This window comes from Psychrobacter sp. LFX-11D (assembly GCF_904846475.1).
In the GTDB taxonomy this organism is placed as follows: domain Bacteria; phylum Pseudomonadota; class Gammaproteobacteria; order Pseudomonadales; family Moraxellaceae; genus Psychrobacter; species Psychrobacter cryohalolentis.
Map to the genome: position 1 here is coordinate 1 of NZ_CAJHAV010000008.1, position 115,343 is coordinate 115,343.

A 115,343-nucleotide genomic window follows, 5' to 3' on the forward strand; every position below is an offset into this window, starting at 1 on the left:
GACGACAATAGCACGATGGAACCACCTGATCCCTTCCCGAACTCAGAAGTGAAACATCGTCGCGCCAATGGTAGTGTGGTTCGCCCATGTGAGAGTAGGTCATCGTCAGCTCTCTATTCCTAGATAAACCCCCCAACGTTAATTCGTTGGGGGGTTTTCTTTCGTGTGCGGTTTTGGAAAGGGTTGCGTTTATTGGATAGTGGGGTTTTATCATAAGCTTTTTAGAAAAGCTTACCCGCTTCTACTGTGTCTTCAAAATCAAATCCTAACTGTTCATCTTTACGCTGTCTCATTTGTTCTATACGTTGTTTACGTCCTGTGATAAGCCTCAGCACTTCGCGTTGTTGCTCTGTGGTCATATTATGCCATCGTTGGCGTTCCGTTCGACTGCGCAGGCAACCAAAGCAATAGCCTTTTTTGTTGCTTTGACAGACACCAATACATGGATTGGCAATCTCAAACAGCTCAAACTGTTGGTTCATGGCGACTCCATTGCTATTACCGTCATTCCTTTGACCTGCATACAATCACTATAACAATATTCTTATGTCGCAAATGCTGTCTAATAGTGTGCCGTTTTATTGTTATTATTTTTGTCTATCGGGTGCTATGCTTAGCTTCACTAGCCTATATAAGATAATCATAACAAAATTAACAAAGGAGATGATACGTGAACCTGATTTATATCCATGGACTGGACAGTGATGCCAACTCGACCAAAGGCATATTATTAGAAAGCTATTGCCAAAAAAACCATTCTGACATTAAAGTATATCGTCCTGATCTAAACCAGTCACCTGAACAAGTCTTTAGTTATTTAACTGATTTGGTCACTGAGCTGAAAAAAGATAATAAAACCGTACTGATTGGCAGCTCGTTAGGGGGCTATTTTTCCACCTTGGTAAGCAATCATACAGGTTGCCCTGCACTATTGCTAAACCCTAGCACTCAGCCTCATATCACCCTACAGCGTTTTTATAATACATCGATATCAAATCGAGATAGCAGTGATGGGTTACCTAATAATAAAGTCCTGCATACGACGGCGGGCGGCTGGAATATTACTCCCTCAGATTTACAATGGTTTGCAGACCATCAACTTTTAGCAGTAAATTATCCCGATAAAGTTGCTTTGCTACTGAAAAAAGGCGATGAGCTGTTAAATTCTGAATTGTCTAAAGCTTTTTATCGGAGTCAGGGCGCATCGGTAACGGTGCAAGCAGGTGGCGATCATAGGTTTAGTGACTTCGATAAACAGTTGCCAATGGTGATAGATATTCTACAAGATTTAGGACGGGTCTAAACAGACGACATTATATGACGTAAGCGATGGACTGTTAACGTTAATGTCGCTATTTTTCGTTATAATGGTTTAATAGAATTAAACGCACGCGAACAGTTAAGGATGCATTTGTGAGTCAATATAATGCGCAATCGTTAGAAGTTTTAGAAGGTCTTGAGCCAGTACGTCGTCGTCCCGGTATGTATACCGATACCACGCGCCCAAATCATTTGGCGCAAGAAGTTATTGATAACTCCGTCGATGAGGCATTGGGTGGTTACGCCAAAACTATCAAGGTTCAATTGCATAGTGATGGGTCGTTGTCTGTCGAAGATGATGGACGCGGTATGCCAACGGATATTCATCCTGAATTTAACCAATCAGGTATTGAGCTGATTTTGACCCGCTTACATGCAGGAGGGAAGTTTTCGACCTCCAATTATGAGGTGTCAGGTGGTTTGCATGGCGTGGGTATCTCTGTCGTCAATGCGCTATCAACGCGTGTTGAGGTTACGGTATGGCGTGATAGCACACAGTTTGATATGGCGTTTGAAAACGGCGCACCAGTCACGCTGTTGACCGAAGCGGTCAGCTCAAATAAGCGCAAACGTGGTACTAGGGTACGCTTTTGGGCAGATGGTAGCTTTTTTGATACGCCAAAATTCAATGTAAAGCATCTCAAGCATAATTTGAAAGCCAAAGCGGTTTTGGCAGCTGGACTGACGATTGAATTCACTGATGACATTAATGATGAAAAGGTGGTTTGGCAGTTTACCGATGGGGTGGTCGAGTATTTAAACGAACAATTAGATGGTCTTGAGACATTGCCTGAAGCACCGTTTTATTATAATTACGATGCGAAAGCGGGCGAACGAGCTGCCATTACCTTTGCCTTGTCTTGGTTGCCTGATGGTGGGACGCCGATTCAAGAAAGCTATGTGAACCTGATTCCGACAGCTCAGGGCGGTACTCACGTCAATGGACTACGCACGGGTATCTTAGAAGCATTGCGTGAGTTCTGCGATATTCATAATTTGCTACCACGTAGTGTGAAGCTAACCGCAGAAGATGTCTGGGACGGGGTGAACTATATTCTGTCTCTGAAGTTCTCTGAGCCACAGTTTTCTGGACAGACCAAAGAGCGCTTGTCTAGTCGCGAGGCTGCAGGCGCTGTACAGACATTGGCAAAAGATGCCTTTAGCCTATGGTTAAACCAGCATGCAGACATGGGTACGCAAATCGCTGAACTGGCGATTAATAAAGCAGGGCGTCGTTTAAAATCTGCTAAAAAAGTCGCCCGTAAGAAAATCACTCAGGGACCTGCATTGCCCGGTAAGTTGGCAGATTGCCGCGGTGATTTGCGTGATGGGGCTGAGCTGTTTTTGGTAGAAGGTGATTCTGCGGGTGGTAGTGCGAAGCAAGCACGTGATCGTCATTATCAGGCGATACTCCCTCTACGTGGTAAGATTTTAAATACCTGGGAGGTATCATCTGATACAGTGCTCTCAAGTCAAGAAATTCATGATATTGCGATTGCTATTGGCGTTGATCCGGCATCTGACGATTTATCTGAGCTACGTTATGACAAGGTATGCATCTTAGCGGATGCCGATTCTGATGGACTGCATATTGCTACCTTGATCTGTGCGCTATTCGTGAAGCACTTTCCTGCCTTAGTCGATGCTGGTCATTTATTTGTCGCAATGCCGCCACTCTATCGCGTCGATGTGGCTAAAGAAGTGCATTATGCGTTAGATGAGACCGAGCTTCAGCATATTTTAGCCAATGTACCGGGCAATAAAAAAGCCCAAATCACACGTTTTAAAGGCTTGGGTGAGATGAGTGCAGAGCAGTTGCGTGAAACAACCATGAACCGTGATACTCGACGTCTGGTTCAGTTGGATATGGATGACATGGTACTAACCAACAGTGTGATGGATATGCTGCTAGCCAAAAAGCGTGCTGCTGATCGTAAGATATGGCTAGAAGATAAAGGTAATCTAGCTGATATCTCATAGCTATTTTTAGGACGCTTAGCATTATTTATAGTCATGATTGAGTAAGCTATAACATAACAAAAGCATGTAAAATCCAGATTAGTGATACCAGCTTAATGGTATTATATGGATATCTTCTACTACATGGTGCCGTTATGACATCAAAACTATTTAATCGCTCTAATGCTAACAGTGCTAAGCCGCCACGCTCTAAAATATTACCAAGTCTCAATAAAAAACAGCTTGGGAATTTGGTTCCTAGACGCGGCAACAAGATTGCGCCAGTGATTGCGTCTGCATTGTTAAAAGCGGCAGGCTGGCGCACCGTTGGTGAGATAGCAAATATTTCACAGGCGGTGGTGCTAGCGCTTCCGCATACATCAAATATCGATGGTGTATATGCGATACCCAGTTTGTTTGCGCTCGATTTGAAAATCAGTATTATGGGCAAACACACCTTATTTAAGGTGCCGGTCCTTGCACAATTACTGCATTGGATAGGTATTGTTCCGATTGATCGCCGTAATAAAGGCTCCGTATTACAAGCGAGTATTGATAAATTTAAAACAGGTGAGCCATTGTTTTTGGGGTTGTCGCCAGAAGGTACGCGTCAGTACACCAAAAATTGGAAGTCAGGCTTTTATTATTTAGCAGTGGGTGCCGGTGTGCCAATCTTGCCAGTGGCGCTGGATTACAATACCAAAGAGATACGCTTTATGCCTTTGGTCTATCCTACCGGAGATATCGAAGCCGATTTGCCAAAAATATATGCTCAATATCAAGGTGTAATTCCAAGACATCCTGAGCGTTTATCGCAGCCGCTACAGGACGTTAATAAATCAGCGGAGTAGTTTTTTAAGCAGTAGCTGATTATATTTATAAAAAACCCCTGATATGGAGTATCAGGGGTTTTTTGTTTGCGCTTATTAATCTTGAGCCCTTACACATTAAGGCTTTATAAAGTTGCTTATAAGTAAACTTCTTATAAAGGTAACTGACGGTTAGAAGTGCTTACACCGCCATCGACGGGCAAATTGGTACCAGTAATCATGGCAGCATCATCGCTTGCTAAGAAAGTAATCACCGCGGCAATATCGTTTGGTGTGGCACAGCGTCCTAATGGACTATTATCTGATGATTCATCTATATTTGCTTGAAGATCTGTTATATCAGTATTTTGAATATCGGTGTTTTGAATCGCATCTGATATATCAGACTGAGTGACGCTTGGATTTACTGCATTAACGCGCACGCCGTCTGCGCTGTGTGCCGAAGCCAACGTACGGGTCAAATCAGTAATACCTGAGGTGGCAGCATCATAAGTTGCTGCACTCTGATCGCTACTACAAGCTGCAAATGAAGGAACGTTAATGATACTACCTTTACTCTGTATTAAGTAAGGCATCGCCGTCTGACAGACATACAAGGTTTCACTTAAATAGTCATCAACAGCTGGACTCTTCTGTTCAGTAGATAACCCACTATTTCTGCCTTGCGTCGTTTGTGCTGCGTTATTCACCAATATATCGATTGTTTCAAACTTATCGATGACTCTTTTTATCATCTCTTGTACTTGGCTCTCAACACCAATGTCACAAGCAATGGTTAAAAAGTTGTCGGTATGAATCCATGTACGGTCTTGTGGAAACCCTTCAGTGATTTGATTTAATGTATCGGTCGAGCGTCCGACGAGTATGACATTAGCACCTTCATTCGCAAAACGAATGGCAGTTGCACGACCGATATGTGAGTCGGCACCTGTTACGACGACTGTTTTCTCTTTAAAGCGTTTCATGATGGGCAAGTCCTTGTTATCATCAGAGAGTTATTTGATACATAAATGGGCTAATTATATTGTAAAGTAGCATGCGTATTAATTGATTCTTCAATACGCGAGTAATACCGCTTTTATATCATCATAACAAGACACTGTGCTGAAAGCGACCATGTATAATTGCTATTATGTAGTTTATTTTTTATCCAATAGTCTTGGAGTAGCAGTTGCATTTATCCGCTGCAAACCAATTGCGCCGCTTATAATAGCGTATTTTTTTCAGACAAAAAGGTGGTGACTGTGCCCAGTGATTCGACGATGGTAATGTCTGATGGAAGCTATCTTATGCATGAAATGGCTTGTTATTTACGAACAGATATCTTAAAGATTATCTTACCGGATATGCCAGTGGTAGAGAGTAACTATCAAGCGCAATATTCTCAGTACCAGCTACCACTGGGCGAACTTAACTTAGTAGAGTTGGTGATATATTTGCCTACTGACATGCTGCCAGCTGATATTGAGGCACTAGGTAGGACAGCTTTTAATGCTGTAAATATATGGCGCAAGACTCATATATCAAGATCTATAGACAGCCAGTTACGTAGTATTGATGTCTTGGTTTTGGATATCCAACGTCAAAATGATATTGATAATGAACATGATGTTCATAATAAATCCTGCAAAAAAAATCCTGTTCAACGTCTAGCCCATAGTTTTACGGACAGTGATTTAGTAGAGGGTTCGCCCGTTGATACAAGTGCATCTATTCAGCCATTACAAGCATTTGGCTGGCATGACTGGCATATTCATTTAAATAAATTACAGATACCTTGCGAGCTATGGCGATTTTTATACTATCGTTTAGGGCATTCACAGCAGGATAATAAAGATCATATAACAAATTCCGAAAACGATATTATTACTGGATTTCTAAATGTTGCCGACTTCTTTGCACCTGCAATTACGATAGATAATGCATTGATAAAATATGGTTTGCAAAATGAGCCTAACTCGGCATTGATAGCGATGTCGCTGGCGCAAAAAACCAATAGCCCAACTAAGCAGATGTATCAACAGCATATGGCGCAAGCCACTGTCTTATGGTCACAACTTAGCATGCAGATGTTAGAAACAGTTTATAAAAATCCTGCTGCGTTTAAGCAAAAAGAATCATCGGAGAAGTCTAGTGAGGCAGATTTTTCTCATTGGCAACAGCAGATATTAGATGAGTCATTGTTTTCGCGTCATGAGTTAATTCGCACTTTATATAAGCATCCCAAGCAAGCGCAGCAGTTGCAGCAACAAGGCTATGTCGTTCACCAACATTCTTACGAGTGTTTGGGGCGGCATTATGTACTAATATTTTATGGACAAGATGCAGAAGGAAAGCATAGTAAGTCGGCTATATGCCCAAATTTAGCGAAAATTGCTTTAGATGTGGCGACACGATTACCAATGGCAGAACTACATCATGTGATTGTATTGGGTATAGATTTTATAATAGAGGCTGAAGATGCTTTTATGGATATTGATTTATGGATTCAGCCAGTTAATCCCATGACCCAGCGCGAGCGCCAACTGACTAAAAAGGTTCAGCAGTTACAGCAAAATAATCAGAGTAACGCTAGTGAAATTACCGAAGATAATAAGAAAAAAGCTGATTCTAATCATCTATCATAAAGACGCTTAAATATTCCAAGTGCATCTCGCCCTAATAATACTGACTAAAATTACTTATTATCAAACATAAAAAAAGACAGCCTAAGCTGTCTTTTTTATAAAATAAATCAATAACGATAAATTATCTTAGATTATTAGGACCATCGATATCACTATCATCAGTTGCAATATGATTGATATCAACCGTAGAAGAATTTACATCACCGGTAGAGCTTAAGTTATTAGGTGTGATGGTATTATTATCTACTTGGGTTGTGCTGCTACCAAACGTATCAGTAGCTGTACTTGGCGTATTGTCACGTACTGAAGCAGCAACCTTATCTTGAGTCGATGAGCTTGGTGTCAAAGCAGATTTTGCTTTTGCTTCATCACGTTCTCTGTCCATTTTATCCTGCATTTTGCGTAAGAAACGTGCTGCTGCTTCTTGACCACCTAGACCAAACGATAGGGCAAATGCTACTGCAACTGCACCTAAAGTTAGACCAAATGCTAGGTTAACGATAGAATCCGCAATACCCATCGCTTTTAGACCCATGGCAAGTACTAAGCCCATGATCAAAACGCGCACGATATTTGCTAAGAACTGTGAACCTTGTTCAGAGCGCTCAACGACACCAGCGATGATATTGGCAAGCCAAAAACCGATGAATAAGATGATTGCGCCTAGGATGATATTGGCACCGAAAGCAATAAACATTGCAATAATGGCTGAGATAGGCTCAAAACCTAATAAGTCAGCAGCAGCGATAGAGGCAAATAACATGGCAAAAAATACGATGGCATAGCCAACTAAGTCAGAAACCTTTTTGTCACCCATGGTCTGTTGAAGACCAACTTTGGCAGGTAACTGATTGATTTGCGTATTTTCAAGCAAGCCTTTGATGATGTTTGCAACCATACGTACAACATAAAAAGTCACAACCAAGATAGCAATTGCCATAAAGATATTTGGCAAGGCTTCCATGATTTTGTTTAACATGTTGGTTGCAGGACGAGCAATTACATCAATTTTTAGGGCATTTAAAGCAGCAATGATTGTTGGAATAATCACTACTAGAAAGGCTAAAGAACCTGCAATGTTGGGTAAGCTATTCTGTTCGCTTAAACCAGCTTTGGTTGCAAGCTTCTGGACATCGAAAGTAGAAACAAGGTTGGTTACGATGCCACGTACCACTTTGGCGATGATGTAACCTACTACGAATACTACAGCAGCAATCAGAATATTAGGGATAAAGCTGAAGATTTTATCAACCATATTGGTTAATGGAGCAAATAAACCGTCAAGCTCTAGTTGGCCTAATACCATGGTCAATACTACTAATAGAATGAACCAATAAACCATGTCAGCAATCGTGCTGCTCATTGGTTTTACACCAGCTTTTGCACTTAAACGCTCATCCATTGAGGTTTTTGAAAGTGCAGCATTGATGGCAGTACGTGCAACCGTTGCAATAACCCAACCGATCACACCAACTGCAATAGCAGCGATAAGATTAGGGATAAAGGTGAGTACTTGGTTTACCATGTTGGCAAACGGTGCTGATATAGAGTTTAGGTTTAACTGACTTAATGCGCCAGAAATAGCGATAACGAAAATAAACCAAAAAACAATCTTAGAGATGATGCCTTCTAAGTCATAGCTTTTACCTGTTGAAGAGTTCATACGTTGATTGAGATTGATTTTAGACAGCACGCCGCGTACTAGAGCAGCAATGCCCAAGGCGACAAGCCAACCAATGATAAAAATAAGAATAGCGCCGATGATGGAGCCGATAGGGCCACCCAGATAACCGTTGAACGATGTAAACATTGGATTCATCCTGTCCTCCTCTAATGATCATGTGTCTGTTATAAGATAAGAAAATCACTTTAATTCAAGCGTTTCATCCGAGGCAAACACACACCTATTTATTAGTATTTTTAATTAAAATTATTTGTAAACTTGATTTTAGTTCTTTATAAGAAATTTATACTTAACAATCAGTAGTCACTATTAAAAAGACATATCTTTTGTTATTTCTTTCCTTAACCAATTTAGCTTAACTTATGTAATTATGAATTTAAAGATAGAAAGCTTAACGTCTTACTATATTTGTGTGATAAGTTGTTATTTTTACGGTAAATATTAACATAGACTGTACATTTGACCGATAATTTCAAGTGAGTCATAGCAGGCAAAACTAAGATTTGCTATTATAGATAAATGTGACATCTCGCCACTATTATTACAATTTGAGAGCATTTTATGAAAAAAATCACTACCCTAAGCATCAGTGCCCTTGCTAGTGCTATGTTATTAATCACAGGCTGTAGCGCAAATAATGGCAGTAAAGAAACCGCTACTAAAAGTGTTTCAGTGACTGAACAAAGCCCTGCCAAGGAAAAAGTAGGCTATAGCTTGGGCTATATGATGGCAGAAGGGAATAAAGAAGCGGTTGGGGATCTGCACCTAGATACGTTTGAAAAAGGTTTCCGTGATGGCTATGAAGGCAAAAAAGCGGCATTGACAGAAGAGCAAATGCAAGAAGTGTTAATGACCTATCAAAAAGAACAGGAAGCGAAGTTTGTGAAAGATATGGAATCTAAAGCGGGTGCAAACAAAACTAAGGGCGCCGCATTCTTAGTAGAGAATGGCAAAAAAGCTGGCGTGAAAACCACTGCTTCAGGTCTGCAATATAAAGTAGTGACCGCAGGTACTGGCAAGTCGCCAAAAGCTACAGACGTGGTTGAAGTAAACTACGAAGGTAAATTGATTGACGGTACTGTATTCGATAGCTCATACGAGCGCGGTGAACCAATTGAATTCCCACTAAATCAAGTAATCGCTGGTTGGACTGAAGGTCTACAGTTGATGAAAGAGGGCGGTAAATACGAGTTTTATATCCCCTCTGATATCGCTTATGGTGAAGCGGGTAACGCAGGTATCGAGCCTAATAGCACGCTAATCTTTACCGTTGAGCTATTAAAGGTAAAGTAATTAGTAGTAATTAATGCTAATTTAGTATTGATACAATAGACGCAAAAAGAAGCCCTCTTAATGTAAGAGGGCTTCTTTTTGCGTAAGAAATAGCACTTAAGCTTTCGACGTTAATGAGCCATTATTCAAAGGTTCTTTTGGAAAACTTTAGAATTGCGACCGTTATTATACTTCTCGCGGCGTACTTCAGGTAAGGCGCTTGCCTCAACTTCAGCAAACCCCTGTTCAACGAACCAATGTGCTGTACGAGTGGTCAATACAAATAACTTGTGTAGACCATGGCTGCGTGCTTGTTGCTCCAAAAATGCCAGTAAATCAGCGCCGCGGCTACCGCTGCGATATTCTGGATGTACCGCGACGCAGGCAACTTCTGCTGAATCCGTATCGAGTGGATAAAGCGCTGCACAACCTAAAATCATGCCGTCACGTTCGATGACGCTATAATTATCAATCTCTTGCTCCAAGCGTTCGCGTGAGCGACTGACCAAGATACCTTGCTCTTCTAACGGCGATAATAGCTCTATCAGCCCTACCACGTCATCGACATCAGCGCGGCGAATCTCTTCGTAAGGGTCGTGACTAATTAAGGTGCCAGAACCATCACGGGTAAATAGCTCTTCAAGTAGTGCGCCGTTTTTGGCATAAGAGATAATATGGGTGCGATGAACCCCTTGGCGACAGGCATTGCTGGCACAGCTCAAAAAGTAATTAATCTCACAGTTTAGATCACGGTCACGTAAGAAGCGATCGACCTCATTTGGAATCATCTCACGTAACAAACGATCATTGTGATTGATACCTGCTTCTTCGCCTAGGAAAATCAGCTTATCAGCACCAAGCGCCACGGCGGCACTAAGAGCAACATCTTCCGCGAGCAAGTTGAAAACTTCGCCAGTTGCCGAATAGCCCATAGAGCCTAAAATTACAATATGATCGTGTAGTAGATTATTTTTGATGGCTTCAACATCGATAGAGCGTACTTCGCCTGTCATCTGGTAATCAACGCCATCGCGAATACCATAAGGACGCGCAGTGACAAAATTGCCCGACACTGCATCAATACGTGAGCCGTACATAGGTGAGTTGGCAAGCCCCATCGATAGCTGTGCTTCAATCTGCAAGCGAATAGCACCAACCGCTTGTAATATAGAAGGCATCGCGACGCGAGGTGTCACACGAATATCTTGATGCAGTGGCGATTCAATATCAGCATCTTTGAGGTTTTTCTCGATTTGCGGTCGCGCCCCATGCACCAATACCAGCTTGATACCCAAGCTATGCAATAAAGCAAAGTCATGAATCAGTGTGCTGAAATTTGGATGATTGACCGCCTCACCACCAAACATAATCACGAACGTTTTGCCGCGATGGGTATTGATATAGGGGGCAGAATTACGGAACCAATGGACGTATTCAGGGTTAATCTGGGGCATGGCGCTAGTAGTCATAATGGGAGCAATAGTCGTTAGAATAAGAAAAAGGGCGTGACAGAGAATGCCTGTCGCTAAAGGATCGCTAAAGATTTACCATAGCAAAAAACGTCGTTATGAGCTATCTTTTATTTCAGTAGCGTTAAAGAGTCTTCACAGCAGATTAACGATATACACAACATCAACACAGGGTTAATGTTCGTATAAATGCTTTTTGTTATGCTAAGCGCTATTGCTTTACCGATGGCTTACGCAGATAATTGATAAAAATAATAATGTTTAAAAGTTAACATGACTGAGTATGACCATATATGATGGTAAATTGCTTATTCTCCTATATTTTTAAAACTACTAATTTTTACCATCTCCTTTTTTACCAGCTTTGTTTTACCGATACATCAACTAGGGATAATGAATGTCATGAAGAAAAGTAACCATTTTGCGAACCCATTCAGTGCATGGACTGGACACCGTTTGTTTCATGTTGTCGCTGGTACGCTCGTTGGCGTTATGGCTGTCACGCAAGCATCAGCGATGTTGCCCACACCAGAACAAGCCGTTAATAATTCAGTAGCGGTTCAGTCAAACTTTAATCAAAACAGTCAGTCAAATGCGCAAGCAGTTAACAGTAGAATTACAGCGTCATTGATTAGTGTTGATGCCAATGGTAAAGAAATACTGGTTCCTGTGGATGCAAATACGCGTTTGCAGTCAGGTAATGTTTTAGAGTATCAAGGCTATTTTACCAATACCAATGCCGATCGTGTTCGTAAAATGACCGTGACGATGAGTATTCCTGAACAAGTAGAATTGCTGCGTGCTGTTTCTCCTGATTTTCCTTATGGTAGTGCAGATGGCAATACCTTTGCCCGTATGCCGCTACGTGGAAAAGTTGATAATCAGTTGCAAGAAATTCCGTTAAAATTCTATAAAGCCGTACGCTGGGATCTAGAAGGCGTAGGTCTTAATGATACAGTCGCAGTGAAATACCGGGCACGTGTCAAATAAGTTTATGCTTTGATATCTGCTTCAACAAAAAAGCACCGCAGCAATCACTGTGGTGCTTTTTTTATCATCAATCTTTGATATCTGTAGTTAGCAGGATTTTTTATATATCCTTTTCCACTATAAATTAAAGAGTGGCATATTTACTCTTGGATTTTTCGTTAATAAGTTGCTTAATGGCATAAATTTGGGCGGTAGTAGCTTGCGAGCCAGCAGCAATCAAAGCGCTACGCTGGCTGGTATCTAGCGTGCTGATATGACCAACATTTGGCATAATCACAATATCAGCACGCTCACGCTCATGACGCATTGATGCAGCGCTATGATTAATCGGAGATGCTTTCGCGTTATAGGCTGCATTGGCGATTAAACTGTTTTCAAGAAAGCCCCAAAAGCTGGTTAATGAATTGAGGTTCGGTTTTTGATTGACAGTCGATGTATTAGCGTTAGCAGCAGTCACATCAATGGCGATGATAATATCGGCACCCAAATCACGGGCGCTATCCACAGGCACTAAGCTGACCACGCCACCATCAATATATTTTTTGCCGACTTTTTCAGGGATGCGCGGTGCAATAAAGATATTAGGCACACTACAGGATGCTTGTACCGCAAGCCCAACATCACCCGTGGTAAAGACGGTCTTTTTCAGCGTATTTTTTTCAGCAGCAACCGCGGCAAAGGAGATGGGAAAATCTTCTATAACCTGTTTTCGTACTTTTGCATTAATAAAGTTTTTGAGCTTAATACCTTCGATAAGACCTTGGTTAGATAAGGTAAAGTCTGTCAATTCACTATCAGTGGTGGTCAGTGCCAAGTGTTCAAGCTGCTTTGCATTATAACCACTGGCATATAAGCTACCAACTAAGCTCCCGACACTGGTGCCTACTACCAGTGTCGGTTTAATACCGTTCTCTTCTAATGCTTTAATCACGCCTACATGAGCGAAACCTTTTGCACCGCCACCACCTAATACTAAAGCTACCGTAGGTTTGTTCGGTACTGACGTATCTGCTGGCGCGACTGGCGTCAAACTATTGCAAGCACTCATCAATATAGCGAATATAGCGAAGAGGCTCAGACGAAGCGTCAATAAAAAATGATAATAAGGGTGGCAGATAGAATGAGAGGACATAAAAAACCTTATCAAAAATTATCATAGAGGAATAAATAGCGGTGTAGTAGGGTATTCATCAATAGGTTACGCAGAAATCAGCTAGACGTTGTATGGCGAAATAGCTTAGCATAAGGTATTAGTTAGCATAATAATTTAGCGGTATAGCTAGGCACGTTACACAATATTGATCATTATCACATGATAAGACAGCTTATAAGCTAGCATGAATTCTTGAACAAGACACTTGACCCTATAAAATTTATATTAACATCGTTAGGATTTTTGATGCCCACATCGGTTAACCCTGCTACACCTCATTTACTAGATGTTTTGGCACTTGATATGCCGGTGACGGCGCTGGCAGGTGTTGGACCAAAAGTGGCCGAGCAATTGACGCAATTGGGCATTGCCCGTATCTTTGATTTGCTACTACATCTGCCGCGCGACTATGAAGATCGTAGTCGCTTGGTGTCAATAGGCGATGTGGCTCATGGACAAGCCGCCATGATTACTGGTCGCGTCGTGCATGTCGATACCAATCGCAGCGGCATGACGGTGATTGTAGATGATGACACGGGTACGATATCTCTACGCTTTTTTAAGGTATATCGTGGACTTGCTCAAACTATGTGTCTAGGTACCCATCTGCAATTATTCGGTGAAGTCAAAGTGAGCCGCTACGGTAAGCAGATACATCATCCTGAATATCAAATTATCAGCAGTAACGAGACGGTAGTAAATACGGGTTTACAGCCTGTTTATCCAAGCGTTAAAGGTTTACATCAAAATAAGCTGCGTACATTAATTAAGCTTGCACTGCAAACGGTTCGTAGTCAGGGCTTGCCGATGACTTTATTTACGCCTGAGGATTTTTCAGTCGTTGCGGATTTGCCATTAGTGCCTTTTGAACCAGCTAAAATACCGATAACCGAGCCAGATTATCCAGAAGATATCTTTTCTACCCTCGCGCGTAGTGTGCCTGACAACGGTTTTAGTAGTAGTGATAGCAGTAATAGTAGCGTCAATAGAACGAAGCCCTCTTTTTATCATAGTCAAAATAATACCAGTTCCGATGCTATAAATATGGCTAACAATAATGTCTATAATTTAACCATATTTGAGGCGTTGGTATTGCTGCATACGCCGCCTACTTATACTGATGCTGGTCAACAATACAAATTATTAACCCAATTAAGCGCTCGTACTCATGCTGCTTGTCAACGCCTCATTATTGAAGAGTTGACTGCACATCAGCTCAGCTTATTATATCGCCGTCAGCAATTGCATCAGTATAAAGCGCCAAAATGTGCTATCCAAAGTCCATTGGCAGATAAATTATTTGGTGCGTTACCATTTGATTTAACGGGTGCGCAGAAAAGAGTTATGAGAAATATTACCGCTGATATGGCGACTTCAATACCAATGCTCAGATTGGTACAAGGCGATGTTGGCGCTGGTAAAACCTTAGTCGCGGCAGGCGCGGCGGGTTATGCATTAGATAGTGGTTGGCAGGTGGCGGTGATGGCACCGACGGAGATTTTAGCGGAACAGCATTTGGTTAATTTCAAAAACTGGTTTGAGCCGTTAGGTATTGGTGTCGGTTGGTTGGCTGGTAAACAAACCGCTAAGCAGCGCCGCGAAGCGTTAGAAGCGGTGAGCGAGAATACCGTACAAGTAGTCGTTGGTACTCATGCGCTTTTTCAGGAGCAGGTACAATTTGCCAAATTGGGTTTGGTTATTATCGATGAACAGCATCGCTTTGGTGTTGAGCAGCGTATGGCGTTGACCAATAAAGGCGTGGCTGGTAGCACACCGCATCAGCTGATTATGACTGCAACGCCCATTCCGCGGACGCTAGCAATGAGTGTTTATGGCGATATGGACACTTCTATTATCGATGAGCTACCACCAGGGCGTACACCAATTACTACCGTAACAATTGACCGCAACCGCCGTGATGAGGTGATTGAACGTATTGCAGTTAATTGTGAAGCTGGCAGGCAGGCATATTGGGTGTGCTCACTGGTTGAAGAGTCGAGTGTACTCGATGCGCAAGCTGCTGAGGCGACTTATGAAGATTTGAGCGAGCGTTTGGATATTCGTATTGGCTTGGTGCATGGCAAAATGAAAGGCGCTGATAAACAAGCCATTATGCAAGCGTTTAAGGCAGGACAACTTGATTTGTTAATAGCTACCACAGTTATCGAAGTGGGTGTTGATGTGCCCAATGCTTCTCTGATGGTCATTGAAAATGCAGAGCGATTGGGTCTATCGCAATTGCACCAATTACGCGGGCGAGTCGGGCGTGGTTCAACAAAAAGCTATTGCGTGCTGTTGTATCAGAAGCCGTTGTCGGAGACAGGTACTGAACGTCTAAATGTATTGCGTGATAGTACTGATGGTTTTGTCATTGCGCAAAAAGATTTAGAGCTGCGTGGTCCGGGCGAGTTATTAGGAAAGCGTCAAACAGGTAATGTCGGCTATTATTTGGCGGACCTTATTCGGGATGAGCAGTTATTTGCTATTGCCCAGCGTTTGGCAAAGCATCTGATTGCAGATCCTGCACGCAAAGCCGATGTCAGCCAACTGATTCATCGTTGGATGCCAGAGGCAAGTCGTTATACCAATGCTTAATGATAGTTAACTCAACCTGTTTTCTATTACTGATTACCATAAAAAAAGCCATTATTTTCTTAAAATAATGGCTTTTTTATGGTTTTATAAATCATTTATCAACCAATAATTAACACTGTATTCTGATTTTAATGAACTAATATTGACTTATGTGTTCATGAGTTATTATTGAACTATGATTATTTGTGTGGCAGTTTACGATAATGGATTGGCACAGTGTCTTCCATGCGTTTGCTAGGATATCGCGTTTTACATAATGATATATGGTTAAAATATGCGTATTTCTAGTCGTTTTATCGATTCTAACAGGACGTTAGGATGAGAACTTGATTAACTTCATAGTGGCAATCTATCTGCTTTGTCTGATGACTACTGTGCCATTCATGCTTTTTATTAACGACCTGAATTTATTAACAAGGATGTTTCATGAAAAAGACGTTAACCTTCGTTTGTGCTATCGCCACACCATTATTATTTAGCCAGTCTGCTTTTGCTGCATTCGATTATTTTAAAACCGATGGTAGCTTCAAACGCTTTTCGGTCTCTGCTGGCTGGTTGCATGCCTCTCCGCAAGGCACGGCCAATCCTCTAGAAAATACGACAGCCATTAAAGATGGTACTGTCGCTAAAAACGGCAGTGTTAAAATAAAAACTGTCAGAGAGGTTATTGATCCTGATCAAAGTGAGCTCACTAAAGTTAAAGTAAATACAGGCCTAACTGCTATAGGGGTAGTAAGCTTTAGAGGTGAAGAAACTGATTTGTCTAGAACTACCCTAGGTGATGTATCAGGTCAAGTTAAGCTTGGCGGTTTAGAGAATTTTAGCAGTCCAGGTACGGGTCTTGAGTCTGCTGATGTTGATACTTTTGGTTCGCTATTTAACTATTATCTAAATGATAACTGGTCGATTGAAGTCAAAGCCGGATTTCCTCCTAAAGTAGATATTATGGGTAAAGGGAAAGTGTATGCACCTATATCTGGTGAGGTTACAGCTGGTGGAATAGGAGAATATGCACTACCAAAATTTAAAATTAAAAAAGAACAGCTTATAACCGATTTAGAACAAGGTGATGGCGTGGCATCTAGGGCTCGCGCATGGCTACCGGCAGCGGGGGTGCAATATCAGTTTGGCAAATCTGGGGTCAATAAGTTTCGCCCTTATGTCGGTGCTGGGGTCATGTATGCCTATTTTAACGGTATTGAGCTAAATGAGGGTATTCGTAAAGATTTAGAGGCAGCTGGACATCAAATTCAGAATATCAAAGATGGCAAATCGGGTGCTGCGCTAGAAAATGTGCCATCCAATCGAGAGATGAACGTGGATGTGGAGGCAGAAAGCGCTTTTGCACCTATCGTCACTGTTGGCGCTACTTATGATTTCAATGATAGATGGTTTGGAGTCGGGTCATTGTCTTATGCAAAACTGGACAGCGATACGACCATCACCGTTAAAAATGATAAGAATGAAGAGTTGATTCGATCGAAAGCTCACCTCGATATCGATCCTTATATTACTTTCCTTGGCGTCGGCTATCGTTTCTAATAGAAGATTTATAGTAACTACAGAATAGTAGGATAAACATAGCGCACATTCTTAGGAATGTGCGTTTTGTCTTACGATCTACAAAAAGAATCTCTATCCTGTCAAATTCATTAATAAGCAGTATGTATTGCTTATCACTTTTAATATGTTCGCTTGGAGCGTTTTTACATCTGCCGATATTGAGTCAGTATGGAACTTACGAAGCTCAGACACTATATATATAAATCAGATGACAACTTAATATATGCTATCCTCAATAAATTTACAGACTATTGTAGTCATAAACAGCATTTTGACCATATAAAGATGCTCGTTTAACGTAATGCTAGCCTATTTTCACCTATTATTTTCCTCATATTATATATCCTTATTATTGCCTGTATTGACAGAGAGTTATCATGAGCGATGTTGAAGACAACAAGCTGCCAGTTGAATCTGAGCTACCCCCATACCGCCAATCTGATGCGCGAGCGTCTAAGCCTTTATCAGATAAGCCATTATCAAAATTTCCTTTATGGTTATTACCAGTATTGGCCATTGTGCTCGTTATTGGGGTATTGGTTGGTAAGTACTGGGGCAATGATGAGGAAGCGAGCAATGAGTCGCCCGTTGCTAACAATGTGCAAAACGATAGCGCTAACCTAAAAGATGCTAGCATTGAGCAAGCTGTATTATCGGTCGAAACAGTGCTACCAAGCCAAGATAATATTGGTAATACGCTCAGTGCTGACGGAACCATCAATGCTAAAGATGTCGCTAATGTCAGTGCCAAAGTAAACGGCGTAGCGATTGAACGGATCTTGGTCGAAGAAGGTCAGCGTGTTAAAGCTGGTCAAATACTGGCTGTATTTGATACCGACGCGATGGAGCAGCAAGTCTTGCAAGCAGAAGCAGATGTTGCCGAAGCAGAAGCGACGCTTGCCAATGCCACTGCCGATGCCGCCCGCGTCCTGCCACTTATTGATATTGATGCCATTAGCAAACAAGAAGCGGATCGCTATCGGACTTCCAAACTGCAAGCGCAGGCGTCACTACAAGCATCTAAAGCTCGACTGAGTACGCAGCGCTTGAGTGTCAATAATGCCAATGTGGTTGCACCGGTTAGCGGTATTATTAGTGAAAAAATGGCTGAAGTTGGTATGGTTGCTGGTGGAGACCCACTATTTACTATTATCAAAGGTGGCATTTTGGAATGGCGTGCGGATATCGATCCTAAGCTGATTGGTGAGGTTAATGTTGGCACACCAGTGCAAGTTAGCCTACCGGGCGGCGATTCTGTCATGGGGCAGGTCAGTCGCATTGCACCAACTGCTGATAATAATAGGCAAATTACCATTTATGCTAGCCTCGTTGCTAACGCAAAAGTACGAGCAGGCATGTATCAAACGGGCGAGTTTTTATTGGGTAGTAGCAGCGCTCAAACGGTTCCTAATAGCGCCATTGTCAGCAATGACGGCTATGACTATGTGATGCTAGTGACCAATATCAGTACTAAAGACGGTAAAAACGGTCATAACATTGGCCGTATCAAACAACAGCGCGTGACATTGGGTGAGCGATTTGGCGATAATGTTACGCTCACAGAACCCTTGCCTGCAGAGAGCCGGCTTGTAAAGCAAGGGGGAAGCTTTTTAAATAATGGTGACTTGGTACGTGTCGTTGATGGTCTGAGTCAAACTGGTAAGCAGGCTACTAGCACAGACACGCAGGCGCGCTCATGAGTTTAAATGTTTCCGCCTACTCGATTAAAAATCCATTAGTGGCTATCTTGCTGTTTGTACTGCTGACTTTAGGCGGTATCTATGGCTTTATGCAAATGAAGGTGCAGCAGTTTCCCGATATAGACCTACCAGCGGTGGTGGTCACGGTGACCTTGCCGGGCGCTGCGCCATCGCAGCTCGAAAACGATATTGCAAAAAAGGTGGAAAATAAGCTCACCAGTATTGAAGGCGTCAAGCACATTCGTACCACGCTACAGACGGGCGCCGCTACTATGGTCGCTGAGTTCGTCTTAGAAAAAGACATCCAAGAAGCGGTTGATGATGTGCGCTCGGCAGTCGGTGAGGTACGTGGCGATTTGCCTGCCGCTGCCAATGACCCTATCGTTACCAAAGTCTCAACATCAGGATTCCCAGTCGTCACGTACTCTGTCGCTGCTGAAAACATGAATGTAGAAGACTTGTCTTGGTTCGTCGATGATACCGTCACTAAGCGTTTATCTGATATACCCGGTGTCAGTACTGTCAGCCGTATCGGCGGTTTGCAGCGTGAAATTACGGTTGCCGCTGACCCTATTACCTTGAGTGGTCTAAAGCTTTCTATCATACAATTATCCAATCAAATCACCGGTATTCAGCAGGACAGCTCAGGCGGTGAAGCCGAAGTCGGCAAAACCACGCAGACCATTCGTGTACTTGGTGCTGTTGAGCGCGCAAGCGATTTAAATCACTTACAAGTTGCAGTGCCTACGGGTGGTACTCAAGCGCTTGGGCGTATGGCGCAAATTACGGATGGCGCGGCTGATCCCAGCTCTATTGCCAAGCTCGATGGGCAAACGGTGGTTGCATTCAATATTACGCGCTCGCGTGGTGCCAGTGAAGTAGAAGTCATGGAGCTGGTTGACGCTGAGCTTGCCAAGCTGTCAGCAGATGTAGGCAATATTAGTATTGAAAAGGTTTATGATCGAGCAACGCCAGTCGCTGAAGATTATCAAGCGTCATTACGAATGCTGATAGAAGGTGGTTTGCTTGCCGTAGTCGTGGTGTTCTTATTTTTGCGCAATATCCGCGCGACTTTTGTGGCTGCTGTGGCATTGCCATTGTCCGTCATACCTACTTTTTTGGGTATGTATCTGTTTGGTTTTAGTCTTAACATTATCTCCTTATTGGCATTGTCGCTGGTCATTGGTGTACTGGTCGACGATGCCATTGTAGAAGTGGAAAATATTATTCGTCACTTACGTATGGGTAAGACGCCTTATGAAGCGGCAATGGAAGCAGCGGACGAGATTGGCTTGGCGGTGGTCGCCACTACCTTTACTCTGATTGCCGTATTTTTACCGACTGCGTTTATGGGCGGAATTGTCGGGCAGTTTTTCCGGCAGTTTGGCTGGACGGCGGCATTATCAATATTTGCCTCGTTAATGGTTGCGCGCCTTATCACACCGATGATGGCAGCATATATATTGAAACCAGAAAAGAAGCACGTTGAAAAGCAGAGCGCGCTGATGGATTGGTATCTTAAAGTGGTCTCATGGACGCTAGATCATCGCTGGATGACGATGGGTGCTACCTTAGTATTGTTTGTGGCTTCATTGGCTTTGGTAAAATTATTACCCACCTCTTTTATACCTGATAATGATATTGACCAAACACGGGTGGCCATTGAGCTGACACCCGATGTGGCGTTAGCGGACACGGAACGAGTTGCCGCGCTGGCAAGTGAGCGTATCTTGGCCATGCCTGAAGTGACCAATATCTTTACGTCGGTAGGTGAGGCGCAGGCGACAATGGACTCAAACTCTAGCGGTGGCAAGGCAGAAAATATAGCAGGTCTAGATATTGTACTTGCGCCAAGAGCAGAGCGCGGCTCTAAGCAAGAGATTGAGCGTAAGATGAGTACTATATTGGCAGAAGTACCCGGTGCGCGCTTTACGGTCGGGTTATCGAGTGGTGGTGAGACAGGTTATAATTTTTCTTTGACCAGCACCGACCCGCAACTGCTTGAGCAAACCGTACAGCAGATGATGTCAGAGATCCGTGAGCTACCAAGTGCTGGTGCTGTCACGAGTGATCGCAGCCTGCCACGCCAAGAGTTGACCGTCACGCCAAATAGGCTAGCAATGGCGGATAAAGGGGTGACGACGCAAGACATCGCCACGACCTTACGTGTGGCGACCGTTGGTGACTATGAGCAACGTTTGTCCAAGCTGAATTTAGATACGCGGCAGATACCAATTGTCGTGCGCTTGCCAGATATCGCTAAGCAAAACGTCAGCCAACTCGAAGGCTTATATGTACCAAGTGCGCTACCAGCAGGACAAGGCGTGCGTGTTGGCGAAGTTGCGACGCTCGACTTTGGTACTGGACCTGCGCAAATCAGTCGCCTTGATCGTGAGCGGGCGATTAGTATTACTGTTCAGCCTGCCAATGGTGAGCTTGGTGATTTGGTACAAGCGGTCAAGAGCATACCTAGTATGCAACAGCTGCCAGCCTCTATTACTATTATTGATCAAGGACAAGCAGAAAATATGGCCGAGTTATTTAGCGGCTTTGTGATTGCGATGTCGGTCGGCGTGGTCTGTATTTTGGGCGTACTTATATTATTATTTGGACGCATCTTGCAGCCATTTACGATTCTCATGGCATTGCCCTTGTCTATCGGTGGTGCCTTTGTCGGCTTGGTAATTACCAATAGCAGCCTGTCGATGCCCTCGATGATTGGTTTTATTATGTTGATGGGCATTGCGACCAAAAACTCTATTCTTTTGGTCGATTATGCACTGATTGCTCAGCGGCGCGGTCTAGCACGTTTTGAGGCAATTATCGATGCTTGTCGTAAGCGTGCGCGTCCGATTATTATGACTACCATTGCGATGGGCGCTGGTATGTTGCCGTTGGTATTTGGTTGGGGTGATGCCGATCCGACCTTCCGTCGACCGATGGCAGCAGCAGTATTGGGAGGTTTAGTCACCTCAACCTTATTAAGCCTCGTTGTTATTCCAGTTGTCTATACGCTGATGGATGACCTATCAGGATGGTTTGCTAAGTGGCTTGCTCCAAATGGTAAGCCAGATATAGTGACTGAGGAAAAGTAGCAGTTCTAACGGTATTACTGTTAGTAAGCGCTACAAAAAGCTCAAACTATATTCAGGTATAGTTTGAGTTTTTTATGGGTAAGATGTTAGCTATTAGATTAATTCAAGCTATTATGAGGTCAAAGAGTCGTAATGTGTGTTATTGGGAGACAGGTTATCAAGGTAATGGGCTTTAATTATGGTTCTTTGTATGACGTTAGTCTGAAACTGGTAAGTTTAGTGGTTTAGTTGAGCAAGTCTTTGTTATAGTCGATTCAGTTAAATTTATCAAAGAAACGGTTTATATCGATATTTGGATGCTATCCGTGTCTTTAACATTCCTAGAACTATAAACCAGTTTCTATACATATTAGAAAACAAGGAATAACTATGATTAATGCCTATGCAGCAAAAGAAAAAGGTGGTGAGTTTGTGCCTTATCAATATGATCCTGGCACATTAGGGGATCATGAAGTAGAAATCGAAGTACATAGCTGCGGTATCTGCCATAGCGATCTATCGATGTGGCAAAACGAATGGGGAATGACCCAATATCCGTTTGTAGGTGGGCATGAAGTCGCAGGAAAAGTCCTCGCAAAGGGTAAGCACGTCAAGCACCTAGAGCTTGGCGATAAAGTCGGGCTTGGCTGGCATAAAGGATATTGCAACGTTTGTGATCTATGTATCGGTGGGGACCACAATCTATGCCCTGAGCAAGAAGGTACTATCATTGGTAACCATGGTGGTTTTGCAGATAAAGTACGCGCAAAAGATACTAGCGTTATCAAGATACCTGAAGGGCTTGATTTTAACGCTGTAGGACCGTTGCTATGTGGCGGCGTTACGGTGTTTAATCCGCTTATGCAGTACGACATCACGCCAACCTCAAGAGTAGCTGTTATCGGTATTGGTGGTTTAGGTCATCTAGCGCTTCAATTTGCCAATGCGTGGGGCTGTGAAGTGACGGCATTTACCAGTGAATCGAAAATGGAAGAAGCAAAAGAGATGGGCGCTCATCACTCATTAAACTCAAGAGAGGATAGTGAAATTGAAAAAGCCGCTGGTTCTTTTGATTTAATCATATCAACAGTGAATGTCGATATGAACTGGGATGTCGTGATCAAGACCTTGAGACCAAAAGGTAAGCTACACTTTGTCGGACTGTTAGAAGCTCCATTAGAGATATCAGCTGCACCAATGATTATGGCTCAGAACAGTCTGTCAGGCTCACCAGTTGGATCACCGTCAATCCTGCGAAAAATGTTAGATTTTGCCGCTCGACATAATATTCAGCCAGTGACTGAAACGTACAAAATGTCTGAGATCAATGAAGCATTTGAGCGCCTAGAGAGTGGTAACGCTCGCTATAGAGTGGTATTAGAAAGAGACTAAAAGTCTTTAAAGGTAACGAAGCATAGTTATAGTAGTGATACCTCAAATGATAAATGATGAGGTATCGCTATTTTTTTGTACTGTCATGCTACTTTCTTTAAGCCATTTTTGCTTTTTTTTGAGCGCATAAAAAACCCTTGCTGTGGTATTAAACAACAGCAAGGGCTAATAGTTGAGTCAATAGAATGAATTGTCTAATATGATACTTTATTACTCGCTGACAATAAATATTGCTAAGTTAGTAAACATTATTCGACAGTAACACTCTTGGCTAAGTTACGTGGCTGATCGACATCAGTACCACGCATCACCGCCACATGATATGACAGCAATTGTACTGGCACGCTATAAACAATCGGCGCAAGCGTTTCGCAAACATCTGGCACATACACCACGTGCAATCTATCTGCTGCGACCATTTGACTGGATTCGCTCGCAAAGACAAACAGTTCACCATGACGGGCATGAACTTCTTGCATATTGGCTTTTAGCTTATCAAACATACTGTCTTTAGGTGCTAGCACCACGATAGGCATATCTTTATCAACTAATGCCAATGGTCCGTGCTTCAGCTCGCCTGCTGCATAGCCTTCAGCGTGGATATAAGAGATTTCCTTTAACTTTAATGCGCCTTCTAGAGCAATTGGGAACTGTAAACCACGACCTAGGAATAAGCAGCTTTTCTTATATTCAAAATGCTCACTCATGATCTTGATAGGCGCGTCGAGGTGTAAGCTGGCATGGAGCTGACCCGGTAGTTGTTGCAGTTGACCAAGCAGCGTGCTCAAATTTTCATCAGTCATGCGCTGTTGGGTCACACCTACCTTTAATAACAATAACATCAATGCCGCAAGCTGAGTGGTAAAGGCTTTGGTAGATGCCACGCCAATCTCGGGACCGGCAAGCGTTGGTAAGAAGATATCCGTTTCACGTACCAATGATGAGGTTGGTACATTGCATAATGCTAGACTAACCAGTCCAATAGGAGCCTGTTTTTGAATATCACGTAGTGCAGATAAAGTATCAGCAGTCTCGCCCGACTGAGAAATACAAATCACTAAGGAGTTATCAATGACGACTGGATTGCGATAACGGAACTCACTGGCAACTTCAACTGAGCAAGGCACACGAATAAGACTCTCAAACCAGTATTTTGCGACCAGACCTGAATGATAGCTAGTACCACAAGCGATCACTTGTACGTGCTTAATGCCTTTTAATTGCGTTTCATGACGTTGCAGAAAATCATCACGCAGTTTAGTTGGCTCATCATTATCTAATGCCATCTCGAGAGTGCGAGCGACGGCATCTGGCTGCTCGTAGATTTCTTTGAGCATATAATGCTTAAATTCGCCTTTGTCCGCATTGTGTTGTGCTGCGTCAATTTCATGGATTTGGCGTGTGACCTCGACACCATCAGCGTAAACCTGAATACTGTTACGCGTTAATCGGGCAATATCGCCTTCCTCTAGATACATAAAACGATTGGTCACTGGTAAAAGTGCCAATTGATCGGAGGCGATAAAGTTTTCGCCAATACCGACGCCAATCACTAAAGGAGAGCCTAAACGTACTGTAATAAGCTCTTCTGGGCAATCAATATGGATAACGCCAAGGGCAAATGCGCCATGTAATAAAGGAGTGACAGTGCGAACGGCTTCTAATAAGTCAGGCGTTGCTTTATAGATATCGTTAATGAGATGCGCGACGACTTCGGTATCGGTTTGCGAGGTAAACTCGTACCCTTTGGCAATTAATTCTTCTTTTAGCTCGGCGTAGTTTTCAACGATACCATTATGTACCACAGCAATCTTGCCTGAAACATGCGGATGGGCGTTACGCTGAGCCGGTTCGCCATGCGTTGCCCAGCGTGTATGCGCAATACCAATATGACCATCGAAAAACTCTGGGTTGACTGCGACGGCATCGACTAAGGCCTGAACTTTACCCACTTGGCGCTCACGGTGGAGCTCGCCATCACGAATGACAGTCAGACCAGCAGAATCATAGCCTCTATATTCTAGGCGCTTAAGTCCCTCAAGTAAGATATTGGCGATATTACGCTCAGCCACTGCTCCAACTATTCCGCACATAACTATTCCTTAAATTTAATTATTAGTATTTCTATGTATGACGATGTCTGGTTAATCTATAAATATAAATAAGCAGCACCACAAATCATTGTCGTACTGCTTGAGATTGCTAAGAGCCATTTTTATTTAACTAACTGTCAACGCTGCCATTATTTTTTAGTCGGACGCTTAAAGTCATTTTTCTGTGTTTGACGAGCACGACCAAAGGCTAGTGCATGAGCATCAACGTTTTTAGTAATCACTGAACCAGCTGCCACAGTAGCGGTATCACCAATTTTCACTGGCGCCACTAGACTTGAGTTAGAGCCAATAAAGGCATTATCGTCAATGATGGTTTGTGATTTATTCACACCATCATAATTGCAAGTAATCACACCAGCGCCAACATTGACACCAGTACCAATAGTGGCATCACCAATATAGCTTAGATGATTAACCTTGCTACCATCACCAATTGTTGATTTTTTAATTTCGACAAAATTACCGACTTTGCTGTTGTCAGAGAGTATGGTCTCAGGACGTAAATGCGCAAAAGGACCAATATCTACACCTGCGCCAACTTCAGCGCTATCAATCACGCAATAAGGCTTTATATGACAAGCGTTGCCTATCTGGGCGTTTTTAATGACACAGCCCGCTTCAATATAAACATTATCACCTAAGACACAATCACCCTCAAATACCACACCCACATCGACAAACACGTCCTGACCTGCGCTCAAGGTGCCACGAATATCGACACGAGTAGGGTCAGCGAACTGTACGCCAGCTTCTTGTAAGTCGGCGACAAGTTTACCTTGCCATGTACGCTCTAAGCTAGCAAGTTGTTGACGGTTATTCACGCCTTCAATCTCAAAGGTATGCTCAGGCTCAATCGCTGCAATAGTGATGCCATCAGCAACCGCCATTTTGACAATATCAGTCAGATAGTATTCTTGCTGCGCATTGTCATTTGATAGCTTGGGCAAAAATTTATGCAATAAAGCATTATCGACGCAGTAAATACCGCTATTAATTTCTTGTATCTGCTGCTCATCGCTATTGGCGTCTTTTTGCTCAATAATGGCTTCAATATTGCCATCTTTATCACGTTTAATACGACCGAGACCAAATGGATTATCTACTGTTAGCGTCAACATAGACATGCCGTCAGTATTGGCATCCTGTAGTGTCGCTAAAGTTTGACAGCTAACCAAGGGTACATCACCATAAAGAATGAGGCTTTGTCCATCTTTTGGTAGCTCAGATAGAGTCACTTTGACCGCATGTCCCGTGCCCAACTGCTCAGTTTGGGCAACCCAAGTAATGGGCAAATGCGCATATTGCTGGTCAATGTGATCTTGTACTTGCTCGCCACCAAAACCATGGACAATGATGGTGTCATCAACCGTCAATTGATGGCAAGTGTCTAACACGTGACCTAGCAATGACTTGCCAGCCAATGTCTGTAGAACTTTTGGCTTGGCCGACTGCATACGCGTGCCTTTACCAGCAGCGAGGATGATTACCGAAAGAGGAGATGTCATAATAGCCTACAAATGTAACAAAATATAAGGTCGAATTATAGCGCAGATTGCTAGGTAACTAAAACGCTATGTCGTGACAACTTTGTAATGGCGTGATTAAGTGATAATTATGTAAATAACTATCCAAACAGCTGCTGCCATAATACCTGCAATGATGTCATCGAGCATAATACCTAGACCGCCAGCGACTTTTTTATCTGCCCATCCAATGGGTGGTGGCTTAATGATGTCAAAAAAGCGAAAAAGTATAAAGATCATGATCAGAGCAGCGACAGAAAAAGGTTGCGAGATATTGTGCCAAAAATTACCGTCAGCAATACCTATATAAGACAACGGCAATAAGGTAATCCATATACCTGCCCACTCATCCCAGACGATATGTGGGTCATCATGACCGCCCATCAAATCTGAGGTGCGACCACATATCCAGATACCAATGATACAAGATAAAAGTGTAATAATTAAAAATGGTATAAAACCTAAGCTTAGCAGCGGTATTGCAACAGTTAAGCCGCCAACCGTACCCCAAGTGCCGGGCGCCCGGCGAGGTAAACCACTGCCCAAGCCGATACCGAGCCAATAAACTGCGCGGTCAAGCATGGTGGCGTTGACTGGCAGAGGAGGGCAATCATTGGCTTTACGGATATCGGGCTTAACTAGGTCGTGATCGGTCATGGGTTAACCTGCAAAATGTTGGTAACCCGTAAGATTGGGCCAAGTAATAAACGGTGAGGGATGGGTGGGTGTCACTGGCTGATCTTGATAATAAAGTTCAGGACGTTTATGCGCCGCATTATCTGTATTTCTATCACTCGCCAATGCAATCACATTACCAATGTAAGTCACAGGCGTATTAACGTCGGTACAAGAAGACGGCTCGATATGGGGAGGCAAGGTAAAAGCCAACTCATAATCATCGCCACCAGCCAGTTGACACAATAGCCGCTCAGATACATCGATACTAGCTAAAGGGTTGCTGGTAGGAAGAGCTTCCAAATTAAGTCTCATAGCGATGCCGCTTTGCTCGCAGATATGACCAAGATCTTGATAAAGACCATCAGAGATATCTATCATTGACGTTGCACCGATTTGTGCTAGTGCTGCACCTAAGCTAATACGTGGTGTTGGCATATGAAGTCGATGCGCAAGTTCAATGCCGATAGCATTATCAGGGTGCTGTAAGGCATAAGCGGCATCACCAAGTGTACCTGATACATAAATTTTATCACCGACTTGCGCACCTGAGCGATAGACAGCTGGAGTATCTGCGGCAAGCAGCCCTTGGGCACTAACACTTAACACTAAGCTATCATTATGGGTCGTATCGCCGCCTATCAAGGTCACACCAAATAACTGGCAAGCATGAAATAAACCTTTGGCAAACTCAGTCAGCCACTGACTATTAGCAAGGCGCTGAGGTAATGCTAATGCCAGTAAAATGCTATGCGGGGTGGCACCCATAGCCGCGATATCAGAGACGTTAACTGCCACAGCTTTATAACCAATGGCAAATGCTAACTTGTTAACCTGATCCCAGTCTTCACTAAAGTGACGACCTTGAACGAGTGTGTCAATACAGCTGACCAAGCGCGCGCCTTGTGGCAGTGCCATGACTGCTGCATCATCACCGATGCCCTTTTCGACAGCGTTAGATGATGACTGAGTGGCTTGCATTTGCGAAAATATACGCTCAATCAGCTCAAATTCATTCATGGCTAGTCTTTGCTTTTTTCATCAGCATCATTTAATTCAGCACTTTTGGTATCAAAATCAACGCTATTCGAGTCAAGTAATTCGACCTCTGCTGTAACTTTGTCATTGCTAGCAGCGATGTTTTCTTCTACTGGCTGATCATTGGCAATGTTTTCGGCAGTAACGGCAATCTCGTCTGCTTTATCAACGATGACTGTTTCGATGCTAGTCGGCTTAATAATAATTTCTTCAACCGTATTTTGAGTATCGTTCTGCTTACTGGCTTTGTAATCAGTAATATTTGCCAAAGCTTTACTGACACTATTGCGTTTAACACTGGCATTATTAGCACTGATACGTGGTTTATTTGATGCTGTTGGTTTTTCTTCGATATCACTATTATTAGCATTGATATCTGTGTTTTTATCCGCTTTAGTAACAGGCTTAGTTGCTGCTTTTTGTGAGGTGCGAAGATTGGCTTTGCTATCCGCTTCTACTTCGGCAGCACGTAGCTCAACTGCCATTCTATCTAAGACGGCATTAATCAGTTTATGTGCATCGGTTGCGCCAAAATGATTGTTTAGCTTCATCGCTTCATCAAGTACCACTTTGTACGGAATTTCTAAACGATTTTGTAGCTCATAAGCGCCAACCAAAAGAATGGCATGTTCAACCGTATCGAGTTTATTGATTTCACGATCTAGATGCTGGCTAATAAGCGCATCTAAGGCATCAATCTGCTCTGGGATATCACGCATCATTTCATGATAGTAGCCAATATGTACAGTATGCATGGCATTAGTCGCGCGTGTACGAGCAGCAATATCGTGCGGGGCATTGGCTTTCCAGCCAAGCTTGCCATCGATATCAAAACGGCGGTCAGTAACCAGCCATTCATATAGACCTTGCATAGCAAAGCGGCGTGCCTTACGGATAGCGGTGTGACTGGTCTTATAAGAAGACTCACTCATATCAAAGGTTTGATCGCCCGCACTGCTGCTCGCGATGCGCGTGGCTTCAGCTTGTTGGTCATTAACTTGTGCGGTTTGTGCAGCGCTAATAGCGCGCTTGAGTTGGTCAGTCATAAGGGGTCTATACCTAGTTTTTGAGATAATAAGTTTAAAAATAAAATGTTAAATAGTGGTCGACTCGCAAATGTTGCTAGTCAGTCTTGGAGATGAATGTTCGATAATCACTTAAAATATTAATGCTAATGCTATTGTAAAGTGCTGAGGGCTATCGTTATAACCATAGCCCCATTTCAAACAATAAATAATAATTTTATACTCATAAATGCGGCTAACAGTGAGTGCAATTAAGCGTCTTCGCTGCCATCATCAATGTCTAACTGTGATAACACAGCAAGCATTTCTAGTACAACCATCGCTGCTTCTGAACCTTTATTACCAGCTTTAGTACCAGCACGCTCAATCGCTTGCTCGATGCTGTCAGTAGTCAATACGCCGTTTGCTACTGGAATATTATAGTCAATGGCAACACTGCTTAAACCTTTAGCAGATTCGCTTGCGACAAAGTCAAAATGCGGCGTGCTACCACGGATAATCGCACCCAAAGCAACGATAGCGTCAAAGCGATCAGACTCAGCAGCGCGCTGTGCAACCAATGGCAACTCAAACGCACCTGGCACACGAATCACAGTAATATTACTACCCAATACGCCATGACGAAGCAATGCATCAATCGCACCATCAACCAATGACTCAACGACAAAACCATTAAAACGACCGACGACGATACCGATACGCACGTCCTCGTTTTGATGTAAATTGCCATCAATATGGGTCACGTCATTGCGTTGCTGTTGTAAATTTGACATAAAAAATCCTTTGCCGAATGGGCTATTAATAGAAGTATAAGAATCTAAGTATTAGGAATCTAAATATATTGCTAGGTTCAAATCGCTTATTTAATTGGCTAGTGAGCAGATAAATAGGCAGTAAAATGAACGAAAACCAAATGATAATAAGCAGTTAGCGCTATGATAACATTTTTTTCTGCTATATTTGTATTTTACCAACGTCTTACAAACGCATTTGTATACCTTGCGCTGCCATATATGCTTTGGCTTCTTGAACGGTATACTCACCAAAGTGAAAAATACTGGCAGCAAGGACGGCATCGACGCCGCCTTCTAATACGCCTTCAGCTAAATGCTGTAAATTACCGACGCCGCCTGAAGCAATGACCGGTACATTTACACGACTGGTAATTTGCTTCATGAGCGCCAAATCGTAACCTTTTTTGGTGCCATCGCCATCCATAGAAGTCACCAATAATTCACCGGCGCCAAGCTCAGCCATTTTGCTTGCCCAAGCGACGGCATCAATGCCCGTTGGCTTACGACCGCCGTGGGTAAATATTTCCCAACGCGGCATGATAATGCCATCAACCTCGATATCAGCAACGCGCTTGGCATCGATAGCAACGACGATACATTGATTGCCAAATTTCTGCGAGGCTTCACCGACGAACTCAGGGGTAAATACCGCAGCAGAATTAATCGCTACTTTATCCGCGCCTGCATTAAGCAAATTACGAATATCGGCAATTTTACGCACACCGCCGCCGACAGTTAATGGCACAAATACCGTTTCCGCCATACGTTCTACCGTATGATAAGTGGTGTCACGCTCGTCATTGGTCGCAGTAATGTCCAAAAAAGTAATCTCATCGGCGCCTTGTTCATTGTAGCGTTTGGCCACTTCGACAGGGTCACCTGCATCTTTAATATCGACAAATTGTACGCCTTTGACCACGCGCCCATTATCAACGTCCAAACAAGGGATGATACGCTTTGCTAACATAGGGTCTTTCACCTTATAATCAATTCATTCTATAAGCGCTAGTCTAGCAAAATCACTGCCATCTCAGGCAGGTTTTCGCAAGATTAATGTGCTTTTTGCCAAAGTTTATCTATAAGCGGTGTAATCGTCGCCATCACCGTCTATATTTATCCTATTTACCTTTATTTAATTGCCATAAGTGAGATGTCATGTCCGTCTATACCCAGTTAACCGATGACCAATTTGCTACCTTTTGCCAACGTTTTGGCGTATCGTTCGCCCGTGCCATTCCGATTACCCAAGGTATCAAAAACTCTAACTGGTTTATTCAGACGACTGATGATGTAGATGGTGCACACTCTTATGTATTTACCTTGTTTGAAGAGCGTCCACCAGAAGACATCGAAAAAATGGCGGTTATCTTAAACCAATTAGATGGTAAATTGCCGGTAGCGGCGCCATTATCATTAGTTGATAGCGCAGAAAAATGTTATGTCATACGTTATGACAATAAAGCCATTACGCTAGTGCCATGTTTGGCAGGCTCTCATCCACAGCAGACTACGCAAGCGATGTGCCATGAAATTGGCGCATCTTTGGCAGTATTGCATGAAACGCTACAACAGCTACAGCCTGCGGAAGAATATGGCGTGCCATTATACCCATGGAGCGATGTACGCGACCGTGAAATGCAGTTTATGCCAGCTGACGAAGCCAAACTCATGAGCGATATTTGGCAGTCTTATACGAATTTGCCGCTTGCCAGCATGCCAAAAGGCTTATGTCATTTAGATATGTTTGCTGATAACACGCTATGGAACTTATCGTTAAATAATAGCCAAAAAGGTGAAGAGCGTCTGACTGGGTTATTAGATTTCACCGAAGTCAGCGTCGAACACTATGTGATGGATATTGCCATTACCATTAATGACTTTTGTACTACTTGGGGTATGGCTGAACAAGGCGAGTCGGTGAATTTTGACCGCAGCAAAATGGTGGCTTTTTTGCAAGGCTATGAGTCGAAACGCATGCTCGGTGAAGATGAAAAGCATGCACTACCTGTTATGCTCGCAAAAGCTGCGGTGATTTTTTGGCTATTACGTCTCAACGTCATCCATTATAACCGTACCGAAGGTCGTACCGGTGATAACATCATGGTCAAAAACCCTGACTTGATGAAGCGTCTAGCCGCTTATCATTGGTCACATGTTGAAAAAGCACAAAATACGGTATTTGTACTGTTAGCTATTAATAATAAGATCGAAAAGCCGATAGCCGGTGTGTTTAGCAGTATTACGCAAGCTGAGCAAACATGTGATAGTTTAGGTAATAGCAGCGATTTTATTATTAAAGAATATACGCTCGATCAATTAGTATAATTTTTTTGAGCATTCCTGTATCAAAAATATAAAGGCGACCTCATGACCGATCAAGTTGATAACTGGCACAAACTGGCACGCTACGATACCAATATCCAAGGTGAGTTACATGCCAATTTGCTACGTAATAATGATATTACTGTTTCTCTACAACCGCTGAGTGCGATGCCTGGTATGAATTCTGGCATCGTGCTTTGGGTACAAGATACCGATTTGGTGCATGCAAAACGCATTTTGGATAGTATTGATAAGGATGCAGCAAGCTTGCCTGAAACAGACGATGATAACGGCGGTACTCTATAAATGTGTCAACTTTTAGGTATGAACTGTAATACGCCAACCGATATCGGTTTTAGCTTTGCAGGCTTCCGTCGTCGCGGCGGCATGACAGACAGTCATGAAGATGGTTTTGGTATTGCATTTTTTGAGCGTAGCGAATGTACTAATAGTGACAGCTCTAATAGTGAAAAGTCGGACAATGCCTCGACTGGTCTACGCTTATTCCATGACAATCGCCCAAGCCATTTATCGCCCGTTGCTGATTTGGTTAATAATTATCCAATCAAAGCGATGAATGTTATCGCACATATTCGTAAAGCAACCCAAGGTCAGAATTGTTTGGCGAATACCCATCCTTTTGTCCGTGAAGTCTGGGGTGAGCAGTGGGTATTTGCGCATAATGGACAGATGAATAGCGAATTTATTAAACGCTGCCAGCGCCTGCAAGACAATGGTAATGCCTCACATTGCCAACCAGTCGGTACAACTGATTCTGAAATGGCATTCTGTTATCTGGTCAATCGCCTGAAAAGTAGCTTTAAAACTCGTCCGGATGACAAAACGCTGTTTAACTTTTTGACGACTCAATGTCGCTATTTATCTGCCAATGGTTTGTTTAATTGCCTCATATCGAATGGTCGTTGGCAGATGGCGTATGCGGGCAGTTTATTGTTCTATCTGACGCGAAAAGCACCATTTGGTGAAGCAAAATTGGCTGATGATGACTTGGCGATTAACTTTGGTGATGTGACTACCGATACCGATAAAGTCACGATACTAGTGACCGTGCCATTGACTGAAAATGAAAAATGGCAACAGTTGGCAGTCAATGAATGCCTGATATTCCAAGATGGGGATGTCATTTATAAAGACAGTCCAAGCCAGCGTAAGTTTTTGACCATTGAAGAAGGGATTGCAGTAGCGCGCGCTGTTGGGGCGAGTGTTTAGGAATAGCGAATATTAGATGTTAATTAAATATAAACCCCACAACAACGCTTAAATTTCTCACCCGAACCGCAAATACACGGCTGTTTTTGGGTTATAGTCATTTCTACTGTTGGGTCGAGGAAGTACCAACGCGCATCGTTGTTCGCTTTGTCTGTTACTTTTACAAAGGCAGACAATTCATGATGCGCCTGCAAGCCATCATCTTCATTATCAGAGACATTAAAGTAAGCTTTAAATTCAACTTGCGCATGACGTTTACCTAGCTTTGGCGTGTGCGCGACGATTTCCAATCCTGCCCAGTTCGTCTCCTTTGCCCAACTCTCAATCGAATGGATATCAAGTAATGCTTGCTGCGCGGGTAGTGTAGTCTTGACGATATAGTTTGGCTTGACCAACACAAACGCACTATAACGCGACCGCATGAGGCGTTCAGCAGTTTCTGCTTTTATGCCGTCAGCTTTATCAGTTTCTTCGCTCAATAAACTGTCATGGTAAGGCTGGCAGCAATCTTGATAAAGTAGCGGCGCGCTAATGTCATCCGATGACGGGTTCATTTGGCAAGGGCAGGTCTGTAGAGAAATTGACATTATTTACTCAAGTTATTATTCGTTTTGATAGCTTCATAAGTTTTAATTTAGCCAGTTTTTTATCAATTCTGGCCATAGACCGATTTTAAGCTTTGCCCAAGGGGCGGGGTCACATAGCTGCTGCCAAAATTCATCAAATGGTGGCGCAAAATATACCAAGAGCGCAAGGATGACGTACAGTAGCAGATACCACCATTTATCTTTATGCTGATAGAACTTCATCGCCGTACCCGATGAGCGCTTCATTTTCATATTGGATAAATTCACACTATATAATTCATCTAATGCCAAATGCACCATGGCGCCGCCGAATAAAAATAAGCCGTAAAACCAGCTAACCGTCAACGGTAAGTTTAAAATATCGTAGCTGATATAGGTCATTCCAAGCCCCATTATCGCCATGTAGGGCACCGAGTGAATGACACCGCGATGCACGGTCATATTGGTAAAAATCGAAAATACCACATAACGCATAAAGCCGTAGCCGGCTAACCATAAGGCTATCAACGCCAGTAAACTCAGCTCACTACGCCAATGCATCACCAGACCAAAGGCAAAAATAAACGAGGTAATATTAAAACCAAGTTTAATCGGCGTCGAGTTATCTGAATCTAAATCAGGCAGCAACCCACCGATGGTACCGAGCGCCACACACATCAAAAAACCTGAATCCTCAATCAAGCCAGCTTTATAAACCGTTAGACTCAGCGTACCACTGACCATGAATGCGACATTTAAGTGGGTGTTAAAATTTGCCATAAAAACTCATCAATAAGTAGCGCACGAAAACGTCATTTCGAGCGGCTCGTCTAGCCGTAAAAAAGCGCTCCATGATACCATAGCCAAGCCAGCCGTCTAATAGAGATAGTCAATATGACCGCCACTGATTTACCTGCCAAGCCTAATAACAATATTTGCAACGCTCCTTTCGATGTGCCTGTTAATGCATCTGTTGAAGCTGCTATTAATAACCCGTCTGCATGTGATAGTCAGCTTGATGACTGCTTTGCTACTATTGACTGGCAAGCGCCATGGCTGTGTCACTTAAATCAGTTAGATTATGTAAGTCACGCCATTACTCAGCTAAGTGGCTTAAAAAATGAGCCTGCTCAGACAGATATAATTGAGAATACGCCTGATATTATCGCCAAGGTTTTAAATACAGCGTTGCAGCAACAGGCTGATGAATTACGTCAGCTATTACCGAAAACCAAACCTGCACTAAATAATAAAGCCCAAACCTTACGATTTGTCTCACAAAATGCGTTGCCAGCAGGCGAAGCATACGAGAGTTTTATCGGTACGACTGGTAATATTCCGACCCGTAATAATTTGCATGATTTATTTAACGGCAGCATTTGGCTAACCTTTCCTAAGACCAAAGCCCTGCTGAATTATTATCATATGCTTGAAATCGAACAACAAGGTATTGGTGCCAGTCGCGGGCGTGTCCGCGATACCATTACCGTACTTGATGAGAACGGCGCGATTTTAGTGACAGCAGAGCCTAGTATTGGTGAGGCACTAGTGGATTTTGACTGGCAAAAAAGTTTGGTAGAACCGCGTGAGCAGTGGGATAAGCCAAAGCAATCGAATAACCACTCTCGGGCGGCGGTTTATATTTTTGGTCATGCACTATTAGAGAAGCTACTTCAGCCGCGCAAGGCATTATGCGCCCATAGTATTGTTATTTATGTGACGCCAGATTTTTTTGTCTTATCGCTATCTGAGCGTATTAGTCATTTGGATCAGAAAGTAGCTGATTATATGGAGGCATTATTATCACAACCGGATGTGACACCGCGCAAACTGTCTCCATTGCCTATTTTGGGTGTGCCGCATTTTTGGGCTGAAAATGCCAAGCCTAACTTTTATGATGATAGCCAAGTGTTTCGCAGTGGTCGCCGTCAAAAATAAAAAGATAAGGGAATACCTTACGAGTTAACCGTTAATGCTTAACCGCTAAAGCATTGTTACGTTTACGATTGTGCCACGATTTGCCTACGTCTAGACGTTAACAAAGCTCGGGTTATTTGTTATGGTAAAAGGACGTTACTGTTAAATACTAAAGATATGCTTATGTCTTTTGTTACCTAAGATTTTGTTAGTATAAAAATACAGCGGTCTATTTTTCTTAGCAACTCTTATGAATCATTAATTTGAGTTGTTAATAACAGCTACTAAAGTTAGCCATTAAATTCATTTAGTAAAAATTTAAGCACTATTATTTAGCCACCAATTATCAGCATAAATGCTTATTGATTGATAGTCATATTAGTTCAAGAGTCATTTATGTTCAGGATCTATAACAACGATAAGGAAGCTACCATGAGTGATATTTTTAATGTAAAAGACACCATTACGGTCGATAGCAAGGACCATACCTATTATAGTCTGCCCAAGCTAACCGAGACTTTTGAGCACATCAGAAAGTTACCATTTTGCATGAAAGTCGTTTTAGAAAACTTATTGCGTAATGAAGATGACGGGCAGTCTGTTGGCAAAAATCACATCGAAGCGGTCGCCAATTGGGATGCAGGCGCAGAAGCGTCAAAAGAAATAGCCTTTATGCCAGCCCGTGTTGTCCTGCAAGATTTTACTGGTGTGCCATCGGTAGTCGATTTGGCAGCGATGCGTGATGCCGTCGTTGAGCTTGGCGGCAAAGCTGAGCAAATTAACCCGTTTATCCCAAGTGAATTGGTCGTCGATCACTCAGTACAAGTCGATGCTTATGGCCGCGAAGATGCCATAGATCTTAACGAAAAGATTGAGTTTAAGCGTAATAATGAGCGCTATGAATTTCTGCATTGGGGCAAGAATGCCTTTAAAAACTTCGTTGTCGTGCCACCAGCCACAGGTATTGTGCATCAGGTTAACTTAGAGTACTTGGCCCGTGTGGTAATGGCTGCTGATGTCGACGGTGAGTTGACCGCTTATCCTGATACGGTATTTGGTACTGACAGTCATACTACTATGATTAATGGTATTGGTGTACTTGGTTGGGGCGTGGGCGGTATTGAAGCGGAAGCGGCAATGCTCGGTCAGCCATCATCAATGCTCATTCCACAAGTGGTTGGTTTTGAGCTAAAAGGTAAGTTAACCGAAGGCGTTACTGCAACAGATTTGGTATTGCGTGTGGTTGAAATGCTGCGTGCGCATGGCGTGGTTGGTAAGTTCGTCGAATTTTATGGCGAAGGCTTACATAGTATGCCACTGGCTGACCGTGCAACGATTGCCAATATGTCACCAGAATATGGTGCAACGTGCGGTATTTTCCCGATTGACCAAATGGCGATTGATTATCTACGTCTATCAGGTCGTGATGAAGCCCAAATAGAGTTGGTTGAAAAATATGCCAAGGCGCAAGGCTTATGGCATGATGCAGATACGCCAGCAGCGACCTACTCAAGTAAGTTGGAATTGGATTTATCATCAGTACAGCCCGCACTTGCCGGTCCGAACTTGCCACAACAGCGTATTAATTTATCTGATATGCATGAAAAATTTGGCGAAACCTTGACGGCGATGACCAAAGACCGTAAGAAAGAAGTTGAAGCCAAGGTTCGCTTCGATGAAGAAGGCGGTAAGCAAGAGCAAGCAAAAACGCTCGCGGCAAAACCTAATCCTTTTTGCGCTGAAGGCAGTACTTATTGCACGGTCAAAATCGAAGACGAAGAGTATAGATTGCGTGATGGTTCTGTCGTTATCGCGGCGATTACTTCTTGTACCAATACCTCAAACCCAGCAGTGATGATTGGCGCAGGTTTGGTGGCGAAAAAAGCCGCTGCAAAAGGTCTAACGGCTAAACCATGGGTTAAAACTTCACTGGCTCCAGGGTCAAAAGTAGTAACTGATTACCTTGAAAAAGCCAAATTGATGGATGAGCTAGAGAAAATAGGCTTCTACCTAGTTGGTTATGGCTGTACCACTTGTATCGGTAACTCAGGTCCGTTATTAGGGGCGATTGAAGGGGCTATCGAAGAAGGTGATTTGGTTGCCGCTGCTGTACTATCAGGTAACCGTAACTTTGAAGGTCGTATTCACTCACATGTAAAAGCCAGCTACTTGGCGTCACCGCCATTGGTTGTTGCTTATGCCCTAGCAGGTACTGTCGATATTGACTTGACCACGCATCCGCTAGGACAAGACCAAGAAGGCAATGATGTATTCCTAAAAGACATCTGGCCAACGTCAGAAGAAATTAACGAGCTAATTGCCAATAATATCGACGCGGATATGTTCCGTAAAAACTATGGCGAAGTGTTTGACGGTAGTGCAGCATGGAACGCCATTAGCTCAGCCGATAGCCAGCTGTATCCATGGAGCGAAGAGTCTACGTACATTAAGAACCCACCGTTCTTTGATGGCATGACCATGGAGCCGGAAGGTATCCCTGATATCGAAGGCGCGCGTATCTTAGGGTTGTTCGGTGATTCAATCACCACCGATCATATCTCACCAGCTGGTAATATCGATGCTGATTCTCCTGCGGGCAAGTACTTGCAAGGGCGTGGTGTGATGGAAGCTGACTTCAACAGTTATGGCTCACGCCGTGGTAATGATGCGGTCATGACTCGTGGTACTTTTGCCAATATCCGTATCAAAAACGCCATGATGGCGGGCAAAGAGGGCGGTTATACCTATTACTTCAACGGTGATAGTGCCACGTTACAAGATGGTCAAGAAATGGCTATCTATGATGCGGCGATGAAGTATAAAGAAGACAAACGTCCGCTCGTGGTACTTGGCGGTGCAGAATATGGTTCTGGCTCTAGCCGTGACTGGGCCGCGAAGGGAACGATTCTACTCGGTGTAAAAGCGGTACTGACCAGCTCGTTTGAGCGTATTCACCGCTCAAACCTAGTCGGTATGGGTGTCTTGCCATTGACCTTTAAAGATGGTGAAAATGCAGCGACCTATAATCTAGATGGTTCTGAAGTCCTTAGTATCACAGGTCTAGATAATGGCGAAAGCAAAACCGCGAAAGTTACGGCCATACGTGCCGATGGCTCAACTGAGAGCTTTGATGTGAATGTCATGCTACAGACGCCAAAAGAGCGCGAGTATGTGCGTCATGGCGGTGTATTGCACTATGTGCTACGTCAACTGGCAGCTGAGAGCAAAGACGCTGCGTAATAATTGATTAGACTTAGTATGACAAAGAGCCCAATCATATGATTGGGCTCTTTTATGCAATATTATCGTGCTTAGGTAATTTTATTGCTCAACCTTTCTCAGTCAGCAGCTTGACTCCCATGCCGATAAATATCACACCGCTTATTCTATTTAAAATTACTTCAATAGTAGGATTCTTACGCAGATTTTCACTGAACTTTGACGCCAACAATGCCAAGCACGAGAACCACATAAAACCGGTCGTAGCAAAAGTTAGCCCAAGACCTAAAAAAGACAGCATGCTATTACCATAACTCGAGTCGATAAACTGTGGGAAGAACGCCAAAAAGAATAAGGCGACTTTTGGATTAAAGGTATTAGTTATGACCCCTTGCTTATATATCTGCCACCTATCTAACGGTCGAGTAGACGCTAATTTTTCTTCAATGGGTAAATTACTGGCAAGTAAAGGTACTGGTTTGCTAGTCAGCATTTTAAAGCCTAGATAGCATAAGTAGCTTGCGCCAATATATTTCACTAGCGTAAATGCAAATGGTGAATTGGCTGATAGGACGGACAACCCGAGCGCAGCCAGCAAAGTATGTACTAAAATACCAGAGATAATACCGAATACAGAGTAGAATCCTGCAGTCTGTCCCTGTGACATACTACGAGTAATGATATACATGCTATCTGTTCCGGGTGTTATATTTAATAAAATGGCAGCAAGAATAAATCCCAGATAATTTTCAATACCAAACATAGCCAATCCCTCCTTGTGATAGAAATTCAGCTCAACATTTTATAGAGCGCCTTTACATTGCATTCTATCAATATTCCTAATGGTATATATAGCCTTGCTAGCATTTTTCAGAAATGACAGACATAAAAAATCCCAGTCACCGTATGATGACTGGGCTTTTTTATTGTTCGCTTATTAGTCTAATCTTATGCTAAGCAAAAGTGCTAATAAGTGACGCCGTATAGTGGCGTCCCCAGGGGGATTCGAACCCCCGTTACCGCCGTGAAAGGGCGGTGTCCTAGGCCTCTAGACGATGGGGACGCATAGAGTGTTATAACCAGGGGTTACAACGGTACTTCACAATATCAGATAGCTTATAAATAAGCATTGCCTAGGTGCTGATATCGTCCTACTAGCGAGTATTTACGTTAAAGTTTCAGTGAACTGAGCTTTGCAATAAATAGTATGGTGGAGCTAAACGGAGTCGAACCGTTGACCCCTTGCATGCCATGCAAGTGCTCTACCAACTGAGCTATAGCCCCTCGCTAAGAGTGTGCGTATTTTATGTAAGACCAGCAGTCTTGTCAACTGCTATTTTAAAAATAATGCATAAATATGCAAAAAAAAGTGTTCAAAGCTATTTTATTAACTTACTAAGCCCAATTTAGCGTGGGTTTTGCTGACTGGCTATCTCTTTGATGGCTTTATCGGTAAAGAATTCTTCTTCAGTACCATCTGAAAAAATAACTGCACCGCATTCTGTGGGGATATATTGCCCACCTTTTAGTTGTACTGTGCTGATACCTTTAAAGCCAACGATGTCAGATTCTTTCAATCGATCGACATTATGATTGATATAACTGCAATAAGAGAGATATATCCACTTTAAGTCATCAAAATCTTGACCGGTAGTGAGGGTTAACTTGGTATCGTATAGCTCTTTTACGATGGCATCGTAGTATTTCTGCGCTTCTTTTAGCGTGTTAAAGACATAGTCTTTGCTTTCGATGGTGACGGTCTTGGCGGCCATTTTTATTTCCAATTTAAGTATTAAATAAAGAATCAGTATTCGTATGCAAATGCTGATATTCACGTAAAAAGGGGTCAGTAATAGCCTGACCCCTCTTTTTTATTCACTAATAGTATTATGAATCAACAATATTATTAACAAACAACTATTCAGCTGCCAAAAAATCTGGCAACTCTGCCGCTTGTTTCTCTAGTTTTTTCAGCTTCTTTTTGCCCAAACCACCAAGTACGTCAACCGCATGACGCAAGCGTGTCAATGTCATATCAGCGCCGATAATTGCCATAGAGTTCATGACTGGCGTCGATGAGGTGCTACCAGCGATAGCAATGAAGAACGGCGCCATAAAATCACGCATTTTAATGTCAAGGTGAGCAGCAAGACCTTTTAAGGTGGCATAGATGTTTTCTTCCGACCACGTTGGTAAGGTCTCTAGCTGCCAAAGCGCTAATTGCAGCATCTCAGTAATTTGTTCAGCCGAGAGTAATTTATGGGTAAAGCTCTCAGCATTGATATCAGGTAGGTTTTGGAAATAAAAGCCACCCCAATTAACTGCATCAGATAACAGCTCAATACGCGGCTGAATCGCTGCTGCGATAGCGGTTAATTTATCGCTGTTACTTGCCCAGTCGAGGATTTTGTTTTTGAGTTCTTCTGGCGTTAGCGCCCGTAGCCATTCGGCATTAAGCCAATTGAGCTTTTCGATATCGAAAATAGGGCCGCCAAGTGACACACGCTGAATATCAAAGCTGGCAATCATTTCATCCAAGGTAAATTTCTCAGCTTCGTCAGGCATTGAGTAGCCCATACGACCAAGGTAATTTAGCAAGGCTTCAGGTAGCACGCCGGCATCACGGTAATACGTGATAGAGGTAGGGTTTTTACGCTTAGACAGTTTTGATTTATCAGGGTTACGCAGTAATGGCATATGGCAAAGTACGGGCATCTCCCAACCAAAATACTCATAAAGCAGCTGATGTTTCGGCGCAGAGTTGAGCCACTCTTCACCGCGCAACACATGGCTGATGTCCATCAAGTGGTCATCGACAACGTTGGCTAAATGATAAGTCGGCATGCCGTCGGTTTTGAGAAGCACTTGCATGTCCACTTGCGTCCAAGGAATCTCGACCGTACCGCGCAGCATATCTTGTACTTGACAGACGCCTTCGGTTGGCACACGCATACGAATGACGTTTGGTTTGCCCTCAGCAACCAATTGCGCAGTTTTCTCTGATGCTAAATGGGCACAGCGACCGTCATAGCGTGGTGTTTCGCCATTGGCCATTTGCTCAGCGCGCATAATATCTAATTCTTCACTGCTACAAAAGCAGCGAAACGCATGATCGTTTTCTATCAGTTGCTCTGCATGCTTTTTGTAGATATCACTACGCTCGCTCTGACGATAAGGCGCGTGCGGACCGCCGATATCTGGACCTTCCGCCCAGTCAAGACCGACCCAGCGCAGCGCATCCAAAATCATTTGTTCAGATTGTTCGGTTGAGCGTGTTTGGTCGGTGTCTTCGATACGTAAAATAAATTCGCCGCCATGGGCTTTGGCAAAGGCTAAATTAAACAGTGCGATATAAGCAGTGCCAACGTGCGGGAAGCCAGTAGGCGAAGGGGCAATACGGGTACGAACAGGGCGTATGCTATTAGTAGAAGTAGATGGTTGCATCATAAAAATCTCAGAATGTTGTTGTTAATGAATGGGACAGTCAAAAGTAGTAGTGAAAAGTAAAAATATGGACGAAAGAATGGAAGTCAACGTTGAAAAATAGCGTAAAATATAGCGCTAGTATAACAGAGAGATGGGATATTTTTAACGAAATGCCCTTCTAGCGCTTGACTACCCGTGTATCCTTGCGATAATAATGTTAGGTAAGCCATAACTTGTTTATTTTCATCTGATTTTTTACTATTACTGGTCAATTTGACCATCATCTATTGAGTTGTTTGTGTCCATATCGAATAGTAAGCCAAAAAATACGCCAAATGCTAATCACAATCCTTCTGACCCTGATAATTCTACGTCAGCGGCGAGTCTGTTTTCTGAAGAAAGCACTTCTACTCAAAAACTTATGCAAGAGTCTAGGGAACATCAAGCTACGTCTGACGAATTGAGTTTTGTCCATGATGCGGTGCTATTGCAAGAAGCGGTCGCCGCAGTGTTGGGTGTCAAAGCTCTACCGAAGCAGACAGACGACGAAAGTCAAAATAGCTTGCAAGCAAGCGGTATCTATGTCGATGCTACCTTTGGTCGTGGTGGCCATAGTCGCTTGCTATTAAGCCAGCTTGCCGATGACGCAACCTTGATTGTTTTTGATAAAGACCCAACGGCCATTAGCGTTGCTCGTGAATTGGCAAATAGCGACAGTCGCGTAAAAGTGGTGCACGATAGTTTTGCGACGTTAACAGACAGTCTTGCTGCAATGGGAATCACTCAAGTTGACGGTTTAATGGCAGATTTGGGCATCTCATCACCGCAAATTGATGATGGCAGTCGCGGTTTTAGTTTTATGCGCGATGGTGCAGTTGATATGCGTATGGATACCAGTCGTGGGCAGTCAGTTGCTGAGTGGCTTGAGACGGTCGATGATGAAACCTTGGCCAATGTCCTTTATGAGTTTGGTGAAGAGCGTCACAGTCGCCGTATCGCTCGTGCCATTAAGCAGATGAACAGTTACGACTCTACTTTAGCATTGGCTGAAGTGATAAAAGTTGCCCATCCTAACTGGCAACGCGGCAAGCATCCAGCGACTCAGAGCTTTCAGGCGATGCGGATTTTTATTAACAACGAGCTTGGTGATGTCGATAACTTTTTAGAGCAAAGTATTCCGATATTGAAGGTAGGCGGACAGCTAGCAGTGATTAGTTTTCACTCGTTAGAAGATCGACGTATCAAGCAGTTTTTGCAGCGTCATAGTAAAGGGCAATATCCAGAAGATGAGAATCTACCGATGCCACCCAAGCGTCCGCGTTACTTTAGTAAGCCTAAACGGGTCGGTCCAAGTAAAGCAGAGATAAGTCATAACCCACGCTCGCGTAGTGCATGGTTACGCATGGCAACACGTACTGATGCTGACTATGTAGCAGATGTTCATCCATGAATGCCATTATTAAATTATGTGGTTTAAATATGACTGAATGTTTTAATGATTACGCGGCTGTTAAAAAGCTGTAAACATTATCTGCTAGGCTCAGCAGTTACTTTTTTGCTTGGTATTGTTTGTATTGATGGTGCTGATGGCTTATAAGAGTTTTATAACTCGTAAATGGTTATCGCTTTTTATATTTTGAAGTTCACTTTTTTGAGATTGTCATGGCAATATCCGACAAACCTGCAAACCGCCGCGCCGCAACGCCATCGAATACCGATGTTGGCGCCTTATTTGTGCGTAAATTTAAAATATCAAATATCTATGTGGCTATATTGGTACTGTTGGCGGCTGGTATTGTATGGAGTGGCATCAAAACGGCTGAAGGTGTTCAGCAATATCATCAGGATTATAAAACCTTGCAAGACATGAAAAAACAAGAGCGAAAATTACAAGTTGAGCATCAGCGTCTGCTTATTGAACAACAGACCTTTAGTGCGACGCCGCAGATTGCCAGTCGTGCCGTTGCTGAGCTTGGGATGTTTTCGCCGACACTCAAAGATAAGCTGATTATCCAGCCAGGTGCTGCGACAGCAGTTGCACTCGTGGACCCTGATGCCAGTACTCCAGACACTTTAACGACGAATGATTCTGATGTTTTCGAAGCTGATGCTGTGAGCGATGCACCCGTTAAGGCTGCTGCTACCGATTCTGACCTAGCGGAGGCAGGACAATGAGCGATAAAAAACCCAGTGCTAAAGCGACCAGCAAAAAACCAGCCAGCGGCAAGGTTACTAAGCCACTACGCCGTGCTAGTGCGGCCAAATCTGGGCAAACGAGTAGCAAGCCTGATAATAAATCAGATGATGGCCGTAAAGCCAAGCTATTTGGTCGCTTAAAAAAGAATGAAGAACAGGGTGCTTATACCAGTGTCAAAAATCTAAAAAGCAAAAGATCAATTTTGGGAAAAGCATCTGGTGCTTCCTCTCGCGGCGGTGTCGAACAAGATAAGAACCGTTTCCGTTTGATTTGGGGTATAGCGCTGCTTATTTTGGTGGCACTTATCGGTCGTGCTTACTATATTCAAATTGCCAATACTCAGTTTTATCAAGATAAAGGCAATGAGCTCATCACCAGTGTACGCACGCAAAAATCCTATCGTGGCATGATTACGGATCGCAACGATTTGCCATTGGCTGTCAGTGCACCACTTGCGACAGTCTCTTTTAGCCCGCATGACTATGCCCGTGAATACTACGAGCTTAAGCGTATTATTATCACTAATCCTGAAAGTCCGCAGCTTATCGCACGTATGCAAAAGCGCTTGGATAATATGGATTTGACGACGCTTGCGGCGGCTGCCAACATCTCAGCCGATGAGCTAAAAAGAGTGACAGCTATCGATCCTACTATTGATGTAACGGATGAAGTGGCAGTCAAAGCAGCGCTGCCATCGGGTGCAGGCTCGCATTATTTGCCACTATTAAATAAAGTAACGCCGGAGATTGCAGAAAGCGTTAGCTCGCTTGATTTTCCTGGTGTTAATGAGAAAAACTTTTTTCAGCGCTATTATCCGCAGCCACAGCCTAACTCGCAACTACTAGGTTTCATGGGACAAAATGCCAACGATCCTGAAGGTGGTTACGAAGGACGTGCTGGTATCGAACGTCAGTATGAGAAAGAGCTGGCAGGCGATGATGGCAAGGTTTTGGTGCTCAAAGACGCCAAACAAAACAGTCTTAAAGAAATCAAGCAGGTTGAGCCAGAAGTACCAGGCAAAGATGTGACATTGACCATTGATTCGCGTTTGCAATATTTGCTTTATAAAGAGTTAGAAAAGGCGGGGCGTTTGCAAAAAGCGCGCTGGTCGACGGGTATGGTAGTCGATGTACAAACGGGTGAAGTATTGGCGCTATCGACATGGCCGTCATTTAACTCTAATAATCTAAATGAGATGACGGGTGAAAATCAGCGTAACCGTGCGCTCCTTGATGTCTTTGAACCCGGTTCAGTCATGAAGCCATTCACCGTTGCTGCGGCTTTAGATTCAGGGAAATACACTGCCACTACTTTGATCGATACCAATCCTGGCTCTATCCGTGTCCGTGGTTATACGATTCGTGACCATAATAATCTAGGGCGGATCACGATGGCAACGCTACTACAGAAATCTAGTAACGTCGCCTCGACCAAGATTGCTTTGTCTCTACCGGCTGACGGCATTACCAATATGCAAAGACAGTTTGGCTTTGGGGCAAAAACACCACTGCAATTCCCAGGTGAAGGCAGTGGGCTTGTGGTGACACCAGAAGAAAAAGAAACTTCGAGACGGGCAACGGTCAGTTATGGCTATGGTATACAGGTGACGCTGGCACAGATAGCGCAAGCTTATTCAGCGCTGGCGGCAGGTGGCGTCATGCATCCGCTAACGTTGAATAAAAATGACAAAGCGCTACCAAGCAAACGTATTATGGCGCATGAACAAGCGATGGCCATCGTACAGATGATGGAAAGTGTCACAGAAGACGGCGGTACGGCTAAAGGTGCGGCTATTGATGGTTACCGCGTTGCTGGTAAAACAGGAACCTCGCGCCGTATCAATCCAAAAGGTGGCTACTATACTGACCAGTATCGTAATGTCTTTGCGGGTATGGCACCAGCTTCTAATCCAAAACTGGTCGGTGTCATGTTAATCGAAGACCCGCGTGGTCAGATTTATGCTGGTTTAACCGTGGCTCCTGTTTTCCATAATGTCATGAAAGAGGCACTACGTTTATATAATGTGCCCTTAGATAAGCCGCTCAAAACCGAAGCTCAATAGATATAAAAGTAAATTTTTTAATATCCAGCTCTTAACTATTTGATGTGTTTTAACCGTTTAGGATTTGCCAATGACCCTGTCTACCTCGTCGCCATGCAGTATCACAGTTACCTTGCACCAGCTGCTTGCAGCTAGTAGCAGCGACGATAGACATAGTCTACAGCAGGTATTTACAGCGAATATGACCGCATCTGTTAGCGAGTTATCGAATCAAATGACCGCTGTTCAACTGGATGCGGTGATTAATATTCCATTCCAGCAGTTCTGTTTAGACAGCCGTCAACTAGCCAGCAACGACGTGTTCGTCTTGTTAAAAAGCCATACGCCAAATTGCCAAAAAAGCCGTGACCACCTCTATCAAGCCGCTAACAATGCGGCTTTTATCCTATCGGAAATCGACCCTATTGCTTTGCTTGCCACGGCTAATGTCTCGCCTCACGCCAATCTCGAATTGACTAAAACTGATAATGCAAAATCTATCGCACAGCAGCAATTAGATACTTTGCCTTGCCCCGTATTATATATACCTCATATCCGTGATTTTCTGGGCAGCTTAATTCAAGCACGTTTACAGTATCAGCAGCCCGTGACATTACCAACTGTCATAGCGGTGACGGGCACCAATGGCAAAACCACCATTAGTCAATTGGTGGCGCAATTGACGCAGCTGACAGGTATAAGCAGCGCAGTTATGGGCACGGCAGGTAATGGTAGGCTTGGTGCTTTGGTACAAGCCAGCCATACCACGGGCGATGCCTTAGCGGTCCAGCAATTTTTATATCAAATGGGTACAGAGAATGCTGAATTATTGGCATTAGAAGCCAGCTCACATGGTTTGGATCAGCAGCGTCTGCAAGGTATGCCAGTGTCGGTGGCGATTTATACCAACCTGAGTCGCGATCATTTAGATTATCATGCTGATATGGCAGAGTATGCAGCAGCAAAAGCCAAGCTGTTTGATAAAGCCCATTTTCCAGATTTGACCCACGCTATTATCAATATCGATGACGAGCATGCCCAGATTATGCTTGATACGGCACACGCTAGCCAATTAATAGTTTGGACGTATAGTTTAGACCCATCAAAATCTGCAACCTTTGTTGCTGCTGAAATCAAGCCAAGTCTGCAAGGTGTTGAGATTAGCCTGCGTACAGATTTTGGCGATGGGACAATGAATCATTTAGATATCGTCAGCCCATTATTGGGGCGTTTTAATGTTGCCAATTTACTTGCTGCTATGGCAGCTGCCGTAGCTTTGGGCATTAATCTTGAGCGGATTGCTGCAATCATTCCGCAATTGCAAGGTGCAGTTGGGCGTATGCAGCGTGTACCGTCGAATGATGGCTGCTTTATCGTTGATTATGCACATACGCCTGATGCCTTAAGTCAGGTGCTTGCCAGCCTAAAGACCCATTGTAAGGGTCAGCTGTGGGCAGTGTTTGGTTGTGGGGGCGACCGTGATGCGGGCAAACGTCCTTTGATGGCGCAAGCAGGATTGGCAGGCGCAGATAAAGTCGTGTTAACGGCAGACAATCCACGCACCGAAGATCCCAATGCGATATTGCAAGATATGCAGGCAGGGATGAGCACTGAGCAATATCAGCGTACCCATATTGAGCCTGCGCGCCAAGCAGCGATTGAGTATGCGGTCAATCAAGCAGCGGCTGATGATATCGTCGTTATTGCTGGCAAGGGTCATGAGACCTATCAGGAGATTAATCATGTTCGTTATGATTTTGACGACAGTGTTATTTTGCAAAACGCCTTAAAACAAGCAGGGCGTGTATAGCATTTATAGATAAATAATAGCGCTTATAATTAGTTTTCCATGATATTTAAAAAGTATTAGTCGTTAACTATAAAAAATAAATAAGTAGTCATCATATATAAGGTAATCATTATGACAGCCGACAACGATAACAGCATTCAGTCGCAAGGGCTGTATGTTTGGCAAGCAGACAATCTGCTCGCAGCAACCGCAGCACTCGACGGGCATTGGCAGCTGAGTGAGGGACAATCCGGCTCAAAAAACGATGTAATGAGCACTCGTATTGCCACCGATACCCGTACGATAAAGCCTGGTGATATATTTTTAGCGTTAACGGGTGATAATTTTGATGGTCACGACTATATCGATACTGCCATCGCGCAAGGTGCGGTTGCGGTTATCGTCGCTCGCCCTATTGCTACGGCTGATGCAAATAGCATTCCGCAGTTAGTGGTGAGCGACACCCGTTTAGCGTTAGGACAATTGGCTGCGTATCGTCGTCAACAGCATCAAAATTTAACCGTTATTGCTATTACTGGCTCTAGCGGTAAGACCACCTGTAAAGAGATGCTCGGTAGTATCTTTGGCAGACTTGCCCCAACGCTTATCACGCGTGGCAACCTAAATAATGACTTGGGTGTGCCGATGATGTTGCTCGAATTATCCGATCATCATCGCTATGCCATTTTGGAGTTGGGCGCAAACCATATCGGCGAAATTGCTTATACTACGGAGATTGTCCAGCCAGATGTTGCGTGTATCTTAAATATTGGTACGGCGCATTTGGGTGAGTTTGGCAGCCGTGAAGGGATTTGCCAAACCAAGGCTGAGATTTACCATACCTTGAATGATAGCCAATTTGCGATCGTTCCTGATAAAGATGATTTTACCAATCAATTACGCCGTATCGCTGAAAAGCATACATCACACGTGATTGGCTTTGGTAATACTGATGTCAGTGCCAGCCATTTAGATGTCGAGCCTGAGCGTAGTGAATTTAAGCTGCATATCGGCAATCAAGTCCATGATATTAACTTGCCACTAGCAGGCGAGCACAATGTCAATAATGCTTTAGCCGCTGCTGCCTGTGCCCATGCATTAAATATTGAAGTTAGTGATATCGTCGTCGGACTTGAAAATGCGCGTCCTGCCAAAGGTCGCTTGAACAGTCAGCTGTTAGGCATGCATCGACTGATTGATGATACTTATAATGCCAATCCACATTCGGTACGGGCGGCTGCCAAAGTATTGGCAGCGCAAACGGGTACGCAAGTGATGGTATTAGGCGATATTGCTGAGTTAGGTGAGGCTGCAGTGAGCGAGCATCGAAGCTTGGGTCGTACCATTGCGACCACAGGTATTAATGTACTGCTTTGCGTTGGTGAATATGCCCCTTATACAGTCGAAGGTGCGCAGGAGATTTCTGATATCAATGCCCATGCGTTTACCGATAAAGACAGTTTATTGGCGTATTTGAAACCTTATTTGCAAGCGCAGCAGGCGCAACCTTGTACGGTGTTGTTTAAAGGTTCTCGTTCCATGGAAATGGAAACACTTATCAATGCGCTAGTCGAGGAGTAGGCGGTGTTAGTTTGGTTGTTTAGCTGGCTTGGTCATTATTATGCCCCGTTTTATGCGGTTTCTTCTTTGACGCTGCGCGCGTTACTGGCGGTCGTTACCGCCCTTGCTTTTAGCATGGTTTTTGGTAATCGCGTTATTCGACGTTTGCGTGCACTTAAGTACGGTCAGGCGATTCGTAATGATGGACCACAGTCGCATTTGGTCAAAACTGGTACCCCGACCATGGGTGGGGTGCTGATTTTAAGCGCGATTGGGGTATCAACCTTGCTTTGGGCGCGTTTGAATAATCCGTATGTCTGGATTTTGCTCATCGTCATGATTATCTTTGGTGCGGTAGGCTGGGCGGATGATTGGCTCAAAATTAAATATAAGAACCCAAAAGGTCTAATTGCTCGCAAAAAATACTTTTGGCTATCCATGGGTGCATTATTCGTCGGCATTTCTTTATATTATATTGCCACACTGCAGCCAGATATTGCGACGACTCGCGAGATGCAGGATTTATTAATACCTATCTTTAAAGATTGGATGATTCCATTTTCGGCAGTGCCGTTTGGTATTGGCTTTATTATCTTTACTTACTTTGTGATTAATGGCGCCTCTAACGCTGTCAATTTAACTGATGGCTTGGATGGCTTGGCGATTTTGCCAGTGGTCTTGGTTGCTGCAGGCTTGGGCGCGATGGCATATGTCTCTGGTGACGTACGCTTTGCGGATTACTTGCACGTACCTTATATTGCCTACAATTCTGAGGTGATTATTGTCTGTGGCGCGATGATTGGCGCAGGGCTTGGCTTTTTATGGTTTAACGCCCATCCAGCGCAAGTGTTTATGGGTGATGTGGGTGCGCTGTCACTGGGCGCAATGCTCGGTACCATTGCGGTAATGACACGCCAAGAAATCGCTTTCGCAATTATGGGCGGACTGTTCGTTGCAGAAGCATTGTCGGTAATGCTACAGGTTGGCTCATATAAGCTACGCAAAAAGCGCGTCTTTCGTATGGCACCGCTGCATCACCATTTTGAAGAGATTGGCTGGAAAGAAACCCAAGTGGTCGCAAGGTTTTGGATTATCGCCATTATCTTGGTTATCCTTGGATTGATGACGTTAAAGCTGCGTTAGAACAGTAACTTAGATTAATCTCGATATTCTTCGTTAAAAAGCCATCTCAACAAGTTTGAGATGGCTTTTTTGTTTCCCATACTATCTTTTCTCATACCTTTTAATACTTAGCATGGCTGAATTTTGGTAAAATAACAGCCATATTGCTATGATTTGAGATGCCTGTGTCCTTATTTATTTGTCCCCTTTGTCAGTCGCCACTGCAGCCCGCAATCGATACATGGCGCTGTGATGGTAGCTTGCACCCAAAACAAACTGCGCATCCTTTTGATGTGGCACGTCAGGGTTACGTTAATCTGCTACCTGTCCAACAAAAAAAATCTAAAGCACCGGGTGATAGTCAAGCATCCATCGAGGCACGTAAACGGTTTTTAAATGCAGGGCATTATCAGCCATTACAAGCGCTTATTTGTCAAAAAATAGTGGAACTGTTAGCAAAAAACGAGTTGCCATCTGAACAAACTGGTAAACCAGTCAATTGGCTAGATATCGGTTGCGGCGAAGGTTATTACACCCAAGCGATGGCTCAGACGGGTATGGATACACTTATTGCGGCAGATATTAGTAAACCTGCCATAGTAGAGCTTGCAAAAGTGAGCAAGGCAGCAAGTTCTCTTTGGAATCAGCAAGATAAGAACGATGGTATTGAAACAGCAGTGATTTATCCATTAGTAACCAGTGCTGCTCATTTGCCCTTGCGTGCGCAAAGTATCAATGGGATTAGCAGTATTTTTAGTCCCATTCTGCCAGAAGCGTTCAATGAAGTATTAAGCGATGAGGGTTATTTAATCATTGCTAAGCCAGATATCGGGCATTTAGCAACGATGCGTGAGGCTTTGTTTGACGATGTCCGTGAGCACGATTCTGACAAGTTTTTGCAGGAATTAGCGCCATATTTTACGCTGCTTAACACTTATAATGTCAGTACTGAGTTAAAATTATCAGCAGATAATTTGGCTGATTTGCTGACTATGACTCCTTATGCATATCGTGCGCATACCGAAAAAAGACAAGCGCTACTAGCTTCAGTTGCAACCGAAACATTTGCAACTGAAGCCAAGTTTGTCATATATATTTTGCAGAAAACAACTAACTTATAAGTTTACTTATCGCTATGTCATCTTATCAAGACACTTCACAAAATAACCTGATGGGCTTAAAGTAAAAGGCTTATAAAACAGGTCCCATCGTAGCAATGATGTTGTTCCAAATCCTAGAAGATAGTGGCCAGTTTTTGACCTCTTCACGTGTTACTTCGTCTGAATCAGCGATATATAGGTATTGGCGCTCGATAATATCCGCCGTCAGCTTTTTATCGCTAAAGACAACGTTATTCTCATAATTCAAATCAAAGCTACGCAAGTCTAAATTGGTCGAGCCAATTAAGCTAATTTCACCATCAATCGTCAAGGTCTTGGCGTGTAACAAGCCTGGTTTATATTCATAAATTTTTACGCCCGCTTCGAGCAATTGCCAATAATAACTGCGACTGGTCGCGGCAACGATAAAGGAATCGTTATTTTTTGGAAAAACCATCATCAATTCAACCCCGCGATAGGCGGTAGCGCATAAAATACTGATGAGTGAATAATCGGGCACGAAATAAGGCGTAGAGATAATCAGCGTCTCTTGCGCTTGGCTAATCAAAGCACCCAAAAACTGTGGCGTGGTACCGTGCCGCTGAGTGGGACCATCTGAAAAAACTTGGGCAGGAAAGCCATTAGGCTTTGGCGTGCTATCATAATAAAAGCTATCAAGCGAAGTATCTGGGTTTTCAATCAGCCAATCACTGGCAAATAACATCTGATTCTGCGCGACCACAGGTCCTTCGATACGCAGCATAATATCGACCCACGGAGCATATTTTGGCTTTACCATAAATTCAGGATCGGCGCAGTTACGACTACCAGAGTAACCAATTTTGCCATCAATAACGGTAATTTTGCGGTGATTACGCAGATCAATACGGCTAAACAGCATTACTTTTACAAAGTTGGTCAGTGGGAGAGCTACACTGACTTGTACGCCAGCATCTTGCATTTCTTGCCATATCTTTGAGCTCACCATCTTCCGTGAGCCCATGCCATCAACCATTGCTCGACAAGTAACGCCGCGCTTTGCTGCTCGGATGAGAGCTTGCGCGGTATCAATACCCATGCCATCGACGAGCCAAATGTAATACAGCACATGTATATGGTCTGTTGCAGCATCAAAATCGGCAATCATGCGTCTGCGTGTTTCGCTTGCATCTGCCATGAGCTCTGCCTGATTACCCTCCATAGTATGAAAACCAGTGGCTTTTGCTGCATAAGCAAAGGAAGCTTGATAAGCGGGCTTGATCATCTTCTCTAACGTCGTCTCATGACCAAGAACGCTTGGACTATGAGTATTTAATCGCTTAATGATATCGTCGCGTTTTTGCCCAAAGTCATGACCCAAATGCACTTCACCAAACATCCAGTAAATCAGCACGCCAAAATAAGGCAAAATAAACAGGATGACAATCCATGCTAATCTGGCAGGCGAGGTCAAATCATGGCGAGATAAGACCCGTAAAGAAATCAGTATCAGTAGGATAAAATGTATCGTCAACAAAATATCTACGATCATAACAGCGTCCTTTATTATTATTTTATCTAAAAAGTATCAATCGCTTTAACTAATCAAAAAGAGAAGTACTATGAAAACCGTCTAGTATTCTCCAAAAAGCCAACCACTGACAAAGGCAAAGTACTCTCTAAACCACGCGTTATAGCGGATGGATAACGGAGTAGGGCTGGCAAGCATAATAGGTTGCACGTAGCCTTGATGCCGAGCGATGTTTGCGGCGCGAATAATATGAAAATCACTGGTCACGATAGCGATGGGCGCTTTAATAGAAATGCCTTTTGCCGCTAATATCTCTTGGCTATAAATAAGATTTTCTACCGTACTCGTGCTTCGACCTTCTTGCAAAATACGTTTTATAGGAATGTCGTACGTATCATACAAGTAGGTTGCCATAATACGGGCCTCGCTATGTGCTTGACCAAAACCTATGCCACCGCTAGTGATGACCAATGCGCTTTTTTGCGAGTGAATAATAGGCGCGGCCGTGTCCAAGCGTTTGGCTAAGGTTGGTGTGGGTTTGCCTGCGACCGTACCTGACCCTAGCACAATGATGGCAGTAACTTCAGGTACAGAGCTGGCACCTTGTTTCATCTGCTGCTGTAACGCCAAAATAAACATGCCAAAGCTGAGCAGCCAGATAGAAAATATCATCCATAGCCCGTACCAAAAATAGCTTAACCAGCGGTGTTGATAGATAAACCTTATGATATTACGCCAAAAAATACCATGAGCAACAAATATCATACCCAATAAAAAGGGTGCCACCGAACCAAAATTTATCTTACCTACTGCTATTAAAATCGCACAATCGACAATCATGACACTGCCGATAAGGGTAAGTAGCACTCGTATTGGCATCATAAAATTTTTTGGCACAAAGGGGCGATTGTTTATAGGCAGTATGGTCAATGGATTTTCTATGTTGATATTAGTTTGGACGCTATAGCGTGTCTGATAAGAGACTGTTTGATCCCATGATAACGCACCCTGTTCTGAGATAGCGTCTCATTGTTGTTACTAATAGCTATGGATCGATAGTAGATTAATATCGAGCTTTAGAGGGTCAGTGTGAGTAATAAGAATTAGAATGAAGGTTTGATAAAGTGAATTTGATTATGAGATGATTTTTAAATAAATATATATGAATATAATAAAAAAATGTTTACTAAAAAAATTAAAATATCTTCGTATTTCAAGTAAATACAGTGATATTACCAGTCACTCCTATAAATATACCGCTCATCTGTTTACTTTTGATTAGGTGTCGTTACTGTAATAGACTGCGTTTATTGGGTAATAAGAAGCCTGGCTTCTGTGAATATTACTAGCTTATACGTCGCTAGATAGCTCTTGTTTTTTGCTGAATTCCTAAGAAGTTACTCTAGTAGACATCAAAAATAAATCAGTTTTAATTATAGAGTTCATATTATGAATATTTTTGGAAAATTAGCAGTATCTGGTTTAGTTTTATCCTTTGCTTCAGTGGCATCAGCAGCATCGGTGAGTGGTTCTACCGATTTTCGCGTCACACTCCCTGAAGTCTTAGTACTTTACCATTGGGATGATGCGCATTTAACATTAACGGATGTCGTCACTCCTACAGCTGCCAACGACAGTGATGCTCGCGAAATTAGTGATACTACTACTCGTAACCTGACTGATGTTTTAGGGAAAGGTGCTTATACAATTGAAGGTACTGCTGTTAATTCTAGTGTTCCTGATACTTTCGTTTCTAGTGCTTCAGCAAATGTCACCTTAAAGAATTCTTGGGCAGTACGCAGTATATCTAGTGGTGATGTTACCCTTGGCTTATCGGTACAACAAGATACCCTCAAGAATGTAAATAATCAGAACTCTACTATTACTGTTAGTAAAGCAGGACTAGCTTCTACGGGTACAGGTATTGGTGGTAGTGCTACAGCCATGACCATTCCTTCAGGCTGGCAGGGTGTGCAAGGAGATATTAATTTTACCTTAGATTTAACAAAGGCCAATAATTCTGGTGAATATAACACCCGTGGCATAGCTGGTACGGCAGGTGAGTCAGCTAACGCTACTGACACTTTCTTGCTAACGTTGACGGGTCTTTCTGCAAGCTAATCAATGGTTAGATTTCGTATTAGTTAATATAAGCTTGATACAAAACGAGCGATAAAATACCAGCTGAAATTGCTGGTATTTTTGTATCGAAAGCCTATTCCAAAACTGCTTTTAGAAGCCTGCCTTGTGCGCTACCAAACTAATCGTCAGTAATCTAAGATAATAAGGTGAACAGATGACAATATCCATCTATCCAAACCAGAAATTGACCACGTTGCTACCTAGTTTGGTAGTTACTGCGGCTGTATTGACAGCATTGATTTTTTCACAGTCTGCTCAAGCTGAACTGGTTATCCATAACTCTGTAGATGGTAAAGGTCAAGTCAAGATGGTCGTCACTGATGACCGTCAAAAGGAGTTGCCACCTGCACAATTGGGGATTTCACCTTCACGTATTAATGAGACTGTCTCTTTAACGCAAAATAAAAACTTGGGCAAGCTCAATCAAACTTTAACCTTATATAACTATGGCAGCAGGCCTAAGAGTATCAAACTAAGCTTGATAGATATGGATGAGTCAGGCAAACCGATCGACCCTAGTGAGAGTACGCTAAAGCCGTGGACTTTGATTAATCCGACTCAATTTACTATTCCTGCTGGTGGCTATCAGACAGTACGCATGTCGATACGTCTGCCAATGGGTTTTGCTAATGGTAAGCGCCTCGCTATGTTGTCCATTGAACAACAAATTGATAAATCGCTTACTTATGATGCTGATGGTAAAGGAGTTACTTTGGAGATAGGCTCTCGTTACGGGTTACCGATAGCCATTAATGTTCAATAAGCCGGCACTTAATGTCTAGTAAGCTCAATTTAGATAACATTAATACGACTATCTACGCTAATAACATGGGTTGTGTGCAGCAGTTATGATCAAGAGATATTCACCCTTACGTCTGATGATTTTGGCATCTTTGCCATGTGTAGGCAGCTATTGCTCACTAGCATTCGCTGAAGTATCTGTTATAGCAACAAACAAGAATGCTAATATAACGTCCAGCCTAAAATCACTGGCATTACCTGCTATCGATAGCCAGACTTGGCTTCCTGCTTTAGTTGGTGTGTTCATCAATGGGCAAGAGCTTGACAGTCTAGATGTGTTATATGATCCCAATATTGATACTGCAATCAATAATAAAAACGCTCAGTACTTTCTGTCTACCGATGATTTAAGTCGCTTAACTACCGTTAGCTTTTCACCTAACAGTAAAGGTAACAATATTAACAATCATGGCTATCAAGTTAACACCCCTATAGGTAATACCCAGCTGGCTGCCAACCAAGTATTGTCTTATCAAGGGCAACAATATTTAGCACTTGATACGTTAAAGCAGTTGGGTATTACCGCAGAATACAGTCGGCAAGACTCAGCCATCAAACTTAACATGGGGTGGCGTCCATCACAAAATCCCGCTCCAAAAACCAATAATAATGCTGCTGATACTTTGCCTATCGACTATCGTCCTAGTCGAGCTGGTCTGCTGGGGTTATCTTTTAATGGTACGCTAAGTGCCAGCGAGAGCAATGCTAGTCAAAACAGTACCAGTCAAAATAATGTGCGAACGATTAGTCGCCAAATGTATGCCGATATTGGTGCTTATGGTTATGGGTTAGGGGGCGTGTGGGGTATCAAAGCCATAGGCTATGATGACAGTAATGCTGACGAGTATATAAATATCAACGAAGAAAAATTCTCTAATAATGATGGCTTTGGGCAGACTGCCTTGGATGGCTTAACTTATCTGCCCTCAGATTGGGATGGTTGGGATATAGATAATTTATACTGGGCAAAATCTGGGGAACGCCTAGCCACACGCCTTGGTATTAACCAGCCTAACTCTTTAGGTCAAGGCGTACAGACGTCAGGCGCTGAATTTACCGGCGCGCTGCTTGCCTATAGTAATCGTAATATTGCACGTCATTTATCCCAATTTGATGATGACAGTCGCAGTCTATTACAGAATACCAGCCAAGATTATCAGCATCTGACTGGCATAGGCGAGGCTGGCGGCGTTGCAGAGCTACGGATTAATGGGCGGGCTATTGCGCGGGTACAGATTGGGCTAGATGGGCGCTATGAATTTTTGAACCTTGACGTCAGTCAATTGGTGCTGACAGATACCTTGGTTGAGATGGCAATCTATGCTTATCCATTGGCCCGTCAGCCTCTTGAGATACGACCTATTTTACTTGGCAAACGTCGTACCAATGCCGCCACTGATGAGCTAATAATAGAAGCAGGTATTGGGCGTACGGGCAATCTGATTAATAGTGAGACAAGGTACAGCTATAACAGAAGTGGCAATGAAGATAATAGCCAGACGGCAGCGCATCTCTATGCAGAATATGGTATCAATAACCGCTTAGCAGTGCGCGGCGGTGTCAATAATAATATCCAAAATTTGCAAGATGATGATGCCTCGGTATCTTGGCACGCTGGCGCAAACTTTAGCCCATCCGTTTATACCAATGCTGACATTAGCTATGCACGCACGCCCGTCCAAGATCTATGGCAGGCTCAGCTGCAGTATCAACGCAAAAAACTGTGGGCGAACTATCAGTACCAAGCCCGACAGTACGAGGGCATTAGTAGGGATACCTATTCGCAGAACGGCAATCAAGTAGATCAAAATGCGCCAACAGCGTCATTGAGTGACCAACGTCATCAATTACTGCTTAACTATCAGCCTAGCGATAAAACCACCGTTAACCTGAATCAATATTATGATGAGCTGTCCTATACTACAGTTGACTCGGATAACTACTACGCTTATACCAGTATCAATCACCGTTTCAATGATGTGCTAAATGGCGGCATTAATTGGGACAGCCGTGGTGATCGCTATGGCTATCGCTTGTTGTGGCAAGATGTTTATAGACAGCGTGCTAATACAGAAGATTCTTACGGTACGGGCACGCGCAATACCATAGGGTTATCTGGTGACAACCTTAGCGATACGCTATCCATACGCCATCAGCTTAATAATAATACCAGTTTGGAACAATCGACCAGTCTGCTGCACGGATATAGCAAATGGCTATACCAAGGTGATGTCAGCTATCGCTTTGATGCAAACGATTTGTTTGGTAGTAGTACGATAGGGGCTCAAGCAACCGATAATTTAATTAATATCGGTTATAGTTTATATGACAATCAAGTGGGCTGGCTAGCCGATTGGCAACTGACGCATCGTAACGGGGTCAGCTTTAGTTTGGGTTATAAGCATCGTTATGTAGATGCGATACCCAGCAGTCGCTATGATGACTTAATCATTGGTGAATCAATAATAGGTGATGGCCTACTGCCAGCGTGGACGCAGAATAATTATCTATACGCCAAGTTGTCTTTTGATATGTTTAAAGCACCCAAACAACGGTTACAATTTGGTAATTATCCGCGCCAAAACGCAGGAAGTGTGGTGGTAGATATTGACCATCATGCTGACTCACCCATAGATCATGAAAGCATGCGCTTTGAGCTGGACAATCAACAAGTAAAAGCCAGCTTACTGGGTACGCAAGCAACCCATAGTCAATACTTGATCAGTAATATCAAGGCGGGTGATTATACCTTGACCATGGATGCTGAAAATCTGCCGCTAGAGTACAGTACTGGCAAGCTGCTAACCCCGCGCATAAGAGTCAGCAATTATGCGCCTACCTCGGTGCCAATTCAGCTTGAAAAATCTTACGGTGTTTCAGGCAAGCTTGCTGATGCCAAAGAAGGGGTTGTGATTGACATTTATCAAGGCGCAACCCTTATACAAAGTGTCACTACTGGTAGCTATGGATATTTTCAGACATTTGGTCTGGCACCGAATACTTATAGGCTTAAAGCTAAAGGTTACGAAGCTGTATCTATAGAGGTCACTGACAATTTTGTGATGCAGCTGTTATTACAGCCATTACAGTTGCAAAAAGCACTATAAATATTAGACGTAACTTTGCTAATCAGCTGCTCAATGTTATATTCAAAATAATAAAAAATTTAAACCAGAGATCCTTATGCCTAAAGCTCTTTTCACTACTCACTATCACAAATATGTGTTAAAAATCGGCATAGTGACGCTGGCTAGTTTGCTTGGACAGTCAGCATTCGCGGCGTGTCCTGATACGGCTGGTATTAATATTGAAGCTAATACTGTTAATACAGCCAAAACTATCTACTTTTGCAAGCAAGAATTTCCGGATACAGCTTTGATATTTAAACCCAGTGCAACAGACTTAATATCTGGAGGTAGCCAAGTTATCTCAAAAGGTAATACTATTCAGACTGCAGCGTTAGGGGGAAGTATCAACCTTGCAGGATTTGATCTAATCGATTTGAGCTTTAATAACATATCCGCAAATTTCCCTAATACAGATGGACAGTTCGGGTCGCCAAGCTTATTTAACTTTTATACAAAAACAAATAATAATGACGATTGCGGTGGTAGCGGGGGTCAACATCAGTCAATACTAAATTACCTTAGAAGCAATCCCAGTGTTTTTCAAACAATCCCTCTATCCAGATCTGCTACTTCAGATACATCTGGATCTAATATTGCCAAGATTACTGGTGCAAAACTGAAGTCTGACATTGATCCAGCAAAAGAGTTTGTAGCTGATATTTCTTTATATCATGCAAATGCTGGTAGAAGAGGGCAGTATTTCACTAATGGAAGAGTACGCTACTGTTGGGTTGGAGTAGGCACTAGAGTACGCATAAATCCTAATAATAGTAATCTAAAATATGCTGGCGACTATAACTTACAAATAGGAATTCAACCTCAGTAGTTATAAATGCAAAAAATATTTAATTTTGAGTAAATAAGATTAAAAGTGTTTATAGCTCTTGTGTCTGAATAGAGTCTAAAAAATAACACTCAGTACTTTATGATAGATAGGTTGCCATAATTTTATATACCAATACTACTATTGATTTTGTAGGATAAACTGGCGAAATAAGACAAGCTGAATAGAAGCTGTAAGCCTCATACATAAAGAACTTTATTGTTGGTTAAGAGGGGACAAGAAAGCTAGGGCTTTGATTAAGCGGAATAAGATTGGCGGTGAAGGAGGGATTCGAACCCTCGATACGCTATTAACGTATACACACTTTCCAGGTGTGCGGTTTCAGCCACTCACCCACTTCACCGTTTTGAGTCATACTCACTTAAATACTGCACAGACCATTGACAATCTGATTCGGACTTCAAGCTTTTAGATACTGTATATGATATACAGGCACTGATTTTTGCAGGACCTAGTATAGCGGATAGCATTTAAAATGTCACGGTGTGCGCAGTATCTTTCTTTATTGGTAGACGCCTGCTAGGATAGAGCATACGTAATAGTAAGCATAAATGGTTGAAAGTTGCATGAGAAGTGTTTTTAAGCGAAGATTTAATCTAAAAAACAGCACGATAACGGTAATAATCGCTACCGTTTTAAGCGTATCAACGGCACATGCTAATGATTTCACACAATGCAGCCAATCATTTTATGGCGGTGTCTATCCTGAATTCAGCAATACGAAGCTCAGTAATAATACCCAAGCACTATGTATGGACGGTTTCGCTGTCATGTATTCTGGTATATCACGTACACCATTATGGTCAGCAGAATATCTGGATCGTAAGCGTTTACAGCAGGCCAAACAAATCGACCGTGAAGACAGCTTTCATGAAGAAAGCCGATTGCCACAGTCCATGCGTGCCAAACTCTCTGACTATTCAGGCTCAGGTTATGACCGCGGACATTTAGCGCCTAATGGTGACATGGCCAATCGAAGTCAGCAGTATGATAGCTTTAGCCTTGCTAATATAGCCCCGCAATCACCACGTAATAATCGCTATATCTGGCGCAATATTGAATCGGCGACTCGCTATTTAACGCAGCAATATGGTGAAGTCTATACTGTCACAGGGGTTGCATTTACTGATAAAAAAGCTAAGCAACTAGCAGGGCGGGTACTGGTGCCCAGTCATTTCTTTAAAGCCGTTTATATACCAGCGATCAATCAAGCAGGTGTTTACTATGCGCCAAACGACGAATCTGAGCGTATAGAAATCATTAGTATTGACGAATTGACGTCTAAAATTGGTATTGACGTCTTGCCGGTACTTGATGCAAAAACTAAAGTACAAGCTCTGGATTTACCGCTAAAGGCTGGTGAAGCGATAGATCTACCAACCACAGAGGTAGAAGAGCCTGCTTGGATACTATTCGTAGTAGCAATTTTTGAATGGCTCATGGCACAATTGCAAACATAGATCGTTTAAATATTGCTAAACCTGTGTGATTCTGATACATCTTGTAATATGCTACTCATGAAAAAAGGGGGATTAAATGATTGACCCATTTGCTAATAACCACCAAAGCATGCAAATTGGTGAGCTGGTAATTGAAAATCAAGAAGATAAAATTATTATTTATGGGGACATTAATCTGGTCTTAAATGACACTGGATATGAGCAGGCAAAGCAGCTGCATGAGCTTAGCGGTAAAATTTTAAGCGCCTTCGAAAGTAAAAGTCTTTATATTAATGATGAGGCTAAGTCAAAAGAAAAAGATGACCAATCGGGCAAAATTATAGACAATCCTTTCTTGTAACTTATTGATATAGTTTTGATTTTATAGAAATAATAAACTATAAAAAAATTACTAGGCAAATTCTTAAAATTGCTTATAATGGGTCAAGACAACGCTTATGCTGTCCAGATTTTTTATTAAGAGTAAATTGGTCATTTGGTATTTGCTGTACTAATGAGTGAAAACTGAATATAGTACCACTGAGCTGTAATAAAAAATTGTTGGCAAAGGATGAGCTAAGGACATAGAAACATATCGTTTCTAATAATCATTGAATGAAGGGAGTCTATTTATGAAACTATTCGCAAAAACTACATTAGCAATTGCTGGTATCAGTTTAGCAAGCATGGCATTCGCTGCTGATCCATTAGCCAATACTACTTGGCAGACTTATGACGAAGGCAAGCCAAAAGGCGTGGTTAAAATCACCGAGTCAAATGGCGTGTTGACTGGTAAGCTTATCAGCACCGTGTCAGAGAAAGGTCAGAAGCACGTTGGTATGACGATTATCTCTGGACTAAAAGCTGATGGTAATGGTAAATACAGTGGTGGTAAGATTACTGACCCTGAAAAGAACAAGACTTATAAATTGACTGCTAACTTGAATGGTAGCAATCTTGATCTAAAAGGTCATTTAGGGCCATTCTCACGTAGTCAAACGTGGAAAAAGAAATAATTCTGAGTTACTGTAACTCCCTTTATTAAGCTAAGTCTTAATAAAGGATAAAAAAATCCCGCATTGCCGAAAGGTTTTGCGGGATTTTTAGTAGTGTCTGTTGTTATATTTCTGTTTAAAGTAAAATTAAGATCCTGATTAGATATTCATCTCAAAACAAAAGCAGTATAAGATAACTACAGCTTTGCTAGGATAGATGTTCATCGTAAACTGTGAGCAATGCGTGGCAGAGATTTTGAAATCCCTGCTAGCAGCACTACAGCATTCTTAAAGCAGAGTTATTAATATATCCACTATCTTATAAATTCTGGATAGGCTTCCATACCACATTCGGCAATATCAGCACCTTGATATTCTTCTTCTTCAGAGATACGCAGACCGATGACAAACTTAATAATGCTCCAGACGATTAAGCTGCTTATAAAGACCCATGCAAAAATAGTCGCAGCACCGACTACTTGACCAAGTAATGACGCTGCCGTATTGGTCAGCGGTACAATAAGCAGACCAAATAAACCCACCACACCATGGACAGAAATAGCGCCTACCGGATCGTCAATTTTTATTTTGTCTAGTAGTAAAATCGATAAGACAACGATGACACCAGCAGTCATACCAAATAAGGTAGCTTGTAGTGCTGACGGCGTTAAAGGTTCTGCAGTGATGGCAACCAAACCTGCCAATGCACCGTTTAAGAGCATGGTTAAATCGGCTTTACCAAATATAAGGCGTGCGATGAGCAACGCACCAATCGCTCCACCAGCAGCGGCGGCATTGGTATTCAAAAACACGACAGCGACAGAATTGGCGCTAGCGATATCACCCAGTTTTAATACTGAACCACCGTTAAAGCCAAACCAGCCCATCCATAAGATTAAGGTACCAAGCGCTGCCAGTGGTAAGTTTGCACCAGGAATAGCGCGTATCTCGCCTTTAATGCCGTATTTACCGAGGCGCGCTCCTAAGAGTAGTACACCTGATAACGCCGCCGCCGCACCTGCCATATGTACGATACCAGAGCCTGCAAAATCAGAGAAACCCAAGTCGCCTAGACTATATAAGCCAAAGACTTCCTTGCCACCCCATGTCCAGCTGCCTTCTAATGGATAAATGACACCAGTCATCACCACGGCAAACAGTAAGAATGCCCATAGTTTCATACGTTCAGCGACCGCGCCTGAGACGATAGACATACAGGTGGCTACAAAGACCACTTGAAAGAAAAAGTCGGACGCGCTGGAGTAAACGGCATCGCCATTAAAGCCGTTTTCAGCTGAGGTAGCTAATGCATCAGTGACCAAACTTTCGGTGCCTGCAATACCACTCAAAAACAGATTGCCGTCATACATGATGGCATAACCGCATATCATATACATGGTACAGGCAGTCGCAAAAAGCGCGATATTTTTTGTTAGGATTTCGACGGTATTTTTTGAGCGAACCAGCCCTGCCTCTAACATTGTGAAGCCCGCAGCCATCCACATGACAAGCGCGCCACACATTAAAAAGTAAAACGTATCTAGCGCGTACTGGAGCTCAAAGATTTGATTTTGCATGTTAATTCCCCCTTGAATATATGCAATACAGAGATCGGTATGACCTATAAAGAGATATTTATAGGTAAGTCTTGCGCTTAGATAGCGTCAGGACCTGTCTCACCCGTACGAATACGAATGACTTGCTCGAGATTGGTCACAAATATCTTACCGTCTCCGATTTTACCGGTACTAGCGATACGCGTGATAGCTTCAATAGCTGGCTCAACCATCTCATCCATCACCGCCACTTCCACTTTTACTTTAGGCAAAAAATCCACCACGTACTCGGCGCCGCGATAGAGCTCAGTATGACCTTTTTGACGACCGAAACCTTTGACTTCAGTGACGGTAACGCCTTTTACACCAATGTCAGAAAGCGCTTCACGCACATCATCGAGCTTAAACGGTTTTAAGATCGCAGTGATTAGCTTCATAAAAAAATCCTTATATGGGTGATGTCGCAGGTCAATAGATGCCATTTGATGCAACATATTATGATCATGCTTATATTAAATGATTCAAGAATTGTGCCAAACTTACTCAAGGGGGAAGGTAAAATAAGGCGCATTTACTCAAAATCATTAGCACAATGACAAAAATGGCGTCTATACAGCAAATATAATCCTCATTTTACTGTGTATAAATAGACAATTAACCTGTAACGTTACATGAATACAAACTTTATTATAACTAACTTTTTAATCACTTGGGGGAGGATATGGCTTTATTTCCTGTGATGATTGGCTAAATGATTGTAGGATATAAAAACAGCTAGAAAAGACAAAGGCTACCTGTTTATCGATATAAAGAGTAGTCTCTATATCGATAAATAAGTAGCCTGAGTGTCAAAAAGAATAAGCTAAGAGGCTGTCTTTAGGCTTTGGGGAACAATAAGTACGGAGTAGTGGTGCTACCTAATAGCTTTTTGGTGTCACTGCCTTTGAGCAGCTCAATCAAACGCGGCTGGGCAAAAGCACCTGTCATCAGTAGACCAATATCGTTGTCACGTTGATAGTAGGTTAGCGCTGCAGTGACATCACGGCAGTCGAGCAAGGTTTTTTTGCATTTAATACCAGCTTGTTTTAGGCGCGCGTAGGCTTCACGTAATGCATCGCAGTTTTCAGAGTTCTCTTTGCCGACCATGACGATATGGATCAGCAAGGCGCGCACTAAAGGTGTTTTACATAGCCAATTCAGCATTTTGTGCGAAGTAGGACTATTATCAAACGCAAATAAAGCACTGGTAGGGGGCAGAAATGGTGCATGAGTCACCAAAATGGGGCAGTGACTTGAGCGGATAAGCTGGCTTAGAGTCGATTTACAAGTGACATGATGACCAATCACGATAAGTTGGGCTTGGTCATCGACATAATTAATACTGTCATCGAGCTTTTCATGCCGATGCAGCGTATAAGTCTTGATTTTGTGACGTTGCTGCTCACAATAGCTGCTTGCTTGATGTAAAAGAAGCTTACCTTGCGCTTTTAACTCGCAATTACTCAAGTGCTCTTTTATAGTGAATTGATCTAGTAAGGTATTTTCATCATCAATATTGAGGCAGCCCGAATAATCAACGGCTGCCTTCTGCTGTAAGCTTGGCACTGAATACAGCAGTCCAATCGGGGCTTGCAAGCGGATAGACGCCCACATGCTTGCTTCCAATACAGCTTGCACATGGTTTGGGCAGTCTAAGCAGGCAATCACGCTATCTGGCTTCAAATTACTCATAAAGGCATCACATCATTTCAATAACTTAAATGCAAGCTGGGCAGTCGAGATATGGCGCTCAACTGCCCAACTTGATTTATATACCAATATAATTACTGATCAATAAACCACTCGTTTATATCAGCTTGATAACACACATACAGTTCTAATCTAATAAGCCAATATCTCGGCGATCATGAATCGAAAAACGATCGATAAGCGTACGGCTGGCACTGTTCAATCCAACGACTTTTACCTCAATACCTTCGCGCTGCAAGCGTATCACCAGCTTGTCCAAGGTATCTACTGCGCTGATATCCCAAAAATGCGCTTGGCTCACATCGATGTGAACATTATCTAATGCCTCTTTGGTATCAAAGCTTTGCAAAAACTGCGTGGTAGATGCAAAGAACACTTGCCCTTGAACGTAATAATAACGCGTATTGCTATTGTCATCATATTCGCTAAATACGGTTAAGAATTGACCAATTTTGTTAGCAAAAGCTAAAGCAGATAATAGTACGCCAACACCGACGCCGTATGCTAAGTTGTGAGTAAAGACGGTGGTCAAAACTGTCGCTAGCATGACAATATTAAATGACATAGGATGGGTCTTAAATTCACGAATAGACTGCCAGTTAAAGGTACCAATAGATACCATAATCATCACAGCTACCAGCGCCGCCATCGGTATCAAGCTGACCCAATCATTTAAAAACACCACCATAATCAGTAGTACGACACCAGCGATGAGCGATGATAAACGGGTACGCCCACCAGATTTTACGTTAATCATTGACTGCCCAATCATTGCACAGCCAGCCATACCGCCAAAGAATCCTGATACGACGTTAGCGATACCTTGACCACGGCATTCGCGGTTTTTATCGCTTGGCGTATCGGTCAGCTCATCGACAATGGTTGCTGTCATCATAGATTCCAACAAACCTACGATGGCAAGTGCGATAGAATAAGGCGCGATAATAAGTAAGGTAGTCAAGTTTAGGGGAATATCAGGAAGCAAAAACATTGGTAATGAATCTGGCAAGTCGCCCATACTACCAACGTTACGAATATCAAGATTCATATACATGGCAACAGCTGTCAAACCTACAATGCAAATCAGTGGCGATGGAATAACGCGACCAATTTTAGGAATGAGGGGAAATAAATAAATAATCGCCAAACCTGCAGCAGTCATTATATAAACCGTCAGACCAACGCGTTCAGTGGCAGGGTTGAGCTCAGGCAACTGCGCGGCAAATATCAAAATTGCCAGCGCATTCACAAAACCGATAACGACTGAGCGCGATACAAAACGCATCAGATTACCCAGCTTTAAGATGCCCATAACGACTTGAATACCACCGCACAACAAGGTTGCAGCAAGTAGATATTGCAGACCGTGGTCGGCAACCAAGTCAACCATGACCAGTGCCATAGCTCCTGTAGCTGCCGAAATCATACCCGGACGTCCACCAACGAAACTGATGACTACTGCGATGCAAAATGAGGCATATAAACCAACTTTTGGGTCGACACCGGCAATGATAGAAAAGGCAATGGCCTCTGGAATCAGTGCCAGAGCAACGACTAAACCCGATAAGGTATCGCCACGAATATTGGAAAACCACTCTTCACGTAAATTACCAAAAAAAGATGTCATAAGTAAACTGCATATAGTTGGGGACAAAAAAAGCAATCATTACTCAGTGACAGAATGATTGCATTGTGATGAGCATTTCTAGAATGATAAAACTGTGTCCGCAATCATGGTCTGCGGTAGAAGAAGACAGACAAACCGTCAGAAAAATTATAAAAACACATATGATGAAAAATAAGGGAGAACATGCCTATCATACTATTAGTGTAATATGAAACATTGCTAATAAGAGGCGACAGTCGCACGATAGTCGTGACAACATGCTAAACTAAAAATGCTATGCTGAAGTTGTCGTCAATATAGTCGCTCTTACTGAGGTCGCTATTATAGCATTAGCCACTCAATATAAAAACCGCCGTCTCATTGTATAAAGTATTGAAAAATCAGTACCGAAATATGGTTGATACCGTTATCATGCTATTCATTTTAAGCAAATGGTTCAGGCGATATGTGCAGTACATTGATTGTCTGTTTTCTTGATATCATTTTGTTCATTTATTTGTTCGTTTCATAAAAGGAAAAGCCATGACCGCTAGCACCGCAACAGAAACCTTACTTCATAAAGGCAGTGGTTTACAAGTCGTGGTCGGTTTGGGGCAGTCGGGGTTATCGGTCGCGCATTATTTGGCCGAGCAAGGCTACCAAGTTGCCGTCACTGACAATCAGGAAAATCCTGCGTTAGCAGATAAGTTGCCTGCTACTATTGATATCAGGCAGTTTGGTGCGATCGATGCCGAATTATTACAACAAGCGGCACGGATTATTATCAGCCCCGGTATCTCTTTAGATAATGTCGCCATTGCCGCGGCACGAGCTGCAAATATTCCAGTGGTCAGTGATATTCAGCTATTTTGTGAGGCTTGTACGGTACCAATCGTTGCGATTACAGGTTCAAATGCCAAGAGCACCGTTACGACACTGGTCGGACAAATGGCGGCAGATGCAGGTATCAATGTTGGCGTAGGCGGTAACATTGGTGTGCCAGCGCTGAGCCTACTGAGTGATGAAGAGATGGAGCTGGCGGTTATAGAGTTATCCAGCTTTCAGTTAGAAACGGTCACCAACTTAAGAGCGCAGGTCGCGACAGTCCTCAATATGTCGCCTGATCACTTAGATCGTCATGGCGATATGCTCGGCTATCACCAAGCCAAACATCGTATCTTTCAAGGCGCCAAATCAGTAGTGATTAATCGAGAAGATGCCTTGACGCGGCCACTGGTATCAGACAGTTTGCCAAGATTGAGTACTGGTATCCATGCGCCTAATAAAGGACATTATGGACTTATTACGGATACCGCCGGACAAACTTATTTGGCACGCGGCACAGAGCGTCTAATATCGGCAGACAAACTTAAGATAAAAGGGCGTCATAACCTGCTCAATGCCCAAGCAGCGTTGGCATTGGGCGAGCTTGCTGGTTTGCCGCTTGAAAGTATGCTCATTACTTTGCAGCAGTTTGCAGGGCTTGAGCATCGCTGCCAATATGTCTCTACAGTCGCTGGTATTGATTATTTTAATGACTCTAAAGGCACTAATATTGGCTCAACTATGGCGGCTGTTGAAGGTTTAGGTGCAGTTTATGCGCCAAAAGACGGTAAGCTGCTATTAATATTGGGCGGTCAAGGTAAAGGTCAGCAGTTCGGTGAACTTTCGCCCTTTATCAATCAATATGTGAGTCAAGTGCTGTTTATTGGTGAAGACGGTAAGCAGATTGAGCAGCATTTACGTGCAGCGGGTCTCAGCGATGAGGTCAGCCTGCATCAATGTCAGACATTAGAAAATGCTTTTGCGACGATTGAGCAAGTAACAGCAAGTAGTTTGTCGCAAGTACAGGCTGTATTATTGTCACCTGCTTGTGCAAGCTTCGATCAGTTTGATGGGTTTGTCGCCCGCGGCGAGCACTTTAGCCAGCTCGTTAAACAATTGGATATTGTGTCTTAAAGGCTTCTATCATGAACGGCAAAACCTAAGCATCTATATCGTCGTATTTAGTCTTATAAAGCGCCTTGTTACAATATTATGTGACCTGCGCTTTATAATCGTAAACACGACAAGCATTTTCTGGATAAATGATTGTTTTGCTTATAAATTGCTGCTACTGTCAAAGAAAAGCATTACGGTCAGGAATTACAGGCTGTAGCAGAGACAATGAATACTTTGATGAGTATTCATTGAAGGTTTTCTAATCGACACTTGCTTATGCGCAACTTTTTAGTCAAGTCTATTTAACAATATCTCTTTTTAATTTTTAAACGGTGGCGTTGCATAAACGCCGTGTTTTTTCGTTTGCTAGTGTATATAAAATTATGGCGCTCTCTTCTCTCTTTCGTTCTTCTTTTCAATCTCGACAACCTAACGGTTCAGATGGCGTTTTATCTATGCCATCTGCGCGTGCGATTTTATTATCTAGCGTTGGCTGTATGTTGGTTCTGAGCCTATTAATGGTGGCTTCGGCGTCTATTCCTTTTGCGCTCAGTCGCGGCATGACAGAGCTAAAGTTTTTCTACAATCAGCTTCTATACATGGGCATTGGACTGGCTATTGCAGCGGTTTCTTATCGGGTTGTATCCTTAAAGACCTTATATAAGACCGAAACTCAATTTATACTCTTAGCCATTACGGGAGCCTTGCTATTTGCAACCTTATTTAGCACACCCATTAATGGCTCGAAGCGCTGGTTAACCTTAGCAGGATTCAACTTCCAGGTAGCAGAGCTTGCAAAGCTTGTAATGATTATATTTGTCTCAGATTTTGTCGTACGGCGCTCATTCGAAGTTCGTAACGGTTGGGATGGCTTTTTAAGGATTGCTTTGGTGGTTGGGATGATAACTTTCCTATTATTAGCGCAGCCAGATTTTGGCTCCTTTGTGGTTATCATTGGTATGGTCTTTGCGATTTTTTATATCGCTGGTGCTCCTTACAAACAGTTTATCGCCTTGGGTGCGGTCGCTGTCGGCGGCGCAGTATTAATGGTTGCGACGGTACAGTACCGATTGGTACGAGTGATGTCTTTTCTAGACCCATTTGATGATGTGCAAGATACTGATTATCAGTTGGCACGCAGTTTAATTGCCTTTGGTCGTGGACAGTTTACCGGCGTTGGTTATGGTGAAAGTGTGCAAAAACTGTCGCATTTGCCAGAAGCGCATACCGATTTTTTATTAGCCATTACGGGTGAAGAATTGGGTTTCGTTGGGGTGACTATGATTCTAATACTTGAAGCGCTGATTATCGGTAGTGCCATGCGTATCAGTTATACCGCTCTAAAGCGTCGGCAGATGCGCATGAGCTATACTGCTTTTGGGATTGCAGTGGTATTTATTGCACAGACTATTATCAATGCTGCAATGAATATGGGTGCAATTCCGACTAAAGGTTTGACAATGCCTTTCTTTAGTTATGGTGGCTCATCAATGTTGATTAGCCTAGTGATGGTGGCAGTGCTACTAAAGATTTATAAAGAAAGTCCTGAGATTGAAAAAAGCCAATGTCGCTATTACTAATTGGTGTTTTTGATTTAGAGAAGCGTCGCTTATAGCGGCGTTTTTTTGTTAAATAGTGGGCATATTTAAAGACTGCCTACCTTGTAATGGCGTGCTATCCCATTGAGTAATCGCTTGATTTAACATACGCTCTGGCGAGTCATGCTCGACTGGTAACTGCCCTAATAGCTTTAACGCATACGCAAGTAATTTACTTGGATGACGGGTATCGATAGGCTGCGCAAGATTTTGCTTGGAAAGTTTTTGACCATCTGAATTGCATATCAAGGGCAGATGATACCAATGACTGATCGTCGGTAAGCGTGCTGCTTGCATGATACTGATTTGAGCAGTCGTCATCGGTAAGATGTCCAAACCACGCATGATATGAGTGACTTGCTGTAGTCCGTCATCAAGACTTGCCGCCAAAATATAATTAATCATGCCATCTTGACGTCGAGCCACCATGTCCCCTAAAGTTTGCTGCGGATTATCCCACTGTATGCCCTGGATACCATCATTAAATCCAATACAGTAATCTGGCAGCTGTATACGCAGTTTATGTTGTGTAGGACTTAAATCCTCCTCAATACAAAAACGTGGATAGCGTTGTCTATTAGGCTGTAGATCGCTATCTACTTGTCTATTATCGTTAATAGACAAGTCAGTGGATAATTTTACATCATTAAGCGCTATTTGTTGTTCTTGCTGTGTCCAATAATGCTCTAAACGCTTACGTGAGCACTGACAGCCATAAGTCAGAGGACTTAATACTGAAGAGACATAATCATTATAAATATCAATGCGCTCAGACTGAAAAATAACATCGTCATCCCAGTTGAGCCCAAGCGCCTCTAAATCTATCAAAATTTGCTCGGTAAACTGTCTGTCACAACGTTCGGTGTCCGTATCTTCGATACGTAATAACCATTTGCCACCGAGTGATTTGATATGACAAAAGCTTGCAAGCGCGGTCGTTAACGAACCTAGATGCAGCTCACCTGTGGGTGAAGGCGCAAAACGGCCGATAGGCTGCGTCAATTCAATATTGGTTGGCATAGTTTTTTCTGACTTAGACGGGGTAGAGGTTTTCAACATAGACAGTTATTGTAAAATGACTGGAGAGATAAATAGAATAAACAATCCCATTATAAAAAGATATTTAACAAATACGCTTATTTTGTTGGTGACTCGTCAACCTGCGTAAAGCCTATTTATAAAACGCAACGAGCGACCAATCAATGGTCGCTCGTCGTTATTGTCATGCTTAATCAAAATGGCTTCAGTTCACTATATCTTGTATTTAGCAAACCTAAGCGCTTTTAGGTATGACCTTGGTTTTGGCGTTCTTTAATCTCAGACAATGTTTTGCAATCAATACACTGAGTTGCTGTTGGACGTGCTTCAAGACGACGCAAACCAATCTCTACGCCACAGGTTTCACAAAAACCATAATCATCATTTTCAATTTCTGAGATAGACTTGTCAATTTTGCGAATAAGCTTACGTTCGCGGTCACGCGTACGCAAAGTCAGCGCAAACTCTTCTTCTTGAGTGGCGCGATCATTGATGTCTGGCATGGCGCTCGACTCATCTTGAATATAAGTCTTAGTGCGATCCGCTTCACCGATAAGCTGATGCTTCCAGTCTAATAACATTGCCTTAAAATGTGCCAACTGCTCATCAGACATATACTCTTCGTCTTTGGCAGGTGCATAAGGCGTAAACTTAACATCACTTGGATTCGTGGTCAGGGTGCTCATATGGGTATCCTACTTTTTCAAATTAATTCAATAAAACGTGCTGTCAAAAGACCAGACGTTATCAATTTACCAAACGCTATAAATTTTCCCTTTATAAAACGTTTTACCACTTAGTAACACAGCTGATCTGATTAAAATGTTTGTCTCAATATGCTGATAATGACGTATCAATGGTCAAGTATATTGTCATAAATATTTATATTTAAATGGTTATGCCTAAATAAAATAATAAGTCACTGACTGTGAACACTTAAATTGTGGTCGATGTAGCCATCCTAGCTATTATAATATTGCCTAATGATATATTAAACTGTTGTGATTTTTATCACTATTTATCGTTTGTAATGCTGTCTTCAAAATATAGCTCTCAAGACAAAAATGCGATTAGTTATATTTATATCAACCTATACTGTGCCAGCCATTCTATAACGAATCAAGCAAAATCAGCGAGCAATATAGCCGACAGCCTCAAAGCACCATTATAGCCAGACAAGTAATCAATTCTAGTCAATAAAACTGGTCGTCAAGTATCTAGTCTTTCAACCCAGCTTGCAACCTTTCCATTGTTGGCTAATTGCAACCAACGATACCCTGGGCGCATATTTTTATCGTAGGCAAAATTGTCTTCAAACGGCTTAAATTGATAGCAGGTAGAAGGAGTGCTATATACAGTGACACCTTGATGATGGCGTGTTTGCTCTTGATGGGTATGTCCATTGATAATAACGCTAAGATTTTCAAAGGGGGTTATATGCTGCCAGAACTCCTCTGCATTCTCTGCCATATGGCTATCAATCCATTCGGAATCTACGGGCAATACATGATGATGGAGCGCGATGAGAGCGGGCTTAGCACAAAATGCTAGCTGCTCACGTACCCAATCAATGTCGGTTGATGTAATCTCGCCTTCTACTTTGCCAGTAATCGATGAGTCTAGTAAAAGCAGCTGCCAATGCTCAGATTCAATCAAATGACGGCTAAGCAGACGTGGGTCAGAAGCCCTCGCAATCAGCGTCCGTTGGTAAAAAGGTAAATCCTCACCCATCTCATCAGTCACGTCATGATTGCCAGCAATACAGGCAAAGGGAATACCCGTCTCCTTCAATACTGTAAAAATATGGTCATAAATAGCAGGCTCTACTTTATTGACCAAATCGCCTGTTACAATAATTAAATCACACCGTATCTCTTTGCTCAATGCTTGCTTGATAATTGCCTCAAAACTATATTGGCAAACAGCGACTTCACTACTGGTTTCATCAGCAGAAGCCGGCACGTGTGATGATAGATGCAAATCAGTGATTTGCAATACATTCACCTGTCCGTCTGGCGTGCTGACGGCACTCACAGGATAGCTTGGCATTAAATTTTGTCCCTTATCGAAGACTAACAATGAACACTTTTAGGATATTCAGATAATTAAATGCACCATGGCAGCTCACCTGATTTCTCAATGTCGTTTTTATAGAGCGCATTTTAGACTGCTGATAAGAAGGGTGTTCCCTCTTGCGTAAAGCGCTATTAACTATCATATTGATAGCATTCGTGAAATTTTACAACATTAAACGTATGAAAGCTTTAGCAATTTTAATGAAATAAAGTTGTGCAAGGGAAAGAGATATTTGAGAGCATTACCTATGGCTATAGTGTGTTATGGCAAATGGCCTACCTTCTAACGGCGTGGCGACCAAAACTTTGCCAATATAGATTTTGATGTGGTCAGTTTTGAGATGATTAAAGCGGTAAAGAACAAACTGGCTAAGACCAAGACGATAGAGAGTCCAGTTTGGATATCAAGCCAAATACTACCCCATACACCGAGTGTCACACCAAGTTGTGCTGTAAATAGGGCGAGAATCACCATCTGTTTTGGTGACGCTGACCACAGGCGAGCAGTAAGAGCTGGTAATACCAATAAGCCGCTGATCAATAAGCTGCCAACAGCTTGCAAAGCGATGGCACAGAACCCTGCTAATACGCCCATAAAAAACAGACGTTGGCGAGTAGGGTTAACGCCTTGTATACGTGCCAAAGCTTCATGGGTTGCCAATTTAATTTGGGCAGGCCATATATAAATGAGTAATGCCAAACCGACCAATACGCTGCCAGCAATTAAGGGCAAGTCTGCCCAATCAAGCTCAAGCAAGTTACCAAACAAGAACCCTAAGACGTTTGCTTGCTGATCGGTTAGTTGGGTTAAAGTTAATAATCCCAGACACAGTAAGGATACGGCAACCACTGCTAGTACAGCATCGGCTGGTAAGCGTTCATCATCCATAAATACCAGTCCCAATACCACCAGCACGCTGACCAATGCAATACCGATACCCATTGGCATCTGCCACCATACCGCCAGTGCCACACCTAGTAATGTCCCATGTGCTAATGCATCAGCGAAAAAAGCCATACGTCGCCACAACACCAAGCATCCTAAAGGTGCTGAAAGCAATGCTAAAATACTACCGGCAATCCAAGCAGGCGCAATAATGGCTAACCAAGCACTCATAATACATATCCGTAAATTTTTATAAAAAAGGTGTCAGGCATTTTTGATTTAAGTCATTTGATTTTTATTATATCTAGCTTGGTGCGTGATGCTCGCAGGCATGCGGCTGATGGACATACGGTTGCTCGTAATGATGACCGAATAGCTTTTGAAACTCACTGCTGATGGCAAGCTCGCTCGGTTGACCTTCACAGCAAATATGCTTATTCAAGCAAATCACTCGTCGACTGCCTTTCATGACCCAGTGCAAATCATGCGAGACTACTAACATAGCACAGCGTAAAAATTCCGGTAGTTCATCAATAAATTGATACAACCAAACTTCCGTTTCAGGATCAAGACCTTGCATCGGCTCATCTAAAATCAATAAGTTGGGCTTATCTAATAACGCCCGTGCCAATAATACCCGTTGAGTTTCACCTCCAGAGAGGTGCAGCATCTGCCGCGAGAGTAAATGGGTCAATGATAATTTATCAAATATAAACTGCCGCTGCTCTGCCGTAAGGCGTTTTTTACGGGCTTGCGCTAAAAGGTCGCTGACACGTAATGGCAGTATTGGTGGCACAGAAAATCGCTGCGGCACATAGCCTATCTGTAAAGGCTCAGAAGGTGTGACCTGTCCAGATGTTGGTACAATCAGTCCCAAAATAAGCTTAACCAGCGTCGACTTGCCCGCACCATTGGGACCAATAACGCTTACCGTCTCATTGACAGCAATGTCAATATTAATATTAGACAGTAAACGTTGTTGACCAATATAGTAGCTGACATTGCTTAAGTTCAGCAGCTTACTTGTATTATTCATCAGATGACCGCGCATATGGATAGGGAATAGGTTTAAATATAACAGTAATCTAAATTTTTACTGACAGGCTTGGCAACGACCGCTCAGCTCAATCACACTACGAGCAACGGTAAAGCCGATATCTTCTTCAGCAAAGCTCATCATCTCTTGCACAGGTAAGCTGCTACACTCTTGTACGCGTTGACACTGCTCACAAATTAAAAAGGCTGCCGTATGATGAGCGCGTGGATGACAGCAAGGTACATAAGCATTGATAGAGGTCAGCTGATGAATCAAACCTTCGCTCAATAAAAACTCTAAACTGCGATATACAGTTGGCGGTGCGACATTTTTCGTGCCCTCAAGCTCACTGTCATTATCTAAGAGTCGCATTTGCTGTAACTGAGTGATTAAATCATAAGCGCCTACTGGTTTATTGGCTTGCAATACCAGCATATATATTTGCTGCCGTAAGGGGGTAAAACGCACACCTCGCATACGAGACTGCTCTTTTGCTGCTTCTAGACGCTCGGTCACATCCTGTGGCGTAAAATCTTGCACGTCATGAGCATGCTCACAGTTCGATGAAGTGGTCGGCATAGCATAAACTCCCAAAAGCATTTTCAATAAATGCAGAAAGCATTCGGTTTTAATTAAATTCCGCACAGTATAACGGTAAATGGCTATATCAATACGTAGATTTGCCAAACCTTACTATTACTTTTAATCAACATCGCTTTTGTAGGTTGGACCGCGGTTAGCAAAAACAGAATAGCTGAAATGCAAAATAAAAGTGGGATTTCATTATGTTATAGTATAACATAATGATTGGAAACTTAATATATTAAAGATATCGCAGTTCAATGACTTAATAGGATCAATAACGCATGATTGCCAATGCTCATAAAGCCACGCCGATTGTAGATAACAGCTTAAACGTTCAAGAAAAGAACCTTTTGCATAAAGTGCAGCAATTAACACAGCAGTACTTCTTAATAGCTAGCTTGTTGATGTTAGGGTTTTTGGCGTTACCAGCTCAAGCGGCAACGGTGAGTGTGAGTGTGAGTGTGAGTAATTATCCATTATTTTTGTTAAGCCAAGCAGTTACTGAAGGCGCACCCCCTGCCAAGCAGTTGCTACAAGCGGGAGAGGTTGGGCATCATGGTAGTATCAGCCCCGGCGATATTAAGGCAATTCAAGACAGCACCTTTGTGGTTTGGTTTGGTGAGCCGTTAGAAAATAACTTGGCAGCAAATTTAAACGACGCGCCTAACTCTATCGCTTTATTTAAGTTTGATGCTTTTAATCGCCATCCTTTGCGTGATATCAAAGGCAAGCCTATCGCTGGCACGCTTGATCCACATATTTGGTTGGATCCTAACAACGCCAAAGCCATTACCCGTGCGCTTGCCGTCATACATAGTCATGCCAATCCGCAATATAAAAAACTTTATCATGCCAATGCACAAAAATTTGCCCAGCGTATGGATGCAGCAGTAGCAGGGTCAAACAGTAGTGCTAAACAAAAACCTTTGCCGTATTGGGCTTATCATGATGCTTATCAATATATGGAAAACAGCATCAACCTACAGCTCATTGGCAGCTTAAGTACTGATGATCATTTAGCACCAAAAGCCAGTCAATTACGCTGGCTTAACGAGCAGCGCCCAGCTAATCAGATGTGTCTGGTCAGTCCAAGTGCGCCTGCCAAAGGTTTACTTGCCAAGTTACAGCCTGTTCAAGAAACCGTTCAGGCAGAAGATATGAGTAATAGTAAAGACTTTGTCAGTGGGTGGCAAACGATGGCACAGCAAATTCGCCAATGTATATCATAATGGACTTATTAGAATAAGTGATTGAAACTGTTAATTAAGAATCTCTAAAGACTGTGATATAGTGCCGGTCAAAGACTGGTTATCTACGCTTAAGTATCTGAATTCTTGATGATTGAGCTAGGTGACTGATAAAAGGTATATTTTACTTGCTTAAAAGGGGCTCGCTCCCTATAATAAGTGGCGTTTAATTTTGGTTAAAAGGTAACATCTGTAGAGTGAGCCATTCACGGATAATAGTGTCGCGATGATATTAGATAGCGATATAATCCAAATGTTTAAGGCTATAGGAATACCGATGACCAAGCCTGCCAAACGCACACAAAAAGATAAAATTGGTATTTATATCAAACGTCAAGCATGGATACTGTTTATCCTTATTATTATTGCTTGGCTTGTAGATACGATATGGCTGCACAGTTCGCTAACCGTTGCAAAAAGTACCGCTATTGGTGCCTTGCTAAGTTTTGCCACACAAGCTGTCTTTGCCTTTTTTATCTTTTGGTATACCGGTTATCGCGCGCGCTTACATATTGTTAGCCAGCTTTATCGGGGTCAGATGGCCAAATGGCTATTGACTGTGTTTGGTTTCGCACTAATTTTTATTACCGTACAACCCCTATCTGCGCCAGCGCTGTTTATCGGTTTTATGGTAATGCAAATTAGTCACAGTTGGATGTTGTGGCATATACGCTAGTGTTAATAAATGATAACTATATACATAGTTACAGTATTCATTGCGCTTAGCAAGTCACCCTGCCGTCCAGCTTCTCTATGACTGATTTTAGAAAGTCGAAGCATAATAATTGTCTTAGGACAGTACCAACTATCGTGATATGAGCGTTTGATATAAGGTAGCGTGCAGTAATGTGCGGGTAGGGGAACGCGAAATGAGCGTTTACTACTATTTATAATTAAATTCTTACAATTTAATTATAGATGCGAAGCAACGGTGTTAAACGCCCCTAGCAGCTAACTTATTCATACAGCGGATAAAAAAGTCACAATTGACTTTACACGAATACAACCCTGCATTAATATATGCAGCTAAATATTTTACTTAACAGCGCTGTATTAAGCGTCGACTGTCAAAACACAGTGATAATAAGTAAACATATACATAAGAATTTTGCGTACACATGTAAAGGGCTATTACTGAACTATCATAAGCCCTTTTTTGATAGCTAAAATTTATCTTACGCTATCAAATCAGCATGAGTCATTGAACTATGGGTTGGATGTTATTGGTTACATGAGCGTGTTAGCATGAGTCATTTGCTTGCTTTGTTGTAAGGCAGATAAACATACTAAAATCTCATCAGATGACAACCATATTTTTGGTAGTTGATTAAATCGTTGATTAATAAGAAGCTGACATTATGGCAGGCGAGCAAACAACAACAGAATATATCTCTCACCACTTAACGAACTGGACGTACGGCTATCTGCCGGGCGAAGGTTGGAAAGTTGCCTATAATGCTGAAGAAGCTAGTGCAATGGGCTTTAAAGCTATCCACCTTGATTCTATGCTTTGGTCAATTGGTCTAGGCATTGTTTTCTGCGCCATCTTTTGGATGGTCGCTAGGAAAGTCACTTCAGGCGTGCCGGGTAAAACTCAGGCTGCGGTTGAGATGATCGTTGAGTTCGTTGATAACAACGTTCGTGATTCGTATAGTGGTACCTCAAAGCTGATTGCGCCTTTGGCGTTGACTATCTTTGTATGGATATTCTTAATGAACTTGATGGATTTACTACCCGTCGACTTTATCCCTATGATTGCTGGCCAAATCGGCGCACTGATGGGACATGATCCACATCATGTGTACTTTAAGATTGTTCCAACCACGGATCCTAATATCACGCTTGGCATGTCTTTTTCTGTCTTTATACTGATTCTGTTTTATAGTATCAAAGAAAAAGGTTTGGGCGGCTTTGTAGGCGAGCTAACACTGCATCCGTTTAGTGCCAAAAACCCTATCGTACAAATTATTTTAATACCCATCAACTTTATCTTAGAGTTTGTTACTTTGATAGCGAAACCTATCTCTTTAGGTTTACGACTATTCGGTAACATGTATGCTGGTGAGTTGATTTTCATACTGATTGCCTTAATGCCGTTTTGGATTCAATGGGCGTTATCAGTACCGTGGGCTATTTTCCACATCTTAATTATTACACTTCAAGCGTTCGTATTTATGATGCTGACGATAGTTTATATGTCACTTGCATCATCAACTGAACATTAATTAGACATTCAATAGGTAAATGAGGATACATCCATGGATCCAGTATTAGGTGGTTACACAGTTATCGCAGTAGCACTACTTATCGGTTTAGGTGCACTAGGTACAGGTATTGGTTTTGCTATTCTAGGTGGTAAATTCCTAGAAGGCGTTGCGCGTCAGCCAGAACTTGGTTCACAGTTGCAAACTCGTATGTTCATCGTAGCAGGTCTTCTTGATGCTATTCCGATGATCGGTGTTGGTATTGCTATGCTATTGTTGTTCGCTAACCCTCTAGCAGGTTAATCAGAAAGCTCAGTTGTAAATGTTTGGTAGTCAAAGTTTGTATCTTAACCATAGCCAAAGTTTGGCTATCAAATATGATCAATGAAACTGATTTTTCATTAACAAAGAGGTGATCACGTGAATATCAATTCTACCCTCATCGGTCAAGCCATTGCTTTTGCAATCTTTGTGATGTTCTGCATGAAATTCGTGTGGCCACCACTTATCGGCGCAATTAATGACCGTCAGCGTAAAATTGCTGAAGGCTTAAATGCCGCAGAAAAAGCAAAAGCAGATTTGGCGACCGCGGAGCGAGATGTACAGCAGGAGCTTGATCTTGCAAAGACTAAAGCTGCTGCTCTGATCGAGCAAGCAAATAAAAGCGCCAATCAACTTGTTGAAGATGCAAAATCGCAAGCCCAAGTGGAAGGCGAGCGCATTCGTCAACAAGCGCAAGCCTCTATCGACCAAGAAATCAATCAAGCACGTGAATCATTACGTGCCCAAGTTGCTGAATTGGCGGTACTTGGTGCAGAAAAGATTTTGCAAGACAAAGTCGATGTGCAAAAACATGCCAGCATGTTAGACCAACTGGCGGCGAAGCTGTAATTGTGAGGATATAATGGCTGACTTATCAACCTTAGCACGACCGTACGCTAAAGCCGCGTTTGACTATGCCAATGAAAACGGGGCAGTAAATGAGTGGGAAGACTTCTTATTTGTTGCCGCCACCGTTGTCAATGACAAGTCGTTCAGTACTTGGCTAGACAATCCAGCTGTTTCTGCTGAGCATAAGTCAGCTGCTTTGGTCGATCTTTATGATACGCAAGTAGCTAGCGCTAATGATTCTGCTTTTAAGCAGTTATTAGATGCAAATAAAGGGGTTCGCCCTGACAGCAACGCCAGCTATCCAAAAGTATCAGTAGCATTTAGTAACTTCGTTAAACAGTTATCAGAACAAGAGCGTCTGGCGCTGCTTCCTGAAGTTTATGAGCATTATCGCCGTCACAAGGCAGTAAGCTTAAAGCAGCTTGACGCTTATGTGACCTCTGCTTATCCATTAACCGATGATCAGCGTGATATGCTACAAGCACGTCTTGCTGCTTCGCTAAATGCTAGCGTAGTGATTCATGAATCGGTGGATGCCAGTCTTTTGGCAGGCGTTACGATCAAAGTCGGTGACAAAGTTATCGATGATTCGATGCGCGGCAAGTTACAACAGTTAAAAACACAGCTAACGGCCTAATGCCAATCATTAACGTAGCTTAATCAAGCATGCGTGATATAAGAGCATTTACGTCAGTGGCGGGTTATCATAAATTAAAGGAAACAAGGCAATGCAACAATTGAATCCAGCGGAAATCAGTAACCTGATTAAGCAGCGCATTCAAGACCTTGATGCGGGTGCAACTGCAAAGAATGAAGGCACGATTGTCAAAGTATCTGACGGTATCGTGCAGATTCATGGTCTTGAAGATGCCATGTACGGCGAAATGATTGAGTTTGAAGGTGAAGTCTATGGAATGGCGCTCAACTTAGAGCGTGATTCTGTTGGCGCAGTAGTACTGGGTGACTTCCTAAAACTACAAGAAGGTCAAAAAGCCTATTGTACTGGTCGTATCCTTGAAGTTCCGGTAGGTCCTGAGTTGCTAGGCCGTGTTGTTGATGCTTTAGGTAACCCTATTGATGGCAAAGGTCCTATTAATGCCAAAATGACTGACAAAGTTGAGAAGATCGCCCCAGGCGTTATCGATCGTCAGTCAGTTGATCAGCCAGTCATGACAGGTTATAAGTCTGTTGATACCATGATTCCAATCGGTCGTGGTCAGCGTGAGCTTATCATTGGTGATCGTCAGACGGGTAAAACCGCGATGGCTATCGATGCGATTATTGCACAGAAATCATCTGGCATTAAGTGTGTCTATGTTGCAATCGGTCAGAAGCGTTCTACCATTGCTAACGTGGTGCGTAAACTCGAGCAAACTGGTGCCCTTGAATATACGACGGTTGTAGTAGCGTCAGCATCAGAGCCAGCAGCACTACAATATATCGCACCGTACTCAGGTTGCACGATGGGTGAATACTTCCGTGACCGTGGCGAAGATGCACTGATTGTATTTGATGACTTATCAAAGCAAGCAGTAGCGTATCGTCAAATCTCACTACTATTACGTCGTCCGCCAGGTCGTGAAGCGTATCCTGGTGATGTATTCTATTTACACTCACGTTTACTTGAGCGTGCATCACGCGTAAACGCGGCGTATGTAGAAAAATTCACCAATGGTGAAGTGGTTGGTAAAACGGGTTCTCTAACTGCGCTACCTATCATTGAAACCCAAGCAGGTGACGTATCTGCATTTGTACCGACTAACGTGATTTCAATCACTGATGGTCAGATTTTCTTAGAGTCCAGCCTATTTAACTCAGGTATCCGTCCGGCTGTGAACGCTGGTATTTCGGTATCACGTGTTGGTGGTGCGGCTCAGACTAAGATTATTAAGAAACTGTCTGGTGGTATCCGTACCGCACTGGCTCAGTATCGTGAACTTGCAGCATTCGCTCAGTTTGCATCAGATCTTGATGATGTGACTCGTGAACAGCTTGACCACGGTGAGCGTGTGACTGAATTGATGAAGCAAAAACAGTATCAGCCAATGTCAATCTCTGAGCAAGCCGCTGTTATCTATGCGTCAAACGAAGGTTTCTTAGCAGACGTACCAGTTGAAAAAATCGGTTCTTTTGAAGAAGCTTACTTACGCTACATGCATGATGAGCAAGCTGACTTAATGAAAGAGATTGATGACACTGCGAATTATAACGATGATATCGCAGGTCGTTTAAAATCGTCTTTAGAGACTTTTAAACAAAATCACAGTTATTAATTTAACGGGTTAAGCCAGTTTTGTTGTGGCTTTAGTGTTAGAGCTTATGGAGTGGCGCGTTGTCTGATAAGCTTTTTATTAAGACAGCAGCGCCACTTTAGTCACAACTCATGGTATATGGTTGCGTCATGCCACAAGATATTAAAACATTTAAACAATGATGCAATGCTAAATGGTACATTGTTAACGAGAATACCGTTTTATATTGAAATATTGTTGCATGCGCCAATGCTTTTTTAACCCTCTTATATTGGAATCATTATGGCAAACTTAAAAGAAATACGTGCCAAAGTCACCAGTATTCAAAGCACCCAGAAAATTACTCGCGCTATGCAAATGGTAGCCGCCAGTAAAATGCGCCGTGCCCAAGAGCGCATGGAAGTGGGTCGCCCGTATGCTGATAGTATGCGCCGGGTTATTTCGCATTTGGTGCATGCCTCATCCGATTATAAACATCCGTATATGGTAAGCCGCCCAGTCAATAGAGTTGGCTATATTGTCATCACATCTGACCGTGGTCTAGCGGGTGGTTTGAATATCAACTTATTCAAAGCCCTATCTAAAAATATCCAGAAATACCAAGAGCAGTCTGTACAAGCTGAATTTGCTGTCATTGGCGCTAAAGGTGTCAGCTTCTTTAAAAGCTTTGGTGGTAAAGTCACCTCAGCCGTAACTGATTATGGTGATAAACCTACTTTTGAGCAGATAAATGCACCAGTTCAAGCGATGCTTGACGATTATACTAACGGTAAAATAGACCGCATTTATGTGGTTTATAATAAGTTTGTCAATGCAATGACCCAAAAGCCAACGGTCAATCAGTTGGTGCCTTTACCAGAGAGTGCGTTTGGTGAAGAAGAGAGCGGTATTCAGACTGAACTTAGCTGGGATTATATCTACGAGCCTGATATCAAAACATTGATTGATGAATTGCTTGGACGTTACATTGAGTCTATCGTCTATCAAGCGGTGATGGAAAACATTGCCTCTGAGCAGTCCTCACGTATGGTTGCGATGAAAGCGGCGACAGATAATGCTGGCGACCTAATTAACGATTTACAGTTGGTTTATAACAAGCTGCGTCAAGCGGCGATTACCCGAGAAATATCGGAAATCGTTGGTGGTGCTGCTGCTGTTTCATAATTGAAACCCTTTATAAAACCCAATATATACAGAATTTCCAGGAGAACGCAATGAGTAGCGGTCGTATTGTACAGATTATTGGCGCGGTTCTTGACGTTGAGTTCAACCGTAATGAAGTACCTAAGATTTTTGATGCTTTGCTAGTTGATGGCACCGAAACTACTTTAGAAGTACAGCAACAGCTGGGTGATGGCATCGTACGTACGATTGCTATGGGTTCTACTGAAGGACTCAAGCGTAACCTTCCAGTTACCAATACTGGTGGCCCAATTTCTGTGCCAGTTGGTATCGGTACGCTAGGTCGCATCATGGATGTTCTTGGTCGTCCTATCGATGAAGAAGGTCCAGTACAAGCAGATGAGCGCTGGTCAATTCACCGTGAAGCGCCAAGCTATGCAGAACAATCAAACAGTACTGAGCTGTTAGAGACTGGTATTAAAGTAATCGATTTACTTTGCCCGTTTGCTAAAGGTGGTAAAGTTGGTCTGTTTGGTGGTGCTGGTGTTGGTAAAACCGTCAACATGATGGAATTGATCAACAACATCGCGCTTAAGCATGAAGGTTTGTCAGTATTTGCGGGTGTTGGTGAGCGTACGCGTGAAGGTAATGACTTCTATCACGAAATGCAAGAAGCTGGCGTTGTAAACACTGAAGACTTTAGCAAATCTAAAGTAGCAATGGTATACGGTCAGATGAATGAGCCACCGGGTAACCGTTTACGTGTGGCACTGTCTGGTTTGACCATGGCTGAGTATTTCCGTGATACGAAAGATCCTGCTACTGGCAAAGGTCGTGACGTATTGTTGTTTGTTGATAACATCTACCGTTATACTCTAGCCGGTACTGAAGTATCAGCATTGCTTGGTCGTATGCCATCAGCGGTTGGTTATCAGCCAACACTTGCTGAAGAGATGGGTATGCTGCAAGAGCGTATTACTTCTACGCAATCAGGCTCTATTACTTCTGTACAAGCGGTATATGTACCTGCGGATGATTTGACGGATCCATCACCAGCAACGACGTTTGCTCACTTGGATGCAACAGTGGTACTAAGCCGTGATATCGCTTCACAAGGTATTTATCCTGCGGTTGATCCACTAGATTCAACCTCACGTCAGCTTGATCCATTGGTTATCGGTGAAGAGCATTACAACGTTGCTCGTGGTGTTCAGGAAGTTCTACAGCGCTATAAAGAACTGAAAGACATCATCGCAATTTTGGGTATGGATGAGTTATCAGAAGAAGATAAACTGGTTGTTTATCGCGCTCGTAAAATTCAGCGCTTCTTATCACAGCCATTCCATGTCGCTGAAGTCTTCACTGGCGCACCTGGTAAATATGTCCCACTACGCGATACCATTGCGAGCTTCAAAGCAATCATCGCAGGTGAGTATGACAGCTTACCAGAGCAAGCCTTCTACATGGCTGGCGGCATCGATGAAGTCGTTGCTAAAGCTGAAAAAATGAAGTCTTCTGCTGCGTAAGTGGTATTAGTATTCGCTAAAAAGTAGGTGTAATATAAACTTTATATCTACTCTTTAGTAACGTGTTGCGTTTTTGATCGCGCTTTGATAGTAAGGAATTAAGTATGGCAACGTTACAATGTCGCGTCGTAAGTGCTCGTGAAGAGTTGTATTCAGGCGAAATTAGCATGTTAATAGCTAGTGGTACCGAAGGCGAGATTGGTATATTGCCAGGTCACACTCCGCTTATTACTTTGCTAAAGCCAGGTGCAATGCGCGTACAAACGCCAAATGGCGAAGAAGAAGTGATTTACGTCTCAGGTGGCGTACTAGAAGTACAGCCAAAAATGGTTACCGTACTTGCTGATACTGCCATGCGTGCACATAACCTTGACGAAAGTAAAATCGTTGAAGCACGTAAGAAAGCGGAGCAAATGCTGGTCAACCAGTCTGATACCGTACAAACTAATGCTGCCTTGGCGTCATTGGCGGAATCTGTTGCCCAGCTACAGACCATCCGTAAGTACAAAAACCGTGCTTAATATTTTTTGTTTGTAAGAGTAAATATTTACTCTTGTAAGCAATAATAAAAAAACAGTCCTTTATGGGCTGTTTTTTTATGGCTGTTGGTTTTATTGGATAGTGATGGTTTTTAGCTTTTAGCCAAAAAGCTACTAGCAACAATGGCAATATATGGTTATATTAAGGGTTGAAAAATAGTTTGCTAACTTATAGAGTTGAGCTGTTTTATGCGCTTTACTTAATGATCAGGCTTATGATCGAAAGCTTTAGACATAGCGAAACGGTTATGAGCAAATAAAGTTATTTGACGCTTTTTGAATACGATAAACGGTATGATTTTTGCACGTAAAATAAAGTTTTAATGGTCGTAGTTTATAGGTTTTGTTAACGACTATAAGCTATAGTATAGGAAGCTGCAGGATTAATAGTATACTGTGCTGCCAAGTTTGTAACAGCTATATAAACAGCAGTTGCACTATTTTGTAGTGCTATTCATTTTACTGCTCTTATTTTGACTACTTTTAAATGAGATGTACTAGAGGATATAACAATGACAACGAATGATGATGACAACACCCCCCGAATTTTGATTGTTGAGGACGATGAGCGTCTGGCCATGTTGACCCAAGATTATTTGGTCAAAAACGGTCTAGAAGTGGCGATTGAAACGGATGGTAATCGCGCCATTCGTCGTATTGTCAATGAGCAGCCAGATTTGGTTGTACTTGATGTCATGCTTCCAGGTAGCGATGGCTTGACAGTCTGCCGTGAAGTACGTCCACATTACCAAAACCCTATCTTGATGCTGACTGCACGCACAGAAGATATGGATCAAGTATTGGGTCTTGAGATGGGCGCCGACGATTATGTCGCAAAGCCTGCTCAGCCACGTGTTTTATTAGCGCGTATTCGTGCATTATTACGCCGTTCAGAAAACGCCCCGTCAGAAGATGTGCCGCAGCGTCTAGAGTTTGGTGAATTGGTTATCGATAATGGTGGTCGTTCAGTGAATCTAGGTGATGAGTTAGTAGATTTCACCAGTGCAGAATATGACCTACTATGGTTGCTTGCTTCTAATGCTGGTCGTATTCTATCTCGCGAAGATATCTTTGAGCGTCTACGTGGTATTGAGTATGATGGTCAAGATCGCTCTATTGACGTCCGTATCTCACGCATTCGTCCAAAAATCGGTGATGATCCAGAAAACCCAAAACGTATCAAAACCGTACGTAGTAAAGGCTATCTATTCGTAAAAGAAGGCAACTAATCGCCGACTTTTGCTATAAGTCTTGATTGTTCCTCGTTAAACCCTAAAAAACCAGCGTAAAGCTGGTTTTTTAGGGTTTAAATATTAAGTTTTTAACCTTAATTGCTGCGTTATGTGGTTTAATTAAGCGATAATTTTATGTACCAGTTTAATTATCATTAAATATATATCACAGCGAATATTATCCTATTATGGTTATAATAGGTATTATTCTATTGATAACGCTTATTCATCAGGTTGGTCACGGCACGTATGTCATTAGTCTCTTCTCTTAAACACAGTATTTTTGTTCGTATTTATGCAGGGCTATTGATAGTCTGCTTGTGTGTGGCACTATTTGCCCAGCTATTGATGGATACCATTAATAAAGAGCGGGTCCAATCTTATCGTGAAAATATGGCGACAGGGGCGTTTCATATCGTGAGTGAGGGTTTGGCTCACCAAGAAAACGAGGCGCAACGTGATTATTGGTTGTCTGATGCCAGTAGTTTGTTTGGCTCAGAATTTAAGATCGTGTCTATCGATGAAGTGGATTTTAATGCCAGCGAGCTGCGCCGTTTTGAGAAAGAAAACACGGTCGTACGCTATATCAGTCAACTGACCACTGCCGATGTCTATTATCGCCTACCAGACAATCAAGGTGTTTTGACTGCGCGTATCTCACAAGTGACTGAACAGCAAGTCAGAGCTATCGCCGTATTTTTGCTAGATGATTTGTCCTATTATATTACTTTGTCTGATAAACGCGCACGTTTGGCACAGTTAGAAGAAAAGTTTTCATTTCCTTTAGCATTTAAAGCAGTAGCGGCGCTCAATTTGGATCCTGATCAGATGGCACGCTTGCGCCGTGATGAGGTGGTTATCTTATTGCAAGATACCAATACCAGTAAAAGTAACTCGTCTATCAAAGTCATTGTGCCGTCTGAAATTAGTGATATGGCAATTTTGATCGGTCCAGTACCTTTGTTTAATTGGTTCCCATTAAACTTGATCGTCAGTATGATTTTGATCAGTATGTTTTTAATTAGTTTGGGTGTGTATGCACTGATTTTCCCGCTTGAGCGCAAGTTACAACTAATACAGGTCGGGGTAAATGAGGTCAGTAAAGGCAATCTTGAAAGTCAAGTACAGGTGATTGGTCAAGATGAAATCGCCCGTTTAGCTGCAACCTTTAATGCCATGACTTCTCATATTAAGCGTTTGATTGAGTCGCAGCGAGAGCTAACGCGAGCGGTGTCACATGAGTTACGTACGCCCGTTGCACGTATTCGCTTTGCTGTTGATATGCTGGCAGATACTGATGATGAAGACTCGCGTTTTATGCAGCGTGACTTTATTGATGAAGATATCGAAGCGCTTAATGGTTTGATTGATGAGATTCTCACCTATGCGAAACTTGAAGAAGGCTCGCCCAAGTTAGATTTGGAACCAGTCAATCTTCGAGAGCTTCTTGAGCAGATTGAGCGTGAAACCAATGCCTTGGGTAAACCGATTAAAATTGTCACCAAACTGCCAAATGCTAAAGTAGAAGCAATAGCAGATAGACGCTACTTACATCGCGTGATTCAGAATTTGGCTGGTAATGCTCTGCGTTATGCGGAGACTACGATTATCATTAGTGCTGGGGTCAAAAAGGGCAATGCCTTTGTCAGCGTTGAAGATGATGGTCACGGTATTCCAGAAGCAGATCGCGAAAAGGTCTTTATTCCATTCTCCCGCTTAGACGATAGTCGGACGCGTGCCTCAGGTGGCTACGGTTTGGGCTTGTCTATCGTATCACGCATTGCTTTTTGGTTTAATGGTCGTATGAAGGTTGATGAGAGCCGAGATCTTGGTGGCGCGCGGTTTGTGATGACATGGCCTATCAAGCCACTGACACAAATTCTAGCAGCCGATGAATTAACCCAAGATAAGAGTGAGCGTGAGTTTGATGCATAAGCATCGTTAATATACTTTTGAAATAAAACAGTGCTGTTAAGATAACTTTTATAAAGGTATCAAAACGCCTATCAAAATACTATTTCACTTGTAGCTATGTTATTTCTAACTGATCATAAATGACGCTAACAAGTTATTTATTGCTGTTATTTAGTCTTTAATGGAGGAGGGCAACGGATGCCGTATTTATTTGGAGGTTTGGTGGTATTAAATGCTGTGACACTAGGATATTATTTATTCTTACAGCAGCCAAGTACTACTCAGACGCTAAAGGTAGCGCAGGATGAGATTACCCAGCCTTTAGCGTTTATTAACAGTGCTGAGTATATTCCGCCGGCTATTGGCAACAAGTAATAAGTTTTATAACCGTTGAAGTTTTTATATCTAAAGAAAAATAATACTAAAAAAGCAACGATAGCCAGTCGTTGCTTTTTTAGTATTATTGATTGGCACTATTATGATCAGTTCAATATAAAAGTGATTAAGCGAGAAAAATTCGTCCCAGTCTCGCCCTATAAAATTACGTATCTATTTTATTTAATATCAACTGTCTCAATAAATGGCTTTGTAGCGGGATTGACATTCAAAGGTTGTTCTCCGGCAACTTCTGAAATGAGAGGGATGCGAATACAGACTTGCAGACCACCATCTGGATGATTAATAGCCTCAACTGTTCCATGATGCAAGCGGGCGATACGGTCAACAATCGCCAAGCCGAGTCCACTACCCTGAGTGGTACGCGCTGATTCGCCACGCTCAAACGGCTGCATGACACGCTCGAGTTGGTCTTCTGCCACCCCATCGCCGCAGTCTCGCACACATATAATCAACTGCTCTTTTGCTTCTTTATTGACTGTATTTTCGGTCACGACATCGCTGTATTCTATCACCTCTTTTTCTACAAAGGTTGGCATGACAACAGCAGACAGATAAATAGGCGGCTCACCATAACGCTTGGCATTATTCACCAGATTGATAATCAGGCGCTTAATCGACATAGGACGTACGGGCACAAGCTTGCTGCATTCTGACTGATAAATAAACTCTAGTGGCGCAAATTGCACCATAATCTCATTAAATATGGTATCTAAATTGGTAAGGCGTACAGGCTCATCGGAGCCATCTTTCATAAACGAGATAAATTGCTCTAAAATAGCATCCATATCTTCGATATCGTAAATCAACCCTTCACGAAAAAAATCATCGGGCAGCATTTCAGCAGTTAAGCGCATACGAGTCAGCGGGGTACGCAAATCGTGTGAGATGCCAGCTAACATAATCGTACGCTCTTTTTGCGCCTGGTTAAGAGTAGTAAACAGGCGGTTAAAAGCCATATTTACTTGGCGAATCTCGGTAGGACCATGACGGGTCGGTAGCGTTGTTGCATGACCCAACTGAATATAGTTGGTAGCAGCACGTTGAAGATAACGTAGAGGACGATTTAATTGACGGGCTAATAAAATAATCGTCAACAGTGTCAAAATGGGTAGTCCAAACAAAAACAAGATCAATAAAGTAGGGCTGTACTGCGAATAATAGACCACAGGTTCGCGTATCCAAAAACTGCTATCACGACTGTCTTGTACCCAAAGCTGAGGGGTTGGTTTAAATTTAAAATATACTTCAACTGGTCGCCCCAATTGTGCACTGATTTCTCGCTGTAAGACATCCGTAAAAACACTGACAAAAGCTTTGTCCGCAACCTCTGGAAAGTCACTTGGATTATCTACCACTACTACATGTGAATGCTGATAAATCCACTGACGGACTTCAGGATTGTCCCGCCAGTCTCGATTGGCGCTGTTCATCAGCCGAAGCTCGCTGGTCAAATAGCGCGCATGGCTTTTGAGCTCGGGTAAATATAGACTACGCCAAAAAAACAAAATTGATACCCCGACGCTAATGAGAACAATAAAAGCCACCATTAGAGTGGTTAGCAGACTATTAGAGTAAGAGCGGGGTAACCAGCTTTTATGAGGCAATGGTGGGTTTGGCGTGGTCATAGGAATCCAAATTATAATGAGGCAGTGACAGATGCTATTGCTAGGATAGCATAACCCATTAATAACGCTGCCAGCTTTCATCGACAACGCTGGCAATATCATCCGCTTAAGATAAAGGCATATGATAGAGGAGTATCCATCATATTAGCAGCGTGAATGATGAATCTTATTTACAGTCATAACGATTTAAGCTATTGTTAATAAATAATTAAATAAGCACAGTTTATGTTTTCAATAAAATAAGACTGTGGTATAATTATGCCCTTTTTGGTATACCTGCGAAAGAGAGAATTCACATGGTTGTTATTCGTTTAGCACGGGGCGGTGCCAAGAAACGCCCATTTTATCAAGTAGTTGTTGCTGATCAACGCCGCGCGCGTGACGGTCGCTATATTGAAAACATAGGCTTTTTTAACCCACTCGCTAAAGATTCTGAAGAAGCAGTGCGCTTGAACATGGAAGCGTATAATGCGTGGGTCGCAAAAGGTGCACAACCTTCTGATCGCGTTGCTTCATTAGCAAAAGCTTATAATAAGTCTGCTGCTCAAACTGAAGCTACTGCTTAAGTTTTGGCTGCAATAGACTGATAGTGCATTTATGCATTCATCAGTTGGCTTAAGAATACCTAGCGTAACTGGTCTAACCAGGGTACGCCATTAACTGTTTATCGCTTTTGACGACGTTTATCGTTTTTAATGGCTTTTTATTTATCATCGCTGTTTTTATCATTGTTAGGTTAGCCGTTATGTCGTCTGCTCCAAACGCTAGTGCCCTTATGAAAATTGGTCAGCTCAAAAAGCCTTATGGCATCAAAGGTTGGCTTTGGGTATTTAGTGAAACAGACGATCGTACGGCGATATTTGACATCAAGCCTTGGTGGATGAAAACCGCTACCGGTATGAAACCTTTGACAGTAAAGGCTTGGCGTGAGCAAGGCACAGGAATTGTGGCTCAGTTTGAGCAGATTCCTGATCGCAATGTTGCTGAGACCATGAATGGGGTAACTCTTTGGGTCGAGCAAGACATCTTGCCAGAACCTGCTGAGGATGAATACTATTGGTCGGATTTGGTCAGCCTGCGCGTGATGAACGAGCAGGATGAATATCTAGGCGATATTACTGAAATGTTTGAAACTGGCGCCCACGCTATCATGCGGGTTGCGGCAACGACAGACAGCTTGGATAAAGAAGAGCGCCTGATTCCATGGCACAAGCAAACTGTAGTGAAAGTCGATCTGACTGAAAAGACAGTGCTAGTGGCATGGCCAAGTGACTATTAATACAAGCTTTAGTGGTATAAGCTTTAACTTTATCGCTTAAGATTGTTAATAGTAATACCGATTTATTTAGCTAATATTAGCCACTGCGCAAGTAGACATCTGATGTATTTTGCCGTTATTAGTATTTTTCCTGAAATGTTTGCCACGATTCGTGAGTTTGGAATCACAGGTCGGGCAGTCACTCAGAAGCAAGTAACGATTGAATGCATCAACCCGCGTGATTTTACCAGTGATAATTATCGCCGTATTGATGAACGTCCGTATGGTGGCGGTCCTGGCATGGTGATGATGGCTGAGCCATTATCCCAAGCGATTGAGGATGCGCGCCTACGAGCAAGTCAGCATGGCTGCCGTGTCGACAAAGCGCATTGTCCGGTGATTTATATGTCACCACAAGGGCAGACGCTGAGTGAGAGTAGTGTGGTCGATATGACCGAGTACGACGGCATGATTATATTATGCGGTCGTTACGAAGGCATTGATGAGCGCTTACTGTCGCAGTATGTTGATATGGAAATATCACTTGGTGATTATGTGCTTACTGGTGGTGAGCTACCGGCAATGGTGCTAATGGATAGTGTGATACGTCGTCTACCGGATATTATGGGTGATGATAAGTCAGCTGAGCAAGACTCGTTTGTTGATGGCTTGCTTGATTGTCCACATTATACTAAGCCGCATGAGTTTGCGGGTATGGCAGTGCCTGAAGTGTTACTTTCAGGTCACCATGCCAATATCGCGAAGTGGCGCTTTAGTCAGCAAGTCGAACGTACGCAAGCGCGTCGTCCAGACTTATGGCAGGCGTTTACGCCAACGGTAGAGCAAGCAAAGTGGTTAAAGGCATTAGCAAAAGCTGATAAAAAATAGCGGTTAAAAAGATAAGCAGTTAAGTAATAAAATTTTGAGCAATAACAAAACGAGTCATAGCATAATGGCCGTTTGTCATAACCTACTTACGTTGTGTCTTATTAAAAAGAGATATAATTAATTATTACAAACAGGTGATATGCGTCAAGCCTCTATTATCTAATGTGAGGAGATAACTCTCATGAGCAACAAGCATCCATTGGTTCAGGTCATCGAAAATGCTCAATTGATTGAGCGCCCAAGCTTTGCACCCGGCGATACCGTTGTGGTTCAAGTAAAAGTACGTGAAGGTGAGCGTGAGCGTTTACAGGCTTTTGAAGGCGTTGTAATTGCTAAGCGTAACCGCGGTTTAAACTCAGCGTTTACCGTACGTAAAATCTCAAGTGGCGTTGGTGTTGAGCGTGCATTCCAATTGCATTCACCAATCATCGATAGCATTGAAGTGAAACGCCGTGGCGCTGTTCGCCGTGCGAAACTATACTACTTACGTGAACGCTCTGGTAAATCAGCACGTATCCGCGAGAAGCTTGCTCCGCGTGCGCCTAAAGTTGTTAAGGCAAAAACTGATGCTCGCGTTCCTGATGCAGTTGAAACTGCACCTGGTATTTAAGCAAAAGTTTGCCATCTTTAGTGAGCTGTATGGTATACAGTTGACTAGAGTAAGGCGATAGTAGATACAAACCCTTATTCATAGGTTTATCATATAAATAAGCGGGTCATACCAAAAAAGACAAAACCCCAATCTGTGCGAATGCCAGATTGGGGTTTTTGTTTCTGTCGCTTTAAATCACAAACTTAAATTAAGGCCTTAAACGTTGCCTTTAATCATCGAGATTTTCAATACGGCTGTTTTGGTCTTTAGATTTGCTGTACTTACGCAAGCGTATGTATAGCGTCTTGGTGACGATAGCGATGGTCTTTTGCTGATCGTCCACGATATCTACTTGGTATTCACGAAAGACGGGCTCACCGTCTTTTGCTAACGCTTGAATGGCTTTAATTTCACTGCTAGGGATTTTCATGCGGGCAGTGACTTTGCTATTGCCTGGCGCGATAAATTCAATATGTGAGCTTTTATCCCAAACGACGTAACTGCTGCCCAGTTGATGCATGAGCATGAGCATATAAAATGGATCAACCATTGAATATAAGCTGCCGCCAAACTGTGTCCCTACAATGTTCTTATTTAGACTATTTAATCCCATATTGACCACACATAAACCTTGGTCAAGGTTTATGTGCTCAATCTTGATGCCGGCACCGATATAAGGTGCATAAGTGTTGATACGTAGCTTGAGCAGATAAGGTGTGAGCAATGGCATAATATTTTTTTTAGCGTTACGTTTTAGCGTCTCAAGATTTTTGGGTAGTAAACTCATAAACTTATCCTAGGGAACTTCTTGATTTTTAGACTGCTATTATTCAATCGTTATGGGTAAAAAGGTATTTATCATAGTGAAAAACTTATAAAGGCGCTAGAGCTAAAGCGTAACTTCATTCACATCTTAGCGCTTTGTTTTTGTCTATGCGTGATTGTCGATGGTTTATGTACCATAACGCATTATTAATTATAAGAACCATCATCATAATGACTACAATTTACTATTTTATTAGCAACTAAGTAGTTAATAAGTTTGCATTTATTTTAAAAGGAAACTTTATGTTATTAATGGCTGCTATATTTATAGTATATTCGAATCGTTATACATTCGCATTCTAAAGTCTCATGACATACAATGACTGCATTTTTTCTTCAGTGGCTTAACACTTATCGCCAGAGTAGTAAGTGGATAACCAGTCACTAAAACGTCGGTCGACACAAGGAAATGTGATGAGTAACACGCAGCTTCCCCCTTTAGATGCCAATCCGCAGCAGCCAACCTCTTCTGATAATGATGTTCAAAGTAGTTATGTAGAATTACATAAGCCCTATTCAAGTTTTAAAAATCGTGATGCCTACCTCAATCATGAATTACAAATCATGCAGCCGAAACGCTGGCGCGCCAACTTACCGTTCCGTGATTATCGTTTTGAGTACGAAGATACCATTCCAGCAATGGCTGCGACCATTGGTAAAGTCGTGATGGTGGGTGCTATTGCGGCGACTTTTGCAGGGCCACTCGGTTTGGGTGATGCTTTTATCTTAGAAAACGTCCGTTATGAGTTATTGATTGTTTCGTTTTTTGTCATTTTATTCTCAGGTTTTCTACTACCGACCGCCAACCTTGCGGGTACTCATGGGCCTTTAATTCCGCTTATTCCTATTGTTGTCGCAGCTGGTGGTCACCCGATGGCCTTTGGTCTGCTCATCGGTGCCTTTGGATTATTATTGGCAATCAGTAAAGGGGGCAGTTTACTAGCAAATTTGACCAGTAAAGGCGTGTGCGGTGGTTTGCTGCTCTACTTGGGCTTTATTGGTACGATATCACAAGTTAAAAACTTGTTTGCATGGGCAGAGGGCATTGGCATGGCGCATATTGCTTTTGTGGTGATTTTGCTGACGATTGTCTTATATGCTGTGTTAGAAAATTTTCAAAAGCGCTGGCTGGCTGTGCCGCTGAGCTGTTTGTTAGGTGGTGGCGTGGCTTTCGCTATGGGGGCACCTTTTGCCTTTAAAACCGCACCCGGTCTACCGCATATGAGCCCTATGTATTGGTGGGGCGAAAATACTGGTTGGATGTTAGGATTACCGACGGTTGAGAGCTTTATCGTGGTATTACCTTTTGCGGTGTTAGCAGTTGCTATGTGGTCGCCAGATTTTTTAGGTCATCAGGTCTTTCAGAAAATCAGCTATCCCAAACGTACTGAACGTGTACTGATGGATATTGATGATACGATGACCAGTGCATCGTTTCGTCAGGTCGTAGGTTCTGTGCTCGGTGGGGCGAACTTTGCGTCGTCATGGGGTACGTATATCGTACCTGCAGCAATTGCCAAACGTCCAATTCCAGCTGGTGCGATTTTGACAGGACTATTCTGCCTTATCGCAGGTGTTTGGGGTTACCCTATGGACTTGGCAATCTGGGAGCCAGTGATGTGTGTGGCACTCATCGTTGGCGTCTTTATACCGCTACTTGAAGCTGGTATGGAGATGACGCGTGAGGGTAAAACCACCCAATCTGCCGCCATTGTTGTCTTTGCATCTGCGTTGGTGAATCCCGCCTTCGGTTGGTCTATTACTTTGGTGCTTGATAATTTAGGCTTAATTGGCTCTAAAGAGCGCAGTGCCAGTCTGACCAAAATGAGCCGCTGGATTATTCCTGTGATCACCTTTGTGATACTGACTGGAGTCATGGCAATCGTCGGTATGTTGCCAGGTATTCCAGCACTATTACCAAATTTCCGTCACTAGTCGCACTGTAGGGTTGTTTTTCTGCAAAAAGTCAGCCTTGGTGCTGGCTTTTTTTATGGTTATTGCTAAGCTGATAAGGGTTCTTGTAAAACCCATGCCATCGCCCCATAAATAGCTATATATCAGTATCTTGAGAGCAGTAAATTCTATGGTTAATGTCTCAGCATCGAGTCCCGTCGACGATAAAAAAGCCCGTCTTAAGCATTTGATTCAGCGCCTGCCAAATTTGCCAGGGGTATATAAAATGCTTGGTAAAAATGGTGATATTTTATATGTCGGCAAAGCTAAATCACTCAAGAGCCGTGTGAACAGCTACTTTGCGAAAACCATTGATCATCCTAAGACACGAGCACTGGTGGCACGGATACATAATATTGAAACCATCATTACCCGCAGTGAGACGGAAGCGCTGTTACTTGAGCAAAATCTGATTAAAGAATATCGTCCGCCTTATAACGTGCTACTGCGTGACGATAAATCTTATCTTTATGTGTTTATTTCAGCAGATAAGCCTTATCCAAGATTGGCTTATGGGCGCGGTAAAGGTAATCACCAGAAAGGGCGATTTTTCGGTCCTTTTCCTTCCGCGCATGCGGCAAAAGAAACACTGGTGCTCATGCAAAAAATGTTTCAAATGCGCCAATGTACCAATACCTTTTTTAAGCAACGTAAGCGTCCTTGTCTTGAGTATCAGATTAAGCGTTGCCGTGCGCCATGTGTCGGTTTGGTATCACCTGAAGAGTATACTGAAGATGTGAATAATACTATTCGTTTCTTAAAAGGTGACTCTAGTGATATCCATACTGCTTTGATTGAAAAAATGGAAGCTTCTGCTGAAGAGCTAGACTTTGAAAAGGCAGTTTTTTATCGCGATCAGCTGTCTATGCTCCGTGAAGTACAAGCCAAGCAAGCCGTTTATACAGTGCAGGGTGAGGCAGATGTGATTGCTATTGCCAGTCAAGCAGGCATGACCTGTGTCAACGTATTGACGGTACGTGGTGGGCGCGTGCTTGGCGGTAAGAACTATTTCCCTGATGTCGATAGCAGTGAGCCTCTTGCAGACAATTTATCAGCGTTTATTACCTCATTTTATTTTCAGGTGACAGATGATTTGCCAGCAGAGATTATATTGAGCGATGAATTACCAGATCAGCTAGCAGTGAGTGAAGCGTTGGCAACACACTTTGGTAGTAAGGTCGTTATCAAAACCAGCGTACGTGAGCACCGTGCTGAATGGTTAGACTTAGCAAAACTTAATACTAATAATGCACTAAAAACCAAACTTGGTGATTATTTAGAGTTACATGCACGCTTTGGTGCATTGAAAGACGTATTGACTGAAGTCACGGATCGTACCATTGACCGTATCGAGTGTTTTGATATCTCGCATACGATGGGCGAGGCGACGATTGGTAGCTGTGTGGTGTTCGACCAAGGTGGCTCGCGTCGTCGTGATTATCGTCAGTATGCTATCCATGACATTGTCGGCGGTGATGACTATGCAGCGATGAAGCAAGTGCTGACAAGGCGTTATAAGAAGCAGCCATTGCCGGATTTATTGCTTATCGATGGGGGTAAAGGGCAGCTCGGTATCGCTAAAGAAGTGCTGACTGAGTTGGGTATCCTTGGTGATACTTTGCTTATCAGTGTGGCAAAAGGTGAAGGACGTAAGGCTGGACTTGAAGTTCTGCACTTTATTGACCATAAGCCACTTGACTTGCCTATGGATAGCAAGGCGCTGCATTTATTAATGCATATCCGCGATGAGGCGCATCGGTTTGCGATTACAGCGCACCGTAAGAAGCGCGATAAGCGTCGTTCATCGTCGGTGCTAGAAGTGATTCCGGGGCTGGGTGAAAAGCGTCGCCGCGATTTGCTCAATCACTTTGGCGGCATGCAGCAATTGCTCGGTGCCTCGCAGCAAGAATTAGCAGGTGTGCAGGGAATTGGTCCGGTATTAGCGAAAACCGTTTATAAAGTGCTGCATGAGTAGTCTAGGTAATGTTCGTCAAATTTAGGTTTATGTTCATAAAATTTGAACATGAAAAAAGAGGCTGTCCTAGAGTTATTTAGGATAGCCTCTTTTTACGTTTTGTTTAAAATTTTACTATTATTCAGCGTTTTTTATTTTATAAGTCACAAATTTAAAATCTAACGCGCTTTTTTCATCATGCATCTGCTCAGATTCTTCCGCAACTTCAAACTCACTTGGCAGCTCAGGATAAAAGGCATCGCCATCAACGATTTCAGTGTCAACGTGAGTTAGTTCGATACGGTCGGTGTACAGCAATGCATCGCTAAACACGCGCTCGCCACCAATTACCCAAATCGTATCAAGATGCGCACCATGCGCAAGGCTAGCTGCTTGGGTTAAGGCATCGTCTAAATTATGCATTACATAAGCTTTTTCACTACCTACCAAGCCCTTTTGCTCAGCATAATCTATCTGGCTACTGATAATAAAGCTCACACGTTTAGGTAACGGCTTGCTGCCCATTGACTCAAAGGTCTTGCGACCCATAATCACGATACCCTGTATCGCACCGTCATTTGGTTTAGTCGTCATATTTTTAAAATGCTGCAAATCGGCTGAGATATGCCACGGTAGCTCATTGTCTTTACCAATACAGCGATTGCTACTGATAGCCGCGATTTGGGCAACTTCGGTGTTGGCATAACTCATAAATTATCCTTTGCTAATGTTTAAATATATTTAAATACAATCGAATAAACAGGCGCTATACCGCCACTTGCGCCTTAATCGCTGGATGCGACTCATACCCATCAACGCTGATATCATCATAATTAAAAGCAAAAATATCTTTTATATTAGGGTTAAGCGCTAATGTCGGCAGCGTATAAAGCGAGCGGGTCAGCTGCAGCTCCACTTGCTCACGGTGGTTTTGATAAATATGGCAATCGCCACCGGTCCAAATAAATTCACCAACTTCTAAATTACAAACTTGTGCCACCATATGAGTCAACATGGCATAACTTGCGATATTAAAAGGTACGCCCAAAAATAAATCTGCTGAGCGCTGATAGAGTTGGCAGGAGAGTTTATTATCCGCAACAAAAAACTGGAATAACGTATGACAAGGTGGCAGCGCAACTTGATCTGCTTCACCCGGATTCCAGCCAGAGACAATCAAGCGCCGCGAGTTAGGATTAGTCTTTATTTGTTCAACCACTTGTGCGATTTGATCGACACCGTCAGAGTTATACTGCCCATCTGCAGTTGTGGTCGCGCCATAATTACGCCATTGGTGACCATAAATAGGACCTAAATCGCCTGCAGGTCGATTAAAACGCGCAGTTTGCTCTGTAGTTGCCCATTCATTCCAAATGCGTACGCCGTTTTGTTGCAAATAATCAACGTGGGTACTGCCACTTAAAAACCATAGGAGCTCATAAGTGATAGACTTAAGATGAACTTTTTTGGTGGTTAACAATGGAAAGCCATCGGCTAAATTAAAACGTAACTGCGCGCCAAAATGGCTTAGCGTACCAGTACCAGTACGATCACCTTTTTCCCTGCCTTCGTTAAGGACAAGGCGTAGCAGGTCTAAATAGGCTTGCTCGTTTTTAATGATAGAGCTGTTCATGGTCATAAAATTACTCTTCTGCGCTATTAAAACGCATCTTTAATATAGTTCTTAACGTGGTGCGTAAAGAAGATAAAGCTTAATAAGCGGCTTGCTTACCCCAGTCATAAATACCGCGCTTATAAGCATAAATCAGCATAATCAAACCAGCGATAATCATCGGTGCACTCAATAGCTGTCCTTTGGTCATCCAACCTAATAAAATAAATCCTTGGTCAACATCAGGCTGGCGGAAGAATTCGATGATAAATCGGCTGATACCATAACCCAGTAAGAACACAGCAGAGGCAGCCATACGTGGACGCGGCTTTGATGAATACCACCATAAGAAGATAAATAGCAGCAGACCTTCGGCAAAGGCTTCATATAGCTGCGATGGGTGACGCGGCAGCACATACTGACCATTAACCTCAATCATTAGCTCTTGCAATTGTGGATTACTCTGTAATTGCTCCATATCAAAGGCAGCGGCTTGCGGAAAATAAGTCAGCCAGTTGTAGCCACCGTCTGAGACGCGCCCCCACAGCTCACCATTGATATAGTTACCGATGCGACCAAATAGCAAGCCGGTTGGTACACAAGGCACGATAAAATCGAATACTTGGAAGGCTGTTTTTTTATATTTACGAGCAAAAAACCACATGCCTACCATGACACCAATAAAACCGCCGTGGAAAGACATACCGCCTTCCCAAACTTTTAATAGATAAGCAGGGTTTTGTAATAGCTCGCCAAACTGATAAAACAGCACATAGCCGATACGACCGCCCAAAATGACACCAAGCGCACCATAAAAGATCAAATCGGACACCATATCGGTGGTCCAATTGTCACGTTTGCTGCTGCGATACCAAGCCAGACCAAAAGCTGCAGCAAATGCGAGCAAATACATCAAGCCATACCAGTGTACTTCTACTGGACCCAAGGACAGCGCTACAGGATTATACTGAGAATGAATTATCATAAGGGCATCATCATTATTGGTAATTAAATGCTGTCTATAATAGCAAAATTCATCCCTTGCGAACACTATGATAAATGTATGGTTTATTGAATGAATAGCAAAGCGCTAAAAAAACCGATAAGATGAAAAAAAGCGCATCAACTTCTAAGGAATTATCATGTCTGCTACCGTATCATCACGATCATTTTTGCACGATAAACGGTTAACTACCGCAGTTGATGTGCAATCGCCAAACCTTAAGCGAACCAGATTATCTTTATTGTGTATAGCCGCATCAGGCTTCAGTTTTTTTGTGCCAGTGACGGCGCAAGCAGCAACCAGTAGTATCGAACAAATTACCATTTATCAAGGCTTAGCCAGTGTCACTCGTGCATTACCCATCAGTGGCACAGGTGAGCAGACACTGGTTTTTTCCTGTCTTTCGCCTGCGATTGAACCTGACAGTATTAGTGTACAAGCACTGGGCAATGTCAATATCGGTGAAGTCAGTATTCAAACCTTGAGTGGCGAGCAAGCAGCGCAGTGCCAGTATCAAGAGGCAGCTAATGTACAGACTCAGCAGAATAATCTAGCGGACATCAGTGCCGAATTGGAAGCGGCACGCCTGACCAAAGCCTATTTGCAAAACCTAACCAAAGTCACGCAAATCACTACTGCTGGTACCCTTGCCAATAATGCACGCGACTTAGAAACGCAAGCCGCCAGTATTAACAAAAAAATAGTAGAGCTACAAAAACGAGAAGCTCGTGCTAAAGACAACTTAAATCAGCTGGTCGCTGACAGTACTTCTTCAGTACAAAGTAATGTCACCCAAGTCAGTGTACGTACCGCTAGCCGTTCTGCTAGTAGTGTTAAATTACATTATCAAGTACGCGGTGCCAGCTGGGAGCCGACTTATCAAGCGCGTTTAAATACCGATAATAAACAACTCAATATCACCGCCTCTGCCATCATCGCCCAACAAACAGGCGAGAATTGGAATAATGTGCCGGTTACTTTAAGTACCGTTAATCCCAATCAAACGACGACCAGCCAGTTACCAAGAGTTGAACGTTTGTCATTATATGAAGAAGAGCAAGCTAAGTTGAGCCGTTATGCACAACCAATGATGGAAGCTGCTCCAGTGGTTGTTGTTTCTGCCAGCGACAGTTATGGCGGTGCAGGTAGTATGGCGCCGCTACCGAGCTTTACGGTTAGTAGTCAAAATAAAAATGGTATTACCGAGTATCGCTTACCGCAGCGCGTCAGTATTCCGAGTGATGGCAGGCGTGTACGCACTATTATTGATGAGCAGTCTGGCACCAGTAAGTTATGGCTACGGAGTACACCGAGCGTAGAAGCTGCCGCTTACTGGTATGCATCTGCTCCATTTTTGACACCAGCTTGGGCGGATGGATCATTGCAACTGTATCGCGACGATAACTATGTTGGTCAGTCGCGCTATGATTATCAGAGTCTAAAAGAGCAGGGTATTGGTTTTGGTGTTGATCCGGGCTTGCTTGTGAAACAGCTAACTGATGAAGACAAAAAAGGTGATAAAGGGGTGTTTAATCGTCAACAAACCAAAACTATCATTCAGGCTTATCAATTGACCAATCAGCACAATCGTAGTGTGCGCATGCAAGTGTTAGGCGCAGAACCCTTGAGTAGCGATGACAGCATTAAAGTAACCGCGACGCATACACCAGCGATTAGCAAAAAAGATTGGAATGATAACAAAGGAATGGTAGCGTGGGAGTTCGATTTACCGAGTCAACAATCTCAAGTTGTGCAGTCGATCTATCAAATTAGCTATCCTGCGGATAAAAAATTAAGCACGAATTAATGTTAAATCAGAACCATATAATCGATTCAATTTAAAAAATACAATCCTGATGGGAATGCTGCTGGGATAAATTTTATGAAGCCTCTGGAGCGCGAAGCGCACAGCAAGCGAGGAAAATTTATCCCAGCATAACCCTATTTTGAACGACTCTATTTTATATTGAAGTGACTATATAACAATCATATAAAAGGAATTCTATGTGTATTGTCGCCATTGCTTGGCAGTTATTTGATGAGCTGCCTTTGGTTTTATTATCTAATCGCGATGAGTTTCTACAGCGTCCGACAGAGCCACTACATCAATGGGAAGATAAGCCTATTTTTGCAGGGCGTGATGCGCAAAGTGGCGGTACGTGGTTAGGAATTCACCAAGAGCAGCATGCTGACTTTTATAAGCAAAATGGTCGCTGGGCGGCAGTATTGAACTTTCGCGATGGTGTGCAGGCAAGTAATGATGAGCGCTCACGTGGTGAATTGGTCGCTGATTTTTTGACCAGTTGCTTAAGCCCGATGGAATTTGCACGGAAAATCAGTCTGCAAGAATATGCTGGGTTTAATCTGATTATCGGCGATAGCAAACAAGCGGTTGTCGTTAATAACCGTGGTCATGCACCAACACCCTTATATGGAGGCTTGCACGTATTCTCTAATGGTCAGCCAGAAGAGGGTTGGTTTAAGACAGAGCGTTTGCGCGGCAGGTTACGTCAAGAAATATTGCCATTAATTAGCGAAAATAGTGATTTTGAATACTGGCAAGACGCTGCTTTTAAGGTATTGTCCGATAATACTCAAGCACCAGAAGAAGAGTTACCAAATACTGGTATCGATATCAAAATAGAGCAAGCGCTGTCTTCGATTTATATTGAAGGCGCCAATCTTACTGGCATTGCTAGTAAGGAGGCTGCCAATAATGCCGTGCCAAGCTACGGTACAAGGACACAAAGTATTTTAACGTTACGGCGAAATACTATTAAAGATTCAGGCATTCAAGCTGAAATCGTCAGCCGTGAATGTACTCATTAGCTTTTTATAAAAATCCAGTGAAAAAAATACCGCTAATGATATTAGATATCACTAACGGTATTTGTTATTGTGCTAATTGCATTAAAAATTAGTGACTTTATTCCACCAACAAATGGTTGTTTTGTTCCGGAATAATAAGCCCTTGGTGAAGCGGTAGCTCGGGCACCAATTCTTGCAAGGCGCGACGATATACGCTGCGTTTAAAGTGAATCACTTGTCCAAGTGGATACCAGTAGCTGACCCATTGCCAGTTATCAAACTCTGGTTTTCCCTCATCAAAGCGGATGTGTTGGGTATTTGGCTCATCTAAGCGTAGCAAAAACCATTTCTGTTTTTGCCCAATACATAAAGGGTACTGCCCATGACGCACATAACGTTTTGGCAGACGATAACGCAACCAATCTTGCGTAACCGCTAGCAAATCGACATGACGCGGATGTAGACCGACCTCTTCCCAGAGCTCGCGATACATCGCATCCATCGGCGTCTCCCCACGGTCGATACCGCCTTGAGGGAACTGCCAAGCGTTGTGACCAATACGTTTTGCCCACAGAACTTGCCCTTGTGTATTTGCCAAGATGATGCCGACATTGGCGCGAAAGCCGTCTGCATCTATCATGACGTAACCTTTTAAAATGTTTAAAAATAGCTTATTTCAACAAAGCACAGTGACAGCAATCATAATTATTATAGGGTGATTGCTATCGATACTTTGGCAAAATAAGATTCATTACCATCATTAAACCAAGAAAAGAGCAAAATGTGTAACAGTATTTTGCTATAAAATGTTTCACAGCTTTAATGATTTAAAATCAAGAGGTTATATAAAGATATTTAAGCAGACTTTTGTATATTTTTTAGCTAAGTTATTTTGTTGTTAAAGTTTTTGCTTTAGTGTCTTATCGTTATAAGTGCTTACTTAATAATATAAGTAATAATACGGGTTTTTGATTCATTAATGCGGGTTTTAGCTTATGCTACACTAGTCATATTTTGCTTATCTTAATCAACGATAAAGTATTAAATCGATAAAGCTGTTCTTATATATTGAACCAATAATATCGAACAAATAAGAACCTATTATTAAATAAAACTAGGAATATTAAAAATGTCAGAATCTAAAGCAAGCGTTACATGGCAAGAGAACAAAGCCTTTATGGGTATATCGCCATCAGGGCATAATGTACAAATCGATGCTGATAAAGAAAAAGGCGCCAGTCCAATGGAGCTGATTCTACTAGGGCTTGGTGGTTGTGCTAGCTATGATGTGGTGGCGATTTTGCAGAAATCGCGTCAAAATGTGACTGACGTACGTTGTGAGCTGACTGCTCAGCGTGCTGAAACTGTACCAGCTGTCTATACTGATATTCATATGCATTTTGTGGTGACCGGTCAAGATGTCAAAGAAAGCCAAGTAGAAAAAGCCATTAAATTATCCGCAGAAAAATACTGCTCAGCCAGTCGTATGTTGGTACAAGGCGGGGTCAATGTGACGCATGACTTTGAAGTTATCGCAGGATAAAGGCGAGTATATTGATGAATTTATTCTTAGGGTTGGTCTCTGATACCGCATCGTCAGCCATTTGGGCAATGGTGGTAGCCAGTTTGCTGCCATTAACAATGGCATTGACTGCAAAAATGCTCGGCGGCTTTAATTTGGCTGACAATGCCCATCCACGAGATTTTTTACAAGGTACGACGGGCGCTGCTGCACGTGCTAATGCCGCGCAGCAGAATAGCTATGAGACTTTACCAGTATTCTTAGCTGCAGTCTTGGCAGCGATGCTGTTTTTTGTGCCACAGCTGATTGTAAATACATTGGCTTGGCTATACGTGCTCATTCGCATTGGTTTTTGCGTCGCTTACATCACTAATCTGGCGATGTTCCGCTCTATCCTCTGGGGGCTTTCTATTGCCTGCTGTCTCATGCTCTTTTATTTAGCTATTCGAGTCAGTGTATAGTAGCAGCTAATTGAAAATACTAATGCTTATAAGATAAAAGCAGCTAACGTTACTGTGCACTCATCTGTAGTGCGCTAATGATAGCTGCTTTATTTTTCTCTCTTTTAATACTGTCCCATAATATCTTCGCCTCGCTATAGCCTTTGGTGAGCATCGCTAACCATTGTTTATAACGACCGACCAATACAATATCGCTTTTTGCTGTGCCTTGCAGAAATTTAATCTGATGCGCAATCAGGTCTTGCCATAACAATATTGTTTCATTATTTAAAGTCTGACTAAGTTCTCTATCAACCTGCGCAATCAAATCGGGACGGGTGACCGCGCCGCGACCCAACATCAAATGCTCTGTACCTGCTTGTACCATACAATTTTGTGCGTGCTCTGCATTCCATATTTCGCCATTGGCAATGACTGGAATATCGAGCGCATTAAAGCTTTGAATCTTGTCCCAATAGGCGGGTGGCTTATAGCCTTGGGTTTTGGTTCGTGCATGAATGGTTAGCCAATCAGCGCCACTGTCGTTAATCGCAGCTTTGATATCATCCATGCGACTGGTATCGGTATAACCTAAACGAATTTTGGCTGAGACTGGAATATGAGCGGGAACAGCTTGACGCACCGCGCTGATAATCTGATACATGGTTTCGGGTTCATCCAGTAATACCGAACCACCACGATGGCTATTGACAGTCTTGGCAGGACAACCAAAATTGATGTCAATCGCCGGTGCACCAAGCGCACAGGCATATGCCGCGTTGTCTGCCATGAGTTGCGCTTCACTGCCAAGCAACTGGATATGAATAGGCGTGCCACAGGTAGTCTTGGCCTCATGACGCAATTCTGGAACGTATTTATAAAATACATGCGCGGGCAAGACATGCTGAGTCACACGGATAAATTCGCTAACCGACCAATCATAAGGGCGACCCAAGTCTGATGCAATTTGCGTGAGAATTTGTCGCATTAATGGATCGGTCAAGCCTTCCATTGGAGCGAGCAGGCGGACGGGATTGGCGAATAACTGACGGATGGTATTTTGACGTATTTGAAGTTGCTGATTAGTATTCATGCTTGTTGTTCACTACTAAAAAGGTGCTATTAAAGGATTGCCATAAAGACAGGTAGGCTAGAGGTTTAGAGTGGCAAATACAGAGAGTGACTAACTGAGAAAAATTAAGTATTACCAAAAATCACTTTTTTGCCTGTCTGCAAACCAGATATCAAGTCTTTAATATTATGGATGTCCAAATTGCTCTGGGCACGTGTGCAAGCGACGTAGAGCAAACGCAACTCTTCAGGGCTTATTTTGACCGCATTGGTGGTCACATCATAATAGAAATCATCGTCCAGCTGTACCTTTCCCCATTCGAGCCCTTTGGCCTTATGGGCAGTGGAGATAACATAGTCAGCATTTTCAATACTGGTCAAACTATTGACTGCTTGGCTCAGGACATTGGTGCCATGATCATCGACCAATTTCACCAGTGTTTTTAGATCGCTGCCTTCATTGGTTTCAGAGTACTCTTGTACATCGCCCCAATTATAAAAGTATGCCAGTTCAGGCACGCCATAAGCAGACTTGCCATTTTTTAAGTTTTCGGCTGCCTGACAAAATTTAAGCATACGATCGGTATCGGCTTGTAGCGCCACGCGGTGACCGAGCTTGAGTCCAGTCAATAGTTGCGACATCGCAGCAGCATTGGTGCGACATAGAATAGCGTCTTTTTTACTGTGTACCATGCCTTTGTCGGTGGAGGATTGCTTATTCGGATTGCCTTTTAATGGCACATCTTCTTGTAAGGCTTTGAGTAAGGTATTGGCAATCTCAGCAATCGGTTCGCCAAAACGAAACGACTGGGTTAATAAAGTCTGCGGCAATGGCAGTTTTTTCATCGCATTGACCGCACCGCGCCATTCATAAATCTGCTGATGGGCGTCGCCTACATAAATCACTTGCCGTGGCTGCTGGGTCAAAATCCCCATCATCAAGGGATCGGCATCTTGCGCTTCGTCAAATAAGATAAAATCCGCAGGAATACTGGGCTTCGATAATGCCCACAATTTAAGATAAATATCATGCCCGATACCAGCTGGATGGCGCGCATCAATTGACTGTAGCCAGCGTTGCTCGACGGCAGGGTAGAGCATCTCACGCAACTGTTCGGCATCTGACTCATCGAGCCAGCTTGGAAATTCAATATGCCTTGGTGCAGGATAACTGGCATGCGTACTACAAAAGTTACTGACAGCATCACTAACGAATCGGGCTAATCTCGCAGGCGTGAGCGTAATGTATTTATTAATGCCATCCATTTGCCGACGGACTTGGACGGGCTGCAAACCCAAATCATCACCCAGACGTTTGGGTGAAAAACGCGGCAACGACAGCTTAGCAGTGATATCACGGGCGACATGCCGATAAGCAAGCGAATGAAAGGTGCGACATTCCACATGCGGTGGAAACTTTGAGCGAGCATCATTGGCAATCGTTTTGTTAAAGGCTAAGTATAAGCCGCGTCCACGCAAACGCTCACCAATCAGTTTTAAGGTCGTCGTCTTACCAGCACCCGCATAAGCCACCACTTTAAATGACTTGTGATCCATCGCCATGTTAAGCGCGCTCAGCTGCTCATCAGTGGGATCGCTCATATAAGCTGGCATAGATGCGGACATAAAAAATTACCTAAAAGAGTAAAACGGATCAAAAATGACGGGGGTAAAAAAAGCCACTGCATAGACAATGGCTGACTCATCATGTGCACTTGCAAAATATTTGCAAGTGCACATGACAATAATAAAAAAACTGATAGAAAATAAAGGTGGAAATAAGCAGGTTATAGTAACAGATTAGCGCGTTGGCTGTTTTTGGAATAAGTGTCTGACAAGTGATGTTATTCTTTATTTAACCCTGTATCGCTTGCTAAGGTAGGACTGTGTTCTTCTTTAATTAATATTTTCGCTAAAAATAATCCTAGCTCAAATAGTAGCCACATCGGAATGGCGAGCATCAACATCGACACCCCATCAGGCGGTGTCACGACCGCAGCAACGGCGAAACAGCCGACAATAATATAACGGCGTTTATCTTCTAAGCTTTGAATGGAGACGACACCAGTCAATATCAATAGCAAGGTGACGACTGGAATCTCAAAGGTTAAACCAAATACCATAAAGAGTTTGAGTGCAAAACTTAAATAACTGTCGATGTCGGTCATCGGCAAGACGTTCTGCGGCGCGAACATAATAAAGAATTTTAGAACCCCTTTAAGGACAATAAAATAAGAGAAAGCCACACCCGCATAAAATAAAAATATAGAGGACATTAAAACGGGAATGGCGATTTTTTTCTCTTTTTTATATAAACCGGGTGCGACAAACGACCAGATTTGATACAAAATGTAGGGCATTGCAAAGAAGGCAGCGACAAAAACAGTCAGGCGTATCGGTGCCATAAAGTTGGAAGTGATATCCGTCGCGATCATCGTTGAGTTGGCAGGCAACTGGGCAACCAATGGGTCGGACAAAAAATCATAGAGCTCGCGGGAAAATCCGACCAGGGCTAAGAATATTACCAGTACGGCAACACATATCTTAATCAAATGACGACGCAGCTCAATCAAATGCTCGGTAATCGGCATATCGCCAAGTGAGCTTAGGATATCGCCAGAGTCGTCAGTATTGCTGTCGACATTACCATTAATGGTAGCTGTTGAGGTATCGATATCTGAATCCGCGACTTTTTCTTGACGGCTTTTTTTACGTTTAAATAAGCCCACTAATTACTCTCCTGCTTATTAACAGAAGTCTGTTTGGGTAAAGGGCTGTCTAGATGGCTGTTTAGTAAGATATCGGCTTTATAGTTTGGTAAGTAAGGCGGTTGCGGCAAACGACGCGCTTTATCATAAGCACCAAGACGAAACCACATGTTTTCCCATGGTCTAGTTGTGATGGTTTGAATCACTGGATTGGCGTTATCATTAAAGTCAGTTTTTAGACTGTCGTTATCACCTTGTGCCGATGGCTGCTCAGAGCTTTCTGGTTTCTCAGCCTGTCTATTACTATCGTAGGCATAGTCAAAGGATTTTGGACTCACTGGTCGATTATCATCATTCTCACTACTGGCTTGGCTACTTTGCCTGGGCTTAGCGTCATCGACTAGATCACGCGATGCCTTTAAATGCTGGTTTTTCGAGGATTCAAACTCTTGCATACTGCCGCGCATTTCTGCCATTTCACGGCGCATTTCTGCTTCAGTCTGGCGAATTTTGGCCAGCTCTTTTTGCATTTGTTGGCGCGTCTCAGCTAAGTCAAGCTCCGCTTCGATTTCAGATTGCAAAGTAGAAACCGTGCGGCGAATTTTGGCATACCATTGCCCAGCGGTACGCGCCGCTTGGGGCAGCTTTTCTGGCCCCAAGACGATTAAGGCAATGACGCCAAAAAGCAATAATTCAGAAAACCCAATATCAAACATAATGTTTCGATGTCACTGTCTAGATGCTATACATTATGGGTGTCATCAACCTTAGTGGTTGTTGGGCGCTCTTCAGTGTGTGCGTTGCCATCATGGTCGAGCACCACTTGCTTTTTGGCATGTTCAGTATTTTCGTCTTTGACGGCTTCTTTAAAACCTTTGACCGCGCCGCCCAAATCTTTACCGGCATTTCTTAGTTTGGAGGTGCCAAATACGACAACCACCACCACCAATAAAATCAGCCAATGCGTAATGGAAAAACTGCCCATAATGCTATCCTTATGTCTTGGTTTTCAGTCTTTATAGGAATACGTTGAGTGTATAGAATATTGCTGTCGTACACAAAATCTATCGACAGCTTATGCGAAGTAACACGTCACACTATTATAACCTGCCGTTATGACAAAAAGGTGAAAGCAACAATAATCAAACAGGGTAATGGCTAATTTTATAAAAAGCTATCGAGCCGCCTTTTCATCAATACCTGATAGACCAAAGCGTCGACCTAGCTCATTTAATACTGCCTCTGATTCGATATCGAACCAAGCCAAACCTACTAAGGTATGGAACCAAACATCAGCGACTTCATAGATCAGCTCATGACGCGCTTCGTCATATTGGGCTTTATCCGTATTTTCATTGCAATTAGCAAAGTCTTTAGCAGCGATAATGCTCTCTGTACTTTCTTCACCGACTTTTTCTAATATTTTATTCAAACCCTTGGCGTATAAGCTTGCTACATATGAGCTATCGGCATCCGCTTGTTTGCGTTCTGCTAATACTTTATCAAGCTGCTGCAAGATGGAGCGAGTGATGGGGCTGTGGTCATTCTGATTGGTATCTGAATCGACTATATTTTCCGCCGCCGCTTCATTAATTTCAGGCGTGGCTTGTGTTGCTGTATTTGAATGATAAATATCAGCAGGATCCTTTAATACTTTATCAACCGTTTGCCACTCAGGCGTTTGCCCTGATAAATCCAAACGCTGATAAAAACAAGACTCGCGGCCAGTATGACAAGCGATACCACCGGCTTGAGTGACGCTAAGGACAATCACATCGGCGTCGCAATCTAGACGAATATCATGTACGCGTTGGGTATGTCCAGAGGATTCGCCCTTATGCCATAACTTGCCACGCGAACGCGAAAAATACACCGCCGTCTGCGTTTGTGAAGTTAATTGTAGGGATTCGGCATTCATCCAAGCCATCATCAAAATACGCCCTGACACATAATCTTGTGCAATTGCAGGAATCAAACCATCATCATTAAATTTTATGGCAGCCAGCCAAGCAGGTGAAGTCATAATCTTGTTGCCATCTTATAGGTAGAAAATAATAAAAAGTCGCTAAGTATTCGCTAAATAATAGTTATTCAGCCTATCTGTCATTCATGTGAGCGCTTTATCAACACGCAGTCTCTACTTAAACACAGCTTAAGCTGACATTCAATATGTTAAATCAGTAAATACAGCACAATTATACTCGAGCTGAATTTTGATACAGCAAGAATTTCAAATTAACAGTGTTTTAGTTCGCCTATTTTGTTTTCAGCTAGCTATCGCTTGTGGCTGCTCAGTTTTTGCTGCTAAGCGTGTGCTTTAAGTGGCTAATAATCAAGTTTTAGAAGACGAAAATAAGCAGCAAGGTATTTGTGATTAGAAAGAACAACATACGCTAAACAGCGTTAAAACTTTCCTTGGCAAAACAGCGCACGATCTGTTAAAATGTCGCCTCCCACCTCGAGGCAAATAGAGGTTTGGTGCCTGTTTTTACAGCCACTAATCATTATTGACTATTTGACGACCAGGTTCTAAAACAGAAAAAGAGGCAAATCATCATGAAAAATAAGATGAAAACCAGAAGCGGTGCAGCTAAACGCTTCAAAAAAACAGCGAACGGCTTTAAGCGTAAGCAAGCATTCAAAAGCCATATTTTGACCAAGAAATCACCTAAGCGTATTCGCCAGTTGCGTGGTCTTAAGTTGGTGCACAAGTCTGACGAAGCAGCAGTTCGTCGTATGTGCCCATACATTTAATAGGCTATCGTCATTTATCTTTAGTTAAGCGCTGTTTAATGAATAGCGACTGAATTAAAAGTATATGACTTTGCAATTTGATAACGATGTCTATTATCTGATGACATCGTGATTCGTTTAATAATGATTAAAAATATCTTGGAGTAATTTATGGCCCGTGTAAAACGTGGTGTACAGGCGAATCGTCGTCACAAAAAAATCTTAAAGCGTGCAAAAGGCTACTACGGTGCCCGTTCACGTGTTTACCGCGTAGCGGTACAGGCAGTGACCAAAGCTGGTCAATATGCTTATCGTGACCGTCGCAACAAAAAACGTACTTTCCGTCGTCTTTGGATTGCACGTATCAATGCTGGTGCACGCTTAAACGGCTTAAGCTATAGCCGCTTTATCAATGGCATGAAAAAAGCTAACATTGCAATCGATCGTCGCGTACTTGCTGACATCGCTATGCATGATGCAGCGACTTTCACAGCGTTGGTCGAAAAAGCTAAAGCGGAACTAGCATAAATATTAACCTTCCTTTAGGTAGGCTGCTTTTTAAATCATTATTGATAAGTAGTTATCTACATGGATAGGAATAATATTGATTAATAGGTTGATATTAATAAAAGCTACCGCTGGTCGGTGGCTTTTTTTATATCACATTGTCTGACTGCCTACTTTTAGTACCAGAATCACATACGCTGTTATAGGATAGCGTTTATCATCGTCTAAATATTCAAGCCATTCATATCATTGAAATTATCGTCACATGAATGGGTAAATGGTTTGCAATATTTGGTCAAATCC

General features: G+C 42.9%; 98 protein-coding genes, 3 tRNA genes and 1 rRNA gene. 58 read left to right on the top strand and 44 right to left on the bottom strand.

Features of this window, described 5'->3' with window-relative positions:
* Nucleotides 1–111, top strand: a 5S ribosomal RNA gene (gene rrf / locus JMX75_RS07320); the annotation flags it as partial.
* Nucleotides 112–221: 110 nt separating this feature from the next.
* Here the strand turns inward: rrf and JMX75_RS07325 are convergent.
* Nucleotides 222–482, bottom strand: coding sequence for a DUF1289 domain-containing protein (locus JMX75_RS07325; RefSeq protein ID WP_201531834.1), 261 nt, complete (start codon nucleotides 480–482; stop codon nucleotides 222–224).
* Nucleotides 483–670: 188 nt separating this feature from the next.
* On the opposite strand from JMX75_RS07325, the gene JMX75_RS07330 reads away from it, so the two are divergent.
* The 3 genes from JMX75_RS07330 (at nucleotide 671) to JMX75_RS07340 (ending at nucleotide 4,130) form a co-directional block, all read left to right on the top strand.
* Entirely contained in the window at nucleotides 671–1,303 is a 633-nt protein-coding gene (locus JMX75_RS07330; protein WP_201531836.1) for a YqiA/YcfP family alpha/beta fold hydrolase, read from the top strand.
* A 110-nt stretch (nucleotides 1,304–1,413) separates the two neighbouring features.
* The gene (parE, locus tag JMX75_RS07335) at nucleotides 1,414–3,300 is read left to right on the top strand and encodes a DNA topoisomerase IV subunit B (protein ID WP_201531837.1); all 1,887 of its coding nucleotides are present in this window, start codon (nucleotides 1,414–1,416) and stop codon (nucleotides 3,298–3,300) included.
* Nucleotides 3,301–3,434: 134 nt separating this feature from the next.
* Complete coding sequence (locus tag JMX75_RS07340; protein WP_227673060.1) at nucleotides 3,435–4,130, top strand: lysophospholipid acyltransferase family protein; 696 nt, start codon at nucleotides 3,435–3,437, stop codon at nucleotides 4,128–4,130.
* Nucleotides 4,131–4,261: 131 nt separating this feature from the next.
* Here the strand turns inward: JMX75_RS07340 and JMX75_RS07345 are convergent, their stop codons facing one another.
* A complete protein-coding gene (locus JMX75_RS07345; RefSeq protein ID WP_020444503.1) occupies nucleotides 4,262–5,074 on the bottom strand; it encodes an SDR family NAD(P)-dependent oxidoreductase in 813 nt (270 codons plus the stop codon).
* A gap of 279 nt (nucleotides 5,075–5,353) precedes the next feature.
* On the opposite strand from JMX75_RS07345, the gene JMX75_RS07350 reads away from it, so the two are divergent.
* A complete protein-coding gene (locus JMX75_RS07350; protein ID WP_227673061.1) occupies nucleotides 5,354–6,736 on the top strand; it encodes a hypothetical protein in 1,383 nt (460 codons plus the stop codon).
* Nucleotides 6,737–6,857: 121 nt separating this feature from the next.
* On the opposite strand, the gene JMX75_RS07355 is transcribed toward JMX75_RS07350, so the two are convergent.
* Entirely contained in the window at nucleotides 6,858–8,555 is a 1,698-nt protein-coding gene (locus JMX75_RS07355; RefSeq protein WP_201531841.1) for a mechanosensitive ion channel, read from the bottom strand.
* Nucleotides 8,556–8,981: 426 nt separating this feature from the next.
* Between JMX75_RS07355 and JMX75_RS07360 the strand changes: the two genes are divergently transcribed.
* Nucleotides 8,982–9,713 (top strand): FKBP-type peptidyl-prolyl cis-trans isomerase, encoded by a 732-nt coding sequence (locus JMX75_RS07360; RefSeq protein ID WP_149409678.1) that lies wholly within the window; start codon nucleotides 8,982–8,984, stop codon nucleotides 9,711–9,713.
* Nucleotides 9,714–9,838: 125 nt separating this feature from the next.
* Here JMX75_RS07360 and argA read toward each other — a convergent pair whose 3' ends face one another.
* Complete coding sequence (gene argA, locus JMX75_RS07365; RefSeq protein WP_020444499.1) at nucleotides 9,839–11,161, bottom strand: amino-acid N-acetyltransferase; 1,323 nt, start codon at nucleotides 11,159–11,161, stop codon at nucleotides 9,839–9,841.
* 402 nt (nucleotides 11,162–11,563) lie between these two features.
* Between argA and JMX75_RS07370 the strand changes: the two genes are divergently transcribed.
* Nucleotides 11,564–12,151: a hypothetical protein gene (locus JMX75_RS07370; RefSeq protein WP_011514709.1), complete on the top strand. Its 588-nt coding sequence runs from the start codon at nucleotides 11,564–11,566 to the stop codon at nucleotides 12,149–12,151.
* A gap of 124 nt (nucleotides 12,152–12,275) precedes the next feature.
* Here the strand turns inward: JMX75_RS07370 and JMX75_RS07375 are convergent, their stop codons facing one another.
* Nucleotides 12,276–13,283, bottom strand: coding sequence for a patatin-like phospholipase family protein (locus tag JMX75_RS07375; protein WP_201531843.1), 1,008 nt, complete (start codon nucleotides 13,281–13,283; stop codon nucleotides 12,276–12,278).
* A gap of 267 nt (nucleotides 13,284–13,550) precedes the next feature.
* Between JMX75_RS07375 and recG the strand changes: the two genes are divergently transcribed.
* The 5 genes from recG to ahr all read left to right on the top strand — a co-directional run bounded on the left by recG (nucleotide 13,551) and on the right by ahr (nucleotide 23,628).
* The gene (recG, locus tag JMX75_RS07380) at nucleotides 13,551–15,899 is read left to right on the top strand and encodes an ATP-dependent DNA helicase RecG (RefSeq protein WP_201531845.1); all 2,349 of its coding nucleotides are present in this window, start codon (nucleotides 13,551–13,553) and stop codon (nucleotides 15,897–15,899) included.
* A 426-nt stretch (nucleotides 15,900–16,325) separates the two neighbouring features.
* Nucleotides 16,326–17,441: an OmpW/AlkL family protein gene (locus JMX75_RS07385; RefSeq protein ID WP_201531847.1), complete on the top strand. Its 1,116-nt coding sequence runs from the start codon at nucleotides 16,326–16,328 to the stop codon at nucleotides 17,439–17,441.
* Nucleotides 17,442–17,839: 398 nt separating this feature from the next.
* Nucleotides 17,840–19,162 (top strand): efflux RND transporter periplasmic adaptor subunit, encoded by a 1,323-nt coding sequence (locus tag JMX75_RS07390; protein WP_201531849.1) that lies wholly within the window; start codon nucleotides 17,840–17,842, stop codon nucleotides 19,160–19,162.
* Nucleotides 19,159–22,257: an efflux RND transporter permease subunit gene (locus JMX75_RS07395; protein WP_201531851.1), complete on the top strand. Its 3,099-nt coding sequence runs from the start codon at nucleotides 19,159–19,161 to the stop codon at nucleotides 22,255–22,257. The genes JMX75_RS07390 and JMX75_RS07395 overlap by 4 nt, the downstream gene beginning before the upstream one ends.
* 369 nt (nucleotides 22,258–22,626) lie before the next feature.
* Complete coding sequence (ahr, locus tag JMX75_RS07400) at nucleotides 22,627–23,628, top strand: NADPH-dependent aldehyde reductase Ahr (RefSeq protein WP_133104981.1); 1,002 nt, start codon at nucleotides 22,627–22,629, stop codon at nucleotides 23,626–23,628.
* 248 nt (nucleotides 23,629–23,876) lie between these two features.
* Here the strand turns inward: ahr and glmS are convergent, their stop codons facing one another.
* The 7 genes from glmS to hisF form a co-directional block, all read right to left on the bottom strand.
* Nucleotides 23,877–25,721, bottom strand: a complete 1,845-nt coding sequence (gene glmS / locus JMX75_RS07405) for a glutamine--fructose-6-phosphate transaminase (isomerizing) (RefSeq protein ID WP_133104980.1) — start codon at nucleotides 25,719–25,721, stop codon at nucleotides 23,877–23,879.
* A gap of 149 nt (nucleotides 25,722–25,870) precedes the next feature.
* Complete coding sequence (glmU, locus tag JMX75_RS07410) at nucleotides 25,871–27,247, bottom strand: bifunctional UDP-N-acetylglucosamine diphosphorylase/glucosamine-1-phosphate N-acetyltransferase GlmU (RefSeq protein ID WP_201531853.1); 1,377 nt, start codon at nucleotides 27,245–27,247, stop codon at nucleotides 25,871–25,873.
* Nucleotides 27,248–27,343: 96 nt separating this feature from the next.
* Nucleotides 27,344–27,922 (bottom strand): phosphatidylglycerophosphatase A, encoded by a 579-nt coding sequence (locus tag JMX75_RS07415; RefSeq protein ID WP_201531855.1) that lies wholly within the window; start codon nucleotides 27,920–27,922, stop codon nucleotides 27,344–27,346.
* A 3-nt stretch (nucleotides 27,923–27,925) separates the two neighbouring features.
* Nucleotides 27,926–28,960 carry a thiamine-phosphate kinase gene (gene thiL / locus JMX75_RS07420; RefSeq protein ID WP_201531856.1) on the bottom strand — a complete coding sequence of 345 codons (1,035 nt, stop codon included), beginning with the start codon at nucleotides 28,958–28,960 and terminating at the stop codon, nucleotides 27,926–27,928.
* A 2-nt stretch (nucleotides 28,961–28,962) separates the two neighbouring features.
* Nucleotides 28,963–30,024: a transcription antitermination factor NusB gene (nusB, locus tag JMX75_RS07425; protein WP_227673063.1), complete on the bottom strand. Its 1,062-nt coding sequence runs from the start codon at nucleotides 30,022–30,024 to the stop codon at nucleotides 28,963–28,965.
* A gap of 230 nt (nucleotides 30,025–30,254) precedes the next feature.
* Complete coding sequence (ribE, locus tag JMX75_RS07430) at nucleotides 30,255–30,776, bottom strand: 6,7-dimethyl-8-ribityllumazine synthase (protein ID WP_011514697.1); 522 nt, start codon at nucleotides 30,774–30,776, stop codon at nucleotides 30,255–30,257.
* 205 nt (nucleotides 30,777–30,981) lie between these two features.
* Nucleotides 30,982–31,764, bottom strand: coding sequence for an imidazole glycerol phosphate synthase subunit HisF (hisF, locus tag JMX75_RS07435; protein ID WP_011514696.1), 783 nt, complete (start codon nucleotides 31,762–31,764; stop codon nucleotides 30,982–30,984).
* Nucleotides 31,765–31,952: 188 nt separating this feature from the next.
* On the opposite strand from hisF, the gene JMX75_RS07440 reads away from it, so the two are divergent.
* The 3 genes from JMX75_RS07440 to JMX75_RS07450 are packed head-to-tail and all read left to right on the top strand — an operon-like array spanning nucleotide 31,953 to nucleotide 34,349.
* The gene (locus tag JMX75_RS07440; RefSeq protein WP_201531858.1) at nucleotides 31,953–33,122 is read left to right on the top strand and encodes a homoserine kinase; all 1,170 of its coding nucleotides are present in this window, start codon (nucleotides 31,953–31,955) and stop codon (nucleotides 33,120–33,122) included.
* Between the two features lie 42 nt (nucleotides 33,123–33,164).
* A complete protein-coding gene (locus JMX75_RS07445; protein WP_011514694.1) occupies nucleotides 33,165–33,425 on the top strand; it encodes a hypothetical protein in 261 nt (86 codons plus the stop codon).
* Nucleotides 33,426–34,349 (top strand): class II glutamine amidotransferase, encoded by a 924-nt coding sequence (locus JMX75_RS07450; protein ID WP_201531860.1) that lies wholly within the window; start codon nucleotides 33,426–33,428, stop codon nucleotides 34,347–34,349. It begins immediately after the preceding gene.
* Nucleotides 34,350–34,372: 23 nt separating this feature from the next.
* On the opposite strand, the gene JMX75_RS07455 is transcribed toward JMX75_RS07450, so the two are convergent.
* Both JMX75_RS07455 and JMX75_RS07460 read right to left on the bottom strand, forming a co-directional pair.
* On the bottom strand, nucleotides 34,373–34,936 hold the full coding sequence (locus JMX75_RS07455; protein WP_201531862.1) for a YchJ family protein: 564 nt from the start codon (nucleotides 34,934–34,936) through the stop codon (nucleotides 34,373–34,375).
* A gap of 42 nt (nucleotides 34,937–34,978) precedes the next feature.
* Nucleotides 34,979–35,695, bottom strand: coding sequence for a metal-dependent hydrolase (locus tag JMX75_RS07460; RefSeq protein ID WP_201531864.1), 717 nt, complete (start codon nucleotides 35,693–35,695; stop codon nucleotides 34,979–34,981).
* 114 nt (nucleotides 35,696–35,809) lie between these two features.
* On the opposite strand from JMX75_RS07460, the gene JMX75_RS07465 reads away from it, so the two are divergent.
* Both JMX75_RS07465 and acnA read left to right on the top strand, forming a co-directional pair.
* Entirely contained in the window at nucleotides 35,810–36,853 is a 1,044-nt protein-coding gene (locus JMX75_RS07465; RefSeq protein ID WP_201531866.1) for a DUF3025 domain-containing protein, read from the top strand.
* 411 nt (nucleotides 36,854–37,264) lie between these two features.
* Nucleotides 37,265–40,072 carry an aconitate hydratase AcnA gene (gene acnA, locus JMX75_RS07470; RefSeq protein WP_201531867.1) on the top strand — a complete coding sequence of 936 codons (2,808 nt, stop codon included), beginning with the start codon at nucleotides 37,265–37,267 and terminating at the stop codon, nucleotides 40,070–40,072.
* A gap of 88 nt (nucleotides 40,073–40,160) precedes the next feature.
* Here acnA and JMX75_RS07475 read toward each other — a convergent pair whose 3' ends face one another.
* The 5 genes from JMX75_RS07475 to gltX all read right to left on the bottom strand — a co-directional run bounded on the left by JMX75_RS07475 (nucleotide 40,161) and on the right by gltX (nucleotide 43,498).
* Nucleotides 40,161–40,814: a LysE family translocator gene (locus JMX75_RS07475; RefSeq protein ID WP_201531869.1), complete on the bottom strand. Its 654-nt coding sequence runs from the start codon at nucleotides 40,812–40,814 to the stop codon at nucleotides 40,161–40,163.
* Between the two features lie 224 nt (nucleotides 40,815–41,038).
* Nucleotides 41,039–41,114: transfer RNA gene (locus JMX75_RS07480), tRNA-Glu, on the bottom strand.
* A gap of 145 nt (nucleotides 41,115–41,259) precedes the next feature.
* Nucleotides 41,260–41,335: transfer RNA gene (locus JMX75_RS07485), tRNA-Ala, on the bottom strand.
* A gap of 122 nt (nucleotides 41,336–41,457) precedes the next feature.
* On the bottom strand, nucleotides 41,458–41,823 hold the full coding sequence (locus tag JMX75_RS07490; protein ID WP_201531871.1) for a hypothetical protein: 366 nt from the start codon (nucleotides 41,821–41,823) through the stop codon (nucleotides 41,458–41,460).
* Between the two features lie 145 nt (nucleotides 41,824–41,968).
* The gene (gene gltX, locus JMX75_RS07495) at nucleotides 41,969–43,498 is read right to left on the bottom strand and encodes a glutamate--tRNA ligase (protein WP_201531872.1); all 1,530 of its coding nucleotides are present in this window, start codon (nucleotides 43,496–43,498) and stop codon (nucleotides 41,969–41,971) included.
* Nucleotides 43,499–43,898: 400 nt separating this feature from the next.
* On the opposite strand from gltX, the gene rsmH reads away from it, so the two are divergent.
* The 7 genes from rsmH to JMX75_RS07530 all read left to right on the top strand — a co-directional run bounded on the left by rsmH (nucleotide 43,899) and on the right by JMX75_RS07530 (nucleotide 53,307).
* Nucleotides 43,899–44,927 carry a 16S rRNA (cytosine(1402)-N(4))-methyltransferase RsmH gene (rsmH, locus tag JMX75_RS07500; RefSeq protein WP_201531923.1) on the top strand — a complete coding sequence of 343 codons (1,029 nt, stop codon included), beginning with the start codon at nucleotides 43,899–43,901 and terminating at the stop codon, nucleotides 44,925–44,927.
* 212 nt (nucleotides 44,928–45,139) lie between these two features.
* On the top strand, nucleotides 45,140–45,652 hold the full coding sequence (locus tag JMX75_RS07505; protein ID WP_011514684.1) for a cell division protein FtsL: 513 nt from the start codon (nucleotides 45,140–45,142) through the stop codon (nucleotides 45,650–45,652).
* Complete coding sequence (locus JMX75_RS07510) at nucleotides 45,649–47,736, top strand: peptidoglycan D,D-transpeptidase FtsI family protein (protein ID WP_149409702.1); 2,088 nt, start codon at nucleotides 45,649–45,651, stop codon at nucleotides 47,734–47,736. The genes JMX75_RS07505 and JMX75_RS07510 overlap by 4 nt, the downstream gene beginning before the upstream one ends.
* 70 nt (nucleotides 47,737–47,806) lie before the next feature.
* Entirely contained in the window at nucleotides 47,807–49,525 is a 1,719-nt protein-coding gene (locus tag JMX75_RS07515) for a UDP-N-acetylmuramoyl-L-alanyl-D-glutamate--2,6-diaminopimelate ligase (RefSeq protein ID WP_201531873.1), read from the top strand.
* 111 nt (nucleotides 49,526–49,636) lie between these two features.
* The gene (locus tag JMX75_RS07520) at nucleotides 49,637–51,085 is read left to right on the top strand and encodes a UDP-N-acetylmuramoyl-tripeptide--D-alanyl-D-alanine ligase (protein WP_201531874.1); all 1,449 of its coding nucleotides are present in this window, start codon (nucleotides 49,637–49,639) and stop codon (nucleotides 51,083–51,085) included.
* Nucleotides 51,086–51,088: 3 nt separating this feature from the next.
* A complete protein-coding gene (mraY, locus tag JMX75_RS07525; RefSeq protein ID WP_011514680.1) occupies nucleotides 51,089–52,207 on the top strand; it encodes a phospho-N-acetylmuramoyl-pentapeptide-transferase in 1,119 nt (372 codons plus the stop codon).
* 158 nt (nucleotides 52,208–52,365) lie between these two features.
* A complete protein-coding gene (locus JMX75_RS07530; RefSeq protein ID WP_201531875.1) occupies nucleotides 52,366–53,307 on the top strand; it encodes a putative RNA methyltransferase in 942 nt (313 codons plus the stop codon).
* Between the two features lie 70 nt (nucleotides 53,308–53,377).
* Here JMX75_RS07530 and cls read toward each other — a convergent pair whose 3' ends face one another.
* Nucleotides 53,378–54,817, bottom strand: coding sequence for a cardiolipin synthase (gene cls, locus JMX75_RS07535; RefSeq protein WP_201531876.1), 1,440 nt, complete (start codon nucleotides 54,815–54,817; stop codon nucleotides 53,378–53,380).
* Between the two features lie 81 nt (nucleotides 54,818–54,898).
* Entirely contained in the window at nucleotides 54,899–55,678 is a 780-nt protein-coding gene (locus JMX75_RS07540; protein WP_201531877.1) for a YdcF family protein, read from the bottom strand.
* 567 nt (nucleotides 55,679–56,245) lie between these two features.
* Between JMX75_RS07540 and JMX75_RS07545 the strand changes: the two genes are divergently transcribed.
* From JMX75_RS07545 to JMX75_RS07560, 4 genes are all read left to right on the top strand, one after another.
* Entirely contained in the window at nucleotides 56,246–56,917 is a 672-nt protein-coding gene (locus JMX75_RS07545) for a hypothetical protein (RefSeq protein WP_201531878.1), read from the top strand.
* Nucleotides 56,918–57,092: 175 nt separating this feature from the next.
* On the top strand, nucleotides 57,093–57,701 hold the full coding sequence (locus JMX75_RS07550) for a hypothetical protein (protein ID WP_201531879.1): 609 nt from the start codon (nucleotides 57,093–57,095) through the stop codon (nucleotides 57,699–57,701).
* A gap of 85 nt (nucleotides 57,702–57,786) precedes the next feature.
* Nucleotides 57,787–60,846: a hypothetical protein gene (locus tag JMX75_RS07555; protein ID WP_201531880.1), complete on the top strand. Its 3,060-nt coding sequence runs from the start codon at nucleotides 57,787–57,789 to the stop codon at nucleotides 60,844–60,846.
* Nucleotides 60,847–60,922: 76 nt separating this feature from the next.
* Nucleotides 60,923–61,693 (top strand): hypothetical protein, encoded by a 771-nt coding sequence (locus JMX75_RS07560; protein ID WP_181210635.1) that lies wholly within the window; start codon nucleotides 60,923–60,925, stop codon nucleotides 61,691–61,693.
* 270 nt (nucleotides 61,694–61,963) lie between these two features.
* On the opposite strand, the gene JMX75_RS07565 is transcribed toward JMX75_RS07560, so the two are convergent.
* Nucleotides 61,964–62,054 (bottom strand) — tRNA-Ser (locus tag JMX75_RS07565).
* Nucleotides 62,055–62,277: 223 nt separating this feature from the next.
* Between JMX75_RS07565 and JMX75_RS07570 the strand changes: the two genes are divergently transcribed.
* From JMX75_RS07570 to JMX75_RS07580, 3 genes are all read left to right on the top strand, one after another.
* A complete protein-coding gene (locus JMX75_RS07570) occupies nucleotides 62,278–63,171 on the top strand; it encodes a DNA/RNA non-specific endonuclease (RefSeq protein WP_227673051.1) in 894 nt (297 codons plus the stop codon).
* 76 nt (nucleotides 63,172–63,247) lie between these two features.
* Nucleotides 63,248–63,511: a hypothetical protein gene (locus JMX75_RS07575; RefSeq protein WP_149493103.1), complete on the top strand. Its 264-nt coding sequence runs from the start codon at nucleotides 63,248–63,250 to the stop codon at nucleotides 63,509–63,511.
* Between the two features lie 271 nt (nucleotides 63,512–63,782).
* Nucleotides 63,783–64,166 (top strand): DUF2147 domain-containing protein, encoded by a 384-nt coding sequence (locus JMX75_RS07580; protein WP_133104958.1) that lies wholly within the window; start codon nucleotides 63,783–63,785, stop codon nucleotides 64,164–64,166.
* Between the two features lie 293 nt (nucleotides 64,167–64,459).
* Here JMX75_RS07580 and JMX75_RS07585 read toward each other — a convergent pair whose 3' ends face one another.
* The 4 genes from JMX75_RS07585 to JMX75_RS07600 form a co-directional block, all read right to left on the bottom strand.
* Entirely contained in the window at nucleotides 64,460–65,722 is a 1,263-nt protein-coding gene (locus tag JMX75_RS07585; protein ID WP_201531883.1) for an ammonium transporter, read from the bottom strand.
* Between the two features lie 77 nt (nucleotides 65,723–65,799).
* Nucleotides 65,800–66,138, bottom strand: coding sequence for a P-II family nitrogen regulator (locus JMX75_RS07590; protein WP_011514651.1), 339 nt, complete (start codon nucleotides 66,136–66,138; stop codon nucleotides 65,800–65,802).
* A gap of 439 nt (nucleotides 66,139–66,577) precedes the next feature.
* Nucleotides 66,578–67,432, bottom strand: coding sequence for a universal stress protein (locus tag JMX75_RS07595; protein WP_011514650.1), 855 nt, complete (start codon nucleotides 67,430–67,432; stop codon nucleotides 66,578–66,580).
* A gap of 145 nt (nucleotides 67,433–67,577) precedes the next feature.
* Nucleotides 67,578–69,077 carry a SulP family inorganic anion transporter gene (locus JMX75_RS07600; RefSeq protein WP_201531885.1) on the bottom strand — a complete coding sequence of 500 codons (1,500 nt, stop codon included), beginning with the start codon at nucleotides 69,075–69,077 and terminating at the stop codon, nucleotides 67,578–67,580.
* Between the two features lie 522 nt (nucleotides 69,078–69,599).
* On the opposite strand from JMX75_RS07600, the gene murD reads away from it, so the two are divergent.
* On the top strand, nucleotides 69,600–71,015 hold the full coding sequence (murD, locus tag JMX75_RS07605; RefSeq protein ID WP_201531887.1) for a UDP-N-acetylmuramoyl-L-alanine--D-glutamate ligase: 1,416 nt from the start codon (nucleotides 69,600–69,602) through the stop codon (nucleotides 71,013–71,015).
* Nucleotides 71,016–71,452: 437 nt separating this feature from the next.
* A complete protein-coding gene (locus tag JMX75_RS07610; RefSeq protein ID WP_149493099.1) occupies nucleotides 71,453–72,577 on the top strand; it encodes an FtsW/RodA/SpoVE family cell cycle protein in 1,125 nt (374 codons plus the stop codon).
* Between the two features lie 48 nt (nucleotides 72,578–72,625).
* Here the strand turns inward: JMX75_RS07610 and gluQRS are convergent, their stop codons facing one another.
* The 6 genes from gluQRS to JMX75_RS07640 form a co-directional block, all read right to left on the bottom strand.
* Entirely contained in the window at nucleotides 72,626–73,615 is a 990-nt protein-coding gene (gene gluQRS, locus JMX75_RS07615) for a tRNA glutamyl-Q(34) synthetase GluQRS (RefSeq protein WP_149409719.1), read from the bottom strand.
* Between the two features lie 263 nt (nucleotides 73,616–73,878).
* Nucleotides 73,879–74,319 (bottom strand): RNA polymerase-binding protein DksA, encoded by a 441-nt coding sequence (gene dksA, locus JMX75_RS07620; RefSeq protein WP_011514645.1) that lies wholly within the window; start codon nucleotides 74,317–74,319, stop codon nucleotides 73,879–73,881.
* Nucleotides 74,320–74,842: 523 nt separating this feature from the next.
* Complete coding sequence (locus JMX75_RS07625; protein ID WP_149409720.1) at nucleotides 74,843–75,682, bottom strand: metallophosphoesterase; 840 nt, start codon at nucleotides 75,680–75,682, stop codon at nucleotides 74,843–74,845.
* Between the two features lie 309 nt (nucleotides 75,683–75,991).
* Nucleotides 75,992–76,825, bottom strand: a complete 834-nt coding sequence (locus tag JMX75_RS07630) for a metal ABC transporter permease (protein ID WP_149409721.1) — start codon at nucleotides 76,823–76,825, stop codon at nucleotides 75,992–75,994.
* A gap of 73 nt (nucleotides 76,826–76,898) precedes the next feature.
* On the bottom strand, nucleotides 76,899–77,630 hold the full coding sequence (locus JMX75_RS07635) for a metal ABC transporter ATP-binding protein (RefSeq protein ID WP_227673050.1): 732 nt from the start codon (nucleotides 77,628–77,630) through the stop codon (nucleotides 76,899–76,901).
* Nucleotides 77,631–77,687: 57 nt separating this feature from the next.
* Nucleotides 77,688–78,209, bottom strand: a complete 522-nt coding sequence (locus JMX75_RS07640) for a Fur family transcriptional regulator (protein WP_149493096.1) — start codon at nucleotides 78,207–78,209, stop codon at nucleotides 77,688–77,690.
* 287 nt (nucleotides 78,210–78,496) lie between these two features.
* Between JMX75_RS07640 and JMX75_RS07645 the strand changes: the two genes are divergently transcribed.
* The 13 genes from JMX75_RS07645 to JMX75_RS07705 all read left to right on the top strand — a co-directional run bounded on the left by JMX75_RS07645 (nucleotide 78,497) and on the right by JMX75_RS07705 (nucleotide 91,517).
* Nucleotides 78,497–79,444 (top strand): metal ABC transporter solute-binding protein, Zn/Mn family, encoded by a 948-nt coding sequence (locus JMX75_RS07645; RefSeq protein WP_201531889.1) that lies wholly within the window; start codon nucleotides 78,497–78,499, stop codon nucleotides 79,442–79,444.
* Nucleotides 79,445–79,739: 295 nt separating this feature from the next.
* Nucleotides 79,740–80,138 carry an ATP synthase subunit I gene (locus tag JMX75_RS07650; RefSeq protein ID WP_149493094.1) on the top strand — a complete coding sequence of 133 codons (399 nt, stop codon included), beginning with the start codon at nucleotides 79,740–79,742 and terminating at the stop codon, nucleotides 80,136–80,138.
* 682 nt (nucleotides 80,139–80,820) lie between these two features.
* The gene (atpB, locus tag JMX75_RS07655; protein WP_011514638.1) at nucleotides 80,821–81,687 is read left to right on the top strand and encodes a F0F1 ATP synthase subunit A; all 867 of its coding nucleotides are present in this window, start codon (nucleotides 80,821–80,823) and stop codon (nucleotides 81,685–81,687) included.
* A gap of 33 nt (nucleotides 81,688–81,720) precedes the next feature.
* Complete coding sequence (atpE, locus tag JMX75_RS07660) at nucleotides 81,721–81,969, top strand: F0F1 ATP synthase subunit C (RefSeq protein WP_010197960.1); 249 nt, start codon at nucleotides 81,721–81,723, stop codon at nucleotides 81,967–81,969.
* 117 nt (nucleotides 81,970–82,086) lie between these two features.
* Nucleotides 82,087–82,557: a F0F1 ATP synthase subunit B gene (locus JMX75_RS07665; protein WP_011514637.1), complete on the top strand. Its 471-nt coding sequence runs from the start codon at nucleotides 82,087–82,089 to the stop codon at nucleotides 82,555–82,557.
* Nucleotides 82,558–82,570: 13 nt separating this feature from the next.
* Nucleotides 82,571–83,194 (top strand): F0F1 ATP synthase subunit delta, encoded by a 624-nt coding sequence (locus JMX75_RS07670; protein WP_020444434.1) that lies wholly within the window; start codon nucleotides 82,571–82,573, stop codon nucleotides 83,192–83,194.
* 91 nt (nucleotides 83,195–83,285) lie between these two features.
* Nucleotides 83,286–84,830, top strand: coding sequence for a F0F1 ATP synthase subunit alpha (gene atpA, locus JMX75_RS07675; RefSeq protein ID WP_011514635.1), 1,545 nt, complete (start codon nucleotides 83,286–83,288; stop codon nucleotides 84,828–84,830).
* Nucleotides 84,831–85,091: 261 nt separating this feature from the next.
* Nucleotides 85,092–85,973: a F0F1 ATP synthase subunit gamma gene (atpG, locus tag JMX75_RS07680; RefSeq protein ID WP_011514634.1), complete on the top strand. Its 882-nt coding sequence runs from the start codon at nucleotides 85,092–85,094 to the stop codon at nucleotides 85,971–85,973.
* 50 nt (nucleotides 85,974–86,023) lie between these two features.
* The gene (gene atpD, locus JMX75_RS07685) at nucleotides 86,024–87,457 is read left to right on the top strand and encodes a F0F1 ATP synthase subunit beta (protein ID WP_011514633.1); all 1,434 of its coding nucleotides are present in this window, start codon (nucleotides 86,024–86,026) and stop codon (nucleotides 87,455–87,457) included.
* A 104-nt stretch (nucleotides 87,458–87,561) separates the two neighbouring features.
* Nucleotides 87,562–87,978, top strand: coding sequence for a F0F1 ATP synthase subunit epsilon (locus JMX75_RS07690; protein ID WP_149493092.1), 417 nt, complete (start codon nucleotides 87,562–87,564; stop codon nucleotides 87,976–87,978).
* Nucleotides 87,979–88,508: 530 nt separating this feature from the next.
* A complete protein-coding gene (locus tag JMX75_RS07695; RefSeq protein WP_020444432.1) occupies nucleotides 88,509–89,225 on the top strand; it encodes a response regulator in 717 nt (238 codons plus the stop codon).
* Between the two features lie 252 nt (nucleotides 89,226–89,477).
* Entirely contained in the window at nucleotides 89,478–91,163 is a 1,686-nt protein-coding gene (locus JMX75_RS07700) for an ATP-binding protein (RefSeq protein WP_020444431.1), read from the top strand.
* Between the two features lie 177 nt (nucleotides 91,164–91,340).
* Nucleotides 91,341–91,517: a hypothetical protein gene (locus JMX75_RS07705; RefSeq protein ID WP_201531891.1), complete on the top strand. Its 177-nt coding sequence runs from the start codon at nucleotides 91,341–91,343 to the stop codon at nucleotides 91,515–91,517.
* A 179-nt stretch (nucleotides 91,518–91,696) separates the two neighbouring features.
* On the opposite strand, the gene JMX75_RS07710 is transcribed toward JMX75_RS07705, so the two are convergent.
* Nucleotides 91,697–93,166 carry an ATP-binding protein gene (locus JMX75_RS07710; protein WP_133104947.1) on the bottom strand — a complete coding sequence of 490 codons (1,470 nt, stop codon included), beginning with the start codon at nucleotides 93,164–93,166 and terminating at the stop codon, nucleotides 91,697–91,699.
* 296 nt (nucleotides 93,167–93,462) lie between these two features.
* On the opposite strand from JMX75_RS07710, the gene rpsP reads away from it, so the two are divergent.
* The 4 genes from rpsP to rplS all read left to right on the top strand — a co-directional run bounded on the left by rpsP (nucleotide 93,463) and on the right by rplS (nucleotide 95,922).
* Nucleotides 93,463–93,732, top strand: a complete 270-nt coding sequence (rpsP, locus tag JMX75_RS07715) for a 30S ribosomal protein S16 (protein WP_011281274.1) — start codon at nucleotides 93,463–93,465, stop codon at nucleotides 93,730–93,732.
* A 179-nt stretch (nucleotides 93,733–93,911) separates the two neighbouring features.
* Nucleotides 93,912–94,445, top strand: a complete 534-nt coding sequence (gene rimM, locus JMX75_RS07720) for a ribosome maturation factor RimM (RefSeq protein WP_011514628.1) — start codon at nucleotides 93,912–93,914, stop codon at nucleotides 94,443–94,445.
* 102 nt (nucleotides 94,446–94,547) lie between these two features.
* Nucleotides 94,548–95,312, top strand: coding sequence for a tRNA (guanosine(37)-N1)-methyltransferase TrmD (gene trmD, locus JMX75_RS07725; protein WP_011514627.1), 765 nt, complete (start codon nucleotides 94,548–94,550; stop codon nucleotides 95,310–95,312).
* Between the two features lie 181 nt (nucleotides 95,313–95,493).
* Nucleotides 95,494–95,922: a 50S ribosomal protein L19 gene (rplS, locus tag JMX75_RS07730; protein ID WP_011514626.1), complete on the top strand. Its 429-nt coding sequence runs from the start codon at nucleotides 95,494–95,496 to the stop codon at nucleotides 95,920–95,922.
* A 211-nt stretch (nucleotides 95,923–96,133) separates the two neighbouring features.
* On the opposite strand, the gene JMX75_RS07735 is transcribed toward rplS, so the two are convergent.
* Nucleotides 96,134–96,691 carry a DUF4442 domain-containing protein gene (locus tag JMX75_RS07735; RefSeq protein ID WP_201531892.1) on the bottom strand — a complete coding sequence of 186 codons (558 nt, stop codon included), beginning with the start codon at nucleotides 96,689–96,691 and terminating at the stop codon, nucleotides 96,134–96,136.
* Between the two features lie 452 nt (nucleotides 96,692–97,143).
* Here JMX75_RS07735 and JMX75_RS07740 point away from each other — a divergent pair, with 452 nt between their 5' ends.
* Both JMX75_RS07740 and uvrC read left to right on the top strand, forming a co-directional pair.
* Nucleotides 97,144–98,664 carry a DUF3360 family protein gene (locus JMX75_RS07740; RefSeq protein WP_133104942.1) on the top strand — a complete coding sequence of 507 codons (1,521 nt, stop codon included), beginning with the start codon at nucleotides 97,144–97,146 and terminating at the stop codon, nucleotides 98,662–98,664.
* A gap of 148 nt (nucleotides 98,665–98,812) precedes the next feature.
* Nucleotides 98,813–100,657, top strand: coding sequence for an excinuclease ABC subunit UvrC (gene uvrC, locus JMX75_RS07745; protein WP_201531894.1), 1,845 nt, complete (start codon nucleotides 98,813–98,815; stop codon nucleotides 100,655–100,657).
* 117 nt (nucleotides 100,658–100,774) lie between these two features.
* Here the strand turns inward: uvrC and JMX75_RS07750 are convergent, their stop codons facing one another.
* From JMX75_RS07750 to lgt, 3 genes are all read right to left on the bottom strand, one after another.
* Complete coding sequence (locus JMX75_RS07750; protein WP_201531895.1) at nucleotides 100,775–101,347, bottom strand: dihydrofolate reductase; 573 nt, start codon at nucleotides 101,345–101,347, stop codon at nucleotides 100,775–100,777.
* A 55-nt stretch (nucleotides 101,348–101,402) separates the two neighbouring features.
* On the bottom strand, nucleotides 101,403–102,275 hold the full coding sequence (locus tag JMX75_RS07755) for a thymidylate synthase (RefSeq protein WP_227673049.1): 873 nt from the start codon (nucleotides 102,273–102,275) through the stop codon (nucleotides 101,403–101,405).
* Nucleotides 102,276–102,348: 73 nt separating this feature from the next.
* The gene (gene lgt, locus JMX75_RS07760) at nucleotides 102,349–103,233 is read right to left on the bottom strand and encodes a prolipoprotein diacylglyceryl transferase (RefSeq protein ID WP_201531896.1); all 885 of its coding nucleotides are present in this window, start codon (nucleotides 103,231–103,233) and stop codon (nucleotides 102,349–102,351) included.
* A gap of 157 nt (nucleotides 103,234–103,390) precedes the next feature.
* Here lgt and JMX75_RS07765 point away from each other — a divergent pair, with 157 nt between their 5' ends.
* Complete coding sequence (locus tag JMX75_RS07765; protein ID WP_201531897.1) at nucleotides 103,391–105,058, top strand: DUF4139 domain-containing protein; 1,668 nt, start codon at nucleotides 103,391–103,393, stop codon at nucleotides 105,056–105,058.
* 197 nt (nucleotides 105,059–105,255) lie between these two features.
* Nucleotides 105,256–106,080, top strand: a complete 825-nt coding sequence (locus JMX75_RS07770; RefSeq protein ID WP_201531898.1) for an NRDE family protein — start codon at nucleotides 105,256–105,258, stop codon at nucleotides 106,078–106,080.
* Between the two features lie 97 nt (nucleotides 106,081–106,177).
* Here the strand turns inward: JMX75_RS07770 and JMX75_RS07775 are convergent, their stop codons facing one another.
* On the bottom strand, nucleotides 106,178–106,699 hold the full coding sequence (locus JMX75_RS07775) for an RNA pyrophosphohydrolase (RefSeq protein ID WP_133104917.1): 522 nt from the start codon (nucleotides 106,697–106,699) through the stop codon (nucleotides 106,178–106,180).
* 489 nt (nucleotides 106,700–107,188) lie between these two features.
* On the opposite strand from JMX75_RS07775, the gene JMX75_RS07780 reads away from it, so the two are divergent.
* Together JMX75_RS07780 and JMX75_RS07785 are read left to right on the top strand one after the other, a co-directional pair.
* Entirely contained in the window at nucleotides 107,189–107,602 is a 414-nt protein-coding gene (locus JMX75_RS07780) for an OsmC family protein (protein ID WP_133104916.1), read from the top strand.
* A 14-nt stretch (nucleotides 107,603–107,616) separates the two neighbouring features.
* A complete protein-coding gene (locus JMX75_RS07785) occupies nucleotides 107,617–108,042 on the top strand; it encodes an MAPEG family protein (protein ID WP_133104915.1) in 426 nt (141 codons plus the stop codon).
* A 49-nt stretch (nucleotides 108,043–108,091) separates the two neighbouring features.
* On the opposite strand, the gene JMX75_RS07790 is transcribed toward JMX75_RS07785, so the two are convergent.
* The 6 genes from JMX75_RS07790 to hisIE form a co-directional block, all read right to left on the bottom strand.
* Nucleotides 108,092–109,114, bottom strand: a complete 1,023-nt coding sequence (locus JMX75_RS07790) for a tRNA dihydrouridine synthase (RefSeq protein ID WP_201531899.1) — start codon at nucleotides 109,112–109,114, stop codon at nucleotides 108,092–108,094.
* A gap of 104 nt (nucleotides 109,115–109,218) precedes the next feature.
* A complete protein-coding gene (locus JMX75_RS07795; protein WP_133104913.1) occupies nucleotides 109,219–110,718 on the bottom strand; it encodes a UvrD-helicase domain-containing protein in 1,500 nt (499 codons plus the stop codon).
* Between the two features lie 218 nt (nucleotides 110,719–110,936).
* Nucleotides 110,937–111,821 carry a twin-arginine translocase subunit TatC gene (gene tatC / locus JMX75_RS07800; RefSeq protein ID WP_201531900.1) on the bottom strand — a complete coding sequence of 295 codons (885 nt, stop codon included), beginning with the start codon at nucleotides 111,819–111,821 and terminating at the stop codon, nucleotides 110,937–110,939.
* Nucleotides 111,821–112,516 (bottom strand): Sec-independent protein translocase protein TatB, encoded by a 696-nt coding sequence (gene tatB / locus JMX75_RS07805; RefSeq protein WP_201531901.1) that lies wholly within the window; start codon nucleotides 112,514–112,516, stop codon nucleotides 111,821–111,823. Before tatB ends, tatC begins: the two co-directional genes overlap by 1 nt.
* A gap of 26 nt (nucleotides 112,517–112,542) precedes the next feature.
* On the bottom strand, nucleotides 112,543–112,785 hold the full coding sequence (tatA, locus tag JMX75_RS07810) for a Sec-independent protein translocase subunit TatA (RefSeq protein WP_011514610.1): 243 nt from the start codon (nucleotides 112,783–112,785) through the stop codon (nucleotides 112,543–112,545).
* A 189-nt stretch (nucleotides 112,786–112,974) separates the two neighbouring features.
* The gene (gene hisIE / locus JMX75_RS07815) at nucleotides 112,975–113,823 is read right to left on the bottom strand and encodes a bifunctional phosphoribosyl-AMP cyclohydrolase/phosphoribosyl-ATP diphosphatase HisIE (RefSeq protein WP_201531902.1); all 849 of its coding nucleotides are present in this window, start codon (nucleotides 113,821–113,823) and stop codon (nucleotides 112,975–112,977) included.
* A 533-nt stretch (nucleotides 113,824–114,356) separates the two neighbouring features.
* Here hisIE and rpmI point away from each other — a divergent pair.
* Both rpmI and rplT read left to right on the top strand, forming a co-directional pair.
* Nucleotides 114,357–114,554: a 50S ribosomal protein L35 gene (rpmI, locus tag JMX75_RS07820; RefSeq protein ID WP_011514608.1), complete on the top strand. Its 198-nt coding sequence runs from the start codon at nucleotides 114,357–114,359 to the stop codon at nucleotides 114,552–114,554.
* A 150-nt stretch (nucleotides 114,555–114,704) separates the two neighbouring features.
* On the top strand, nucleotides 114,705–115,061 hold the full coding sequence (gene rplT / locus JMX75_RS07825) for a 50S ribosomal protein L20 (protein WP_011281252.1): 357 nt from the start codon (nucleotides 114,705–114,707) through the stop codon (nucleotides 115,059–115,061).
* Nucleotides 115,062–115,343: the final 282 nt, after the last annotated feature.

Excerpts from the sequence above, each read along its gene's own strand:
- JMX75_RS07325 (WP_201531834.1), bottom strand. The coding sequence starts at position 482 with ATGAACCAACAGTTTGAGCTGTTTGAGATTGCCAATCCATGTATTGGT.
- JMX75_RS07340 (WP_227673060.1), top strand. The coding sequence starts at position 3,435 with ATGACATCAAAACTATTTAATCGCTCTAATGCTAACAGTGCTAAGCCG.
- JMX75_RS07345 (WP_020444503.1), bottom strand. The coding sequence starts at position 5,074 with ATGAAACGCTTTAAAGAGAAAACAGTCGTCGTAACAGGTGCCGACTCA.
- JMX75_RS07355 (WP_201531841.1), bottom strand. The coding sequence starts at position 8,555 with ATGAATCCAATGTTTACATCGTTCAACGGTTATCTGGGTGGCCCTATC.
- JMX75_RS07360 (WP_149409678.1), top strand. The coding sequence starts at position 8,982 with ATGAAAAAAATCACTACCCTAAGCATCAGTGCCCTTGCTAGTGCTATG.
- argA (WP_020444499.1), bottom strand. The coding sequence starts at position 11,161 with ATGACTACTAGCGCCATGCCCCAGATTAACCCTGAATACGTCCATTGG.
- JMX75_RS07370 (WP_011514709.1), top strand. The coding sequence starts at position 11,564 with ATGAAGAAAAGTAACCATTTTGCGAACCCATTCAGTGCATGGACTGGA.
- JMX75_RS07375 (WP_201531843.1), bottom strand. The coding sequence starts at position 13,283 with ATGTCCTCTCATTCTATCTGCCACCCTTATTATCATTTTTTATTGACG.
- recG (WP_201531845.1), top strand. The coding sequence starts at position 13,551 with ATGCCCACATCGGTTAACCCTGCTACACCTCATTTACTAGATGTTTTG.
- JMX75_RS07385 (WP_201531847.1), top strand. The coding sequence starts at position 16,326 with ATGAAAAAGACGTTAACCTTCGTTTGTGCTATCGCCACACCATTATTA.
- JMX75_RS07390 (WP_201531849.1), top strand. The coding sequence starts at position 17,840 with ATGAGCGATGTTGAAGACAACAAGCTGCCAGTTGAATCTGAGCTACCC.
- JMX75_RS07395 (WP_201531851.1), top strand. The coding sequence starts at position 19,159 with ATGAGTTTAAATGTTTCCGCCTACTCGATTAAAAATCCATTAGTGGCT.
- ahr (WP_133104981.1), top strand. The coding sequence starts at position 22,627 with ATGATTAATGCCTATGCAGCAAAAGAAAAAGGTGGTGAGTTTGTGCCT.
- glmS (WP_133104980.1), bottom strand. The coding sequence starts at position 25,721 with ATGTGCGGAATAGTTGGAGCAGTGGCTGAGCGTAATATCGCCAATATC.
- glmU (WP_201531853.1), bottom strand. The coding sequence starts at position 27,247 with ATGACATCTCCTCTTTCGGTAATCATCCTCGCTGCTGGTAAAGGCACG.
- JMX75_RS07415 (WP_201531855.1), bottom strand. The coding sequence starts at position 27,922 with ATGACCGATCACGACCTAGTTAAGCCCGATATCCGTAAAGCCAATGAT.
- thiL (WP_201531856.1), bottom strand. The coding sequence starts at position 28,960 with ATGAATGAATTTGAGCTGATTGAGCGTATATTTTCGCAAATGCAAGCC.
- nusB (WP_227673063.1), bottom strand. The coding sequence starts at position 30,024 with ATGACTGACCAACTCAAGCGCGCTATTAGCGCTGCACAAACCGCACAA.
- ribE (WP_011514697.1), bottom strand. The coding sequence starts at position 30,776 with ATGTCAAATTTACAACAGCAACGCAATGACGTGACCCATATTGATGGC.
- hisF (WP_011514696.1), bottom strand. The coding sequence starts at position 31,764 with ATGTTAGCAAAGCGTATCATCCCTTGTTTGGACGTTGATAATGGGCGC.
- JMX75_RS07440 (WP_201531858.1), top strand. The coding sequence starts at position 31,953 with ATGTCCGTCTATACCCAGTTAACCGATGACCAATTTGCTACCTTTTGC.
- JMX75_RS07445 (WP_011514694.1), top strand. The coding sequence starts at position 33,165 with ATGACCGATCAAGTTGATAACTGGCACAAACTGGCACGCTACGATACC.
- JMX75_RS07450 (WP_201531860.1), top strand. The coding sequence starts at position 33,426 with ATGTGTCAACTTTTAGGTATGAACTGTAATACGCCAACCGATATCGGT.
- JMX75_RS07455 (WP_201531862.1), bottom strand. The coding sequence starts at position 34,936 with ATGTCAATTTCTCTACAGACCTGCCCTTGCCAAATGAACCCGTCATCG.
- JMX75_RS07460 (WP_201531864.1), bottom strand. The coding sequence starts at position 35,695 with ATGGCAAATTTTAACACCCACTTAAATGTCGCATTCATGGTCAGTGGT.
- JMX75_RS07465 (WP_201531866.1), top strand. The coding sequence starts at position 35,810 with ATGACCGCCACTGATTTACCTGCCAAGCCTAATAACAATATTTGCAAC.
- acnA (WP_201531867.1), top strand. The coding sequence starts at position 37,265 with ATGAGTGATATTTTTAATGTAAAAGACACCATTACGGTCGATAGCAAG.
- JMX75_RS07475 (WP_201531869.1), bottom strand. The coding sequence starts at position 40,814 with ATGTTTGGTATTGAAAATTATCTGGGATTTATTCTTGCTGCCATTTTA.
- JMX75_RS07490 (WP_201531871.1), bottom strand. The coding sequence starts at position 41,823 with ATGGCCGCCAAGACCGTCACCATCGAAAGCAAAGACTATGTCTTTAAC.
- gltX (WP_201531872.1), bottom strand. The coding sequence starts at position 43,498 with ATGATGCAACCATCTACTTCTACTAATAGCATACGCCCTGTTCGTACC.
- rsmH (WP_201531923.1), top strand. The coding sequence starts at position 43,899 with ATGCAAGAGTCTAGGGAACATCAAGCTACGTCTGACGAATTGAGTTTT.
- JMX75_RS07505 (WP_011514684.1), top strand. The coding sequence starts at position 45,140 with ATGGCAATATCCGACAAACCTGCAAACCGCCGCGCCGCAACGCCATCG.
- JMX75_RS07510 (WP_149409702.1), top strand. The coding sequence starts at position 45,649 with ATGAGCGATAAAAAACCCAGTGCTAAAGCGACCAGCAAAAAACCAGCC.
- JMX75_RS07515 (WP_201531873.1), top strand. The coding sequence starts at position 47,807 with ATGACCCTGTCTACCTCGTCGCCATGCAGTATCACAGTTACCTTGCAC.
- JMX75_RS07520 (WP_201531874.1), top strand. The coding sequence starts at position 49,637 with ATGACAGCCGACAACGATAACAGCATTCAGTCGCAAGGGCTGTATGTT.
- JMX75_RS07530 (WP_201531875.1), top strand. The coding sequence starts at position 52,366 with ATGCCTGTGTCCTTATTTATTTGTCCCCTTTGTCAGTCGCCACTGCAG.
- cls (WP_201531876.1), bottom strand. The coding sequence starts at position 54,817 with ATGATCGTAGATATTTTGTTGACGATACATTTTATCCTACTGATACTG.
- JMX75_RS07540 (WP_201531877.1), bottom strand. The coding sequence starts at position 55,678 with ATGATGCCAATACGAGTGCTACTTACCCTTATCGGCAGTGTCATGATT.
- JMX75_RS07545 (WP_201531878.1), top strand. The coding sequence starts at position 56,246 with ATGAATATTTTTGGAAAATTAGCAGTATCTGGTTTAGTTTTATCCTTT.
- JMX75_RS07550 (WP_201531879.1), top strand. The coding sequence starts at position 57,093 with ATGACAATATCCATCTATCCAAACCAGAAATTGACCACGTTGCTACCT.
- JMX75_RS07555 (WP_201531880.1), top strand. The coding sequence starts at position 57,787 with ATGATCAAGAGATATTCACCCTTACGTCTGATGATTTTGGCATCTTTG.
- JMX75_RS07560 (WP_181210635.1), top strand. The coding sequence starts at position 60,923 with ATGCCTAAAGCTCTTTTCACTACTCACTATCACAAATATGTGTTAAAA.
- JMX75_RS07570 (WP_227673051.1), top strand. The coding sequence starts at position 62,278 with ATGAGAAGTGTTTTTAAGCGAAGATTTAATCTAAAAAACAGCACGATA.
- JMX75_RS07575 (WP_149493103.1), top strand. The coding sequence starts at position 63,248 with ATGATTGACCCATTTGCTAATAACCACCAAAGCATGCAAATTGGTGAG.
- JMX75_RS07580 (WP_133104958.1), top strand. The coding sequence starts at position 63,783 with ATGAAACTATTCGCAAAAACTACATTAGCAATTGCTGGTATCAGTTTA.
- JMX75_RS07585 (WP_201531883.1), bottom strand. The coding sequence starts at position 65,722 with ATGCAAAATCAAATCTTTGAGCTCCAGTACGCGCTAGATACGTTTTAC.
- JMX75_RS07590 (WP_011514651.1), bottom strand. The coding sequence starts at position 66,138 with ATGAAGCTAATCACTGCGATCTTAAAACCGTTTAAGCTCGATGATGTG.
- JMX75_RS07595 (WP_011514650.1), bottom strand. The coding sequence starts at position 67,432 with ATGAGTAATTTGAAGCCAGATAGCGTGATTGCCTGCTTAGACTGCCCA.
- JMX75_RS07600 (WP_201531885.1), bottom strand. The coding sequence starts at position 69,077 with ATGACATCTTTTTTTGGTAATTTACGTGAAGAGTGGTTTTCCAATATT.
- murD (WP_201531887.1), top strand. The coding sequence starts at position 69,600 with ATGACCGCTAGCACCGCAACAGAAACCTTACTTCATAAAGGCAGTGGT.
- JMX75_RS07610 (WP_149493099.1), top strand. The coding sequence starts at position 71,453 with ATGCCATCTGCGCGTGCGATTTTATTATCTAGCGTTGGCTGTATGTTG.
- gluQRS (WP_149409719.1), bottom strand. The coding sequence starts at position 73,615 with ATGCCAACCAATATTGAATTGACGCAGCCTATCGGCCGTTTTGCGCCT.
- dksA (WP_011514645.1), bottom strand. The coding sequence starts at position 74,319 with ATGAGCACCCTGACCACGAATCCAAGTGATGTTAAGTTTACGCCTTAT.
- JMX75_RS07625 (WP_149409720.1), bottom strand. The coding sequence starts at position 75,682 with ATGCCAAGCTATCCTGTGAGTGCCGTCAGCACGCCAGACGGACAGGTG.
- JMX75_RS07630 (WP_149409721.1), bottom strand. The coding sequence starts at position 76,825 with ATGAGTGCTTGGTTAGCCATTATTGCGCCTGCTTGGATTGCCGGTAGT.
- JMX75_RS07635 (WP_227673050.1), bottom strand. The coding sequence starts at position 77,630 with ATGAATAATACAAGTAAGCTGCTGAACTTAAGCAATGTCAGCTACTAT.
- JMX75_RS07640 (WP_149493096.1), bottom strand. The coding sequence starts at position 78,209 with ATGCCGACCACTTCATCGAACTGTGAGCATGCTCATGACGTGCAAGAT.
- JMX75_RS07645 (WP_201531889.1), top strand. The coding sequence starts at position 78,497 with ATGATTGCCAATGCTCATAAAGCCACGCCGATTGTAGATAACAGCTTA.
- JMX75_RS07650 (WP_149493094.1), top strand. The coding sequence starts at position 79,740 with ATGACCAAGCCTGCCAAACGCACACAAAAAGATAAAATTGGTATTTAT.
- atpB (WP_011514638.1), top strand. The coding sequence starts at position 80,821 with ATGGCAGGCGAGCAAACAACAACAGAATATATCTCTCACCACTTAACG.
- atpE (WP_010197960.1), top strand. The coding sequence starts at position 81,721 with ATGGATCCAGTATTAGGTGGTTACACAGTTATCGCAGTAGCACTACTT.
- JMX75_RS07670 (WP_020444434.1), top strand. The coding sequence starts at position 82,571 with ATGGCTGACTTATCAACCTTAGCACGACCGTACGCTAAAGCCGCGTTT.
- atpA (WP_011514635.1), top strand. The coding sequence starts at position 83,286 with ATGCAACAATTGAATCCAGCGGAAATCAGTAACCTGATTAAGCAGCGC.
- atpG (WP_011514634.1), top strand. The coding sequence starts at position 85,092 with ATGGCAAACTTAAAAGAAATACGTGCCAAAGTCACCAGTATTCAAAGC.
- atpD (WP_011514633.1), top strand. The coding sequence starts at position 86,024 with ATGAGTAGCGGTCGTATTGTACAGATTATTGGCGCGGTTCTTGACGTT.
- JMX75_RS07690 (WP_149493092.1), top strand. The coding sequence starts at position 87,562 with ATGGCAACGTTACAATGTCGCGTCGTAAGTGCTCGTGAAGAGTTGTAT.
- JMX75_RS07695 (WP_020444432.1), top strand. The coding sequence starts at position 88,509 with ATGACAACGAATGATGATGACAACACCCCCCGAATTTTGATTGTTGAG.
- JMX75_RS07700 (WP_020444431.1), top strand. The coding sequence starts at position 89,478 with ATGTCATTAGTCTCTTCTCTTAAACACAGTATTTTTGTTCGTATTTAT.
- JMX75_RS07705 (WP_201531891.1), top strand. The coding sequence starts at position 91,341 with ATGCCGTATTTATTTGGAGGTTTGGTGGTATTAAATGCTGTGACACTA.
- JMX75_RS07710 (WP_133104947.1), bottom strand. The coding sequence starts at position 93,166 with ATGACCACGCCAAACCCACCATTGCCTCATAAAAGCTGGTTACCCCGC.
- rpsP (WP_011281274.1), top strand. The coding sequence starts at position 93,463 with ATGGTTGTTATTCGTTTAGCACGGGGCGGTGCCAAGAAACGCCCATTT.
- rimM (WP_011514628.1), top strand. The coding sequence starts at position 93,912 with ATGTCGTCTGCTCCAAACGCTAGTGCCCTTATGAAAATTGGTCAGCTC.
- trmD (WP_011514627.1), top strand. The coding sequence starts at position 94,548 with ATGTATTTTGCCGTTATTAGTATTTTTCCTGAAATGTTTGCCACGATT.
- rplS (WP_011514626.1), top strand. The coding sequence starts at position 95,494 with ATGAGCAACAAGCATCCATTGGTTCAGGTCATCGAAAATGCTCAATTG.
- JMX75_RS07735 (WP_201531892.1), bottom strand. The coding sequence starts at position 96,691 with ATGAGTTTACTACCCAAAAATCTTGAGACGCTAAAACGTAACGCTAAA.
- JMX75_RS07740 (WP_133104942.1), top strand. The coding sequence starts at position 97,144 with ATGAGTAACACGCAGCTTCCCCCTTTAGATGCCAATCCGCAGCAGCCA.
- uvrC (WP_201531894.1), top strand. The coding sequence starts at position 98,813 with ATGGTTAATGTCTCAGCATCGAGTCCCGTCGACGATAAAAAAGCCCGT.
- JMX75_RS07750 (WP_201531895.1), bottom strand. The coding sequence starts at position 101,347 with ATGAGTTATGCCAACACCGAAGTTGCCCAAATCGCGGCTATCAGTAGC.
- JMX75_RS07755 (WP_227673049.1), bottom strand. The coding sequence starts at position 102,275 with ATGACCATGAACAGCTCTATCATTAAAAACGAGCAAGCCTATTTAGAC.
- lgt (WP_201531896.1), bottom strand. The coding sequence starts at position 103,233 with ATGATAATTCATTCTCAGTATAATCCTGTAGCGCTGTCCTTGGGTCCA.
- JMX75_RS07765 (WP_201531897.1), top strand. The coding sequence starts at position 103,391 with ATGTCTGCTACCGTATCATCACGATCATTTTTGCACGATAAACGGTTA.
- JMX75_RS07770 (WP_201531898.1), top strand. The coding sequence starts at position 105,256 with ATGTGTATTGTCGCCATTGCTTGGCAGTTATTTGATGAGCTGCCTTTG.
- JMX75_RS07775 (WP_133104917.1), bottom strand. The coding sequence starts at position 106,699 with ATGATAGATGCAGACGGCTTTCGCGCCAATGTCGGCATCATCTTGGCA.
- JMX75_RS07780 (WP_133104916.1), top strand. The coding sequence starts at position 107,189 with ATGTCAGAATCTAAAGCAAGCGTTACATGGCAAGAGAACAAAGCCTTT.
- JMX75_RS07785 (WP_133104915.1), top strand. The coding sequence starts at position 107,617 with ATGAATTTATTCTTAGGGTTGGTCTCTGATACCGCATCGTCAGCCATT.
- JMX75_RS07790 (WP_201531899.1), bottom strand. The coding sequence starts at position 109,114 with ATGAATACTAATCAGCAACTTCAAATACGTCAAAATACCATCCGTCAG.
- JMX75_RS07795 (WP_133104913.1), bottom strand. The coding sequence starts at position 110,718 with ATGTCCGCATCTATGCCAGCTTATATGAGCGATCCCACTGATGAGCAG.
- tatB (WP_201531901.1), bottom strand. The coding sequence starts at position 112,516 with ATGTTTGATATTGGGTTTTCTGAATTATTGCTTTTTGGCGTCATTGCC.
- tatA (WP_011514610.1), bottom strand. The coding sequence starts at position 112,785 with ATGGGCAGTTTTTCCATTACGCATTGGCTGATTTTATTGGTGGTGGTG.
- hisIE (WP_201531902.1), bottom strand. The coding sequence starts at position 113,823 with ATGACTTCACCTGCTTGGCTGGCTGCCATAAAATTTAATGATGATGGT.
- rpmI (WP_011514608.1), top strand. The coding sequence starts at position 114,357 with ATGAAAAATAAGATGAAAACCAGAAGCGGTGCAGCTAAACGCTTCAAA.
- rplT (WP_011281252.1), top strand. The coding sequence starts at position 114,705 with ATGGCCCGTGTAAAACGTGGTGTACAGGCGAATCGTCGTCACAAAAAA.